109 protein-coding genes and 5 pseudogenes (2 of these 114 only partly in view) are annotated in these 112313 nt (G+C 65.2%); 57 read left to right on the plus strand and 57 right to left on the minus strand.

Translation table 11 applies throughout. The annotated features are described in order from the left end of the window. Together EUV02_RS13300 and EUV02_RS13305 are read right to left on the minus strand one after the other, a co-directional pair. Positions 1-331 carry the 5' portion of an FKBP-type peptidyl-prolyl cis-trans isomerase gene (locus EUV02_RS13300; RefSeq protein ID WP_243445910.1) on the minus strand. Its footprint begins 107 nt before the window's first position, so only the first 331 of its 438 coding nucleotides appear in the window; its start codon is at positions 329-331; its stop codon lies off the left edge, out of view. After that, the gene (locus EUV02_RS13305; protein ID WP_135246775.1) at positions 328-1431 is read right to left on the minus strand and encodes an NADH:flavin oxidoreductase; all 1104 of its coding nucleotides are present in this window, start codon (positions 1429-1431) and stop codon (positions 328-330) included. The genes EUV02_RS13300 and EUV02_RS13305 overlap by 4 nt, the downstream gene beginning before the upstream one ends. Positions 1432-1600: 169 nt before the next feature. Here EUV02_RS13305 and EUV02_RS13310 point away from each other — a divergent pair, with 169 nt between their 5' ends. Further along, on the plus strand, positions 1601-2959 hold the full coding sequence (locus EUV02_RS13310; RefSeq protein ID WP_135246776.1) for an MATE family efflux transporter: 1359 nt from the start codon (positions 1601-1603) through the stop codon (positions 2957-2959). An 84-nt stretch (positions 2960-3043) separates the two neighbouring features. Here EUV02_RS13310 and EUV02_RS13315 read toward each other — a convergent pair whose 3' ends face one another. The 3 genes from EUV02_RS13315 to EUV02_RS13325 form a co-directional block, all read right to left on the minus strand. Continuing rightward, a complete protein-coding gene (locus EUV02_RS13315; protein ID WP_135246777.1) occupies positions 3044-3346 on the minus strand; it encodes an antibiotic biosynthesis monooxygenase family protein in 303 nt (100 codons plus the stop codon). Between the two features lie 40 nt (positions 3347-3386). Beyond that, a complete protein-coding gene (locus tag EUV02_RS13320; RefSeq protein ID WP_135246778.1) occupies positions 3387-4529 on the minus strand; it encodes an acyl-CoA dehydrogenase family protein in 1143 nt (380 codons plus the stop codon). A 110-nt stretch (positions 4530-4639) separates the two neighbouring features. Next, positions 4640-5848 (minus strand): acyl-CoA dehydrogenase family protein, encoded by a 1209-nt coding sequence (locus EUV02_RS13325; RefSeq protein WP_135246779.1) that lies wholly within the window; start codon positions 5846-5848, stop codon positions 4640-4642. 174 nt (positions 5849-6022) lie between these two features. Here EUV02_RS13325 and EUV02_RS13330 point away from each other — a divergent pair, with 174 nt between their 5' ends. Next, positions 6023-6244 carry a hypothetical protein gene (locus EUV02_RS13330; RefSeq protein WP_135246780.1) on the plus strand — a complete coding sequence of 74 codons (222 nt, stop codon included), beginning with the start codon at positions 6023-6025 and terminating at the stop codon, positions 6242-6244. Here EUV02_RS13330 and EUV02_RS15810 read toward each other — a convergent pair. Further along, positions 6241-6729, minus strand: coding sequence for a hypothetical protein (locus EUV02_RS15810; RefSeq protein ID WP_207790190.1), 489 nt, complete (start codon positions 6727-6729; stop codon positions 6241-6243). The genes EUV02_RS13330 and EUV02_RS15810 overlap by 4 nt on opposite strands. A 70-nt stretch (positions 6730-6799) precedes the next feature. Here EUV02_RS15810 and EUV02_RS13340 point away from each other — a divergent pair, with 70 nt between their 5' ends. After that, a complete protein-coding gene (locus EUV02_RS13340) occupies positions 6800-7792 on the plus strand; it encodes an adenosine kinase (RefSeq protein ID WP_135246781.1) in 993 nt (330 codons plus the stop codon). A gap of 75 nt (positions 7793-7867) precedes the next feature. Here the strand turns inward: EUV02_RS13340 and EUV02_RS13345 are convergent, their stop codons facing one another. From EUV02_RS13345 to EUV02_RS13355, 3 genes are all read right to left on the minus strand, one after another. Next, entirely contained in the window at positions 7868-8323 is a 456-nt protein-coding gene (locus tag EUV02_RS13345) for a GNAT family N-acetyltransferase (RefSeq protein WP_135246782.1), read from the minus strand. Positions 8324-8346: 23 nt separating this feature from the next. Then, positions 8347-9867 carry an amino acid permease gene (locus EUV02_RS13350; RefSeq protein WP_135246783.1) on the minus strand — a complete coding sequence of 507 codons (1521 nt, stop codon included), beginning with the start codon at positions 9865-9867 and terminating at the stop codon, positions 8347-8349. Between the two features lie 112 nt (positions 9868-9979). Next, positions 9980-10369 carry a histidine triad nucleotide-binding protein gene (locus tag EUV02_RS13355; protein ID WP_135246784.1) on the minus strand — a complete coding sequence of 130 codons (390 nt, stop codon included), beginning with the start codon at positions 10367-10369 and terminating at the stop codon, positions 9980-9982. Between the two features lie 126 nt (positions 10370-10495). Between EUV02_RS13355 and EUV02_RS13360 the strand changes: the two genes are divergently transcribed. Then, positions 10496-11278, plus strand: a complete 783-nt coding sequence (locus EUV02_RS13360; protein WP_135246785.1) for an SDR family NAD(P)-dependent oxidoreductase — start codon at positions 10496-10498, stop codon at positions 11276-11278. 271 nt (positions 11279-11549) lie between these two features. On the opposite strand, the gene EUV02_RS13365 is transcribed toward EUV02_RS13360, so the two are convergent. The 6 genes from EUV02_RS13365 to EUV02_RS13390 form a co-directional block, all read right to left on the minus strand. After that, on the minus strand, positions 11550-11858 hold the full coding sequence (locus EUV02_RS13365) for a phosphoribosyl-ATP diphosphatase (protein WP_424022197.1): 309 nt from the start codon (positions 11856-11858) through the stop codon (positions 11550-11552). Positions 11859-11878: 20 nt separating this feature from the next. Then, entirely contained in the window at positions 11879-12640 is a 762-nt protein-coding gene (gene hisF / locus EUV02_RS13370) for an imidazole glycerol phosphate synthase subunit HisF (protein WP_135246786.1), read from the minus strand. Further along, positions 12637-13374, minus strand: coding sequence for a 1-(5-phosphoribosyl)-5-[(5-phosphoribosylamino)methylideneamino]imidazole-4-carboxamide isomerase (gene hisA / locus EUV02_RS13375; RefSeq protein WP_243445911.1), 738 nt, complete (start codon positions 13372-13374; stop codon positions 12637-12639). Before hisA ends, hisF begins: the two co-directional genes overlap by 4 nt. Continuing rightward, the gene (hisH, locus tag EUV02_RS13380; protein WP_135246787.1) at positions 13371-13982 is read right to left on the minus strand and encodes an imidazole glycerol phosphate synthase subunit HisH; all 612 of its coding nucleotides are present in this window, start codon (positions 13980-13982) and stop codon (positions 13371-13373) included. Before hisH ends, hisA begins: the two co-directional genes overlap by 4 nt. Before the next feature lie 135 nt (positions 13983-14117). Further along, positions 14118-14714, minus strand: coding sequence for an imidazoleglycerol-phosphate dehydratase HisB (gene hisB, locus EUV02_RS13385; protein WP_135246788.1), 597 nt, complete (start codon positions 14712-14714; stop codon positions 14118-14120). A gap of 64 nt (positions 14715-14778) precedes the next feature. Further along, positions 14779-15501, minus strand: coding sequence for a hypothetical protein (locus EUV02_RS13390; RefSeq protein ID WP_135246789.1), 723 nt, complete (start codon positions 15499-15501; stop codon positions 14779-14781). 286 nt (positions 15502-15787) lie between these two features. Between EUV02_RS13390 and EUV02_RS15965 the strand changes: the two genes are divergently transcribed. The 10 genes from EUV02_RS15965 (at position 15788) to EUV02_RS13440 (ending at position 25639) form a co-directional block, all read left to right on the plus strand. Continuing rightward, positions 15788-16399, plus strand: a complete 612-nt coding sequence (locus EUV02_RS15965) for a PEPxxWA-CTERM sorting domain-containing protein (protein ID WP_243445912.1) — start codon at positions 15788-15790, stop codon at positions 16397-16399. Between the two features lie 609 nt (positions 16400-17008). After that, positions 17009-17596, plus strand: a complete 588-nt coding sequence (locus EUV02_RS13400) for a PEPxxWA-CTERM sorting domain-containing protein (RefSeq protein WP_135246790.1) — start codon at positions 17009-17011, stop codon at positions 17594-17596. A 115-nt stretch (positions 17597-17711) separates the two neighbouring features. Continuing rightward, complete coding sequence (locus tag EUV02_RS13405; RefSeq protein ID WP_135246791.1) at positions 17712-18245, plus strand: hypothetical protein; 534 nt, start codon at positions 17712-17714, stop codon at positions 18243-18245. 478 nt (positions 18246-18723) lie between these two features. Further along, entirely contained in the window at positions 18724-19170 is a 447-nt protein-coding gene (locus EUV02_RS13410; RefSeq protein WP_135246792.1) for a DVUA0089 family protein, read from the plus strand. A gap of 201 nt (positions 19171-19371) precedes the next feature. Continuing rightward, positions 19372-19911, plus strand: a complete 540-nt coding sequence (gene hslV / locus EUV02_RS13415; protein WP_135246793.1) for an ATP-dependent protease subunit HslV — start codon at positions 19372-19374, stop codon at positions 19909-19911. A 31-nt stretch (positions 19912-19942) separates the two neighbouring features. Continuing rightward, a complete protein-coding gene (hslU, locus tag EUV02_RS13420) occupies positions 19943-21262 on the plus strand; it encodes an ATP-dependent protease ATPase subunit HslU (RefSeq protein WP_135246794.1) in 1320 nt (439 codons plus the stop codon). Between the two features lie 95 nt (positions 21263-21357). Then, positions 21358-22779, plus strand: a complete 1422-nt coding sequence (locus EUV02_RS13425; protein ID WP_135246795.1) for a DUF1254 domain-containing protein — start codon at positions 21358-21360, stop codon at positions 22777-22779. Between the two features lie 112 nt (positions 22780-22891). After that, positions 22892-24007: a DUF47 family protein gene (locus EUV02_RS13430; RefSeq protein ID WP_135246796.1), complete on the plus strand. Its 1116-nt coding sequence runs from the start codon at positions 22892-22894 to the stop codon at positions 24005-24007. A 16-nt stretch (positions 24008-24023) separates the two neighbouring features. After that, entirely contained in the window at positions 24024-25025 is a 1002-nt protein-coding gene (locus EUV02_RS13435) for an inorganic phosphate transporter (RefSeq protein WP_135246797.1), read from the plus strand. Continuing rightward, the gene (locus EUV02_RS13440; RefSeq protein WP_135246798.1) at positions 25022-25639 is read left to right on the plus strand and encodes a class I SAM-dependent methyltransferase; all 618 of its coding nucleotides are present in this window, start codon (positions 25022-25024) and stop codon (positions 25637-25639) included. Before EUV02_RS13435 ends, EUV02_RS13440 begins: the two co-directional genes overlap by 4 nt. 70 nt (positions 25640-25709) lie before the next feature. Here EUV02_RS13440 and EUV02_RS13445 read toward each other — a convergent pair whose 3' ends face one another. Genes EUV02_RS13445 through cobA form a run of 5 tightly spaced genes read right to left on the minus strand, consistent with a single transcriptional unit; the run spans position 25710 to position 29621 of the window. Continuing rightward, the gene (locus EUV02_RS13445) at positions 25710-26447 is read right to left on the minus strand and encodes a phosphoadenylyl-sulfate reductase (RefSeq protein WP_135246799.1); all 738 of its coding nucleotides are present in this window, start codon (positions 26445-26447) and stop codon (positions 25710-25712) included. After that, the gene (locus tag EUV02_RS13450) at positions 26440-26928 is read right to left on the minus strand and encodes a DUF934 domain-containing protein (RefSeq protein WP_135246800.1); all 489 of its coding nucleotides are present in this window, start codon (positions 26926-26928) and stop codon (positions 26440-26442) included. Before EUV02_RS13450 ends, EUV02_RS13445 begins: the two co-directional genes overlap by 8 nt. Further along, positions 26921-28558: a nitrite/sulfite reductase gene (locus EUV02_RS13455; RefSeq protein WP_135246801.1), complete on the minus strand. Its 1638-nt coding sequence runs from the start codon at positions 28556-28558 to the stop codon at positions 26921-26923. The genes EUV02_RS13450 and EUV02_RS13455 overlap by 8 nt, the downstream gene beginning before the upstream one ends. After that, entirely contained in the window at positions 28558-28854 is a 297-nt protein-coding gene (locus EUV02_RS13460) for a DUF2849 domain-containing protein (protein ID WP_341533711.1), read from the minus strand. The genes EUV02_RS13455 and EUV02_RS13460 overlap by 1 nt, the downstream gene beginning before the upstream one ends. Further along, positions 28851-29621 (minus strand): uroporphyrinogen-III C-methyltransferase, encoded by a 771-nt coding sequence (gene cobA / locus EUV02_RS13465; RefSeq protein ID WP_135246802.1) that lies wholly within the window; start codon positions 29619-29621, stop codon positions 28851-28853. The genes EUV02_RS13460 and cobA overlap by 4 nt, the downstream gene beginning before the upstream one ends. A 219-nt stretch (positions 29622-29840) precedes the next feature. On the opposite strand from cobA, the gene EUV02_RS13470 reads away from it, so the two are divergent. After that, positions 29841-30872, plus strand: a complete 1032-nt coding sequence (locus EUV02_RS13470; RefSeq protein ID WP_135246803.1) for an MBL fold metallo-hydrolase — start codon at positions 29841-29843, stop codon at positions 30870-30872. A gap of 55 nt (positions 30873-30927) precedes the next feature. After that, positions 30928-32748, plus strand: a complete 1821-nt coding sequence (locus tag EUV02_RS13475) for an ABCB family ABC transporter ATP-binding protein/permease (RefSeq protein WP_135246804.1) — start codon at positions 30928-30930, stop codon at positions 32746-32748. 135 nt (positions 32749-32883) lie between these two features. Here the strand turns inward: EUV02_RS13475 and EUV02_RS13480 are convergent, their stop codons facing one another. The 5 genes from EUV02_RS13480 to alr are packed head-to-tail and all read right to left on the minus strand — an operon-like array spanning position 32884 to position 37463. Continuing rightward, positions 32884-33948, minus strand: a complete 1065-nt coding sequence (locus EUV02_RS13480) for an AI-2E family transporter (RefSeq protein ID WP_135246805.1) — start codon at positions 33946-33948, stop codon at positions 32884-32886. A gap of 2 nt (positions 33949-33950) precedes the next feature. After that, entirely contained in the window at positions 33951-34874 is a 924-nt protein-coding gene (locus EUV02_RS13485; protein ID WP_135246806.1) for a cation diffusion facilitator family transporter, read from the minus strand. Beyond that, positions 34871-35641, minus strand: a complete 771-nt coding sequence (locus EUV02_RS13490) for an ABC transporter ATP-binding protein (protein ID WP_135246807.1) — start codon at positions 35639-35641, stop codon at positions 34871-34873. Before EUV02_RS13490 ends, EUV02_RS13485 begins: the two co-directional genes overlap by 4 nt. Continuing rightward, positions 35638-36423, minus strand: coding sequence for an MlaE family ABC transporter permease (locus tag EUV02_RS13495; RefSeq protein ID WP_135246808.1), 786 nt, complete (start codon positions 36421-36423; stop codon positions 35638-35640). Before EUV02_RS13495 ends, EUV02_RS13490 begins: the two co-directional genes overlap by 4 nt. Beyond that, positions 36420-37463 carry an alanine racemase gene (gene alr, locus EUV02_RS13500; RefSeq protein WP_135246809.1) on the minus strand — a complete coding sequence of 348 codons (1044 nt, stop codon included), beginning with the start codon at positions 37461-37463 and terminating at the stop codon, positions 36420-36422. The genes EUV02_RS13495 and alr overlap by 4 nt, the downstream gene beginning before the upstream one ends. 130 nt (positions 37464-37593) lie before the next feature. On the opposite strand from alr, the gene EUV02_RS13505 reads away from it, so the two are divergent. Next, positions 37594-37941, plus strand: coding sequence for a hypothetical protein (locus EUV02_RS13505; protein ID WP_135246810.1), 348 nt, complete (start codon positions 37594-37596; stop codon positions 37939-37941). Between the two features lie 57 nt (positions 37942-37998). Here EUV02_RS13505 and EUV02_RS13510 read toward each other — a convergent pair whose 3' ends face one another. Continuing rightward, positions 37999-38337, minus strand: coding sequence for a DUF1801 domain-containing protein (locus EUV02_RS13510; protein ID WP_135246811.1), 339 nt, complete (start codon positions 38335-38337; stop codon positions 37999-38001). 47 nt (positions 38338-38384) lie between these two features. Between EUV02_RS13510 and greA the strand changes: the two genes are divergently transcribed. The 7 genes from greA (at position 38385) to EUV02_RS13545 (ending at position 43499) form a co-directional block, all read left to right on the plus strand. Further along, on the plus strand, positions 38385-38861 hold the full coding sequence (gene greA / locus EUV02_RS13515; protein ID WP_135246812.1) for a transcription elongation factor GreA: 477 nt from the start codon (positions 38385-38387) through the stop codon (positions 38859-38861). Beyond that, entirely contained in the window at positions 38861-39040 is a 180-nt protein-coding gene (locus EUV02_RS13520; protein WP_135246813.1) for a hypothetical protein, read from the plus strand. Before greA ends, EUV02_RS13520 begins: the two co-directional genes overlap by 1 nt. Before the next feature lie 36 nt (positions 39041-39076). After that, positions 39077-40261 carry a BaiN/RdsA family NAD(P)/FAD-dependent oxidoreductase gene (locus EUV02_RS13525; RefSeq protein WP_135246814.1) on the plus strand — a complete coding sequence of 395 codons (1185 nt, stop codon included), beginning with the start codon at positions 39077-39079 and terminating at the stop codon, positions 40259-40261. A gap of 74 nt (positions 40262-40335) precedes the next feature. Next, positions 40336-41187, plus strand: coding sequence for a TauD/TfdA dioxygenase family protein (locus EUV02_RS13530; protein ID WP_135246815.1), 852 nt, complete (start codon positions 40336-40338; stop codon positions 41185-41187). Positions 41188-41216: 29 nt separating this feature from the next. Then, a complete protein-coding gene (locus EUV02_RS13535; protein ID WP_207790191.1) occupies positions 41217-42416 on the plus strand; it encodes an acyl-CoA dehydrogenase family protein in 1200 nt (399 codons plus the stop codon). A 4-nt stretch (positions 42417-42420) separates the two neighbouring features. Then, positions 42421-42897, plus strand: a complete 477-nt coding sequence (locus tag EUV02_RS13540) for a DUF2721 domain-containing protein (RefSeq protein ID WP_135246816.1) — start codon at positions 42421-42423, stop codon at positions 42895-42897. A 194-nt stretch (positions 42898-43091) separates the two neighbouring features. Beyond that, complete coding sequence (locus tag EUV02_RS13545) at positions 43092-43499, plus strand: hypothetical protein (RefSeq protein ID WP_135246817.1); 408 nt, start codon at positions 43092-43094, stop codon at positions 43497-43499. Positions 43500-43665: 166 nt separating this feature from the next. On the opposite strand, the gene EUV02_RS13550 is transcribed toward EUV02_RS13545, so the two are convergent. Together EUV02_RS13550 and EUV02_RS13555 are read right to left on the minus strand one after the other, a co-directional pair. Then, on the minus strand, positions 43666-44649 hold the full coding sequence (locus EUV02_RS13550; RefSeq protein ID WP_135246818.1) for a hypothetical protein: 984 nt from the start codon (positions 44647-44649) through the stop codon (positions 43666-43668). A gap of 263 nt (positions 44650-44912) precedes the next feature. Beyond that, positions 44913-46400, minus strand: a complete 1488-nt coding sequence (locus EUV02_RS13555; protein WP_135246819.1) for a replicative DNA helicase — start codon at positions 46398-46400, stop codon at positions 44913-44915. A 212-nt stretch (positions 46401-46612) separates the two neighbouring features. On the opposite strand from EUV02_RS13555, the gene EUV02_RS13560 reads away from it, so the two are divergent. Continuing rightward, positions 46613-47290 carry a pyrimidine 5'-nucleotidase gene (locus EUV02_RS13560; RefSeq protein WP_135246820.1) on the plus strand — a complete coding sequence of 226 codons (678 nt, stop codon included), beginning with the start codon at positions 46613-46615 and terminating at the stop codon, positions 47288-47290. After that, positions 47287-48123, plus strand: coding sequence for a 2,3,4,5-tetrahydropyridine-2,6-dicarboxylate N-succinyltransferase (gene dapD, locus EUV02_RS13565; RefSeq protein ID WP_135246821.1), 837 nt, complete (start codon positions 47287-47289; stop codon positions 48121-48123). Before EUV02_RS13560 ends, dapD begins: the two co-directional genes overlap by 4 nt. A gap of 143 nt (positions 48124-48266) precedes the next feature. Here dapD and EUV02_RS13570 read toward each other — a convergent pair whose 3' ends face one another. From EUV02_RS13570 to EUV02_RS13595, 6 genes are read right to left on the minus strand one after another with little or no spacing between them, the layout of a single operon-like run. After that, positions 48267-49304 (minus strand): alcohol dehydrogenase family protein, encoded by a 1038-nt coding sequence (locus EUV02_RS13570; protein ID WP_135246822.1) that lies wholly within the window; start codon positions 49302-49304, stop codon positions 48267-48269. Positions 49305-49307: 3 nt separating this feature from the next. After that, on the minus strand, positions 49308-50342 hold the full coding sequence (locus tag EUV02_RS13575) for an amidohydrolase family protein (protein ID WP_135246823.1): 1035 nt from the start codon (positions 50340-50342) through the stop codon (positions 49308-49310). After that, entirely contained in the window at positions 50339-51883 is a 1545-nt protein-coding gene (locus EUV02_RS13580; RefSeq protein WP_135246824.1) for an acyl-CoA synthetase, read from the minus strand. The genes EUV02_RS13575 and EUV02_RS13580 overlap by 4 nt, the downstream gene beginning before the upstream one ends. A gap of 25 nt (positions 51884-51908) precedes the next feature. Then, complete coding sequence (locus EUV02_RS13585) at positions 51909-53135, minus strand: acyl-CoA dehydrogenase family protein (RefSeq protein ID WP_135246825.1); 1227 nt, start codon at positions 53133-53135, stop codon at positions 51909-51911. Positions 53136-53150: 15 nt separating this feature from the next. Next, positions 53151-53888, minus strand: coding sequence for an SDR family NAD(P)-dependent oxidoreductase (locus tag EUV02_RS13590; protein ID WP_135246826.1), 738 nt, complete (start codon positions 53886-53888; stop codon positions 53151-53153). An 18-nt stretch (positions 53889-53906) separates the two neighbouring features. Further along, on the minus strand, positions 53907-54944 hold the full coding sequence (locus EUV02_RS13595) for a phosphotransferase family protein (protein ID WP_243445914.1): 1038 nt from the start codon (positions 54942-54944) through the stop codon (positions 53907-53909). Positions 54945-55015: 71 nt separating this feature from the next. On the opposite strand from EUV02_RS13595, the gene EUV02_RS13600 reads away from it, so the two are divergent. The 8 genes from EUV02_RS13600 (at position 55016) to EUV02_RS13635 (ending at position 64381) form a co-directional block, all read left to right on the plus strand. Continuing rightward, positions 55016-55684, plus strand: coding sequence for a TetR/AcrR family transcriptional regulator (locus tag EUV02_RS13600; RefSeq protein ID WP_135246827.1), 669 nt, complete (start codon positions 55016-55018; stop codon positions 55682-55684). Between the two features lie 182 nt (positions 55685-55866). Next, positions 55867-57570 (plus strand): hypothetical protein, encoded by a 1704-nt coding sequence (locus EUV02_RS13605; protein WP_135246828.1) that lies wholly within the window; start codon positions 55867-55869, stop codon positions 57568-57570. Between the two features lie 9 nt (positions 57571-57579). After that, positions 57580-58296 carry a glycosyltransferase family 2 protein gene (locus tag EUV02_RS13610; RefSeq protein WP_135246829.1) on the plus strand — a complete coding sequence of 239 codons (717 nt, stop codon included), beginning with the start codon at positions 57580-57582 and terminating at the stop codon, positions 58294-58296. Continuing rightward, positions 58296-58892, plus strand: coding sequence for a phosphatidylinositol-specific phospholipase C/glycerophosphodiester phosphodiesterase family protein (locus EUV02_RS13615; RefSeq protein WP_207790192.1), 597 nt, complete (start codon positions 58296-58298; stop codon positions 58890-58892). Before EUV02_RS13610 ends, EUV02_RS13615 begins: the two co-directional genes overlap by 1 nt. Continuing rightward, positions 58883-60934: a phosphoribulokinase/uridine kinase gene (locus EUV02_RS13620; RefSeq protein ID WP_135246830.1), complete on the plus strand. Its 2052-nt coding sequence runs from the start codon at positions 58883-58885 to the stop codon at positions 60932-60934. The genes EUV02_RS13615 and EUV02_RS13620 overlap by 10 nt, the downstream gene beginning before the upstream one ends. Continuing rightward, entirely contained in the window at positions 60931-61665 is a 735-nt protein-coding gene (locus EUV02_RS13625) for an HAD family hydrolase (protein WP_135246831.1), read from the plus strand. Before EUV02_RS13620 ends, EUV02_RS13625 begins: the two co-directional genes overlap by 4 nt. Then, entirely contained in the window at positions 61662-62672 is a 1011-nt protein-coding gene (locus EUV02_RS13630) for a class II aldolase/adducin family protein (RefSeq protein WP_135246832.1), read from the plus strand. Before EUV02_RS13625 ends, EUV02_RS13630 begins: the two co-directional genes overlap by 4 nt. Further along, positions 62642-64381, plus strand: coding sequence for an NTP transferase domain-containing protein (locus EUV02_RS13635; protein ID WP_207790193.1), 1740 nt, complete (start codon positions 62642-62644; stop codon positions 64379-64381). Before EUV02_RS13630 ends, EUV02_RS13635 begins: the two co-directional genes overlap by 31 nt. A 91-nt stretch (positions 64382-64472) precedes the next feature. Here the strand turns inward: EUV02_RS13635 and EUV02_RS13640 are convergent, their stop codons facing one another. Further along, a complete protein-coding gene (locus EUV02_RS13640) occupies positions 64473-65297 on the minus strand; it encodes a class I SAM-dependent methyltransferase (protein ID WP_135246833.1) in 825 nt (274 codons plus the stop codon). An 84-nt stretch (positions 65298-65381) separates the two neighbouring features. Here EUV02_RS13640 and EUV02_RS13645 point away from each other — a divergent pair, with 84 nt between their 5' ends. Next, positions 65382-65786 carry a GtrA family protein gene (locus EUV02_RS13645; RefSeq protein ID WP_135246834.1) on the plus strand — a complete coding sequence of 135 codons (405 nt, stop codon included), beginning with the start codon at positions 65382-65384 and terminating at the stop codon, positions 65784-65786. Positions 65787-65848: 62 nt separating this feature from the next. Here the strand turns inward: EUV02_RS13645 and EUV02_RS13650 are convergent, their stop codons facing one another. After that, on the minus strand, positions 65849-67444 hold the full coding sequence (locus tag EUV02_RS13650) for an amidohydrolase family protein (RefSeq protein WP_135246835.1): 1596 nt from the start codon (positions 67442-67444) through the stop codon (positions 65849-65851). Between the two features lie 140 nt (positions 67445-67584). On the opposite strand from EUV02_RS13650, the gene EUV02_RS13655 reads away from it, so the two are divergent. Further along, complete coding sequence (locus tag EUV02_RS13655; protein WP_135246836.1) at positions 67585-68196, plus strand: glutathione S-transferase N-terminal domain-containing protein; 612 nt, start codon at positions 67585-67587, stop codon at positions 68194-68196. On the opposite strand, the gene EUV02_RS13660 is transcribed toward EUV02_RS13655, so the two are convergent. Continuing rightward, positions 68180-70159, minus strand: a complete 1980-nt coding sequence (locus tag EUV02_RS13660) for an acyltransferase family protein (RefSeq protein WP_135246837.1) — start codon at positions 70157-70159, stop codon at positions 68180-68182. The two genes, EUV02_RS13655 and EUV02_RS13660, sit on opposite strands and share 17 nt — an antisense overlap. Before the next feature lie 116 nt (positions 70160-70275). Here EUV02_RS13660 and EUV02_RS13665 point away from each other — a divergent pair, with 116 nt between their 5' ends. Beyond that, positions 70276-71157: an alpha/beta hydrolase gene (locus tag EUV02_RS13665; protein ID WP_135246838.1), complete on the plus strand. Its 882-nt coding sequence runs from the start codon at positions 70276-70278 to the stop codon at positions 71155-71157. A gap of 94 nt (positions 71158-71251) precedes the next feature. After that, positions 71252-72505 carry an HD-GYP domain-containing protein gene (locus EUV02_RS13670; protein ID WP_166430631.1) on the plus strand — a complete coding sequence of 418 codons (1254 nt, stop codon included), beginning with the start codon at positions 71252-71254 and terminating at the stop codon, positions 72503-72505. A 14-nt stretch (positions 72506-72519) separates the two neighbouring features. Here the strand turns inward: EUV02_RS13670 and EUV02_RS13675 are convergent, their stop codons facing one another. Genes EUV02_RS13675 through EUV02_RS13690 form a run of 4 tightly spaced genes read right to left on the minus strand, consistent with a single transcriptional unit; the run spans position 72520 to position 76007 of the window. Beyond that, entirely contained in the window at positions 72520-73137 is a 618-nt protein-coding gene (locus EUV02_RS13675; RefSeq protein ID WP_135246840.1) for an ABC-type transport auxiliary lipoprotein family protein, read from the minus strand. A 1-nt stretch (position 73138) separates the two neighbouring features. After that, a complete protein-coding gene (locus EUV02_RS13680) occupies positions 73139-74092 on the minus strand; it encodes an MlaD family protein (protein WP_135246841.1) in 954 nt (317 codons plus the stop codon). Beyond that, complete coding sequence (locus EUV02_RS13685) at positions 74092-74880, minus strand: ABC transporter ATP-binding protein (RefSeq protein WP_135246842.1); 789 nt, start codon at positions 74878-74880, stop codon at positions 74092-74094. Before EUV02_RS13685 ends, EUV02_RS13680 begins: the two co-directional genes overlap by 1 nt. Next, entirely contained in the window at positions 74877-76007 is a 1131-nt protein-coding gene (locus EUV02_RS13690) for an ABC transporter permease (RefSeq protein ID WP_135246843.1), read from the minus strand. The genes EUV02_RS13685 and EUV02_RS13690 overlap by 4 nt, the downstream gene beginning before the upstream one ends. A 79-nt stretch (positions 76008-76086) precedes the next feature. Between EUV02_RS13690 and EUV02_RS13695 the strand changes: the two genes are divergently transcribed. Continuing rightward, complete coding sequence (locus tag EUV02_RS13695) at positions 76087-76746, plus strand: HAD family hydrolase (protein ID WP_135246844.1); 660 nt, start codon at positions 76087-76089, stop codon at positions 76744-76746. Positions 76747-76802: 56 nt separating this feature from the next. Here EUV02_RS13695 and EUV02_RS16125 read toward each other — a convergent pair. The 8 genes and pseudogenes from EUV02_RS16125 to EUV02_RS13725 all read right to left on the minus strand — a co-directional run. Next, a pseudogene (locus tag EUV02_RS16125) lies at positions 76803-76898 on the minus strand (PEPxxWA-CTERM sorting domain-containing protein); the annotation flags it as partial. Positions 76899-76985: 87 nt separating this feature from the next. Beyond that, positions 76986-78005 (minus strand): annotated as a pseudogene (locus EUV02_RS13700) (NF038122 family metalloprotease); the annotation flags it as partial. A gap of 65 nt (positions 78006-78070) precedes the next feature. Continuing rightward, positions 78071-78490, minus strand: a complete 420-nt coding sequence (locus EUV02_RS13705) for a hypothetical protein (RefSeq protein ID WP_135246846.1) — start codon at positions 78488-78490, stop codon at positions 78071-78073. 110 nt (positions 78491-78600) lie between these two features. Continuing rightward, positions 78601-78705, minus strand: a pseudogene (locus EUV02_RS16130) (PEPxxWA-CTERM sorting domain-containing protein); the annotation flags it as partial. A 2013-nt stretch (positions 78706-80718) separates the two neighbouring features. After that, positions 80719-80814: pseudogene (locus EUV02_RS16135) on the minus strand (PEPxxWA-CTERM sorting domain-containing protein); the annotation flags it as partial. An 84-nt stretch (positions 80815-80898) separates the two neighbouring features. After that, positions 80899-81864, minus strand: a pseudogene (locus EUV02_RS13715) (NF038122 family metalloprotease); the annotation flags it as partial. 141 nt (positions 81865-82005) lie between these two features. Then, positions 82006-84690 carry an aconitate hydratase AcnA gene (gene acnA / locus EUV02_RS13720; protein WP_135246848.1) on the minus strand — a complete coding sequence of 895 codons (2685 nt, stop codon included), beginning with the start codon at positions 84688-84690 and terminating at the stop codon, positions 82006-82008. A gap of 340 nt (positions 84691-85030) precedes the next feature. Beyond that, positions 85031-86857 carry a DUF885 domain-containing protein gene (locus EUV02_RS13725; protein WP_135246849.1) on the minus strand — a complete coding sequence of 609 codons (1827 nt, stop codon included), beginning with the start codon at positions 86855-86857 and terminating at the stop codon, positions 85031-85033. A 164-nt stretch (positions 86858-87021) separates the two neighbouring features. Between EUV02_RS13725 and dapF the strand changes: the two genes are divergently transcribed. The 4 genes from dapF (at position 87022) to EUV02_RS13745 (ending at position 90457) form a co-directional block, all read left to right on the plus strand. Next, positions 87022-87828: a diaminopimelate epimerase gene (gene dapF / locus EUV02_RS13730; RefSeq protein ID WP_135246850.1), complete on the plus strand. Its 807-nt coding sequence runs from the start codon at positions 87022-87024 to the stop codon at positions 87826-87828. Beyond that, entirely contained in the window at positions 87825-89054 is a 1230-nt protein-coding gene (mtaB, locus tag EUV02_RS13735) for a tRNA (N(6)-L-threonylcarbamoyladenosine(37)-C(2))-methylthiotransferase MtaB (RefSeq protein ID WP_135246851.1), read from the plus strand. The genes dapF and mtaB overlap by 4 nt, the downstream gene beginning before the upstream one ends. Then, entirely contained in the window at positions 89051-89971 is a 921-nt protein-coding gene (ftsY, locus tag EUV02_RS13740) for a signal recognition particle-docking protein FtsY (protein ID WP_135246852.1), read from the plus strand. Before mtaB ends, ftsY begins: the two co-directional genes overlap by 4 nt. 117 nt (positions 89972-90088) lie before the next feature. Next, positions 90089-90457 (plus strand): SHOCT domain-containing protein, encoded by a 369-nt coding sequence (locus tag EUV02_RS13745; protein WP_135246853.1) that lies wholly within the window; start codon positions 90089-90091, stop codon positions 90455-90457. 15 nt (positions 90458-90472) lie between these two features. On the opposite strand, the gene EUV02_RS13750 is transcribed toward EUV02_RS13745, so the two are convergent. Both EUV02_RS13750 and EUV02_RS13755 read right to left on the minus strand, forming a co-directional pair. Next, entirely contained in the window at positions 90473-91402 is a 930-nt protein-coding gene (locus EUV02_RS13750) for a hypothetical protein (protein ID WP_135246854.1), read from the minus strand. Then, a complete protein-coding gene (locus tag EUV02_RS13755) occupies positions 91399-92313 on the minus strand; it encodes a tetratricopeptide repeat protein (protein WP_166430632.1) in 915 nt (304 codons plus the stop codon). The genes EUV02_RS13750 and EUV02_RS13755 overlap by 4 nt, the downstream gene beginning before the upstream one ends. Positions 92314-92541: 228 nt before the next feature. On the opposite strand from EUV02_RS13755, the gene ffh reads away from it, so the two are divergent. From ffh to EUV02_RS13800, 9 genes are all read left to right on the plus strand, one after another. Then, entirely contained in the window at positions 92542-93978 is a 1437-nt protein-coding gene (ffh, locus tag EUV02_RS13760; RefSeq protein WP_135246856.1) for a signal recognition particle protein, read from the plus strand. A gap of 199 nt (positions 93979-94177) precedes the next feature. Then, on the plus strand, positions 94178-94741 hold the full coding sequence (rpsP, locus tag EUV02_RS13765) for a 30S ribosomal protein S16 (protein ID WP_135246857.1): 564 nt from the start codon (positions 94178-94180) through the stop codon (positions 94739-94741). Positions 94742-94788: 47 nt separating this feature from the next. Then, on the plus strand, positions 94789-95298 hold the full coding sequence (gene rimM, locus EUV02_RS13770) for a ribosome maturation factor RimM (RefSeq protein WP_135246858.1): 510 nt from the start codon (positions 94789-94791) through the stop codon (positions 95296-95298). Positions 95299-95300: 2 nt separating this feature from the next. Further along, positions 95301-96056 (plus strand): tRNA (guanosine(37)-N1)-methyltransferase TrmD, encoded by a 756-nt coding sequence (gene trmD / locus EUV02_RS13775; RefSeq protein ID WP_279379523.1) that lies wholly within the window; start codon positions 95301-95303, stop codon positions 96054-96056. A gap of 1 nt (position 96057) precedes the next feature. Beyond that, positions 96058-96432, plus strand: a complete 375-nt coding sequence (gene rplS, locus EUV02_RS13780) for a 50S ribosomal protein L19 (protein WP_135246859.1) — start codon at positions 96058-96060, stop codon at positions 96430-96432. A gap of 317 nt (positions 96433-96749) precedes the next feature. Continuing rightward, the gene (locus EUV02_RS13785) at positions 96750-97205 is read left to right on the plus strand and encodes a YbgC/FadM family acyl-CoA thioesterase (protein WP_135246860.1); all 456 of its coding nucleotides are present in this window, start codon (positions 96750-96752) and stop codon (positions 97203-97205) included. Positions 97206-97214: 9 nt separating this feature from the next. Next, on the plus strand, positions 97215-97922 hold the full coding sequence (tolQ, locus tag EUV02_RS13790; protein ID WP_135246861.1) for a protein TolQ: 708 nt from the start codon (positions 97215-97217) through the stop codon (positions 97920-97922). Then, positions 97922-98407: an ExbD/TolR family protein gene (locus EUV02_RS13795; RefSeq protein WP_166430633.1), complete on the plus strand. Its 486-nt coding sequence runs from the start codon at positions 97922-97924 to the stop codon at positions 98405-98407. Before tolQ ends, EUV02_RS13795 begins: the two co-directional genes overlap by 1 nt. A gap of 7 nt (positions 98408-98414) precedes the next feature. Continuing rightward, positions 98415-99188, plus strand: coding sequence for a hypothetical protein (locus tag EUV02_RS13800; RefSeq protein WP_135246862.1), 774 nt, complete (start codon positions 98415-98417; stop codon positions 99186-99188). A 91-nt stretch (positions 99189-99279) separates the two neighbouring features. Here EUV02_RS13800 and EUV02_RS13805 read toward each other — a convergent pair whose 3' ends face one another. After that, the gene (locus tag EUV02_RS13805) at positions 99280-100179 is read right to left on the minus strand and encodes a glutathione S-transferase family protein (protein WP_135246863.1); all 900 of its coding nucleotides are present in this window, start codon (positions 100177-100179) and stop codon (positions 99280-99282) included. Between the two features lie 108 nt (positions 100180-100287). Next, the gene (locus EUV02_RS13810) at positions 100288-101745 is read right to left on the minus strand and encodes a coniferyl aldehyde dehydrogenase (protein WP_135246864.1); all 1458 of its coding nucleotides are present in this window, start codon (positions 101743-101745) and stop codon (positions 100288-100290) included. A 231-nt stretch (positions 101746-101976) separates the two neighbouring features. Here EUV02_RS13810 and EUV02_RS13815 point away from each other — a divergent pair, with 231 nt between their 5' ends. Then, positions 101977-103533, plus strand: a complete 1557-nt coding sequence (locus tag EUV02_RS13815) for a capsule assembly Wzi family protein (RefSeq protein ID WP_135246865.1) — start codon at positions 101977-101979, stop codon at positions 103531-103533. Between the two features lie 130 nt (positions 103534-103663). On the opposite strand, the gene ftsH is transcribed toward EUV02_RS13815, so the two are convergent. The 4 genes from ftsH to EUV02_RS13835 all read right to left on the minus strand — a co-directional run bounded on the left by ftsH (position 103664) and on the right by EUV02_RS13835 (position 108513). Continuing rightward, positions 103664-105604 (minus strand): ATP-dependent zinc metalloprotease FtsH, encoded by a 1941-nt coding sequence (ftsH, locus tag EUV02_RS13820; RefSeq protein WP_135246866.1) that lies wholly within the window; start codon positions 105602-105604, stop codon positions 103664-103666. Between the two features lie 154 nt (positions 105605-105758). Beyond that, entirely contained in the window at positions 105759-106721 is a 963-nt protein-coding gene (gene tilS / locus EUV02_RS13825) for a tRNA lysidine(34) synthetase TilS (RefSeq protein WP_135246867.1), read from the minus strand. Next, complete coding sequence (locus EUV02_RS13830) at positions 106709-107647, minus strand: tetratricopeptide repeat protein (RefSeq protein WP_166430634.1); 939 nt, start codon at positions 107645-107647, stop codon at positions 106709-106711. The genes tilS and EUV02_RS13830 overlap by 13 nt, the downstream gene beginning before the upstream one ends. Further along, a complete protein-coding gene (locus EUV02_RS13835; protein WP_166430635.1) occupies positions 107647-108513 on the minus strand; it encodes a helix-turn-helix domain-containing protein in 867 nt (288 codons plus the stop codon). The genes EUV02_RS13830 and EUV02_RS13835 overlap by 1 nt, the downstream gene beginning before the upstream one ends. Before the next feature lie 284 nt (positions 108514-108797). On the opposite strand from EUV02_RS13835, the gene typA reads away from it, so the two are divergent. The 4 genes from typA to EUV02_RS13855 all read left to right on the plus strand — a co-directional run. After that, positions 108798-110636, plus strand: coding sequence for a translational GTPase TypA (typA, locus tag EUV02_RS13840; protein ID WP_135246870.1), 1839 nt, complete (start codon positions 108798-108800; stop codon positions 110634-110636). A gap of 259 nt (positions 110637-110895) precedes the next feature. Next, positions 110896-111492 carry a PEPxxWA-CTERM sorting domain-containing protein gene (locus EUV02_RS13845; RefSeq protein WP_135246871.1) on the plus strand — a complete coding sequence of 199 codons (597 nt, stop codon included), beginning with the start codon at positions 110896-110898 and terminating at the stop codon, positions 111490-111492. Between the two features lie 112 nt (positions 111493-111604). Continuing rightward, a complete protein-coding gene (locus EUV02_RS13850) occupies positions 111605-111967 on the plus strand; it encodes a hypothetical protein (protein WP_243445916.1) in 363 nt (120 codons plus the stop codon). A 44-nt stretch (positions 111968-112011) separates the two neighbouring features. Continuing rightward, a protein-coding gene (locus tag EUV02_RS13855; protein WP_424022198.1) for a nucleoside deaminase crosses the window boundary here: on the plus strand, positions 112012-112313 show its 5' portion. It continues 178 nt past the right edge of the window; the window shows 302 of its 480 coding nt (coding positions 1-302); its start codon is at positions 112012-112014; the stop codon falls past the right edge of the window.

Below are 112313 nucleotides of genomic sequence, written 5' to 3' on the forward strand. Positions count from 1 at the left end.
TCCGCGTGCCGCCAACCTTCATGCCGACCAGCCCGGTATCCCAGCCTTCGATGACTTCGCTGCCACCCACCGTGAACACGAACGGGTTGCCGCGGGTGCGCGACGTGTCGAACTGCTTGCCCTTGCCGCCGTCTTGATAGATCCAGCCGGTGTAGTGGACGACGACCAGCGAACCGGGCTTGGCCTCGGCACCGGTGCCGAGCTTGGTGTCGATGACGCGCACGCCGTTCGATTGCACCACCACGGCGGCCTGCGGCGGTGCCGCTGCCATGACCGCGGGTGCCGCCAGCGCCAGTACGGCGGCCGCCATCAGCTTCATCGCGCCGCTCATGCCAGCGTCGCCAGCGCCTGGCGGTCAAACGCGCGCAGATCGCCGAAGCGGCCTTCGCGGACCTTCGCCACCCAGTCGGGGTCAACAATCAGCGCGCGGCCGACAGCGATCAGGTCGAATTCGTCGCGGTCCATGCGTTCGAGCAGGTTCTCGATGCTGGCGGGTTGTGACGCTTCGCCGGCGAATGCCGCGATGAACTCGCCGCTCAGCCCGACGCTGCCGACGCTGATCGTCGGCTTGCCCGACAGCTTCTTCGCCCAGCCGGCGAAGTTGAGGCCATCGGCGCCGTCGATATCGGGGAACTCGGGCTCCCAGAAGCGGCGCTGCGAGCAATGGAAGACATCGGCACCGGCGTCCGACATCGGCGCCAGCCAGGCCTCGAGATCTGCCGGCGTCGTCGCGACCTTGTGGTCGAACGCCTGCTGCTTCCACTGCGAAATTCGGATGATGACCGGATAATCGGGGCCGACTTCGGCACGCACGGCCTTGAGGATTTCGGCCGCGAACTTGCCGCGCTGCGCGATCGTGTCGCCGTTCCAGCTGTCGCTGCGTTCATTGGTGCCGGTCCAGAAGAACTGGTCGATCAGATAGCCGTGCGCGCCGTGCAACTCGATGGTGTCGAAGCCGAGCTTTTTGGCCGCACCGGCAGCCTTGGCGAACGCCGCGACGGTGTCGGCGATGTCGCTCTCGCTCATTTTTTCGCCCCAGGCCTTGCCGGGCTTGAACAGCCCCGACGGGCTTTCCTGGGGCGGCGGCGACGGGTTGGCGTGGTTGATCGCCGCGCCGACGTGCCAGAGCTGTGGCGCAATCAGGCCACCGACGCCATGGACTTCCTTGACGACATTGCCCCAGCCGGCCAGCGCCGCATCGCCGTGGAAACGCGGGATGTTGGGGTCATTGACCGACCCGACACGGTCGATGCCGGTGCCTTCGGTGACAATCAGCCCGACTTCGCCCAAGGCGCGTGCACGGTAATAGGCCGCGACATCGGCGCCCGGCACGCCGCCCGGCGAAAAGCTGCGCGTCATCGGCGCCATGACGACGCGGTTGGGCAATTGCAGCCCGGCCATGTTGAACGGGCGGAAAAGCGGGTTGGACATGCAGCACTCCGGCAAAGTTTGATCCTGGCCGATGTAAAGGCCGTGCAGCGCGGCGGCAAGCGCCCGACCGCGTAGCAATTCTTCGCGCTGCCCCAGTGGCAGTCGCGCATGCGTGACTTGCCGGCGCGATTCGGCTATTGCGGCCGGCTGTTTTGAACCTGGACTAGCAATGACCTCCGCGCCTGCCACCACCGAAGACATCCCCGTTGCCATCGGGCCGCTGCTGCGGCTGGCGGCGCCGGTCGTCGTGTCGCGGCTCGGCATCATGGCTATGGGGCTGACCGACACACTGGTCGTCGGCCGCCATTCGGCGACCGAGCTCGGCTATCAGGCGCTCGGCTGGGCACCCACCGCCATCGTGCTGACCACATCGATCGGGCTGCTCAGCGGCGTCCAGGTGATGACCAGCCAGGCCATCGGCGAAGGTCGTGCCGCCGACACCGGCGCGATCCTGCGGCGCGGGCTGGTCTACTCACTGTGGGTCGGCATCCTCGCCGCGCTCGTGCTCGGCGGCCTCGGCGGCCCGCTGATGCACCATATCGGTCTGGCAACCGACCTTGCTGACGGCTCGACACCGGTGCTGCAGCTGTTTGCGCTGTCGCTGATCCCGATCCTCATAGCCGACACTGGGGTGTTCTGGCTTGAAGCGCACGGCCATCCGGTGCGCGGCATGGTGGCGATGTGGGGCGCCAACGCCGTTAATCTGGTGCTCAACCTGTGGCTGGTCCCCGGCACATCGCCGTTTCCCGTCGCGGGCGCCACTGCCAGCGCCTGGGCGACGCTCGGCGCGCGCGTCGCGCTGCTGGCGTTCGTCGCGGCGCTGATCTTCGGCTGGTCGAAATCGCGCGGGCTCGGCGTGTTCGACAAGGCACCGCGTGACCCGGCCGCCGCCGCCGAAATGCGCCGCGTCGGCTACGGCGCGTCGGTGTCGCACTTCGTCGAAACCAGCGCGTTCGCCGGCATGAGCATCTACGCCGGCTGGCTCGGCGTCACCGCGGTCGCCACTTGGGCGATCGTGCTCAATGTCGCGGCTCTGATCTTCATGGTGCCGCTTGGGCTGGCAGTCGCGACCTCGGTGCTCGTCGGCCGGTCATGGGGCGCCGACGACCTGCCCGCGGTGCGCCGCGCCGGCACTCTGGGCTTCAGCGCGACGCTGGCGGTCACGCTGTTCATCTGCGGCGTCGTCGGCTTTGGCGCCGACCGCATCGCGGCCGCCTATACACTCGATCCGGCGGTGCGTGCCGCCACCACCGCCGCGCTGCTGCTGTCGTGCCTGTTCTTCGTCGCCGACGGGCTGCAGGTCGTCGCGGCGCAATCCTTGCGCGCCCGCGGCGACGTGTGGGTACCGTCACTGACGCACGCCATCAGCTATTCGATGGTCATGCTGCCGCTCGGCTACTACCTCGCGCTGCCCGCCGGCCTCGGCGTGCCGGGCATCGTCTGGGCAGTGATCGCCGCGTCGCTGTGCGCGGCGGGGCTGCTGCTGACGCGGTTCTATTGGACCGCGCGCGGGCTGCATCACGGGTAGGGGTTAAGGGCCTCCGGCGGGCAGGGCCTCAGGCCCTGCACCCATTATTTGGCGCTCTTCAATCGGGTGCAGGGCCGGAGGCTCTTAATACTTCAACTCCAGCGGTGCCGCATAATGTTCAACATGCGGAAACGGCTCGTAAAAGCCGTGCAGCAGTTCGCGCCATTGTTCGTAGCGCGTCGATTGGCGGAAGCCGATGGTATGGTCTTCGAGTGCGCGCCAGTTGACGGTCAGCAGGTAGCGCCCCGGGGTTTCGATGCAGCGCCGCAGCGCCAGATCGATAAACCCCGGTGTTGCGGCGATCAGCGGTCGTGCCTGTGCGAACGCCGCTTCGAACGCGGCCTCGCTGCCTTCACGCACGTCGAGCACGGCGACTTCGAGTATCATGGCACCGCCACGGTCATGCGAAGTCGCCGCATCTCGGATATCAGTCGGTCAGCGCTTCGAAGCGGGCCAGATGGTGATCCATCGAGCCGAACTGGCCTTCGATCATCGTTGCGCGCTTGAAGAAGTGGCCGGTGGCGAGCTCGGTGGTGATGCCCATGCCGCCGTGGATCTGTACGGCGCCCTGGCCGACGGCCTTGCACGCCTTGGCGATCTTGATCTTCGCGGCCGACACCGCCTTGGCGCGGTCGAGCGGCTTTTCGTCGAGCTTGAGCGTCGCCATCAAGGTCATCGAAACCGCCTGTTCGACTTCGAGGAACATGTCGACCATGCGGTGCTGGAGCACCTGGAACTCGGCGATCGCCTTGCCGAACTGCTTGCGCTGCTTGGCATAGTCGAGCGTCAGCGCGTGCAGTGTGCGTGTCACGCCGCAGGCTTCGGCGCACAGCGCGGCGGTGGCTTCGTCGACAACCTGTTCGACCAGCGGCAGGCCCTTGCCTTCCTCTCCAAGCAAGGCGTCTGCGCCGACCTGGACGTTTTCGAAATAGACTTCGCTCGCCTGCGAACCGTCAACCGTCGGATAGTCGCGGCGCGTGATGCCCTTGGCATCGGCGGGAACGAGGAACACCGACACGCCTTCCTTGTCGCGCTGGCCGCCGCCCGAACGCGTTGTGACGATCAGGTGCGTCGCCCAAGGGGCGCCATAAACGACGGCCTTATGGCCGTTGAGCACGTAACCGGCGCCTTCCTTCTTCGCGGTGGTGCGCAGGTCGGACAGGTTGTAGCGGCCCTGCGGCTCGGCATAGGCGAACGCGATGACAACCTTGCCTTCGATGATCTGCGGGATGACAGTGTCGGCAATCGCGCCGCCGACGGCCTTCAGGAAGCCGCCGCCGATCACCACGGTCGACAGATACGGCTCGATGACCAAGGCCCGGCCGAATTCTTCCATGACGATCATGTTCTCAAGCGCGCCGCCGCCAAGGCCGCCATGCGCTTCGCTGAACGGGGCGCCGAGGATGCCGAGCTCCTGCGCGAACGCCTGCCACGTGGCGGGGTTCCAGCCGGCTTTGCCCGCTGTGCCGTTGACCACCGCCATGCGCGCGTCGAACGTGTAGGTGTCGGCGAGGTAGCGCGCGACGGTGTCGCGCAGCATCGTCTGTTCGTCGGTGTAGTTGAAATCCATGTTCGATCCCCAAGAATATCAGGAAGAGCCTCCGGCGGGCAGGGACTAGTCCCTGCACCCAGTTAATGGGTGCAGGGCTCAGCCCTGCCCGCCGGAGGCTCTGTTATAGTTTAAAGGCCCAGCACCGCCTTGGCGATGATGTTGCGCTGGATCTCGTTCGAGCCGCCGTAGATCGAGGTCTTGCGACCGTTGAAATAGGTCGGCGCGGCGCGGTGTGCGTAATCCGGCCCGATCGGGTGCTCGTTGTCGCCTTCGCCGAAGCCGCGGAAGTAGGGCGCGCCATAGTGGCCGACCGCTTCCAACGCCAGTTCGGTGATGCGCTGTTGGATTTCGGTGCCCTTGATCTTGAGCAGGCTCGATTCCGGCCCCGGGCCCTTGCCCGAAGCTTCGCCGGCCAGCGTACGCAGTTCGGTGAATTCCAAAGCGATCAGATCGACTTCGAGTTCGGCAATCTTGCGCTTGAAGAACGGGTTCTTGATCAGCGGCGCGCCGTCTTCCATTTCGCTGCGGGCGATCGTCTTGACGCGCTCGACACCGCGCTTCGAGCGGGCGACGCCGGCAATGCCGGTGCGTTCGTGGGCGAGCAGATACTTGGCGCAGGTCCAGCCCTTATTCTCTTCGAACACGCGGTTTTCGACGGGCACGATGACGTCTTCGAGCCAGACTTCGTTGACTTCGTGCTCGCCGCCCAGCGTGATGATCGGGCGCACGGTGATGCCCGGCGACTTCATGTCGATGAGCAGGAACGAAATGCCTTCCTGCGCCTTGGCAGTCGGGTTGGTGCGGACGAGGAAGAAGCCCCAGTCGGCGTGCTGCGCCATCGTCGTCCAGGTCTTCTGGCCGTTGACGCGGTAGTATTCCTTGCCGTCATCGCCGGTGAAGCGCTCGGCCTTGGTGCGCAAATTGGCGAGGTCCGAACCGGCGCCGGGTTCCGAATAGCCCTGGCACCACCACAGGTCACCCTTCAGGATGGCGGGCAGGTGCTTGGCCTTCTGCTCTTCGGTGCCGAATGCCATGATGACCGGGGCGACCATCGTGACGCCGAACGGCAGCACGGCGATGGTGTCGGCGCGGGCGCATTCTTCCGACCAGATGTAGCGCTGGATCGAATTCCAGCCCGGGCCGCCATACTGAGTCGGCCAGGCCGGCGCGCTCCAGCCACGCTTGCCGAGAATCCTGTGCCACTTGAGCAGGTCTTCCTTGCTCAGTTCCTCGCCCTCGTCGGCCTTGGCGCGGAGGTCGTCGGGATAATTCTCGGCGATAAAGCTACGCACCTCGTCGCGGAACGCGATATCTTCGGCGCTGAAATTCAGGTCCATGCGTCTCTCCCAAGCTTGGTTGACGCACGCGTTAACAACATTGTTCTGGCATGAAAAGTGCCAATTTGTCGCGCTGCGCTGCCGGGGGCACTATGTCGCGGGGCGTCTACGCCGCGCCGGCCATTTTAAACGGCCCCTCTTGAAAACCTTGCGTATTAGTCCGATATGACAGTCATGCTAAACCTGATCTCGCTCCTCATCGGCATCCCCGCGCTCATTGCCGGCATTGTCGCGTTCACGCCGCTGCTTGGCTGGGCCAACTGGCTGGTGATTCCGTTCGCCATTGTCGGCGCCGCCATCGGTGCGATGTCCGACAGCAACGCCGGGCGCAACCTCAACATCCTCGTCATCGCCTTCGGCGTGGCGCGGCTCATGCTCGGCGGCGGTATCCTCTAACTGCGCGGTTTGGCCTTCGGGGTGACCGCCGGGGCAGGAGCGACAGGTGCCGGTGGTGCGACAACCGCAATCGCCTGCGCGCAGGCGCCGGCATCCGTGGGCTTGCCGTCGGGCTTGCGCGCTTCGGCGTAGCGCGCCACCGGTACGGCGCCCGGGGTCGGTGGATAGTAATAGACATCGAGCACGCACTGCGTTCGCGCAAACTGCAGCATCCGCCCCGGCGGCTCGCTGCGGTCTAGCGTCGGTGCGCCGAGCATCGTAGTCGCGGCGGCGGCCGGCTGGCCGGTTATGCGCTCGAGCCCCGGGCTGGGCGGCGGCAGCGGCGCCGGCGGCGGTGTTGTCGGCGCGCATGCCGCGACGAATGCCAGCGCTGCCAGCGCTGCCCCGCGCCGCGATGTCAGAAACATGTCCATGCCATCGACCCTAGCGGCGCGCGCCGCCGGCGTCACCCGCGAACCGCGCAATCTGCCGCGCTGCGCACTCATGTCGGCGGGCGGTGACAAAACCCGTGCCAGCCGCTAACACCGGCACGCACCTCCCTGAAGCAGGAATCACATGACCGCTCCCCGCTACGACGTCCTCGCCATCGGCAACGCGCTTGTCGATGTCATCACCACCGCCGAACCCGAATTCCTCGCCGAACAGGGCATCGAAAAAGGCGGCATGCGGCTGATCGATGCGCACGAGGCCGAGCGGCTGTACCGCGATATGGGTGCCGGGCGCGAAATCTCGGGCGGCTCGGCCGCCAACACCTGCGCGGGCCTCGCCGCGATGGGCGTGCGTAGCGCCTTCGTCGGCCGCGTCGCCGATGACCAGCTCGGCGCCGTCTTCGCGCACGATATCCGTGCCACCGGCGTCGATTATGTCACTGCCGCCAACATCGGCGGTCCGCCGACCGGACGCTGCCTGATCGTCGTCACCCCCGACGGCGACCGCACGATGAACACCTACCTCGGCGCCTGCCAGGAACTCGCCGCCTCCGACCTCGATCACGACATGGTGCGCGATTCGGCGTGGCTCTACCTCGAAGGTTACCTTTGGGATCCGATCGTTCCGCGCACCGCAATGCGTGAAGCCATCGCCGTCGCCCGCGCCGCCGGCCGCAAGGTCGCGTTCACGCTATCGGACACCTTCTGCGTCCTCGGCCACCGTGCCGACTTCCTCGAACTGCTCGAAGGCCATGTCGACTTGATGTTCGGCAATGAAAACGAGGTCAAGGCGCTCTACGAAACCGACAACATCGAATATGCGCTCGATGAGCTGGCCAAGTCGGCGACTATCGCCGTCGTCACTCGCTCCGAAAAGGGCGCTGTAGTGCTCGCCGGCGGCGACCGCCACCTCGTCCCCGCACATCCGGTCGCGCAAGTCGTCGACACCACCGGCGCCGGCGACCTCTACGCCGCCGGCTTCCTTGCCGGCCTGGTTGCGGGCCGCTCGCTCCCCGATTGCGCGGCGCAGGGGGCACTCGCAGCTGCCGAAATCATCAGCCACTATGGCGCGCGGCCTGAGGCTGATTTGCTCGAACTGGTGCGCGAGCGGTTCGAATAGAGCCTCCGGCGGGCAGGGGCTTGCCCCTGCACCCAACAATCGGGTGCAGGCCTCAGGCCTGCCCGCCGGAGGCTCTTAAAGCCTCCGCGTCATGAACACGCTGTTCCGGTCGGGTACATGATCCCCGAACGGCGCGCAGCCGTTGAAGCCATGCCGCCGGTACAGCGCCCGCGCCGGTTCGAAATAGTCGGTCGCGCCGGTTTCCAGGCTCAGCCGCGACATGCCGCGGTCGCGGGCGGTGGCGATGATGTGCGCCAAGATGGCCGACCCGGCACCCTTGCCGCGTTGTGCCTGCGCGGTGTGCATCGATTTCACTTCGCCGTGGTGCGCATCGAGCGTCCGCAGCGCGCCGAGCGCCAGCAGCGTATCGTCGTCCCATGCTGCCCAGATGCTGATGCCGGGGGCGCGCAGGCCGCTGACATCGAGCGCATGCGCGCTGCAGATCGGCACCGAGGCACGCGCGGTTTCGTGGTGGATTTCGAGCAACGCGACGACGCGGGCGTCGTCAAGGTCGGCGGGGATGATCTTCACGGACTATCCCCGCCGCTTGGCCGTTACGGCTTGAGCACGCGCTCGATCGGCGACACCGGCGCATCGATTTCGGCGACTTCCATGATGCCGCGTGCAACGTTCGAACGCGAGCGACCGTAGAAGAAGTAGAAAACCAGACCGATGGCGCCCCAGCCGAAGAACACCAGCTGTGCGGTCAGTGTGAGGAACGCGAACAGCATCAGGCAGCCGGCAGCAGCGAGCGGCCCGACGATCCAAACGGCGGGCGTGGAGAACACGCGTTTGCGGTTGGGGTCGGTGCGGCGCAGCGTCATCACTGCCAATGCGACGAAGAAGAACGCGCACAGTGTGCCGCCGTTCGACACGCTGGCGAGTTGGCCGACCGGGAAGAACGCAGCGGCGATCATCACGGCGACGCCGGTCATGATCGTCACGACGTGCGGCGTGCCGTACTTCGGGTGGACGGTCGACAGCTTGGTCGGCAACAACCCGTCGCGCGACATGACGAAGAACACGCGGGTTTGCGCGAACAGCATCATCAGCACCACCGACGGCAGCGCGAAGCCGGCCGCGAGGCCGAGCATGTTGCCGACGGCCGGGTGACCAATCGAGCGCAACACGTGCGCTAGCGCCTCGTTCGAGCAGACCAGCGGCGAGTCCGTCGCGGCCGAGCAGGCGTCGGCCATTTCCTTCGAACCCGGGATGTATCCCACGCCTGCGGCATCGAGCAGCGGCTGTGCGCCGTAGCTGCCGATCGCGCCGGCGCCGACGAGAAGGTAGAAGATGGTGCAGATCACCAGACTGCCGATCAGACCGATCGGCACGTTGCGCTGCGGGTTGATGGTTTCTTCGGCCGCGGTCGACACCGCGTCAAAGCCGACGAACGCGAAGAAGATGATTGCGGCGGCACCGATCATGCCGTTGACGCCGAGCGGCGCGAACGGGATGAACTTTTCCGACTGGATGGCGGGTACGCTGAGCGCGATGAACGCCACCAGCGCCGAGACCTTAACGACCACCAGCACTGCGTTGACCGTGGCGCTTTCCTTGGTGCCGACGACCAGCAGCCACGTCACCAGACCGACAATAATGACCGCCGGCAGGTTGATGATGCCACCGGCATACGGCCCATTGGCGAATTCGGGCGGAATATGAATGCCGACCAGATGTTCGAGTACGCCCACGGCATAGCCCGACCAGCCGACCGCGACCGCAGCGCCCGCCACCGCATACTCCAGCACCAGCGCCCAGCCGACGACCCAGGCGAGCACTTCGCCGAACGTGGCATAGCTGTAGGTGTAGGCCGAGCCGGCCACCGGCACCATCGCCGCGAGCTCGGCGTAGCACAGTGCCGCCAGCCCGCAGACCACGGCGGCGATGACGAACGACACCAGCATGCCGGGGCCCGCGACTTGCGCGGCTTCGGCGGTGAGCACGAAAATACCGGTGCCGATGATGCCACCGATGCCGAGCATCGTCAGCTGGAAGGCGCCGAGGCTTCGCTTCAACGACTTCTTTTCCGCCGTTGCCAGAATGGCATCGAGCGACTTGATACGCAGATTCATTCAGAATTCCCCTTCAGCGGGGCACGCGCGATATTTCGCGGTTCATGCCCCTGTAACCCATTGCCGCCACACTCGCGCGCCAAGGGGGGCGCGGTCAAGGGGCTTGGGGCTCTCAACCCTCGGTTCGCCGCACCAGCATCGGCCCGAGCTTTCGCCCGCCGAAGATATGGACGTGCAAATGCGGCACCTCCTGATGCGCGTCGAGCCCAGCATTGGCGAGCAGCCTGTAGCCCGGCGCTTCGAGCCCGAGCATTTCACCGACTGTGCCGACCGCGCGCACGAACCCGGCAACCTCTTCGGTGCTCGCCTGCTTTGAAAAGTCCGCCCATGACACATAGCGTCCCTTGGGGATGACCAGCACATGCACAGGCGCCTGCGGGTTGATGTCATGGAACGCCAGCGCCCACTGGTCTTCGTAAACCGTCTTGTTGGGGATCTCGCCCCGCAGGATGCGCGCGAAGATGTTGTTGTCGTCATAGTCGGCAATTGCAGCAACGGGCACAGTAAACCTCCCTCGTTCAATCGTCGCCACTCAAGCAGAATTCAACACGCCAGACCAGCACCACGGGGCTTTACGCCGCGGGCAAACTCCGCAACATGCAAGAAAACCACTTGGGGAGATTTGGTCATGCAGCTTGATTCATCGATTGCCGCGGTCATCACCGGCGGTGCCTCCGGGCTTGGCGCGGCAACCGCGCGGGCACTGGCGGCGCAGGGCGTTCGCGTCGCGCTGTTCGACCTCAACGCCGACCTCGGCGAGGCATTGGCCAAGGAAATCGGCGGCACCTATTGCCCAGTCAACGTCACCTCGTCGGCCGAAGTCGATGCCGGTTTCGCCAAGGCACGCGCCGCGCACGGCCAGGAACGCATCCTGGTCAACTGCGCCGGCGTCGGGGGCTCGTTCAAGACAGTGTCGCGCGACAAGACTAACGGCGAGATCAAGGAATACCCACTCGACAATTTCGAACGCATCATCCAGGTCAACCTCATCGGCACCTTCCGCTGTATCACCAAATCTGCCGCCGGCATGCTGACGCTGCCGCCGCTGCCGGGCGGTGACCGCGGGGCCATCGTCAACACCGCGAGCGTCGCCGCCGAAGACGGGCAGATCGGCCAGGCCGCCTACACTGCGTCAAAGGCCGGCATCGTCGGCATGACGCTGACCGTGGCGCGCGACCTCGCCAGCGAGGCGATCCGCGTCAACACCATCCTGCCCGGCATTTTCGACACGCCGCTGCTGGCGCGCGCCCGCGAGGAGGTCAAGGCCGCACTCGCCGCGCAAGTGCCGTTCCCCAAGCGCCTCGGCCAGCCAGAGGAATATGCGCAATTGGCGCTGACGATGATTACCAACAGCTATTTCAACGGCGAAGATGTCCGCCTCGATGGTGCCATCCGCATGGCGCCGCGCTGAGGCGAGGCGGAAGGGCCTCCGGCGGGCAGGGCCTGGGGCCCTGCACCCATTTATAGTGCGCCAAACAATCGGGTGCAGGCCTCAGGCCCTGCCCGCCGGAGGCCCTTTGCTTCCCATTGGCAATTGGTGCTGTCCTACACGGAACAAATAGGGAACAATCGTGACTCGAAAGGAGGAGGTTCATGATTGTTCTCGACACGGCAGCGCTGGTCGGGCTTGCCGCCGTCATCACCAGCGTCTCGGCGCTGGTCTGGTCGCTGCGCCGCCGGCGCTAGCGCTTGCGCGACGCTTTTTCCGCCAACCCCGACACGCCTTCGCGGCGCACCAGTTCGGCAGCGATGTCGGCAGGCGTGATACCCGCGTCGGCGAGCAGCACGCTCAGGTGGAACAGCAGGTCGGCGGTTTCGCCGACCAGCGCCAGCTTGTCCTGCGCGACGGCAGCAATGACGGTTTCGACGGCTTCCTCGCCGAGCTTTTGCGCGATCTTGACGCGGCCTTTCGCCGTCAGCCGCGCGACGTAGGAGGTTTCGGGGTCGGCGCTGCGGCGTTCGACCACGGTCGCGTAAAGGCGTTCGAACATCTCGCTCAGGCTGGCATCGGTCATTGGCGCACCTCGATACCGGCAGCGTGCATCACCGCCTTCGCCTGTGCAATGCTTGCTTCGCCGAAGTGGAAGATCGACGCCGCCAGCACCGCACTCGCACCGCCCTGCAGCACGCCCGCGACGAGGTCATTCAGGCTGCCGACGCCGCCCGATGCCACCACCGGCACTGGCACCGCGTCTGCCACCGCGCGCGTCAGCGCCAGGTCATAGCCGCCGCGCGTGCCGTCGCGGTCCATGCTGGTCAGCAGGATTTCGCCGGCACCCAGTTGCGCCGCTTCGATGGCGAAGCCCACCGCATCGATGCCGGTGGCGTGGCGGCCACCGTGGGTGAAAATCTCCCAGCGTCCCGGCGACACTGATTTGGCATCGATGGCGACCGTCACGCATTGTTCGCCAAAATGCCGTGACAGCTCTGCGATAAGCTGCGGTCGTGCCACCGCCGCCGAATTGACCGCGACCTTGTCGGCGCCCGACAGCAGCAGCGCGCGGGCGTTTTCAATCGAGCGCACGCCGCCGCCAACCGTCAGCGGCATGAAGCATTGGTCGGCGGTGCGCCGCACGATGTCGAGCAAAGTGTCGCGGCCTTCATGGCTGGCGCCGATATCGAGGAACGCCAGTTCATCGGCACCCGCAGCGTCATAAGCGCGCGCCGCTTCGACCGGGTCGCCGGCGTCGCGCAGGTCGACGAAGTTGACGCCCTTGACCACGCGCCCGTCCTTGACGTCGAGGCAGGGGATGATGCGGACCGCCAAACTCATGCGGCGAGACCAATAGCCTCGGCCACGCCCAGCCGCCCGTCATAGATCGCGCGGCCGCAGATGACGCCTTCGATGCCGTCGGCAACGTGGCCGCGCAGCTGGATGATATCGTCCGGCCCCGCCACACCGCCGCTGGCGATGACCGGCAGCGCACACGCGCGCGCCAGTGCCACCGTCGCCTCGACATTGACGCCCTTGAGCATCCCGTCGCGCCCGACATCGGTGAAAAGCAGCGCTGCGACGCCGGCATCCTCGAAACGCAACGCCAGTTGATGGACACTGACGGTCGACACATCAGCCCAGCCGCGCGTCGCCACCATGCCGTCCCAGGCATCGACCGCGACGATGATCTGGCCCGGCGCCGCCTTGGCGGCCGCGCGCACCAACTCTGGGTCCTCAAGCGCCGCAGTCCCCATCACCACGCGCGCCACGCCAAGCTTCAGCCAGCCGTCGATGGCGGCACGCGTCCGCACCCCGCCGCCAACCTGCACGCGGCCGGGGAATGCCTTCAAAATCCGCTCGACCGCCGCGCCGTTGACGCTGGTGCCGGCAAATGCGCCGTCGAGATCGACGACATGCAGCGCGCGCGCACCCGCCGCCGCAAACGCCGCCGCCTGTGCTGCCGGGTCATCGGCATAAACTGTGGCGCGCGCCATATCGCCCTCGGCGAGCCGCACGACCTGACCGCCCTTGAGGTCGATCGCCGGATAAATCGTCAAACGCGTGCTGCTCAAGGCGCCCACTCCAAAAACCGCGCCAGAAAGCCCAGCCCGACCGTCTGGCTCTTTTCCGGGTGAAATTGCACGCCGAGCAGATTGTCGCGGCCGGTCACCGCCGCAACCTCGCCGCCATAGTCGCTGACCGCCAGCACATTGGCGCTGTTGTCCGCCTTAAACCGGTAGCTGTGGACGTAATACGCCCGCACCCCGTCCATGCCCGCCAGCACCGGATGCTGCCCGCGCACCGCCAGCGTGTTCCACCCCATGTGCGGCACTTTCAGCGCCGCCGGATGCATGCGCTCGACAATCCCGTCGATCCAGCCGAGCCCGGCATGCACGCCATGCTCATGCCCCTCGGTGGCCAACAACTGCATCCCGACGCAAATCCCCAGGAACGGTACGCCGCGCGCCTTGACCGCGTGGGTCAACGCATCCTCTAGCCCGCCAATCCCGCGCAGCGCACCGATGCACTGCCCGAACGCCCCGACACCCGGCAGCACGATGCGGTCCGCCGCCGCGACCACCGCCGGGTCACCGGTGACGGTGACATCCGCGCCGACGGCTTCGAGGGCTTTGGCGACCGAGCGCAAATTGCCGGCGCCGTAGTCGATGACGACAGTCATCAAGAGCCTCCGGCGGGCAGGGCCTCAGGCCCTGCACCCACAAACTCGCGGCGCGTATTCACAGCAGTGTCCGACAGTCTGATAGCGCGCCCCAACATATGGGTGCAGGGCCTGCGGCCCTGCCCGCCGGAGGCTCTAAACACCACCCAGCGTACCCTTTGTCGACGGCACCGCATCCAGCTTGCGCGGATCCAGCGTCACCGCCGCACGCAGCGCCCGCGCCAGCCCCTTGAAGCAGCTTTCGACGATATGGTGGTTGTTGACGCCGTACAGCGTCTCGATGTGCAGCGTCACACCGGCGGTCTGCGCGAACGCGGCGAACCATTCCTTGAACAGCTCGGTATCCATGTCGCCGAGCCGCGGTTGGCTGAAGCTGGTGCGCCACACCAGGTACGGCCGCCCCGAAATGTCGAGCGCGACGCGGGTCAGCGTTTCGTCCATCGGGATCAGCGCGTCGCCGTAACGGGTGATGCCCTTGCGGTCGCCGAGCGCCTGCGCGAACGCCGTGCCAATGGCGAGTGCCGAATCCTCGGTGGTGTGGTGCGCATCGATGTGCAGATCGCCGAGGCCACGGACATGCAGGTCGATAAGCGAATGCCGCGACAGCTGTTCGAGCATATGGTCGAGAAACCCGATACCGGTGGCCACGTCATAGACGCCGCTACCGTCAAGGTTGAGCGTGACGGCAATCTGTGTCTCGCCCGTCACCCGTTCGATGGTCGCTGTGCGCATGACATCCTCCTGCGCGCGCTGCCTAGTGCAAGCGTGCGCGCGGGGCAAGCTTGGGCGCGCCGCATTACCCCGTCCAGATGCGCGGCGTTGGTGGTTCGGGGCGCTCCCACCGGTCTGGTGCATCGCGTTGCGCAAACGGCGGGATATCCGGTGGGTCGATCGGTGGCTCGGCCCTTTCGAGCCGAGCGCGCCTGTGCAAATTCGGCCTGGGCGCAGACCCCGGTTGACCCGGCACCCCATAGAGTCTGTCCATGGCGTCTGCCTCGCTGATCCCTGTCACGGCTTCGGTTTCCTCGACCGGTTCGGCCGCAAGCTTGCGTGCCAATTTCCTGAATTTGTCGACCGCCATCTGGCGGTCGAACTTCGGTTCGCGCGCGGCCCGGCGCGCGGCGGCGCGTTCGGGCGTGTCATAGATGGCGAGCAGCCGCATCAGCATGGCGTTGTCGTAGTGGTGCATCGTCCGCACCGGCTTGCCTTCGACCAGCACGGTCGATTGAACGCCGTCGACTGCGCGTTCGTACGCCACCGACTTCAGCACCGCGACACCGTCTTCGATGGCGGCGTCCCAGGCGCGGCGGAAGTCACGCCCGCCCTTGGCGTTGCGCAGCAGATAGGCACCGGTCTTCGACATGCCGACGGCGGCGGCCGCCTGCGCGACGCTGCCGGTGGCGGCAAGCACGCTGATGAACTCGCGCTGGCGCTGCGGGCTCCAGCCGCCAACACTGGCGCGGCGCGGCACCGGCAGGAAGGTCAGGTTGGGCGGAATGTCGATTCGGGTTCTTTTCATGCATCTTGTTTAACCAAAAAGGTTGTTAAAGTCAAGCCCAAACCTGCAGCAGTGGTTAAACAGGTTCGGTATTGGCGCCGCAGCATGTCGGGAAATATTACACTTTTGAAATGAACTCCGCATAAGTTTCAAATAATTAACCATGAAACCAGCGCGTTATCCGTGCCAATGAAACTGGCACGCTTGTTGCGCCGTGAACGATATCGGATCCCAGCGCCCCAAACCCGGGTCGCAACATCCGATGCCGGGCCGCCACGTGCCGCCCGCACCACAGGACCAAACCCGCATGAAACACCTAATTCTTGCTACCGCGCTCGCCGCGGCGACGCTTGCTGCGCCGGTCGCGGCACTGACCACACTCGGGTTCGATGATCTCGACGGCACACTCTATCCGGACGTCGGCAACTATGCCGGGCTGCGTTTCGATGTTTTCCTCGTGCACGACTATTCGACGGCCGCACCGTCAGGCTATCGCAATGGCATCGTCAGCCCCGGCAACACCATTTTCAACGGCGGCGGGGTGCCCGCCAGCATCAGCCGCAAGCAGGGCTTCCGCCTGTCGAGCGCCTGGCTGACATCCGCATGGAACGATGGCCAGACGCTCGACGTCACTGGCTCGCTCAAAGGCATGCAACTGTTCACGCAGAGCTTCGCGCTCAGCCCGGTGACGCCGCTGTTCGCGTTGTTCGACACATCGACGATCGACAAGGTGGTGTTCAGCGCCCACGGCGGCACCCGCCACGGCTTCGGCGGCGGCCCGAGCGACCATTTCGTCATTGACGATCTCAGCCTGAACTTCGCCGCGGTGCCTGAACCCGCGAGCTGGACGTTGATGATTGCCGGTTTCGGCATGGTCGGCGCCAGCGTGCGTCGCCGCAAGGCGGCTCTCGCTGCCTGAAGGCGGAAGGCGTTGTGCTGCCCGTGGCCGGTGCATATTTGCACCGGCCACACCGCGCCCGGCCGGCGTTCCGCGACGGTGTTGATATGTCAGAAAATATTACACATTCATGGCAGTCGCGGGCTCAAGTCGATAAAAATATATAATATTATCAGCATGATATGGAATATCCGCGCTTGCGGCACGGTATTTGCATAGTGATTGCCAGAACGGCGTACGCTCGATGCGCCGACATTTGAGAGGTTGTCATCCTGGCTTGCGCGCGCACTACGGTTGCTGCCGACGCGGTCGTCTGATCGACAGTTTCGTCACGCCATAATTCTGGCGACAAGGGCCGGTGCGCTGGGGGGCGCACCGGCCCTTTTTTTCGGTTTTGCGCCGGACCGGCGGCAGTCATTTCGCAATTGGCGCCGCATTCGCAAACCGCGGCTTGCCGTCGCATTCCGCCACGACAGCGCTTTGCAAAATGCAATTCGCAACGTGCTTTCAACCGCAAAATGGCCGCGCCCAAGCGGGAAATACCCCAATGCTCAAATTGGCACGCTCTATGCAGTGCATCGGCCAGACGGCAGCCAGCCTGCCAAACCGATACCCGAGGGAGCCTATCCGATGTTCAAGTTTCGCCCCGCCGCAACTCCGCTGATGATCGCGCTGGCGCTGGCTGCAAGCACCGGCCTGTCCGCGTCCGCCGCGCAGGCGCTGGAGGCCGTGCCGACCGCGCCCGCCAACCAAAGCCCGGTCAACTATGCGGCGCTCGGCGTCGGCGGTGCCAATGCCACGCCGATCCCCGATGAAAGCCCGGCACTTGCCAACCTGCCGGCGCGCCTCGGCGGCACCTGCAGCCGCCCCGGCCTGTACAATGATGAATTCGCACCCGCGCACATCAATGTGAACAACAGCGCCGCCTATTCAAACCAGCTCGCCCATGCCCGGCAGGTCAACTACAAGCGCAGCAGCCTGAACACCGCGATGGTCACCAAGCTGACCGCGAAGGATCCCTATCCGCCCAAGGTTACCTATGCCACGCTGACCAAGCTCTGGGGTGCGCAGGACATCAACGCCGCCGATGCCGAACTAATGTCGGCCGGCTTCATGCCCAGCGCCGTCCCCGAACCCGCCAGCTGGGCGTTGCTCGTCACTGGCTTTGCCATCGTCGGCATCGCCCGCCGCCGTCGCCGAATTGCAGTCGCGGCCTGATCCGTCACTGTTGACAACTGGGGCCGGCGCCTCCCCCCTGCGCCGGCCCCGACTTTTCTAGTTTTTCCGCGGCAAGGCGGCCCAAACCGCAAAGACGCGCCGTCAGGGACCTCCCATGTACCTCAAACTGATTGCTTCGTCCCCGAAGCTTGCCCTCCGCTTCGCCGCCACAGTGAGCTTGGCAGTTGTGGCCACCAATGCGGCGGCGGCCAGCGTCCCGAGCTACCCGATGCCGTTTAACCCCAATACCGTGCGATATGGTTTCCACGCGGCAAGGCATGGTGAAATCACATCCAATTTCGCTGGCGTGACTGCGTCAAACTTTGAAAACCTTGGCCTGATAGTCACCGGCTTCGCCACTTGTATTACCGGGCTGATCAACCAGAAGTCTTCCTACGGCGACGCGCTCATCCTCGGTAAGGCCGTAGCAAGCGACACGCTGGGGAAGGTCTTCGCCAACGGCAATGCCTATCACGCGCAAGACGATCTCGACCCCGACAGCGTCAACCATGCCTGGTCGACCAGCCTCGCGGGCTTCGATATCGGAATTCGCCTTGCGCTGGCTATTGCAATTCTTGTGGCCAAATATTTGCCTTCGACAATATCGCGGCGACCCTTTCTGCGGTCCCCGAGCCGGCGAACCGGCTGATGATGGGTACCGGTTTTGGAATTGTTGGCGACGCGATGCGCCGCCGCAATAAAGTGGCGGCCTGATAGCCCGTCACCTCTGATGAATGGGGCCGGCCATTTCCCTCTCGGCCGGCTCCATTTTTTCTGCCCGGTTCAACGCGCGCCACAGATAGCTGCCACGGAGTGAACGCCCCTGCGCAACCCCGCCCGATCGTCGAGTTGCCCGACGATCACGGCGCGTTGTATCCGCGGGGTTGTGCATTTTGCCTGAACCGCAGCGCGTTCGGCGCGCACCGCCGCCAGCGGCAACGCCCTGACTTGTCACCGCCGAAAGCCGCAGCACCAAGGGTTTTGAATCCTTATGTCTGTCGGCTTTTTTACACTCGACCGACCGTTTAGTTTCGCAACCAGTCATTTTAACATGCCTAATAAATTGGCATATCTCTTGCCTAAACTCATTTGCCGATATTTTTTGGCACAACAAACAGGGGTACAAGATGGGCAGATTGATGGCTTGTTTTGTGGCTGCCGCTGTCGCTGCGGGCAGCATGGGACTTTCCACCGCGGCAAGTGCTGTTACCGTTTTTGGGACACTGACGTCGCCAGATGACATTGCATCGTTCAGCTTTGTTGTGACCACGCCGGGCACCGTAACGTCCACGGCGTTTGCATCGCCGAATTTCGACGCGATCTTTTCGCTCTACAGCATGCCGTCGGGCACGTTGATTGACCTCAATGACGATGGCTATGTTCCCGGCCACAGCCTACTTGACTCGTATATCGGCACCTATCTCGGGGCCGGCGAGTACCAGCTCGATGTCACCTCATATCCAAACTTGCCGAAAGGTGACCTTGGTACCGGCTACAACGGCGGTACTTCTTATGCCGGTGGTGACTTCTCGGTTGAAGTGACCGGCGCCGCCGTCCCAGAACCCGCCAGCTGAGCGCTGATGATCGCCGGTTTCGGCTTGGTCGGCACGGTACTACGCCGCCGCAAGGTTGTCGCAACCGCCTGAGCCATTTAATGCGGTCACACGGCAAGCGCCGGAGCAGCAATGTCCCGGCGCTTTTTTGTCAAGGACTGGAACTGCGTTCGCGTCTTCCTACATCTGGTTGCGAACCACTCTTTCAGGACCCTTTTCCCTATGTCCGATTTCCCCGACTGGCACGGGACGACAATCGTCTCGGTCCGCAAGTCCGGCCATGTCACCATTGCCGGCGACGGCCAGGTGACGATGGGCCAGACCGTGATGAAGGCCAACGCCAAAAAGGTCCGTCGCCTCGGCGACGGCAGCGTCATCGCCGGTTTTGCCGGCGCAACCGCCGACGCTTTTACCCTGTTCGAGCGGCTTGAAGCCAAGCTCGAACGCTTCCCCGGTCAATTGACCCGAGCCGCCGTCGAACTCGCCAAGGACTGGCGCACCGACCGCTATCTGCGCCGCCTTGAAGCAATGATGATCGTTGCCGACAAGGATGTGACATTGATCCTGACCGGTACCGGCGACGTTCTGGAACCCACCGACGGCATCGCCGCAATCGGTTCGGGCGGCAATTACGCACTCGCCGCCGCGCGCGCACTCGCCGACAGCGACCATGATGCAGAAGCGATTTCGCGCCGCGCCATGGCGATTGCCGCCGACATTTGCGTCTACACCAACGGCAACCTCACCGTTGAGTCCATCTGAGTTTAAAAGGTCTTAGTGTATGAATGTGACCATGAAGATTGATACGCCCGATACCGACGCTGCCGACGCGCTGACCCCGACCGCGGTGGTTGCGGCGCTCGACCGCCACATCATCGGCCAGCGCGACGCCAAGCGCGCCGTCGCCGTTGCGCTGCGTAACCGCTGGCGCCGCCAACGCCTCGGCGATGATCTGCGCGACGAGGTGACGCCGAAGAACATCCTCATGATCGGACCGACGGGCTGCGGCAAGACCGAGATCAGCCGCCGCCTGGCGAAGCTGGCGCAGGCGCCCTTCCTCAAGATCGAGGCCACCAAGTTCACCGAAGTCGGCTATGTCGGCCGCGACGTCGATTCGATCATCCGCGACCTCGTCGAGGAATCGATCCGCCTCGTCCGCGAAACCCGCCGCGCCGGGGTCAAGGACGCCGCAGAAGCTGCTGCCGAAGACCGGCTGCTCGACGTGCTCGTCGGCAAGGACGCGTCGGAGGCCACCCGCGCCGCATTCCGCCAGCGCTTCCGCGAAGGCCATCTGGCCACCAAGGAAATCGAGATCGACGTCGCCGACACGCCGCAGATGCCGTTCGAAATCCCCGGTGCACCGCAGATGATCAACATCGGCGAAATGCTCGGCAAGGCGATGGGCAACGGCCGCACCAAGCGCCGCAAGATGGGCGTGCCCGCCGCGTTCGACGTGCTGCTGGCCGAAGAAAGCGACAAGCGCCTCGACAACGAGGAAATCACCCGCGAAGCGCTGCGCTCGGCGGAAGCCAACGGTATTGTTTTCATTGATGAAATTGACAAGATCGCGGTGTCCGACGTGCGCGGCGGCTCGGTGTCGCGCGAAGGCGTCCAGCGCGACCTGCTGCCGCTGATCGAAGGCACCACCGTTGCCACCAAGCACGGACCCGTAAAGACTGACCACATTCTGTTCATCGCCAGCGGTGCGTTCCACGTCGCCAAGCCGTCCGACCTGCTCCCCGAGCTGCAGGGCCGCTTGCCGATCCGCGTCGAACTCAAGGGCCTCACCGAAGCCGATTTCGTCGCCATCCTGTCGGACACCGAAGCCTCGCTGATCCGCCAGTATACCGCGTTGCTCGGCACCGAAGGCGTGACGCTCGACGTCGCCGCCGACGGCATCACCGCGATCGCCCGCACCGCGTTCGAAGTCAACGAACGCGACGAAAACATCGGTGCGCGGCGCCTGCAGACGGTGATGGAGAAACTACTCGAAACTGTCAGCTTCGATGCCAGCGAACGGCGTGGCGAGACGGTCACCATCGACGCGGCTTATGTCGAGGCGCAGCTGGGCGGCATCGCGCGCAACGCCGACCTGTCGAAGTTCATTTTGTAAGAGCCTCCGGCGGGCAGGGGTGACCCCTGCACCCGATTGATTGGGGTGCGGGGGCACGCTATCCTTGCGCCATCAAATGCGCCGGGGAGGTTGGCATGTCGGGTTCGGTTCTGTCGCGTCGCAGCATCACACTGGCGCTGGTTATTGGGCTTGGCGCGGGCATTGTCGCCTGCAAGAAGTCGGGCGATGCCGATACCGCAGGCGCCGTCGATACCGGCAAGATCGCCGAAGCCGGGCTGGTCTACGGCTTCCCGCTGGTGATGAATTACGGCGTGCTCTACGAATCGTTCATCAATACCGCATCGCCACAGTATCGCGGCCCGATCAACACCATCATTAACACCGCGCGCGTCTTCACGCCGAAAGACACCGCGGTCGTCACCCCCAACAGCGATACGCCCTACTCGTTCGCGCAGCTCGACCTACGCGCCGAGCCGATGGTCATCTGCGTACCGGCCATCCCCAAGGAACGCTACTACAGCGTCCAGCTCATCGACATGAATACGATGAACTATGGCTATATCGGCAGCCGCACCACCGGCAACGACGCCGGCTGCTTCATGGTCGCCGGTCCCGATTGGAAGGGCGAAACCCCCAAGGGCATCAAGGCGGTCTACAACAGCAACACCCAGTTCAGTATGGCGCTGTTCCGCACCCAGCTGTTCAATCCCGCCGACATCGATAACGTCAAGGCGATCCAGGCCGGCTACAAGCTGCAGTCGCTGTCGGGCTTCGCCGGCACGCCCGCGCCCGCCGCCGCCCCCGCGATCAACTGGCCCGCCATCGACAAGGACAAGGCCAAGACCGGCTTCTTCGACTATCTGGCGTTCCTGCTGCAGTTCATTCCGGCGCAGGCAAACGAGGCCGGCATCCGCGCCGACCTCGCCAAAATCGGCGTCGAAGCCGGCAAGCCGTTCGACATGTCGAAGCTGTCGATGGCGCAAAAGGCCGGGATGCTGGCGGGCATGAAGGCCGGCAACGACAAGGTCGCCAAGGCCGCCACTTCGATGGGCAAGACCCAGAACGGCTGGAACGTCGCAAAGATCGAAAACACCACAGCCGCCACCGGCGACGACTGGCTGCGCCGCGCTGCGGTCGCGCAGGCCGGCATCTACGCCAACGACTATCAGGAAGCGCTCTACCCGATGGCGCGCACCGATGGCGCCGGCGTCAAGCTCGACGGGTCGACGTCGAGCTACACGATCACCTTCCCTGGCAACGCCCTCCCACCGGTCAACGCCTTCTGGTCGGTGACGATGTACGACGGCAAGACGCAGCTGCTTATAGACAACCCGATCAACCGCTACCTGATCAACTCGCCGATGCTGCCCGACCTCAAGAAAAACCCCGACGGCGGCTTCACCATCTATGTGTCGAACAAGTCGCCTGGCGCCGACAAGGAAAGCAATTGGCTACCGGCGCCCAACGGCGAAATCTACATGGTCATGCGGCTGTACTGGCCCAAGCTCGACCAGCTCGAAGGCTGGCAGCCGCCTGCCGTGGTCAAGGCAAACTAGGGGTTCGGAGGTCGGCGTCGGTACTGACCGGCGCCGTCATCAAACTGTCATAAACGGGCTTTCATCCGGCGGGCGCGCGGTCTAGAATCGCGTCCAACCAAGGGGCCTTGTCATCAACCAGATTGCCGCACTGCCGTATCGTCGCGACCCTGACGGCGACATGCGCCTGCTGCTCATCACCTCGCGCGAAACCAAACGCTGGGTGCTGCCCAAGGGCAACCCCATCGACGGCCTCGACCCGCATCTCGCGGCAGCCGCCGAAGCCTATGAAGAAGCCGGGATTTCGGGTTTTGTCTGCCCCACGCCCGTCGGCAACTATGCCTATGACAAGCGCCGCCGCAACGGCAGCGTCATCCGTGCCACAGTCGATGTCTATCCGATGGCATTCATCACCCAGCTCGAAACCTGGCCAGAAGCCCACCAGCGCACGACGCAATGGTTCACGCTGGCCGACGCCGCCGCCGCGGTCGAGGAAGCGGAACTTAAGTCAATAATTGCCGGCTTTCGCCAGCCCGAACCCCAGCCCAGCCGTCCGGCACGCGCTGTCGAAACCGTCCGCCGGCATCTGCATGAAAGGATTCCGCCCTTGCAATGGTTCCAGGCGCTGATGCCCAAGTCGGGGCACTTCTTCGAACACTTCGAAAGCCATGCGCGGACGCTGGTCGCCGGCGCCGATGCGCTGGCCAAGCTGCTACAGGGTGGTGACAACATCGCTGCCAATGCGCAGATGATCTACGACCTTGAACAACAGGCCGACGACATCGCGCGCGCCGTGCTGCAGGACGTGCGCCGCACCTTTGTGACGCCGTTCGACCGCTCGGCGATCACCAGCCTGATCGGCTCGATGGACGATGCCATCGACCAGATGAACGCCACCGCCAAGTCGATCACGCTGTTCGAAGTCAAGAAGTTCGACCCGGCGATGGTCGATATGGCGGCGCTGATTGTCGAAGCAGCGCGGGTCACAGCCGAAGCCATTCCGCTGCTGCGCTCACTCGGCCCCAATAGCGCGCGATTGCACGACCTGACCGCGCGCCTCATCAAGATCGAAGGTGATGCCGACGATATCCATGATGCCGGCGTCAAGGCGCTATTCAAGGCGCACCGCAAGGCCGATGCGATGGACTTCGTCGTCGGTCGCGAAATCTACAGCCACCTCGAAAAGGTCGTCGACCGCTTCGAAGATGTCGCCAACGAGATTCAGGGTCTCGTGATCGACCACGCGTGAAGCCGCCGGGGACACCATGGGCAATCTGACCTTCCCGCTGCTCGTCACGCTGATTGCGGTGGCGCTGGCGTTCGACTTTTTGAACGGCCTCCACGACGCCGCCAACTCGATCGCCACCGTCGTCTCGACGCGCGTGCTGCGGCCGCATCACGCCGTCGCCTGGGCGGCGTTCTTCAACTTCATCGCCTTCCTGTTCTTCGGGCTGCACGTCGCTGAAACGGTGGGCAAGGGCATCGTCAACCCCGACATCGTCGATGCCGCCGTCATCTTCGGTGCACTGATGGGGGCGATCGCCTGGAACGTCATCACCTGGATCGCCGGCATCCCGTCATCGAGCAGCCATGCGCTGATCGGCGGGCTGGTCGGTGCGGGACTGGCGAAGGCCGGCAGTCCGGCGATCGTCTGGGCCGGCGTTACCAAGACCGCCAGCGCCATCGTGCTGTCGCCCGCGACCGGCTTCGTGCTAGCGCTGCTGCTGACGCTCATTGTCGCCTGGGCCTGCGTGCGGATGACGCCACTCGCCGCCGACCGGCGCTTCCGCAAGTTGCAGCTGTTGTCGGCCGCCGCCTACTCGCTGGGCCACGGCGGCAATGACGCGCAGAAGACCATGGGGATCATCGCGGTGCTGCTCTATTCGCAGGGCATGCTCGGCGGCGAGTTCCACGTGCCGTTCTGGGTGGTCATCAGCTGCCAGCTGGCGATGGCGCTCGGCACGCTGTTCGGCGGCTGGCGCATCGTCCACACCATGGGCTCCAAAATCACCCGGCTGACGCCGCCGCAGGGCTTTGCCGCCGAAACCGGCGGCGCCATCACGCTGTTCGCTGCAACCGCGCTTGGCGTGCCGGTGTCCACCACGCACACCATCACCGGCGCCATCATCGGCGTCGGCGCATCGCGGCGCACCTCTGCGGTGCGCTGGAATGTCGCGAGCAGCATCGTGGTCGCGTGGATCGTCACGCTGCCCGCCGCCGGGTTGATTGCCGCAGGCTTCTACAAGCTGGCGATGCTGTTCGCGTGACCGCCAGCGCCGACGACGCGACGCTGGCCTTTTATGCCCGCGAGGCGCCCGACTATGTGGCGAGCGGCTTCGATGGTGCCTCGCGTCATCTCCCGGGCTTCCTGCAACGCCTCAAACCCGGCGCGCGCCTCCTCGAACTCGGATGCGGTGGCGGACGCGATGCCGAGGCCATGCTGCAACAGGGCTTCGATGTCGTCCCCACCGACGGTGTCCCCGAAATGGCACAGAAAGCTGCCGAACGACTGGGCATCCCCGTCGCGGTCATGCGCTTCGACGAGTTGGTGGCCGACACCGAATATGATGCCGTCTGGGCGCATGCCAGCTTGCTGCATGTGCCGCGCGCCGGACTGGTGCCGGTGCTGGCGTCGATCCACCGCGCGCTGCGGCCCGGCGGGCTGCACTTTGCCTGCTACAAGGCGGGCGGCACCGAGGCGCGCGACCGCTTTGACCGTCTGAACAATCATCTTTCGCTTGAACAGGCGCGCGCCGCCTATCGCGCCGCCGCACCGTGGCGCATCATCGAAACCCAAAGCTATATGGGCGGCGGCTACGACGGCGTACAGGGCCCATGGATTTCGATCATAGTCGAAAGGGCCTCCGGCGGGCAGGCCTAAGGCCTGCACCCATTTGAAGAGCGCCAAATAACCGGGTCCAGGGGCACGCCCCCTGCCCGCCGGAGGCGCTTTAAAATACCGGATCTTCAGCCGGGACGTGGATGCCGCACTCGTTCTTGTCCCAGCCGCGCCAGCGGCCGGCGCGCGGGTCTTCGCCGGGCAACACTTTCGACGTGCACGGCACGCAGCCGATCGACGGATAGCCTTGCGCTTCAAGCGGGTGCGGCGGCAGCTCGGCGGCCACGAAATGCGCGCTGATGCGGTCCTTGTCCCAGTCGGCGAGCGGGTTGATCTTCAACCGACCCTCATCGAGTTCGAACTTGGGCAGGCCGCCGCGGCCGGTCTGGAAACCCTTGCGGCCCGAAATCCACGCATCGAAACCGGCAAGCGCGCGGCGCAGCGGTTCGACCTTGCGGATGTCGCAGCAGCCGTCGGGATCATAGCTCCAGCGCAGGCTGGTCGCGTCCTTTTCAGCCAGAATGCGCGGGTTGGGGCGGTATTCGCGCAGGTCGAGCAGCCCGAGCTTTTCGGCGAGTTCGTCGCGGTAGGCGAGCGTTTCGCCGAAGATCTTCTGGGTGTTGACGAAGATCACCGGCACCGCCTTGTCGATGCCCGCGACCAGATGCAGCAGCACCGCCGATTCAGTCCCGAACGACGACACCGCCGCGACGCGGCCGTGCAGTTCGCCCAGCAGCTCGGGCAACCAGACGTCGGTCGCCACGCCGTCAAAGCGCGCGTTGAGCGCGTCGACGTCGGCCTGCGTAAACGCCGGTGCGGTATCGATAATGTCGACCGCGCGGCTAGCCATGACGCAGCGCCCAGACCGGCGCTGCGGCATCGGCGGCCTTTTGGTAGACATGGGGGAAGCGGGCCAGTGCGGCGGCGACATCGTCGGGATTGAGCGGCTTGGCCGGGGCGAAGCTGTCGAAGCCGACGCGGCGCATGAAATTGATCTGGTCGACCAGCACATCGCCCGCGGCGCGCAGTTCACCGGTGTAGCCGGCTTCGCGCAGGATGCGCGCCGCCGAATAACCGCGACCGTCGCGGTATTTGGGGAAGCTGACCTCGATCAGCCGCAGCCGCGCCAGATGCGGCACCAGTGCACGCGCATCGTCGGCGGGGTCGACGCGCACTGCGGCCGCATTGCTGTCGCCGCCAAAGTCGGCAAATGCCACGACCGGGCCGTCGAACGCCACGTCATCGCGCCAGCGCAGCACGGCGGCAGTCGCCGGCGTCGCGCGCGGATGCGGGTTCTGCGCCAGCTTCACGCTATCCTGGACGTCAACCATATACGGCCTCCTTGAACGGCTCGGCACCGACGCGGCGATACGCGTCGAGAAACCGCTCTTGCGGGTTGAGCCTCAGGGCCCGGTAAGCTTCGATGACCTTTTCGACGGCATCGACGACACCCTCTTCGGAAAAACCCGGGCCGAGAATCTTGGCGAGGCTGGTATCTTCGGCACCCGAGCCGCCCAATGACAGCTGGTACGATTCTTCGCCCTTGCGGTCGACGCCCAGGATGCCGATGTGGCCAGCGTGATGGTGGCCGCAGGCGTTGATGCAGCCCGAAATCTTGATCTTGAGCTCGCCGATGTCGTGCTGGCGGTCGAGGTTGGCGAAGCGCACCGCAATCGACTGCGCCACCGGAATCGAGCGGGCATTGGCGAGCGCGCAATAGTCGAGGCCAGGGCACGCGATGATGTCGGTAACCAGATCGAGGTTCGGCGTCGCCAGATCAGCGGCGGCGAGCGCACTCCATAGTGCGTGCAACTGGTCCTTGCGGACGTCGGCCAGCACGAGGTTTTGGCTGTGCGTGACGCGGATTTCGTCGAAGCTGTATTTGGCAGCCAAGTCGGCAATCAATTCCATCTGCTCGGCCGAGGCATCGCCGGGGATGCCGCCAACAGGCTTCAGGCTGATCGTCGCGATCGCATAGCCCGGCACCTTGTGCGCGGCGACATTGTGATCGACCCAGACAGCGAAATCGGGGTCCGACCGGTCGATGCTGTCGGGGGCGGCCGCATCATATGCCGGCGGTGCGAACTGCGCCTTGATACGCTCGTATTCGGCCGTCGGTGCATCGAGCGCCAGCGGTTCGAGCAGCGCCCATTCGGCCTCGACCTGTCGGGTGAATTCCTCGGCGCCGATTTCGTGGACGAGGATCTTGATGCGCGCCTTGTAGATATTGTCGCGGCGGCCGTAGCGGTTGTAGACGCGCAGGATCGCCTCGCAGTAGCTCAGATACTGGCTGACGGGGATGAATTCGCGGATCACCGGTGCGATGAACGGCGTGCGGCCCATGCCGCCACCGACGAAGACGCGGAAGCCCAATTCACCTGCCGCATTGCGGTGCAGCTGCAGGCCAATGTCGTGCAGCTTGACGGCGGCGCGGTCATGGTCGCTCGCGGTGACGGCGATCTTGAACTTACGCGGCAGGAAGCTGAATTCGGGGTGGAAGCTCGACCACTGCCGCAGCAGTTCGGCATAGGGGCGCGGATCGGCAACTTCGTCAGCGGCGCTGCCGGCGAACTGGTCGGAGCTGATGTTGCGGATGCAGTTGCCGCTGGTCTGGATGGCGTGCATTTCGACTGCCGCCAACTCGGCGAGCAGGTCGGGCGCCTGTTCGAGCTTGATCCAGTTGTATTGGATATTCTGGCGCGTGGTGAAGTGGCCGTAACCACGGTCATACTTTCGCGCGATGCCGCCGAGGATGCGCATCTGCGTCCCCGACAGCGTACCATAGGGAATCGCAACACGCAGCATATAGGCGTGCAGCTGCAGATACAGCCCGTTCATCAACCGCAGCGGCTTGAACTGGTCCTCGGTGATTTCGTGCGCCAACCGGCGCTTCACCTGGTCGCGGAACTCGTCGACGCGGGCGTCGACCAGCGCCTGGTCATATTGATCGTAGCGATACATCAGGCAGCCTTTGTCTGATCGGGATGTGGTGCAGCAGCACGCGCGAGGTCAGCGCGCACCGTCGGGCCGAAGCCGCGAATGCGCTCGCGCATCGTGCGCGGACGCGGCGGACTGCCGGCCTCGGCTTCAATAATATTGGGGTCGTTGACGTTTTCCGCCGCGACCACTTCCGCCAGCAGCGCATCGCCCTCGGCGCCCAGCGCCACGGCATCGGCGAGGTTCAGGCTCCAGCCCTTGCCGCTCCACCAGATGACATCGCCGGTCAGCGTGTCATTGGCCGTCAACAATCGAATCACGCGTTCACTCCTTCAGAAACCTGGCGCAGCACGCTGTCGGCAATGCCGAGCCGTGCCACTGCACCCACCACCAGCAATGCCGGTGAAATCACCTTCTCGCGCGCCACCGTGCCGCCGAGGTCGGCGAGCAACGTCCGCAGAACGCGGCTGCCCGGCAAGGTGCCACGTTCGAGCACGGCGCACGGTGTATCGGGTGCCAGCCCGTCAGCCATCAACTTGTCTGAAATCGCCTCGGCGGCAGTGACGCCCATGTAGATGACGAGCGTGCGGCCAACACCCGCGAGGCCCGCCCAATTCTGTTCGGTCAGGCCCTTGCACTGGCCCGCGACGAAGGTGACGGATGAGGCATGGTCGCGGTGCGTCAGCGGCATCAGTGCCGCAGCCGCCGCACCCAATGCCGACGACACGCCGGGAATGACCTCGACCGCCACACCGGCAGCGTCACAGGCTTCGACTTCCTCGCCGCCCCGCCCGAAAATGAATGGGTCGCCGCCTTTCAGGCGCACCACGACATTGCCGGCCTGCGCCTCGGCCACCAGCAGCGTGCCGATGGCATCTTGCGGCAAGGTATGGCGCGCGCGCTTCTTCGACACATCGATGCGCCGCGCGCCGGGCGCAAGATCGAGCACAGCGGGATCGATCAGCCCGTCATGCACCACCACATCCGCCGCCGCCAACGCGCGCGCCGCGCGCAGCGTCAGCAGATCAGGCGCACCGGGGCCGGCACCGACAAGGATGACGCGACCATATGAGGACGAAGTTTCCATGCCGCCGAAATGGGCGCTTGGGCGGCGAAATCAAAGCAAGCGATTCTTGGGGCGGCACAAGCCTGGCGATTGTATAAGGGCGCGCCTCGCGGGCAGACCTGAGGCCTGCACGCAATTGAAAAGTGTTTGAAAAATGGGTGCAGGCCTCAGGACCGCCCGCCGGAGGCTCTTCTCTGGCCTTTTGCTTCACGCTATCCTGTCAAAAATGGGGAGGCGGCGATGATCTTCGAGCAAATCGTTACCGGCGGGTGCCAGTCGTATCTGATGGGCTGTCCCGAACGTTGCGCCGCCGTCGTTATCGATCCCGAGGCGAGCCAGATCGACCGTTATCTTGGGCTGGCGGCGAAGGACGGCCTGCGCATCCATTATGTCATCGACACGCACACGCATGCCGACCATTTCAGCGGCGCGCGGGCGCTGAAGGCCGAAACCGGCGCGCTAATCGTCATGAACAAGCTCAGTCCGTTTCCATTTGCCGACCTGCGGCTTGATGACGGCGAGATTTTGAAAGTCGGCGAGCTCAAGTTGCAGGCGCTGTTGACGCCGGGGCATACGCGCGATTCGATGTGCATCCTGGCGGGCGACCGGGTGTTTACCGGCGATACCTTGCTGATCGGTGGCACCGGCCGCAGCGACCTGCCGACCGGCAACCCCGACCAGCTCTACGACAGTCTGTTCAACCGCCTGCTCAAGCTGCCGCCCGAAACTTTGGTCTACCCGGCGCACGATTATAAGGGCCGCAGCCACAGCGACATCGGCACCGAAATCGCCGGCAACCCGCGCCTGCAAAAGACCGACCGCGCCGAATTCATTGCGATGATGGAGCATCTCGACCTTGCCGCGCCGACGCATCTGACCGAGGCGCTGCGCACCAATTTGTCGGGCGCCAAGACCGTCGCCGGGCTGCTCGCCGAGGCAGCGGCGCGCGTGCCGTTCGTGGCGATGGACGATCTGGCGGCGGCGATCGACGCGGGGAATACCGGCTACACGCTGCTCGATGTGCGTGAGAAGGATGCCTTCGACGCCGGCCACATCACCGGGGCGTTGCACCTGCCGCGCGGCCAACTCGAACTGCGCGTCAACGACATGCTGCCCGACCCGACGGCGCGCATCCTGACGATCTGCGAATTCGGCCGCATCTCGACACTGGCCGCCGCCACGCTGCGCGACCTCGGCTTCACCCGCGCCGCCGCGCTCGACGGCGGCGTCAAGGCGTGGCGCGAAGCCGGACTGCCGCTGGTCGGCGGGTAGTGCCGCCCGGCGAAGCCGGTTGTCATCGCCGCGCAAAACGCCCATTTGAACACCAATGCGCGACATCAACACTCCTGCCACTGCGGTGCCGACGCCGGCGTTCGGCGTCATCCGGCGTTTCCTGCCGTATCTGTGGCCGGCAAATGACCTGAGCCTGCGACTGCGCGTCGTCGCGGCGCTGCTGCTGGTGATTGCGGCAAAGTCGATCGTGCTGATCATGCCATTCGCCTACAAGGGCGCGATCGACAAGATGTCGACGGGTGACAAGAGCCTCGCGCTGCTCGCCGTCGGGTTGGTCGTTGCGTACGCAGGCGCGCGCTTTGCCGGGGTGCTGTTCGACAATCTGCGTAATGCGATATTCGAGCGCGTCGGCCAGACCGCGGCGCGCCAGCTCGGCCAGGACGTGTTCGCGCACATCCACCGGCTCAGCTTGCGCTTCCACCTCGAACGCCGCACCGGCGCGCTGACGCGGATTGTCGAACGCGGCACCAAGAGCATCGACGTGATGCTCTATTTCATCCTGTTCAACATCTTCCCGACGATCTTCGAACTGACCGCAGTCTGCGTGATCTTCTGGATCAAGCTGGGGCCGACGATGGTCGCGGCAACGCTGGTCATGGTCGTCGCCTATATCGTCTTCACGCGGCAGGTCACCGAATGGCGCACCAAGCTGCGGCGCGAGATGGTCGATACCGACAACAACGCCGTGGCGCGCGCCGTCGATTCGTTGCTCAACTACGAAACCGTCAAATATTTCAACGCCGAAGCGCATGAAAACCGCAGCTACGAACGCGCCATGACCAAATGGGCGAACGCAGCGATCCGCAACGAGGTGTCGCTGTCGTGGCTCAACATCGGCCAGTCGCTGATTACCAACCTGATGATGGCCGGCGCGATGGGCTATACCGTCTGGGGCTGGGGCCAGGGCAAGTTTTCGGTCGGCGATGTCGTACTGGTCAACACGCTGCTGGCACAGCTGTTCCGGCCGCTCGACATGCTCGGCATGGTGTTCCGCGAGATCAAGCAGGGCCTCATCGACATGGAGGCGATGTTCGGGCTGATCGACACCAACGCCGAAATCAGCGACGCGCCGGGCGCCCCCGACCTCATCGTCAGCGGCGCGCATGTGCGGTTTTCGCATGTCGATTTCAGCTACGAGCCGCGCCGCCAGATCCTCCACGACGTGTCGTTCGACGTGGCGCCGGGCAAGAAGCTCGCCATCGTCGGCCATTCGGGCGCCGGCAAATCGACGATCAGCCGCATCCTGTACCGCTTCTACGACATTTCCGGCGGCGCGGTGACCATTGACGGGCAGGACATCCGCGCCGTGACGCAGGACTCCTTGCGCCGTGCCATCGGCATCGTCCCGCAGGACACCGTGCTGTTCAACGACACCATCGGCTACAACATTGCCTATGGCCGCCCCGATGCGAGCCAGGCCGAAATCGAGGCTGCAGCCCAGGGCGCGCAGATCGACAGCTTCATCAAGGCGATGCCCGACGGCTACAACACGATGGTCGGCGAACGCGGGCTCAAGCTGTCGGGCGGCGAGAAGCAGCGCGTCGCCATCGCGCGCACCATCCTCAAGGACCCGCCGATCCTGATCCTCGACGAAGCGACCAGCGCGCTCGATTCGGCGACCGAGGCGGAAATCCAGACCGCGCTTGCCGGCGTCGCGCAGAGCCGCACGACGCTGGTGATCGCGCACCGGCTGTCGACCATCACCGATGCCGACGAGATCATCGTCATGGGCGCCGGCCGCATCCTCGAACGTGGCACGCACGCCGATTTGCTGGCGCAGGACGGCGTTTATGCCGAAATGTGGGCGCTGCAGCAGGCCGAGGCCGAGGCCGAAACGCGGGCTGCGGCGGAGTAGAAAAGAGCCTCCGGCGGGCAGTGCCTTGGCCCTGCACCCGACTTTCAAGCCAGCGCTACAATCGCGATGCCCGGCACCTTTGATGCACCATCGCAATTTATGGGTGCAGGGCCAAGGCCCTGCCCGCCGGAGGCTCTAAACCTTTCCGCTGCGCTCGCGCGCGAAAATTTCCCACACCGTCAGGAACAGCGCGGCAATGACCGGTCCGACGACGACGCCGTTGGCGCCGAACACCGCCAAGCCACCGAGCGTCGAAATCAGCACCAGATAGTCGGGCAGCCGCGTGTCGCGGCCGACGAGCACAGGGCGCACGACATTGTCGACTAGCCCGATGATGAAGATGCCGGACAACATCAGCACGACGCCCTGCCAGATCAGCCCGGTGGCAAGCAGGTATATCGCGACGGGCAGCCAGACGAGTCCGGTGCCGACGACCGGCAGGAATGCCAGGATCGCCATGACGACGCCCCACAGCAGCGGCGCGCGGATGTCGAGTGCCCAGAAGATAAGCCCGCCGATTAGGCCCTGCAGCACGGCGACGACAAGACTGCCCTTGATCGTCGCGCGGATGACCAGCGCGAAAGTGTTGATGACCGCGTCGCGCTGTTCGACGCGCAGCGGTACCGCGTTGCCGACGCGCTTGATCAGCTCGGGGCCGTCGCGCAGCAGGAAAAACGTCAGATAGAGCATGACGCCGAGCGCCAGCAGGAAGCTGAAAGCGCTCTGGCCGATATTGAGCGCCTGTGCGGCGATGACCTCGACGCTGTTGGCGAGCGCGGCGCCGGCCTTGGCGAGCGCGGCATCGAGGTTGGTCAGCCCGACGGGTTCGAGATAATGGCTGGCCCACGGCGGCACCTGCGCGACGGCCTGCGCGAAATAGGCGTCGAAGTCGACCTGGCCGGCCTGGACGCTCATGTAGAAGTCCGACGCTTCGTTGACCAGAAATACACCGAGCAACAGCATCGGCAGGATCACCGCGAGGATGATGATGAGCAGCGTCAGCAGCGCGTTGCGGTTGCGGTGGCCGGGCATTGCGCGCATCAGCCGGTTGCGCATCGGGAAGAACACGATCGTCGCGATGATCGCCCACAGAATGGCCCCGAAGAATGGCGCACTGACCACGGCGAGGCCAACAGTCACCACGGCCACAAGCGCCAGAAACACCCGGTCTTCGAACTTGTTATAGACCGGCGGCTCCATCGCTACACCGCGTCCGCCGGCGCCTGCGCGCAGTCGCTGCCATCGGTTTCGATCTGCAGCGTCATATGGCCGATACCGAATTGATGTTCGAGCGCCTCGGCGGTGTCGCACAGGAAGGCATCGCCGGGGTGGCCGGCGGGAATCTGCAAATGTGCGGTCAGCGCGGTTTCGGTGGTGCTCATCGACCAGACGTGCAGGTCGTGGACGCGCACGACACCGGGGCGCGCCAGCAGCTGCGCCTCGACGGCGCGCAGGTCGAGCCCCGGCGGGACGGCGTGCAGCGCCATTGACGTCGAATCGCGCAGAAGGCCCCAGGTGCCGGCGACGATGACGGCCGAGATGACCAGGCTGACGACCGGGTCTAGCCATGCCCAGCCGGTGAACATCATCACCACCGCCGCGACGACGACTCCGAGCGACACCGCGGCATCGGCGGCCATGTGCAGATAGGCGCCACGGATATTGAGGTCGCCCTTGCTGCCCGAGGCGAACATCCACGCGGTCAGCGCGTTGACGAGAATACCGGCGGCGGCGACGGCAATGACCACGTCGGCGGCGACCGGCGACGGGTCCATCAGCCGGCGCACCGACTCGACGATGATGGCGCCAACCGCGACGAGCAGCAGCACCGCGTTGAATAGCGCCGCCAGAATCGAGCTGCTGCGCAGGCCATAGGTAAAGCGCGGCGACGGGCGGCGGCGCGCCAGTGCGGTGGCACCCCAGGCCATGACCAGCCCGAGCACGTCGGACAGGTTGTGGCCGGCGTCGGCGACAAGCGCCAGCGAGCCGATTTTGAGGCCGTAGCCCGCCTCGACCGCGACATAGCCGAGGTTGAGCGCGATGCCGACGGCGAAAGCGCGGTCGAAGCGTGCCGGCGCGTGGCTGTGGCCATGACTATGGCCGTGGTCGTGGTGATGGCCGTTCACGGCCGACGCATCGCCATCTTGATCGGGCCGTCGGCGCGGCCGTGGACGAACTGGTCGACGTAAGCGTTGCCGCTGTTGTCGATGTCGGCGACCGGGCCCGACCAGACGATCTTGCCGGCATAGAGCATGGCGACGCGGTGCGCGACCTTGCGGACGCTGCCCATGTCATGGGTTATGGTCAGCGCGGTGATTTTGAGGTCGCGCACCAGTTCGACGATGAGGTTGTTGATGACATCGGCCATGATCGGGTCGAGGCCGGTCGTCGGTTCGTCGAAGAAGATGATTTCGGGGCGTGCGGCAATCGCGCGGGCCAGCGCGACGCGCTTCTGCATGCCACCCGACAGCTCGCTGGGGCGCAGGTCGGCGACGCCGGCGTCGAGCCCGACGCGCGCCAGATTATCGATGGCGGCGGCGCGCATTTCGGCGGCATGGCCGCCGCCGCCCTGGCTGAGGGCGAAGCTGACGTTACGCCACACTGGCAGCGAGTCGAACAACGCGCCGCCCTGGAACAGCATGCCGAAGCGCGCGCGGCTGGTGGCGAGCGCACTGCCGTGCAGGCCGACGACATCCTGCCCGTCGATGCGGATGCTGCCGGCGTCGGGGGCGATCAGCCCGAGAATGCATTTGATCAGCACCGACTTGCCGGTGCCCGAGCCACCGATGATGACCATCGATTCACCGGGTGCGACATCGAGATCGACGCCGTCGAGCACGACCTTGCTGCCGAAGCGCTTGGCGACACCCGCAAGGCTGATTTTCGCGGTCATGACCCGAACACGATGACGGTGATGATCAGGTTCGACAACAGGATCAGGATGAATGCCGACACCACCGCGTTGGTGGTGGCGCGCCCGACACCCGCCGCACCGCCGCTCGAATGGAAGCCATGGTAGCAGCCCATCAGCGCGATGATGAAGCCGAACACCGCCGCCTTGACCATCGACGAGACGACATCGTCGGCTTCGAGGTATTTCGCCGTGGTGGTCAGGTAATTGGCGCTGTTGAAGCCGAGCCGCTGCGTCGCGATCAGCCAGCCGCCCATGACGCCGAGCGCGTTCGAGACCAGCACGAGGAACGGAAGGACGATCACCGCCGCGAGCACGCGCGGCACGATCAGATAGCGGAACGGGTCGGTGCGCAGCGTCGCGAGTGCGTCGATCTGTTCGGTGACGCGCATCGTGCCGAGCTCCGCCGCCATCGCCGACGATACGCGGCCGGCAACCATCAGGCCGCCGAGCACTGGCCCGAGCTCGCGGACGATGCCGATGACGGTGACGGCGGGGACGGTCGACGCGGCGTTGAAGCGGCTGCCGCCGATGTAGATCTGCTGTGCCAGCGCCGAGCCGGTGAACAGCGCCGTCAACCCGACAACCGGCAGCGAGAACCAGCCGATCAGCAGCATCTGTTCGAGCAGCCGCGCCGGATAATAGGGCGGCAGCAGCGCCCGCCACAGCGCCTGGCCGGCAAACAGCGTCAGCCGGCCGGTGGCACGCAGCCCGGCAATGACAAACGCGCCGACGGCGATGGGGAAGGCGAGGAGGGCGTTCATGTCCAGCACCGGCTGTAGCGCTGCCCCAACCCTGTCAGCAACTCATATTGCGCGATGTCGCTGGCGGCAGCAGCGGCAGCCAGATCGAAGTCGACGTCGACGCGGTCGCCCTCGGCGACACTTGTGCCGGTCGCATCGACCATCAGCAGGTCCATCGAAATACGGCCGACCACCGGGCAGGGCCTGCCGCCAATGCGCGCCACGCCGCTGGCACCGAGCGCGCGGCGGTAGCCATCGGCATAGCCAAGGCCCAGTACAGCAATGCGCATCGCGCGCGGTGCGACAAACGTCGCGCCGTAGCCGATGCTGGCACCGGCTTCGACGTCGCGCACTTGCACGACGCCGGCCTCGATCCGCACGACCTGTTGCAGCGCGAGGGTGCTGCCCGTCACCGGCTGGCCGCCGTAGAGGCCGAGACCCGGGCGCGTCAGCCCGAAATGATAGTCGGCACCAAGCGCGATCCCCGCCGAATTGGCGAGTGCGGCACGGCATGGGCGCAACTGGGTGACCAGCGCGGTGAAATCGGCGCACTGGCGGGCGTTGAGCGGGTGCGCGGGTTCGTCGGCGCAGGCCAGATGGCTGTGCAGCGTATCGACCGCGATACCGTCGAGCAGCCCCGATGCGGCCTGCGCCGGCGTCAGCCCGAGCCGGTTCATGCCGGTATCGACCATGATATCGCATGTGCCGCCGCCAGCGGCAGCCCAAGCGGCCACTTGCGCCGGCGTGCACAGCACCGGTCGCGCAGCCGATGCGCGTGCGGTGGCCATCTCGCCATGCTGGATGCCGTGCAGTACGGCGACCGACACCCCGGCGGGCAGCGGGCCGAGCGCCGCCACTTCCGACCACTGCGCGACGAAGAAGTCGCGACACCCGGCGGCGGCAAGTGTTGCCAGCGTTTCCGCCGCGCCAATGCCGTAGCCATCGGCCTTGATCGCCGCGCCGCACGCCGCGGCTCCGCTCATCGCCGCGAGCAGCCGCCAGTTCGCCACGAGCGCGTCGCGGTCGATCAGCAGGCGGGGGCTGGCAGGTGATGGCAACATCGCCAATGGCTTACCGGCGCGGCCGAGGCTTGGCAAATGCACGGACAAGCGCGCCGTGGATTGTCATTGCGCCCAGCGCCACTATATTCCCTACGCGTCCGCAACGGACGGCTCAATGGGAGAGGGTTCCATGACCAAGATTACTGTAACGCTCGGCGCACTGATTTTCGCGGCATCGCTCGGGATGTCGTCGGCGGCCATCGCGGTGACGCCGACCGCGATCGAAAAGGCCGAGCTTTCGATGCTCACCCCGGCCAAGCAGAAGGAAGTGCTGGCGCGCGCGGTCAATGGCAACACCATCAGCGGTGTCATCGAAACGATGCTCCTCAACCAGATTTCGGATGACTTCGCCAACGGCGACGCCATCAGCATCGACTTCACGCAGCAGCTGTTCGTCGTGCGCAACAAGAAGGGCCAGTTGCACGAATATGTGTTCGATACGGCCACGCTGACCGTAACGCCGCCCAAGAAGAAGTAAGCTTCGCGACCGGTTCAATCGCGGGGCGGCGGCATTGTGCCGCTGCCCCGTTTTGTTTCACGACCCGCGCAGCGCCTCGGCGATGGCGTCCTGCAGCGCCGCTTCGGGCCAGGGTGTGCTGTCGGGGATGTTGACGCAGGCCTTGCCACCCTTGAGCCGCGGGTCGCTGGACATCAGCCGGCGCGCCGTTTCGCTGCAGCCGAGATAGACCGAGACATAGGATTTCTGCGACGCGACGCCGACATAGGCACCGCTGCGTCGGAACACCGGCATCTTCCATTCGATTGATTCGGCGATGTCGTCGAACGCGGTGTGGATGGTGCGTCGCGCGGCCTCCAGCCGTTCGCGCCGCAATGGTGGCAATGCCGCGATATAGGCGTCAACCTCGGGGTTCATGCTGCCCGCCGTTTGCACAGTTTCGGTCCGGCGCGCATGATAGCAGCATGAGTGTTGCGTTCACCAAGGAATCGGACAGCGAGTCGGTCGCCGCCGACCTGCCCGACCGGCCGGTTTCGGCGCATCCCAATTATGTCACGGCGGCAGGGCTGGCGGCGATCGACGCGGCGCTGGCGACAGCACGCGCCGCGACCACGGCGGCCCGCGCGCAGGGCGACATCACCAGCGACCGCACCGCCATGGCGCGCGCGACGCGCGAATTGCGCTACTGGTCGGCGCGCCGCGCCAGCGCGCAGCTGGTCGAACCCGCCGGCGGCGATACGGTGACGTTTGGGTGCACAGTGACACTCGAAGGCGGCGACGGCGGCCGCGAAGTCTGGCGCATCACCGGCGAGGACGAGGCCGATCCGGCGCGCGGCACCGTGTCCTATGTCGCACCGCTGGCCCGCGCCTTGATGGGCAAAAGCGTCGGCGACGCCGCCAAGTTTGGCGGCCGCGAAGTTGAAATAGTGGAGATTGGCTGATGGGCGAGCGTTTTGAACGTCACAAGCAGCCGTGGACGTCGGACGAGCTGCAGAAGCTCCACATATTGGCGGGCAAGGGCCAGTCGCTACGCGCCATCGCCAAGGCGCTCGGCCGCAGCGAGGAATCGACCAAGGACCGCGCCAAGGCCGACGGGCTGAAACTGACCAAGCTGCATTAGTCTTCCCGCAGCGCCGCGAATGTGGGACAGCGCGGCATGAGCGCGAAACCCGAACCCTTTGATGCGATCATCCTCGGCGCCGGTGGTGCCGGACTGATGTGCGCCGCCATCGCCGGGCAGCGCGGCAAGCGCGTGCTGGTCATCGACCACGCTGACGAACCCGGCAAGAAGATCCTGATTTCGGGCGGCGGACGCTGCAACTTCACCAATGTCCACACTGCCGCCGACCGCTATCTGTCGGCCAACCCGCACTTCGCCAAGTCGGCGCTGGCGCGCTACACGCCCGCCGATTTCTTGGCGCTGGTCGAAACCTATGGCATCGCCTGGCACGAAAAGACGCTGGGGCAATTGTTCTGCGACGGCTCGGCGCGGCAGATTGTGGCGATGCTGCTCGATGAGTGCGCGCGCGGCGATGTCGAGGTCGCACTCGGCGCACCCGCCAGCGATATCGACCATGGCGACGGCCAGTACCGTGTCTGCTTCGGCGGCCGGCAGGCGGTTGCACCGGCGCTGGTCATCGCCACCGGCGGACCGTCGATCCCGAAGATGGGCGCGACCGACTTTGCCTATGGGCTGGCGCGGCGCTTCGGGCTGAGCATCGTCGAACCACGCCCGGCACTGGTGCCGCTGACGCTGGGGCCCGACGAACAATTGTTCCGCGACCTGTCGGGGGTTGCCGCGCCGGTGGTGGCACGCTGCGGCAAGACACGCTTTGCCGAAGCTGCGTTATTCACCCACCGCGGGCTGTCGGGGCCGGCTATCTTGCAGATCAGCTCATACTGGCGCCACGGCGAGCCCATCGGCATCAACTTCCTGCCCGACCAGCAACGCGGCTGGCTCGTCGCCGCCAAGCGCCAGCGGCCGCGCGTCAGCCTGCGCGGTGCGCTGTCGGGGCTGCTCCCCGACCGGCTGGTGCAGGCGCTGGCACAGCGGCTGCCGCCGGTTGCCGAACTCGGCGGGCTGACCGATGCGCTGCTGAATGAAGTCGAAGCGCAGTTTGCCGACTGGCAGTTCGCGCCGACCGGCACCGAAGGCTTTGCCAAAGCCGAAGTGACGATCGGCGGCATCGCCACCGCCGGGTTGTCGTCACAGACGATGATGGCGAACAAGCTGCTTGGCCTCTACGCCATAGGCGAGGCGGTCGATGTCACCGGCTGGCTCGGCGGCTATAATTTCCAATGGGCCTGGGCCAGCGGTGCGGCAGCCGGGCGGGCGCTCTAGCGCGAATCCCCCTTTCCAAACCGGCGGCATCAGTGCCACGATGGCGGCGGACTTGCGACCAGCAGGAATGCATCATGACTCTCGAAATTCAACCGCTCGCCGGCGTCGGCGCCGAAATCCGCGGTATCGATATCGCAACGTTGTCGGACAGTGATTTCGCCGCGATCCGCGCGGCCTTTGCCGATCACGGTGTCATCTTCTTCCGCGACCAGTCGATCGACGAGACACAGCACATCGACTTTGCGCGGCGCTGGGCGCCGATCAACATCAACCGCTTTTTTGGCGCGCACCCCACCTTTCCCGAAATCGCCATGGTCACCAAGGAGCCCGAGCAGCGCAACAACATCGGCGGCGGTTGGCACACCGACCACAGCTATGACCAGATTCCCGCGATGGGGTCGATCCTGGTGGCGCGCGAGCTGCCCGCCAGCGGCGGCAACACGCTGTTTTCGTCGATGTATGCGGCCTATGACGCGCTGTCGCCGGGGTTTGCCAAGATGCTCGAAGGGCTGCGCGCGGTGCATTCGGCGCGCCACATCTTCGGCGAAGGGCCCGATACCTACTACAACAAGGGCGATGCCGGTGGCACGCGCATCGGCAATGCCAAGGCGGCCGACGCCTTGCAGGATGTCACCCACCCGGTGGTCATCACCCACCCGCTCAGCGGCAAGAAGGCGCTTTACGTCAACCCGTCGTTCACCACGCGCTTCGATGGCTGGACGGCCGAGGAATCAAAGCCGCTGCTCCAGCAGATTTACGGCCATTGCATGAACAAGGCGTTCGTCCACGAATTCGTCTGGCGCCCCGGCTCGATCGCGTTCTGGGACAACCGCGCCACCTGGCATTTCGCCAAGAACGACTATCACGGCCAGCGTCGCGAGATGCACCGCATCACCGTCGAAGGCGCGCCGCTGCACGGCGCCTGACGCAGCCGCATTTACCAAAAGGACTTTTGATGGACACCGCCGAAATGGATAGCCCCGCCGCGCTCGCGGCCTTCGCCAACGAGGTGCGCGACTGGTTTGCGCGCGACTATCCGCAGGACATCCTTGAAAAGACGCGCACCGGCCAGACGCTCGAACGCGACGATTTCATCCGGTCGCAGGCCGCGCTCGGCGCGCGGGGCTGGGCGGCGCCGCACTGGCCGGTCGAACACGGCGGGCCGGGCTGGAGCGCATTGCAGCGGCAGGTGTTCGAGAATGAATTCTCGCGCGCCGGTGCGCCGACGGTCGTGCCGATGGGGCTGATCTATGTCGCGCCGGTGATCTACACCTTCGGCACGCCCGAACAGCAGGCGCGCTGGTTGCCCGACATCCTGCACTCGCGGGTGTTCTGGGCGCAGGGCTATTCGGAGCCACAGGCCGGGTCGGACCTCGCCGCGCTCAAGACGCGCGCGGTGCGCGACGGCAACGACTATATCGTCAACGGTCACAAGACCTGGACGAGCCTGGGCCATTATGCCGACTGGATATTCTGCCTCGTGCGCACCTCGGATGCCCCCAAGGCTACGGCCGGCATCTCGTTCCTGTGCATCGATCTGAAGTCGCCCGGCGTCACTGTGCGGCCGATCCGCGGTCTTGATGGGCGCCACTATCTGGCGGAGGTGTTCTTCGACAACGTTCGCGTGCCCGTCGAAAACCGCATCGGCGAGGAGGGCAGCGGCTGGTCGACGTCGAAGTACCTGCTCGCCAACGAACGCACCTGGTATGCCCGCGTCGAGGAAAAGCGCATCGCGATGCGACGCGTGCGCGCGCTTGCCGCGGTGCATCCGTCGCCCGATGCGGCGCTGGGGGCACAGCCGGCATTCCGGGCCAAGATGGCGCACACCGACATGGCGATCGACGCGCTTGAGGCGCTGGTGGCGCGCGCCCGCGCTGGCGGCCCCAACGGCGCCGGCGACCTGGCCTCGCTGATCAAGATCATGGCGACCGAAACCGCGCAGGCGATCACCGAACTGCTGCTCGAACTTGCCGGGGAACTTGGCGCGCCGCATCTGCCGGTGCGCACTGCGGGCTGGGCCGAGACGCTGCCCGGCCGCGACCCGTTCGCGGTACCCGCGGTAGCCGATTATTTCATGACGCGCGCGCAGACCATCTACGGCGGTTCGACCGAGGTGCAGAAGAACATTATCGCACGCGCCGTGCTGGGGCTGTAGCGGCATGATCGTCGAACCCGTCGCCGTCGATAACATCGCGCACAATATCCAGCTGGCCGTGGCGCCGGTGTTCCTGCTCACCGGCATCGGCTCGGTGCTCAATGTGCTGACGACGCGACTGGGGCGCGTCATCGACCGGGCGCGCGGTATCGAAGCGCATTTCCCCGAATTCGGCGCCGAAGACCGCGCCATCGCCATCCGCGAGCTGCGCGTGCTCGACCGCCGCATGGCGACGGTGCACATCGCCATCGCGCTGTGCACGATGTCGGCGCTGCTGGTCTGCGTGCTGGTCTCGATCCTCTTCATCGGCGACTTTGTGCCGGTGCCGCCCTCGACGACAATCGCCGCGCTGTTCGTCGTGGCGATGACCCTGCTGATCGGCGGGCTGGTGATGTTCCTGCGCGAAATCCGGCTGGCGACGCGCTCGGTACGCGTCAACCAGGCACTGATCGGCGCCGATCCTTCGCAGCCCGGGGGCTGATTCCCCGGCCGCAGGCATCAGACGCGGAATCCCGATTCCAAATGATGGCTTGTTAAGCTTCAGCGCCTCACCCAGTATGCAGATGAAAATCTGCGGGGGCGTGAAATTTGTTCATAAAACTGGGGCGCAAGTCTGAAATATTCATTTCAGCAATATTTATTGCATTCACCGCGGACTCGACGTGTGCAGCCGCGATGATTGCACAAGGCGTGCTCGTGCGAGTCAATGTTGCCGAGACTGATCAGATATCCAAGGGCCAGGTTGTCAAGCTTACCACAGCCGCCGTCACCGCGCCGATCGTCGAGCACCTCAGCGAAGCCGGTTACCTGACGCACGGCGCCGCCGAAGGCTTCACGCTCGACGTGACCGTGGCCTTCTACGATTCGGGCAACTACATCGGCATGGCCAAGACTGCCCGCATAGGCATGGACTTCGTGCTGGCGGATGCCGCCGGCGACACGGTGCGCAACTGGCACGCCGACTGCACCCACCGCACCGCCTTCAACATGGAATCGACCGCCAAACGCAACGCCACGGCCGTCGCCGCCTGCCTCGACGAATTAGCGCAAGGGGCAGTGAAGGTTATTCACGGCGCGCCATGATTGCTGGTTACGGATGCTGGAGCGCTTTCCAGCCCAGACGGGACGACGATAATGCAAATTGCTAGGCTGACGCTTTGGTGAAAACGATTACCTATGGCTTGCTGCCGTTACAATTTGCGAGGCCAGCCGGCGCCGCAGACTCACCGATTTTCCCGTTGGATACGACCTAATAGGTCGGAATGCTGAAATCAAAAACGCGTGCTGATCCCGCGCCGTTCCCGGCCATGCTGCCAGCACCCGTTGCTTGAATAAATCCAAACTCACCCGGTGTGAGATCTGCATTGACTGTGACCTTAAAAATTCCGGGCGCAATCATCTCCGCGTCGAATGGAATGCGATCCTTGTCCATAACGCCTGTCTTGGCACCACCGATATTGACGCTACCGATCTTGGCTTCGCGCCGATCCTTTTCTTGGTCGAACCGGACGAGGCTAAGTTCGGATGGCGAGGTTACCAAATTGCCGTTGCCGCTTGACCACACCGTCGATTGCCCGCTTTGGAGTGCCAGCGGCATTGATTCGTCGAAATAGAAATAAAAGACTGGCTTGCCAGCCCCGGCCTGAACTCGGGCATGGGCGCCTGGAATGGTAACCTTCACGGTCATCGAGGCGATGCCCATCGTCAGCGCGTAGCCCCAAATATTTCCGACTTTGGCCTGATTCGATGCGGTAGCAACAATGCGCTTCATCTTCTGATCCGGGCCGGGAGGCCCCATGAGATACACTCCAGGAAAGTGGGCAACATTTGGCATCGGGGAATCTGTAGAAAACTGCGGTGCCGCACTGGCAGCACCAGCCTGAGGTTCGATCATCGCAGCGATAACAGGAGAAGGCACTCCAGCCTTCTTCAACTCAATCAGCTGGTCGGTGCCCAGATTGAACGCGGTTTTCGAGCTATGAATTTTTGCGATGATGGCTTCATTGCTTAGCCCTACCCCGAGCAACTTTAATATTGTTTCGTTGGTGAGGACTTCGGAAGCACTTGTTGGCACTGTGACGACGGGCGCCGCGGCGACCGCTGTGCTTGCAGGAGCCCCAGAAGCAAGCGCTGGCACGGTAGCATTTGAAGTGGCTAGGCTCGAAGCTAACACCGATTGATGCCCCGCCGAAAAAAGCAAAACTACAGAAGCAACGCGCATACAAAAATTCATAAATACCCCCGAAAATTGCAAAGTAACAACCTTTCATTGGTCATGCAATTTTCTAATTTCGGGAAATGTGACCTAAACCGGCCGCGATCCAATACGATGAAAACATGCAGATTGGAAGCCGCTCGTGATATGAGATATCAGTATTGATGATATTCGGTGAAACAAAGGAGAATAAAGCAGATTTTGAACTGAATAATAAATCAATATTTAGACTACATCAGCGTAGAGAATTTGATTGAACTGCATTGGTGCGTTCTCTCTTTTCAATACGGGTCGGGCATGTAGGCGTCGTCGGCGCGGTCGCTGAACTTTGTCGTGCTTTTGTGGAAGGTCAGCGGGACGGCGCCGGTGGAACCGTGGCGCTGTTTGGCGACGATGACTTCGGCGAGGCCGAACAGCTTTTCGGCGCGCTCGAGCCATTTGGCGTGCTTTTCGACATCCTCGACATCGGGCTGCTTGAGCGAGTGGTAATATTCCTCGCGGTAGACGAACAGCACGATGTCGGCGTCCTGCTCGATAGTACCCGATTCGCGCAAATCGGCGAGCTGCGGGCGCTTGTCCTCGCGGTTTTCAACCGCACGGCTGAGCTGCGACAGCGCCAGCACCGGAATCTGCAGTTCCTTCGCCAGTGTCTTGAGACCGCGGGTGATTTCCGAGATTTCCTGTACGCGGTTCTCGTTCGAGGCGCGCGCCGACCCTTGCAGCAGCTGCAAATAGTCGACGACGATCAGCCCGATGCCCTTTTGGCGCTTCATCCGTCGCGCCCGCGTCCGCAGTGCTGCGATGGTCAATGCCGGCGTGTCGTCGATGTAGAACGGCAGCTCGCTGAGCGCGCCGGCGGCCCGCGCCAGGCTGTTGAATTCGGACTGGCTGATCTTGCCCATCCGCAGGCTTTCCGAATTCACTCCCGATTGTTCGGCGAGCACGCGCGTTGCCAGCTGGTCGGCCGACATTTCGAGGCTGAAGAACGCCACGCCGGTGCCGCTCGAATCGGCCTCGGCAATGCCGTCGGCCTTGTCGCGCATGAAGCGTTGCGCAGCGGCGAACGCGATGTTGGTGGCGAGCGCGGTCTTGCCCATCGCCGGGCGGCCGGCGAGAATCACCAGATCGGATTTGTGCAACCCGCCGATCTTGGCGTTGAGCCCGTCGAGGCCGGTGGTGTAGCCCGACAGATGCCCGCCCGACTTCATCGCGCGCTCGGCCATGCCGATGGCTTCGGTCGTCGCCTGGCGGAAGGTCTTGACCGAGCCCGCGACTTCGCCCTGCTCGGCGACGTTGTAGAGCGCCAGTTCGGCGTTTTCGATCTGCGTCAGCGGCGGGATGTCCGAGCCGGTGTCGAACGCCGACGTTGCCATGTTGCGGCCGACCGAAATCAGCTCGCGCAGCAGCGCCAGGTCATAGATCTGCGACGCAAAGTCCTTCGCCGCAATCAACGCCGCCGACTGGCTGGTCAGTTCGGCCAGATAGCCGGTGCCGCCGATTTCGAGCATCGCCGGGTCAGCATCGAACAGCGGCTTCAGCGTCACCGGGTTGGCAACCATGTTGCGCACCACCAGCCGCACGATGGCGTCATAGATGCGGCCGTGCAGCGGCTCGTGGAAATGTTCGGGACGCAGCTTGAGCTGGACATCCTCGACCAGCCGGTTGTCGATCATCATCGCGCCGAGCAACGCTGCTTCGGCTTCGATGTTGTGCGGCAGCACGGTCGGATCAGGGGCGGTCACGGCACGTAAAGGGATGGGCGGATTCATATGTACAGTGTCGCCGATTTCGCTGCCGGCGACAATGTGCGCGGTGGATTAGGTCGGGATGGATCGGTGGATAAGTGCGGGACGGGATGGGGATGGAAGGGCGTCCGGCGGGCAGGCCTAAGGCCTGCACCCAATTATTGGATTGGTGCCATTTGAAACTAGGGGTTTTCACGCGGTGACAGCGCCGGTGCGCGCGGCTAAGACCGCAGACCATGCACCGGCTCGGCCATATCGATACGTGGATCTTCGATCTCGACAACACGCTGTACCCGGCGCGGAGCAATTTGTTCGCGCAGATCGATGTCAAAATGGGGCGCTATATCAGCGACTTGCTCGGCGTTGACGCCGAAGCGGCGCGGGTGGTGCAGAAGAATTACTTCCACAGCCACGGCATGACTTTACGCGGGCTGATGGACGAACACGCCGTCGACCCGCACCACTTCCTCGATTTCGTCCACAATATCGACGTGTCGCTGATCGAACATGACGCGCGGCTGGTCGAATCGATTGCCGCACTGCCGGGCCGCAAGCTGGTGTTCACCAACGCCGACATTCCCTATGCGGCGCGCGTGCTCGACCGGCTCGGCCTCGCGCACGCCTTCGAAGTCATCCACGACATCCACGCCACCGGCTACCTGCCCAAGCCCGACCCGCGCGCCTATGCCGGGCTGTGCGACGCCTATGCCATAGACCCGAAGCGCGCGCTGTTTGCCGAAGACATGGCGCGCAACTTGCCACCGGCGCACGCAATCGGCATGACAACCGTGTGGATCAACAACGGCTCCGAACAGGGCCCGGGCACCGACCTTGCGCAGTTCATAGATTTCGAAATATCTGACCTGAGCGACTGGCTGCACGCCGTTGTCGCGACACTGGAGACCAACGCATGACCGCAATGCAGCCGATCATCGAAGCCGCCTGGGAAGAGCGCGAAACGCTTTCCGCAACCACCGGCGGCAGGGTGCGCGGGGCCGTCGAGGCCATCATCGAACGCCTCGACGAAGGCACGCTGAGCGTCGCCACCGGCCACGACCATGGCTGGGTGGTGCACGAATGGATCAAGAAAGCCGTGCTGCTGTCGTTCCGCCTCAACGACATGGAAATGATCGCCGGCGGTCCCGGTGGCGCGCACTGGTGGGACAAGGTGCCGTCGAAGTTCCTGAACTGGAACGCCAAGGACTTCCGCAAAGCCGGCTTCCGCGCCGTGCCGGGCAGCATCGTCCGCCGCGGCGCTTTTGTCGCGCCCGGCGCCGTGCTGATGCCGTGCTTCGTCAACATCGGTGCCAACATCGGTGAAAACACCATGATCGACACCTGGGCGACCGTCGGCAGCTGCGCGCAGATCGGCGCTAACGTCCATTTATCGGGCGGCGTCGGCATCGGCGGCGTGCTCGAACCGCTGCAGGCCGCCCCGGTCATCATCGAGGACGATTGCTTCATCGGCGCGCGCTCCGAAGTCGTCGAAGGCGTCCATGTCGAACGCGGCGCGGTGCTATCGATGGGCGTCTTCCTGTCATCAACCACCAAGATCATCGACCGCAACACTGGCGAAATCTTCGTTGGCCGCGTCCCGGCCTATTCGGTCGTCGTCCCCGGCTCGATGCCAGGCAAGCCGCTGCCCGACGGCACGCTCGGTCCGCACCTGTCATGCGCGGTCATCGTCAAGCGCGTCGATGCACAGACGCGCGCGAAGACGGCGATTAACGAGCTGTTGCGCGATTAGGGGTTAAGGGCCTCCGGCGGGCAGGCCTCAGGCCTGCACCAATAGTTTGGGGGCGGTGCCCCCACAGCTGTTGCCGCTCTATGTTGCGCCCACGCGATCCTATGGTGCAGGCCTGAGGCCTGCCCGCCGGAGGCCCTCAACCTCTAGGGTGTCAGCACCATCTTCAGCGCCCCCGCCGCCCTGCTATCGAACGCCGCATAGGCGTCGCTACCGGCGCTCAGCGGCAGCGTATGGCTTATATAGCGTTCGGGTCTGAGGCGGCCCGATTGCACCAGCGGGATCATCGCCGGCCATTCTTCGGGGACCGAGCAGGTGCCGATGCGGAACGTGAGCCCGGCGGCAAAGGCGCGTTCGAGCGGGAAGGCAAAGCGCCGCGACTGCTGGACGCCGATGACCGACACGGTGCCGCGCCGCGTCACCAGCCGCAGCGCCAGATCGACGGTGGCGTCATGGCCGACGGCTTCGATGACGCAATCGACCTTGCGGCCGTGGGTGACTTCGCGGATGTGTTCGAGCGCTTCGTCGGGTGACAGCGCGATGGCGCCTGACTCTGCCGCCAATGCGCGGCGTTCGGCGATCGGATCGATGGCGAAGACGACGCCGGCGCCCATGACGAAGGCGCTGTCGACTGCCATGAGGCCAATCGGGCCGAGCCCGATGACCGCGACGCTGCTACCAGGGCGGATATCGGCATTGCGCGCGCCGAACCAGGCGGTGGCGAGCGCGTCGGTCATCATCAGTGCCTGGTCGCGGCTGATGCCTTCGGGAATCTTGACGGCATTGGCATCGGCGGCGGGGACGCGGAAGGCTTCGGCCTGCACGCCCTGCAGCTTCGCCGACAGCCCGTAGCAGCCGCCGCCGTTGGTTTCGCAGCCGATGACATTGCCCGACAGGCACGACCGGCAGGCGCCGCAGCCGACGGCGGCGGGCATCATCACCTTGTCGCCGACCTTGAGGCGGTTGACGCCGCGGCCGATCTCGACGACTTCGCCGACGGCTTCATGGCCGACGCAGAAGCCGACATCTTCGGAAAAACCGTGGCCGTGATAGATGTGCAGGTCGCTGCCGCAGATCGAGCAGGCATCCATCTGGATAATCGCGTCGCGGTCGGATTCGAGGCGCGGGTCGTCCATGCTGTCGAAACGGATATCGCGTTCGCCGAAGTAGCGCAGCGCCTTCATGGGTCAGATCTCCAGCCGGTAGAATTTGGACGCGCTGCCGGCGTAGAGCGCGGCCTTTTCGGATGCCGATGCGCCGGCGGTGATGCGCTTGAAGGCGTTCCACAGCGTCGGGTAATCGGCGCCCCAGCGATCGACGGGGAAGTTGCTTTCGAACATGCAGCGGTCGGCGCCGAAGGCCTCGATGCAGGTTTCAATGTAGGGGCGCCACAGTTCGGCGAGTGTGCTTGACGACGGGCGCACATCGGGGCCCATGCCTTCAAAGCCGACGAACGGCATTGCCAACCCGCCGAGCTTCATCATGACGTTCGGGCAGGCGGCGAGTGCGCGGATGCTCGCAGTCCAAGTGGCGAAGCGTTCGTCGCGGCGGCCGGCGTATTTGCCCAAGCCCAGCGGCGTGCCGACATGATCGACGACCATCGCGACATCGGGGAAGGCGCGCGCCAGATCGGCAGCGCCGGGCAATTGCGGTTCGACGACCCAAAGGTCGAGCGACAGCTTGCGCGCCGCGAAATGGCCGACGGCCTTGCGGACATTGGGGTCGGTGGTGAGGTCAGGAGCGGCATGTGCCAGCGGCCCAAGCACAACCGGGTCGGGGTCATGTGCCATCATGTGGCGGATGCCGCGGAAGCGCCCGTTGCCCGCCGCGATGTGCGCGTCGAGCACCGCCGCAACGCCGTCGCCGAGCCCGAGATCGGCATGGCCGACGATGCCGGCGCACGCGCGCGTCGCGCCATAGACGCCGCTCGCCGACATGGCAGCGACGCCGTTGACGAATTCGGTTTCACCGACGGGTTTCAGCGCGTCGGGCCCGCTGGCACGGTAGAAGGCGCCGCACTGGACGAACACCGTGGCGATGACGTTATGCCCCGACCCGGTGTCGGCGAGCAGCTCGTCGAGCAGGTAGCGCGGACTCTGGCGCAAGATCGCGTCGAACGGGTGCGTCTGCGGCGGCAGGTGCGCCAGCCGCATGCGCCAGTCCCACAGATGGTGGTGCGGATCGACGATCGGCAATGCGGGTTCGAGGATGGTTTCGCTCATATCTTGCTCTCCCGGCCTTCCCAGAATGGCGCGCGCAGCTTGCGCTTGAAAATCTTGCCCGAATCCTCGCGCGGCAGCTCGCCGGCGAAATCGATGCGGCGCGGCACCTTGAAGCCTGCGAGCCCGCGGCGCAGCTCGGCGCGCAGCGCCTCCGCATCGAGCGTTACGCCGGGCATCGGCTGCACCACCGCCATGACGCTTTCGCCGAATTCCTCGTCGGGGATGCCGAACACCGCGCAGTCGGCGACGCCGGGCATCTTGTGCAGCTCGGCCTCGATTTCGGCGGGGTAGATGTTGGCGCCGCCCGAGATGATCATGTCGTTCTTGCGGTCGCATAGATACAGAAAGCCGTCAGCGTCGAAATAGCCGACATCGCCCGGCGTGATCAGCCCGGCCTTTTCCATCGCGGCGCGCTTTTCGGAGGCATTGCGATAGGTGAAATCGGCGGCATTGCGGCCGCGGCCGATGACTTCGCCGATGGTGCCGGCGGGCACGTCGTTGCCGGCTTCATCGACGACGCGGACATCTATGCCGGGCATGACGCGGCCGACCGAGCCGGGGTGCGCGAGCCATTCTTCCGACGTCAGGTTGGTGACATTGCCCATTTCGGTCGAGCCGTAATATTCGTTGATCACCGGTCCCCACCATTCGATCATTGCGCGCTTTACCGGCGGCGGGCAGGGCGCGGCGGCGTGGGTGACATAACGCAGCGAGCTCAGGTCGTATTTGTTGCGCACCTCGGCGGGCAGCCGCAGCAGCCGGTTGAACATGATCGGCACCATGTTGAGGTGGGTGATGCGCTTTTCCTCGATCAGCTTGAGCAGACCCTCGGCATCAAAGCGCGGCACGATGATGACATTGGCGCCGGCGCGGATCGAAAACCCCGAATGCGCGTTCGGCGCGGCATGATAGACCGGCCCGATGACCGCGGTGACGATTTCGGCGGGGTCGCGCCGGCCTTCGAGATAGTCGGTATAGCCGTAAGACCAGCCGAGCATCCGCGTCGTGGCTGCCGCCTGTTCGGGCGTGAAGGTGTCGCGCCAGACGCCCTTGGGGCGGCCGGTGGTGCCCGATGTGTAGATGATCGTGCTCGGTGCGACTTCGGGCTCGTGCGCCCAGGGCGCGGCCTTGTCGAGCAGCTCGTGCCACACCGGCAGCCCCGGCGGCAGATCGCCCGATACCCCGTACGCCGACTGGATTTCGGGCGGCGTCGCCACCACCACGACCTTGAGACCTGCGGGGATGGCGGCGGCAATCGGCGGCAGCAGGTCGGCGTGGATGAGCAGCAGCTTGACGCCGCTGTCGCGCAGCAGATAGCCCGCCTCGTCTGGCGTGTAGTGCCAGTTGACCGGCACGGGGTAGACGCCGAGCAGCCCGGCGCCGAAGCTCGCCTCGAAGAAGGCGAGGTCGTTGCGCAGATACAGCGCAACGCCGTCGCCCTTCTGGGCACCGAGTTCGGCAAGCACGGTGGCCGCACGTGCGACACGGTCATTGAATTCCGCCGCGCTTAACGTGCGGTCACCGCTGCTCACCCAACCCATGACGCCCTCCCCAAGGATGACGCGTCTAGCGCGCGTTCATCGCATTATATTCGCGGATCTTCTGCTTGCCGAGTTGCGACATGTGCACCTCGTCGGGACCATCGGCGAGCCGCAGGAAGCGGTTCAGCGTGAAGAAGCCCGCGACGACGGTGTCATCGCTGACGCCCATGCCGCCGTGCGCCTGGATGGCGCGGTCGGTGACAGTCTGCGCCATTTGCGGTGCCACCACCTTGATCGCGGCAATCAGGTCCTTGGCGACGACATTGCCGAAGTGGTCCATCTGGTCGGCGGCCTTGAAGGTCAGCAGCCGCGCCATTTCGATCTCGCAGAACGACTTGGCGACATCCTGGCGGATGCTACCCTGGTCTGACAGCTTCTTGCCGAAGGCGACACGGTTTTCGACGCGGCGCGCCATGATCTCGAGCGCGCGCTGCGCTTGGCCGATCGAGCGCATGCAGTGGTGGATGCGGCCCGGCCCGAGACGGCCCTGCGCGATTTCAAAGCCGCGACCTTCGCCGAGGATGAGATTGCCGGCCGGCACGCGGACGTTTTCGAAGCGCATTTCGGCTTCGCCGCCCGGCGAGTTCTTCGACCCGAACACCGTGAGGTTGCGGACGATGGTCACGCCGGGCGTGTTCGCCGGCACGATGATCGTCGAATGCTGACGGTGGCGCGGGTTGTCGAGCAAGGTCTTGCCCATGACCAGCAACAGGCTGCAACGCGGGTCCATGACCCCCGAAATCCACCATTTGCGGCCGTTGAGGACATAATCGTCGCCGTCGCGCAGGATGGTCAATTCGATGTTGGTGGCATCGGACGAGGCAACCTGCGGCTCGGTCATCACATAGGCCGAGCGGATTTCGCCGGCGAGCAGCGGCTTAAGCCACTGCTGCTGCTGTTCGGGCGAGCCGTACTTTGCCAGCACTTCCATGTTGCCGGTGTCGGGCGCGGCGCAGTTGAAGACTTCCGACGACCACGGCGCACGGCCCATGATTTCGGCTAGCGGGGCGTATTCTAGATTGGTGAGCCCGGGGCTCCACGCGCCATATTCGTGCGGCAGGAACAGGTTCCACAGGTCCTCCTTGCGCGCCAGCGCCTTGAGTTCCTCGATCTTCGGCCACGGCTTCCACAGATTGGCGGGATCGACGACCCAGTCGTGATGCGCTTCCTCGTTCGGATAGATGTGCTCGTCCATGAAGGTCTCGAGCTTGGCGATCAGCGCCTTGACCTTCTCTGAGTGTTCAAAATTCATCGGGTGTCCTTGAGTTTAGAGCGACAGCCCGCCGTCGACGATCAGCGTGTGACCGGTGACGTACGACGCGAGCGGTGAAGCGAGGAAAATCGCAGCACCGGCCATGTCGGCGGGCGTGCCCATGCGGGCCTGCGGGATGGCGCGCAGCGCGCCTTCGCGGCGTTGCGGGTGCTCGGTTGTGACCTTGGTTAGCTTGGTATCGACCAGCCCCGGCGCGAGGCCGTTGACGCGGATGCCGTCCTTCGCCCAGGCTTGGCCAAGCGTTTTGGTCAGGCTGATCGCGCCGGACTTCGATGCGGCATAGGCCGGGTTGCCGACATTGGCCTTGAGCCCTGAAATCGAGCTGACGATGATGATCGAGCCCTGCGTGGCCGCCAACTGCGCGTGGAACTTGCGGCCGCAGTGCATCAGGCTGTCGAGGTTGACCGCCATGACGCGGTCCCAGCCGGGCCGCTCGAACTCGCCGCGGCGGTAGACGACGGTGCCCTGGCACAACACCAGTACGTCGAGCGTCTTGAAGGGAAGTGCGGCGGCTTCGATGGCGTCAGGGTCGCCGACATCGACGCAGGTGTAGCCCAGCCCCGCCAGGTCCGAGCCATCGGCGGGGTCATAATCGGCGGCCGTCGGCTTGGTGCCCCAGACATGGACCTTGGCGCCGCGCTGGGCAAAGCCATGCGCGATGCCGTTGCCGATGCCGCTCGAGCCGCCGACGACGAGCACGGTCTTGCCGGTGAAATCTGTATCGCTGGTCATGATGGTCCTTTCTTCAAATCAGCCGATTCGGCGTAGCGCGCGCTCGAACAGCGCGACGGTGTGGGCGTGAAGCTTGTCGCCGGTGGCGCGCGGCGCCTTGCCGGCGCAGGCGCGGGCGTGCGTGCCCTCCAGGATGATGCCGAGCTTGTAGCAGGCGAGCACGACGAACCAGCCGATCGAGGAGAGGTCGCGGTCGGTCCGCGCGGCGTAATGCGCGACGAGTTCGCTCGCGGTCGGGAAGCCGACCCACGGCGTGACGGCGACATCGGTAGGGTGCGGCGTGTCGCCTTCGGGCCAGGTGGCGAGCATCCAGCCGAGGTCGAGCCGCGGATCGCCGATCGTGCAGAGTTCCCAATCGACCACCGCGGCAAGGTCGCCGCTGTCGTGGCGGAACATGACGTTGCCAAGGTGGAAGTCGCCGTGGATGATGCCGGGGCGGAAATCGGACGGCACGTTGGCGCTCAGCCAGTCGGCAACGCGCGCGACGCCGGGGATTTCGTCCGGGCCGGTCCAGCCCGGCATTTCGGCATAGCTGGCTAGCTGTGCCTGCCAGCGCGCCACCTGCCGGCCGAGATAGTTTTCGGTCTTGCCGAAGCCGTCGAGCCCGACTGCAAGGTAATCGACCGCGCCGAGTGCCGCGATCGCCTCGACCATCGACAACCCCATGCGGTGCTGGACCGATGCGGTCAGGTGCAACGGTGGTAGGCCGTTCGGCGCGGCAAATCCGTCGACCGGTTCCATCAGGTAGAAGGATGCGCCGATGACGTCCTCTTCGGGGCAGGCGGCGATCAGGCCGGGGTGCGGCACATCGCTGCCTGCCAGTGCGGCCAGAACGCGGGCTTCACGCCGCATCGTCTCGTTCGAATTGGCGCGCAGGTGCGGCGGCGGGCGGCGCAGCACATAGCTGCGGCCCGAACGGATGAAGCGCAGCAGGATGTTCTGCGTGCCACCGGCGAGCGGCGTTGCGTCCTCGATAGCGCCGCTGCCCAGCCCCTGCCGGTCCATCCACGCGGTCAGTGCTGCCTGGTCGACACCTTCGATCATGGCGCGCGTCATCCTCCCCGATATTTTTATCCAGATGGATAATGCGTTTGACGTAAGGTGGAGTCAAGGCTATTTGCAAGACAATGTCGCGACCTGCCGCAAAACCCCGCAGCGATGCCGCCGAACACCTCAAGGCGGTGGCGCTGCGACTGTTCGCCGAGCGCGGCCCCGATGGCGTCACCGTGCGCCAGATTGCCGAACATGCCGGGCAGAAGAACCATGCCGCGGTCGGTTATCATTTCGGATCGAAGGAAGCGCTGATCCGCGAGCTGATCATCGACGGGGCGCGTGCGATCGACGAACGGCGCTGCGCCTGGCTCGACGCCTGCGAAGCCGCCGGCGGCCCGCACAGTGTCCACGAAATCGTCGATGGCATGATCCGCACCTCGATCGATCCCGACCTCGCACCGGGCGACGAGAGCTTCAACCGCTTCGTCCTGCTGCTCAGCCTGTCGCAGCGGGCGTTCTTCATGGACGCGCTCGAAGGCCGGTGGAACGTCGGTTACCAGCGCTGTCTCGACCATCTGCGCCGGCTGATGCCCGACATGCCCGCCAAGCTGAAAAACCAGCGCTTCGTCTTCCTCGGCGCCACACTCGGCGCGCTGCTGTCGGCACGCGAAGCCGAACTCGCCGACCGCTCGCGCCCGCACCCGATGTGGCAGGCCGATGCGACGCTCGCACACGCGGCGCGGGCGGTGGCGGCGATGCTTGAAGCGCCAGTGATGGGAAGAGCCTCCGGCGGGCAGGCCTGAGGCCTGCACCCATGTGTTTGGGCCGCGCTGTCATGCGCAACGCTGGTCCTGGTGCGCCGTCATAATTTGCTGGGTGCAGGGGCAAGCCCCTGCCCGCCGGAGGCTCTTAATCGTGCCTACGCTTGACAGTTCGTGGCGGGCAAGCTTCAACGCCAACGGGCGCAGACAGGAGGGCCGGAGCGTTGCGCGAACCCGCGTCATCCTATCCAAACCAGTGGCAGGTGCTGCTGCTGCTGTTCGCCTGTGCGCTGCTTTTCATGGCGCAGAGCTTGCAGGTTTGGGCGTGGCCGGCGCTTGACGGCTATCCGGCGTTCGAGCGCTGGCTCGACCCGGGCTTTTTGCCTAATGATTTCTACACGAACACCACCGTCAAATTCGGCGTCGATACGCCGCAAGCGGTCGTCATCGGCACGTTGTCGCGCTGGACGGGGGTGCATTACACGGTGCTGCTTGCCGGGCTGACGGTGCTGCGGCACCTGCTGTGGCCGTTCGTCTTGTTCGGCTTCTTCCGCGCCTGGAGCGGTGACCGGCTGGTGGCGCTGCTCGGTGTCGCGCTCGGCACGCTGGGCGCGTTCGCGCTGCCCAAGATGCTCGGCTGGTCGTGGCTGTGGGGCGATGCCTCGACGGCGATGTTCGCGGTGCTGGCAGCGACCTATGCGTGGACGTGTTTCCTTGAACGTCGGGCAGCGGCGACACTGTGGCTGATGACGCTGGCGTGCCTGCTGCAGCCGCTGGTGTCGGTGCATGCCGGGCTGATGATCGCGGCGATATTCTTCTTTGATTACACCGCCGCCGAGCGTCGCGCGGTGTTCCGCCAGCCCGCGACGCTGCTCGCCGGGCTGGTTTTCGCGGTGGCGTTCGGTGCGCAGTATTTGTTGCTGACGCCGCACGGGCTGCGGCTGCCGACGGCCGAATATGTCCACATCCTCGTCCAGGAGCGCCACCCCGGCGACTTTCTGGTCGGCCGCTTCGGGCGCTCGGGGGTGCTCGGCGTCGGTGTCGGGACGCTGGCCGTGCTGGTGATGGCAGCGCGCATCCGCAGCCAGTTACCGCGGCCGGCGCTGCTGCTCGCGGTACTGGCGCTTTATGCCGCCATTTGCATCGCTGGTTTCGTGTTTGTCGAGCTGTGGCCGGTGCGGCTGGTGGTCGATTTGATCCCGTTCCGCACCGTCATCATCGCCGCGCCGCTGCTGCTGCTGGTCATTGCCGTCAGTGCCGCCGACCACTGGCGCCACGGCCACTGGCTGGCGCTAGTGCTGCTGGCGCTTGCGTTTGTCGCGGCGGGGCCGCTGGCGGCACATGCGGGGGCAGGGGCGATAAAGCCGGCGCTGCTGTTGCTGCTCGCGGCCGTCGCCGGCTGGCTGCCATGGCACGGCCGGCCGTTGCCTAGCTGGCTGTGGCCGGCGCTGGCGCTCGTTATGGTGGCGCTGGCGCTGCCCAACGCGCGCGCGCGCCGCGACGAATTGGTGATGCCGACCGCAGCGAACAGTCACCAAGTCTATCAATGGGCGCGCGATAATACCGCGCCCGATGCGCGTTTTTTGGTCGAACAGTTCCCCACCGGGCTCGCCTATGGCCGCGTGCTGACGCCGCAGCGCATGCGGCTGATCGGGCGCCGGTCGGTAGTGGCGTCGCTCGACTATCCGTTCGCCGAAACCGATATCCGGCCATGGTACCGGACCTGGGTCATCGGGCTGAACCATGGCCAGCACGGCTTTGTCGAAAACGCCGATCTGGCGACGTTGCGCAGCATCTGCGCGCAGCTGCCGTTTGACTATGTCGTGCGCGCCAAGCCGCTGGCGGGGGCGACGCCGGTCGCGCAATTTGCGCCGCAGCAAGGGGTGGGCAGCATTTTTGTTTATCGCCCGTGCGCCGCGCCGCGCTAGAACCACGCCATGCGGCTCACTCTGGTCATTCCCTGCTACAATGAAGCGGCGTCGCTACCGGCGCTGGTGGCGCGCTGCGCCGAACTCACCGCTGCCGAGCCGGCAATCGACGTCATCCTCGTCGACAACGGCTCGACCGACGACAGTCCCGCCGTGCTGGCGCGCGCGCTCGCCGGCCGCGACCGCGTGTCGAGCGTGCGGGTGCCGGTCAACCAGGGCTATGGCTTCGGCATATTGTCGGGGCTGCGTGCGGCGACCGGCGACGTCATCGGCTGGACGCATGCTGACTTGCAGACCGACGTCATGGATGTGCTGACCGGGCTGGCGCTGTTCTGCGACGATGCCGCACCGGCGAAACTGTTCGTCAAGGGCGCGCGCCATGGCCGGCCGCTGGGCGATACGGTATTCACCTTCGGGATGAGCGTGTTCGAAACCGTCCTGTTCGGGCGCCGGCTGACCGATGTCAACGCGCAGCCGACGCTGTTCCACCGCGACTTTTTTGCGGGCTGGAAGAACCCGCCGCACGACTTCGCGCTCGATACCTACGCCTTTGCACTGGCGCGTTATGACGGGCTGAAAGTGGCACGTTTTTCGGTGCTGTTCAGCGCCCGCCTGCACGGCCAGTCGCACTGGAACATCAACTGGCGCGCGAAGCTGAAGTTCATCAAGCGCACGCTCGATTTCAGCTTCCGGCTGCGGCGCGACCTGGCAAGCGGGGCGCATTGATGACAAGCCCGGGGATGGAGCTCATCGCGCACCGCCGCAACACCGTCGCCGAGCTGCTGGCGACGCCGCGCCACTACGGCATCGAAATGGACGTGCGCAGCTGGGGCGAGCGGCTAGTCATCCACCATGATGCGTTCGTCGAGGGTGAAGATTTCGAGGCGTGGCTGGGGCATTACGCGCACGGCACGCTGATCCTCAACGTCAAGGAAGAGGGGCTGGAAACGCGGCTGCTGGCGCTGATGGCGGCACATGGCATCACCCGCTTCTTCTTCCTCGACCAGTCGTTCCCGTTCCTCATCCGCACCGCGCGCAGCGGCGAACGGCGCTGCGCGGTACGCGTTTCCGAATTTGAAAGCATCGATACCGCGCTGACCTTGGCGGGGCAGATCGACTGGGTCTGGGTCGATTGCTTCACGCGCTTCCCGTTGACCGCCGCGGACGCCGCGCGGCTAACCGGTGCCGGCTTCAAGCTGTGCCTCGTCTCGCCCGAACTGCAGGGCCGCGACGCGGAAACCGGCATCGCCGCGATGAAAGCGCAAGTCGCCGGGTTCGACATCGCCGCCGTGTGCACCAAAAGGCCCGACCTATGGGCCTGACCCGTCACCACCGCGTGCTGTTCGGCCTCGGGGTGGTGCTGCGGCTGGCGCTGATTGCGCTGGCGCTGCCATGGACACATGCGCGCTGGTTCGTGCCGTTTCTGGCTAATGTGCCGGGGCATTTCGCCGACCCCTGGGGCGGGTTTATGGCGGTTGGCGGCGACAGGGTCGCGTTCCCCTATGGCCTGCCTTACCTCATCGCCTATGCACCGTTGACCGATCTCGGCGGCGCGGTAGCTGGGTTGGCGGGCGCGCATCTCGGGCTCGGGCTGACGGTGCTGTTGCTCGAGGTTGCGCTGCTGGGGCAGCTGGGGCGGATCGCGGGCAAGGACGCCACGCGCGCGCAATTGCTGTTCTGGCTGTCGCCGGTGGCGCTCTACGTCGGCTATTGGCACGGCCAGCTTGATATATTGCCGGTGCTGCTGCTCGTCGCAGCGCTCGCGGCGCTGGTGCAGCACCGTCACAGCGCCAGCGGCGCGTGGCTCGGCAGCGCGGTCGCGGCGAAGTTCAGCATGGGGCTGGCGGCACCGTTCATTGCATTGTTCTATCTTGGCCGCGCGCGCCAGCGGCGCTTTGCGCTGGCGGCAATCGGCGGTGCGGCACTGGCGTTCGCGCTGCTGTGGCTGCCGGTGCTGGTGCTGCCGGGGTTCCGCGCCATGGTGTTGCTGACCCCCGAAACCGCCAAAACGTTCAGCCTCGCGGTGCCGATCGGGCCGTGGCTCTACGTCTATGTGCTGCCGCTCGCCTATCTGGGGTTGCTGTATTGGGCGTGGCGCGTGCGCCGGCTCGATTTCGACTTGCTGTGGAGCTTCATCGGCATCGCCTTCATGGCGGTGGTGCTGCTGACCCCCGCCTCGCCGGGCTGGGCGCTGTGGGCGCTGCCATTCATCGCGCTGCACACGGCACGCTCGGGGACAACAGGGCAACTGCTGTTCTGGGCGTTCACGCTGGCGTTCGTCGCGTTGCATTTGACGGTGTCGACAGGTGCAGCATTCGCCGGCATCGATCTGTCGTCGCCGCTGGTCGCGCAGGACGCCGAACGGCTGCCCTCGGCATTGATGACGCTGATGCTCGCAGCGGGCGCGGCGCTGGCGGTGCAGATGGCGCGGCGCGGCATCCTCGGCTCGCCGTTCTACCGGGCAACGCGCACGCCGCTCGCCATCGCGGTGGCGGGTGACAGCGGCACCGGCAAGGACACGCTGGTAGATGCGCTCGCGGCGATGTTCGGCGAAACCTCGGTGACGCGGCTGTCGGGGGACGACTATCACAGCTGGGACCGCCACAAGCCGATGTGGCGGGCGATGACGCACCTCAATCCGATGGCGAACGACCTCGAGGGCTTTGCCGCGCACGCTGCCGACCTCGCGGATGCCAAGCCGGTGCGCGCGCGCCACTACGACCATGGCTCGGGTCGCACCGGCGAGCTGGCGACCTTGCACCCCCGCGAATTGCTCGCGGTGTCGGGGCTGCACGCCTTGTGGTCGCCGTCGCTCAACACCCGCTTCGACGTGCGCGTCTATATGGACATGGACGAAGGGCTGCGGCGTTTCCTCAAACTGCGCCGCGATGTCAACCAACGCGGCCACGCCCCCGAACGCGTGCTTGAATCGATCGAGCGGCGTGCGGCAGATGGCGCGCGTTTCATCGCGCCACAGGCCGCCGCCGCCGATGTCATTTTCCGGCTCGAACCGCGCCACCCGTCGGCGGTCGCCGATCCGGCGGTCGCTATCGATGCATCGATGCTGCGGCTGGTGGTGACGCTGGCGCCAGGGCGCAATTTCGACCGCGCAGCACGCCTGCTGGCATCGCTGTCGGGCATCCGCGTCATCGAAAGCGCCGATGACGACGGTCGGCTGCGGCTGCTGGTGGAGGGTGAACCGACCGCCGCGGATATCGCCGCCGCCGCACGCCGCATCGCGCCCGACATGGACTGGTTGCTTTCTGCCGAACCGCGTTGGCAACCGGGGCTGTCGGGCGTGATGCAACTGATATTGCTCACTGAATTCGACCGCGCGCGCCGCCGCCGGGGAGGCATGGCATGAAACTCCATAACGCTGATTTGTTCGCGCAGCGGCCGGCTGCAGTGCTGCTCGACCTCGACAATACGCTCTACGCCTACGCGCCCTGCAACGCCGCCGGCATGGCCGCCGCCGCCGAACTGGCGTACAGCCTGCACGGTATTTCGGCCGCCGATTTCATGCAGTGTTTCAACGATGCACGTGCCGAGTTGAAGGCGCGGCTGGGGCCGGTCGCGGCGTCGCATAGCCGGCTGCTGTATTTCCAGCGCACCATCGAACGCGCCGGTTTTGCCAGCCAGCCGTTCGCGGTACTGCAGCTTGAGCAAGCATTCTGGCGTGCCTATCTCGACGCCGCCGTGCTGTTTCCGCACGCGCTCGATTTCCTCGATGACTTGCGCATTGCCGGCGTGCCGGCGGTCATTGTCACCGACCTGACCGCGCAGATCCAGCTACGCAAGATGATCCTGCTCGGCATCGATAAGATGGTTGATTGGCTGGTGACCTCCGAAGAAAGCGGTGCCGACAAGCCGGCGGCATTGGGTTTCGAACTGGCGCTGGCGAAACTCGGCGGCGTCGAAGGCCCGGTGTGGTTCATCGGCGATTCGATCGACGGCGACATGGTTGGCGCAAAGGCGGCGATCGACGCGGTGACCTTGCTCAAGGTCGATCGCGGCGCGGTCAGCCACCCGGCGGTTGATGCCAGCTTCAGCGATTTCGCGGCGCTGCGCCGCCTGTTTGCCCGCACGTCGCTATGACGGCGCTCGACGAACTGGCGGCGGTGTCGGCGCGCATCGGCGCCGATCCGTTGCTGGTGCAGGGGCCGGGCGGCAACAGCTCGGTCAAGTTTGGCGACGAGCTGTGGGTCAAGGCGTCGGGCGTCTGGCTGGCGCAGGCGCTTGAACGGCCGATCTTCACCGGGCTGTCGCTGGCGGCGGTGCATGCGGCGGTAGCACGCGGCGAAGTCGAGGATTTCACCGCCGCACGACTGCCCGGCAGCGATGCAGCGTTGCGCCCGTCAATCGAAACCGCGCTGCACGCGCTGCTGCCGCACGCCGCAGTTCTGCACGCGCACGCGGTCAATGCGATGGCGGTCAGCGTGCTCGCCGATGGTGCGGCGCGTGCGGCGAAAGCGCTCGACGGGCATCTGCGCTGGGCGTGGGTGCCCTACCACCGCCCTGGTGCGCCACTTGCCGCCGCGATTGCTCAGGTGCTCGCCGACACGCTCGCCGATGTGCTGCTGCTCGCCAACCACGGTATCGTCGTCGGCGCTGACACACCGCAAGCCGCCGAAGCGCTGCTGCGCGATGTCGAGGCGCGACTGGCGCTGCCGGTGGCAACACTGCCCGAAGCCCCGGCAGGCGCCGGCGACGCCGACCATGAACGCCACGTTGCCGCCGACGGGCTGGCGCTCGACGCACGGCTGACGGCCATATTTGCCGCCGCGCCGCTATTCCCCGACCAGGTCGTGTTCGTCGGCGGCGCGGTGCCGGTGCTCCAGCCCGGCGAAGCGCTGGTCACCTGCGCGGCGCGTGTCCATGCCGCGACCGGCGTACTGCCCGCGCTGATCCTCGCCCCCGGTGTCGGCGCCTTCGCGCGCCGAAACCGTACACCGAGCGCCGATGCCGTGATCGCCGGGCTTGTCGAAGTCGCACGCCGCCTGCCGCTCGATGCCACCGTCACCGGGCTGCCCGACGGCGCTGTCGACGCGCTGCTCAACTGGGATGCCGAGGCGTGGCGGCTGCAACAGGCGCAGGCCCGCTGATGCAGATCATCATCCCCATGTCGGGCTTTGGCGAGCGATTCCGCCGCGCCGGCTATGACGTGCCCAAGCCGCTGATCCCCGTCGATGGCAAGCCGATCATCGGCCATGTCATCGATCTGTTCCCGGGCGAAACCGACTTCATTTTTATCTGCAACCGCTACCATCTCGAAGAGCCCGCCTATGCGATGGCCGAAACCTTGCGCCGGCTGTGCCCGAAAGGCCGCATCGTCGCCATCGAGCCGCACCGCCACGGCCCGGTCTGGGCGGTGCTGCAGGCGCGCCAATACATCGACCCCGCCAAGCCGGTGTTCATCAACTATTGCGACTTCAGTTGCGTCTGGGACTGGGCCGATTTCAAGGCGTTCGTGCGCGAAACCGCCTGCGCCGGCGCGGTGCCGGCCTACCGCGGCTTCCACCCGCACAGCCTGCACGGCAACAGCTACGCCTTCATCAAGGAAACCGGCGGCTGGCTCACCGACATTCAGGAAAAGCAGGCCTGGACCGACGACCCCATGTCCGAATACGCGTCGAGCGGCGGCTACTATTTCGACAGCGGCGCGCGTGCGCTCGAGATGCTCGACGCGCAGGTTGCCGAAGAACTGCGCGTCAACAACGAATTCTACGTCAGCCTCGCCTACAAGGTCATGGCGGCGCGCGGCCTCAAGGTCGCGGTGTATGAGTTGCAGCACTTCATGCAATGGGGCACCCCCGATGACCTCGCAGAATATCTCGGCTGGTCGCGCGCCTTCCGCCGGCTGGCGTTCGATGAAGCCCGCCGCGCGCGCCAGTCGGGTGCGGTGCTGGTGCCGATGGCGGGCTATGGCAAGCGCTTTGCCGACGCAGGCTACACGCTGACCAAGCCGTTGATTCCGGTGTCGGGCCGCCCGATGGTCATCCAGGCGACGCGCGACCTGCCCGACGCGCCGGTGACGCGCTTTGTCGTGCGCCGCGACCTGCCGATGCTCGACGCGCTGCTCCGCAAACTCCGCACCTCGTTCATCGGCACCTCGACGCTGGTGCTTGATGAAGGCACCGAGGGCCAGGCGGTGACCTGCCAGCTCGGCGTCGAAGCGCTCGACCCCAACGCACCGCTGACCATCGGCGCCTGCGACAACGCCATGCTCTACGACCCGGCGAAGTTCGAAGCTGCGATGCAGACCGGTGGCGCCGACATGCTCGTCTGGGTGGTACGCGGCCATGCCGATGGCAAGCTGCGGCCGACCAATTTCGGCTGGGTCGATACCGATGACGCCGGCAACGTCACCGGCGTCCGCGTCAAGCAGGCCCCCGAAGACCCCGCCACCGCGCCGATGATCGTCGGCGCCTTCAGCTTCCGCCGCGCCGCCGATTTCAGCACCGCCGCCGCCGCGCTGGTGGCGCGGGGCGGCCGTGTCAACGGCGAGTTTTACGTCGACAGCCTGGTCACCGACGCCCTCGCCGCCGGGCTCGACGTGCGGCTGTTCGAAATCGACCACTACCTCGGCTGGGGCACCCCCAACGACCTCAAGACCTTCGAATATTGGCAGTCCGCCTTTTCGAAATGGCCAAGCCACCCGTACCGCCTCGACCGCGACCGCCGGATTCCGCCAAGCCAGGTTGCCGCGCTCAGCGCCCGCTACGCCGCGCATCCGGCGCCAAGGCCGCACGGCCTCGCGCCGGTGGTGGCGCGGGTGTCGTGGGGTGAACGGTTGAAGTGGCTTTTCAAGTAGAAGAGCCTCCGGCGGGCAGGCCTGAGGCCTGCACCCATTTGAAGAACGCTAAACAATCGGGTGCAGGCCTCAAGCCTGCCCGCCGGAGGCTCTATTGGCCTTCCACCCGCCGCAACACCAACCGGCTCGCCATCGCGAAGGTCTCGGGCGCCAGCTTGATCAGCACGCTGTCCACCCAGTCGACGGCCTTCAGCAGCGGATCGGGCAGGTTGATGGTCTTGGTCTTGGCGATCACCCCGCCCGACAGCGGGAACACCAGGCATTCGTTGAGCTCATAGCGTTCGATGACGAACTGCGGCACCGCGGCCGCAAACGCCTTGCGGTCGTGCCACAGCAGCTGCGGGATGGCGCAATTGGCGCTCCACGGATCGCGCGGGTCATTGGCGACGGCGCTGGGGTCGAACACGTCAACATCATACGACCAGCCCTCGTGCTTCATCAGCCACAGCAGAAAGCGCATGCTGAGCGAGGTATGAATTTCGTTGATCAGCACGCGGCCGCCGGGCTTCACCGCCTTCGCCAGCTGGTCGAAAAACGCCATCGGGCTGGCGAGGTGGTGGATCATGTGGCTGCACACCACTACGTCGAACTGCTCGCCCAGCTCGCCAATCGCCATCGCATCGACAATTCGGCTCGTCCACGGCCGCGGCTCGACATCGGACAGCGCCACCGGCGCCTCGACAAACAGCCCAAGGAACCCGGCGCCCGACCCGAGCTCGATCGCGTTCATGCCGGGCTTGATATAGTCGTTCATCCAGCCGAAGCGCTTTTCGAGCAGATAGCGCAGATTGTTCGGCCGCTTCGCCAGAAACCGCTGCCGCGCCCCGACGACATCGCCCTCATTCGCCATCTTGTTGGCGTCATGGTCGGGGAAGAACTCGCCCCCCAGCAACATCGGTCGTGCAAAATTGCTCATGGCGCAACACTATGGAGCCGGCGACGCATTATCAAGCCGTGCCGCCCGCTGGCAATTGTCGCACGCAACCCATAAACATGCGCCATGCCGCAAAACCCCGCCCGCGCCCGTGCCATCCAATGGTTCACCCAGGCCAGCCGCTTCGGTGTCGTCGGTGTTGTCGGCGCCGGGCTCGACTATCTCGCACTCACCCAGGCCGTCGCGCACGGCGCCTCGCCCTACGCCGCGCGGCCGTTCACGCTGGTCATCGCCGTCGTCGTCACCTGGTGGCTCAACCGCTCGCTCACCTTCGCCGCCAAGGCCCCGCCGAGCTGGCGCGAGTTCGGCCACTACGCGGCCATCACCACCACCGGCCTCGCGATCCAGCTCGCCGTCTATTGGGGCGGCCTCGCGCTCGGCGCCCCGATCTGGCTGGCCTTCCTCACCGGCATCGCCTCCTCGGTGGTATTCAGCTTCCTGCGCGTGCGCCGGATGTTCTCGAAGCGCTGAGGGGAGGGCAATCAATCGGGTGCAGGCCTCAGGCCTGCCCGCCGGAGGCCCTTCACTTCCCCCTACTTCGCCGCCCCGCCCCGTGCCGCCTTCTCCGCCGACACCTGTGCGCGGATTTCGGCGAGGAGCGCGGGGGCGTCGTAGACGATGCCGTCCTTGACCGTGTAGCGGATGCCGCCGACGGTCTCCAACCGGTTGGTTTGCGGGTTGAGGCGTTGGAAGCCGGTGCCGTAGAGCGTTTTGAAGTTCTGCAGCGGGTTTTCGGGGGCGATGACGATGTCGGCGCGTTGGCCGACGCGGACAGTGCCGAAGTCGGGGGCGCCGCCCTTGGGGTCGGTGAGCGTGCGGGCGCCTTCGATGGTGGCGGAGCGGATGACTTCGAGCGGCGAGAAGCCGGCTTCCTGCAGCAGCTCGAATTCCTGGATATAGCCGAAGCCCCAGATCTGGAAGATGAAGCCTGAGTCCGAGCCGGTGGTGACGCGGCCGCCCATGTTCTTGTAATCGTTCACCAGCGCCATGTAGCGTTTATAGAAATTGCGCCAGGCGACTTCGTTGGCGGTGGTCCAGTCGAAGAAGTAGGAGCCGTGGTTGTCGCGGTTCGACTGGAAATAGTCCCACAGGCTGGGCAGCGTGTATTCGGCCTGCCAGTCGGCGTTGCGGGCGCGCATCAGGTCGCGTGATGCCGAGTAGATCGTCATCGTCGGGTCGAAGGTGACGCCGGTGGCTTTTTGCGCCTCCAGATACGCCTTCCATTCGGGCGAGCCGGGCTCAACGATCTGGTCCCAGATTTCGGCGATGCCGCCGAAGCGCGCCTGTTCATCGTTGAAGTTGTAGGTGGCGGGGCTGTCCTGCAGCGTCCGGCCGTTCAGCAGGCTTTCGAAATGGCCATAGAAATGCGTGACGGTGCCAAGCCCGGCCGCGGCGGCGTCGCGGGCGTTGAACTGCCCGACATAGGGCTGGCTGAGGTGCGCGACGGTGCCGAGGCCGAGTTTCTTCGCCTCGGCAATCGCGGCCTTTTCGACGTCGGGGCTGTCATCGCCGCGGTTGAAGAACTTGACGCCGTCGACGCCTTGTTTCGCCGCCCATTGCACCCAGGCGCGGGCCTGCGCGGGGGTGGTGACGTCGCCCTTGTCCCAGCCGCTGCCCAGCGTCTGATAGGCGTAGATGTGCGGTGCGGCGATCTGGTTGGCGGCGCTACGGCGCTTGTCCGACAGCGCGTGCGCGACATCATCGCCGAACATTGGCACGCTGCGCACCGTGGTGACGCCGTGCGCCAGCCACAGCTTGTAGGCATACGACGGGTCGGGGGATTTCTGCGGGTCACCGTTGTGGCCGTGCATGTCGACAAAGCCGGGGAGCACGAACATGCCGGTGGCGTCGATCTCGCGCGTTGCCCCCTGCGGCTTGCGGTCGGGGCGCATCGGCAGGCCGGGTGTGCCGGCGGGGTTGATCGCGGTGATGCGGTCGCCCTGAATGACGATGTCGGCGGGGCCATACGGCGGCGCGCCGTCGCCCTGGATGATGGTGACGCCGCGGACGACGAGCGTCGGGTAGGGGCCGGCGCCCTCCGCCGCGGTGCGCGCCGGCGTCGGCTGCATGTCGGCGGCAAGCACGGGCGCGGCGAAGGCGAGCAGCAGCGCGGCGAGGCGAAGTTTCATATGTGGGTCCCCTTTGGTGATAGCGTAGCGGGGGATTGGGGAAGGTTAAAGAGCCTCCGGCGGGCAGGCGTGACGCCTGCACCCACTTGCTTGCGCGCGTACTTCCCGAAATAGTCGGCGCTTCAACTTCGGAGACCGTGATGCAGCTGCTTTATTCGACGACCTCGCCTTATGCGCGCAAGTTGCGCGTCATCATTGCCGAACTGGGGCTGGAGGTCGCGTTCGTCGAAACCGCAGCGATGGAAAATCCGCCGGCGCTGCGCGCGGCGAACCCGTTGACCAAGGTGCCTGCGCTGATCACCGGGCCGGAAGCGCATCAGGCGATTTTCGATTCGCCGGTGATTGCGGCGTATCTGCTGTCGCTCGACCCGAAGCAGACGTTGCTTCCCGCCACCGGCGACGCGCATTGGCAGGCCCTGACCATCGAAGCGCTATGCGACGGTATATTGGACGCCGCCATCGGCCTGCGGTTCGAAGCCGCGGCCGGCGGCACCGACCGGTCGCCAATGTGGGCGAACCGCATGCGTGCGGCGATCGACAATGCCATACTGGCGCTACCGGCGCGGCTGGCGGCCTATGAGAAGGTGGCGGGCGACGGCTTCGGCTATGCGCAAGCTTGCGCGGTTGTGGCGCTCGAATACCTCGATTTCCGCTTTCCCGATACCGACTGGCGCACCGCCGCCCCGGCATTGGCGCCATTCCACAAGCATTGGACCGACCGCGCCTCGCTGGCGACTACGCGCCCGGCCTAGGCGCCGCGAGCAACGGGTCGATCACGGTGAACAAGCCGGTGGCGACACGCTGCGAACCGGCCGCGGAAAGATGGTCATTGTCGCGGAAATCGATGCTGTCGACGCTGCCGGCGCGACAGTTGGCGCCGTCACAGAAAAGCGGACGTGGCAGATAGATGGCGCTGCCGGTGGCCGCGGCGACATCGGCCAGCGTTGCATCGCCCAGGCTGGCCCAGGGCTGGTCCTTGATCGGCTTGTCCAGGCAGTCCGCATCGGCACGGCCGGCAAAACGTGCACGTTCAATGCATCGGCCGATACGCACGCTGAATTCTGGCGTAGTGCCGACCAGCACAACGCGGGCGTTCGGCGCGGCGCGGCGGAGGTCGGCGATAAGCGCAACAACCGCGGCGTTCAGGCCATCGCGCGCCATGGCAATCTGCGCCGCATCGGGCGTGCCGCCGCGAGCCAACAACGCGGCCCGTCGTTCAAGATTGTCCGCCCAGTGACCGCTGACGATGATGACGCGCAGTTCGGGATGGCGCGCGACCTCGACGAGGGCGGCACGGTTGAAACGCGCGCACAGGTCAGCCGAACCGGGGGCGCCGCGATAGACCGGGCTGCACCCATGTTTGGTGACTTGTCGGACGTTGAGTCCGCGCCCGGCCGCCGCCGCCATGATGCCGGGCGCGAGGTGATAGGCGTGCGAGTCGCCGAGCAACAGCACGTCGGCGGTCGCCCTTGCCGGGTCGGTGGTGCAATCGCGCCAGGCGCCGGGTTGCGCGGTGGCTTCACCCGCCGCGCAACGCGCCGCACTCGAGGTGTCGTCATGGACAAGTGGCTGAATGCGCGCCACGCCCGGCGCCGCGTGCCCGACAAGCCCGCCGCTGAACTGTAGCGCAGTGCCAATCAAAGCGACCAGCAGCAGGGCCGCGGCGGCAAGCGTCAGCAGTCTGGCACGCGTCATCGGCGTGCGGCAACGGTCACGCCAGGGCGCCTCGACAAAGCGTAGCGAAACATAGGTCAGTGCCCCGGCAATCACGACTGCGGCAGCCGATTCCAGCGGCGTCAGCCCGCGGTCGAGCGCGATGCGCGGCAAAACCAGCGCAGGCCAGTGCCAAAGATACAGCGAGTAAGAGCCTCGCCCGATTGCCCGCATTGGCGCATTGGCCAGCAACGTCACAGCGCGTGGCTTGGCATGCGTGGTGGCATAAAGCACCAACGCCGCACCGAGACAGGCGGGCAGCGGTGTCGGCATGTACAACGCCAGCCTCTCATCGAGCCACAACATCGAGCCGAGGATCAGTGCCAGCCCTATGATCAGCAACGGTGCCGCCGACCGCTGCGCCGCCGGCAGTGGCGTCACCGCCAGTAGTGCACCCAAGCCGAGCTCCCACATCCGGAACGGCGTCAGATAGAACCCCACTGCGGGTGAGCGCTTCTGCATCCAGACAGCGGCGGCGAGCGAGGCGAGCACGATGAGTGCGACCACCAGCGGCAACAGCCGCGTGCGCTTCATTGCCACCAGCAGCAGCACCAGCAACGGCCAGACGATGTAGAATTGCTCTTCGACCGCAAGCGACCAGATGTGCAGCAGCGGCATGTATTTTGTCGCCGCGGCGAAATAGCCGATGTCGCCATAGAAAAACACGTTGGAATAGAACAGCGCCGCGGCGCGTAGGCTGGCGCCATAAGCTTCGAGTTCGCTTGGCGGCATCACCGCCACCGCCCCCAGCGTCGTCAGCAGCAGGACGAACGCCAGCGCCGGGACGATGCGGCGGGCGCGGCGTTCGTAGAAGTCGGTGATCGATATGCGCTTCGTCGTCGCCTCGGCGGCCAGCAGCGAGGTGATCAGAAATCCCGAAATGACAAAGAACACGTCGACGCCAAGGAAGCCGCCAGGCAGAAGTCCGGGCCAGGCATGAAACAGCACGACACCGCCGACCGAGATAGCGCGCAATCCGTCAATCTCGCCGCGATGCTGCACTGGGGCCCCGTTTCAAATCCGCTTGTATCGCGGTAACAAGCGGCTCAATTACGTTGAACGCATTTGCCCCGCAATGGTCGGGTGTATCTGAAGTCTGAAGCCCTGGGGAGCGCCGAATGTCCGAAATCGAAGCCGTCCGCGAAATGCTGCGGGCCATGACTGGCGGGCCGGCGCTGCCCGATGACCAGATGCGGGTGATGTACGAGCAATGGGGGCTGTCGCATCCGTTGCCGGCGGGGGCCGAGGTGACCAACATTACGCTGGGCGGCGTGCCGGCGGAGAAAATCGTCACGCCAGGCGCGGCAGCGGATACCGCGCTGCTTTATGTGCACGGCGGCGGCTATGTCATCGGCTCGGCGGCCAGCCACCGCCATCTGGTCGCGGCGCTGGCGCAGGCCGGCTGGATGGTCGGCTATAACCTCGATTACCGGCGCGCCCCCGAAGCACGCTTTCCGGCGGCGGTCGATGACGCGCTGGCGGCGTATCGCGCGTTGCTCGACAGCGGCATCGCGGCCGGACGCATCATCATTGCCGGTGACTCGGCCGGCGGCGGGCTGACAGTGGCGACGGCGCTGGCGATCAAGGCCGCGGGGCTGCCGCAGCCGGCGGGGCTGTTCGCGATCAGCCCCTGGGTCGACCTGACGCAGAGCGGCGACAGCTACACCGAGATGGCCGATGTCGACCTCATCTGCTCGAAGCCGGAACTCGACCGGCTGGCGGGGCTATATTGCGGCGATGACCGCGCCAACCCGCTGGCATCACCGCTCAAGGGCGACCTGTCGGGTCTGGCGCCGCTGCTCATCCATGTCGGGTCGGACGAAATCCTGCTTTCGGATGCGCTGCGGCTGTCCGAACGCGCCGGGCTGGCGCGCGTGCCGGTGCGGCTGATGATTGCGCCACAGATGCCGCATGTCTGGCATTTCTTTACCACCGAATTGACCGCGGCGCAGACGGCAATTTCCCACGCCGGGGCCTGGATGCGCGAGCATCTGGGCTGACGCTCAAACAGCGCGCTGACCGGCGCGCATGGCGTTCCGGGGAGGACGTGCTATGGCGGAAGGCGCCAGTCTGAAGCAACGGATTGCCCGGCGAATGACGGTCATCAGCCTGTTGTTCGCGCTGATTGCCGGCCTCGGTGTCTATACGGGGGTGCAGTCGCTGCTGCTGTACACGATGGGGCACGTGTCGTTCGAATATCTCGACGGTTTGGTCGGCCATCATCAAGCGTCGGGTGGTGCGACATTGGTCGATTTGACCGGACCGCTATCCGATGCGACGCAGTACCACCCGTTCGACATGGTGCGCATTTATGACGGCAGCGGGCATATCGTGTTCGAACGCCGCTACCGTCATGAAGAACAGCTCGCGCTCGTTGCCCCGCTCGGTGCCGGCACGTCCAAGCCGTCTTTGCCGACGCACCAGGCCATGCGACTGGCCAACCACGGTATCGCGATCCAGAGTTTCCACGTAGTGCCTTTCGCCAGGACCGCTGCCGCAGGCAGCAGCAATCTGATCGAGTTCACCGAAGTCATCGAACACGCGCAGCAGGTTCGCCTCGACCAGATTTCGGTCTTCGCCGCACTGGCGGCGATGGGCCTTGCCGGGCTGATGGGGCTGGTGGCCTATCCCGCCGTCGCCGCGCTGGTCGACCGCAACAGCAATCTCGTCCGGCAGGTTGAATTTGCCTATATCAACCTGCTCAAGTCGCTGGGTATCGCCATTTCGCGGCGTGATTCCGAAACCGGTGAGCATTGCTACCGCACGACTTTAGTGGCGATTGCGATCGGCGAGGCGATGCAGCTCGAACTGGCGCCGATGCGGTCGCTGATCGCCGGCAGCCTGCTCCATGACATGGGCAAGATCGCTATCGACGATGCCATCCTGCGCAAGCCCGGCAAATTCACGCCCGAGGAAATGGACATCATGCGCGGCCACGTCAACGAAGGCGTGCGCATCGTCGGTGACTTGCATACGATCCCCGGCGCGACCGATATCGTGGCGTTCCATCACGAACGCTGGGACGGCAAGGGTTATCCCAACGGGCTGGCGGGCCTCGACATTCCGCTGCTGGCGCGCATTTTTGCGGTGGCCGACGTCTTCGATGCGCTAAGTGCGCGGCGCAAGTACAAGGAGCCGTTTTCGTTCGACCGCGCAATGGGACTGATCCGCGAAGGCGCGGGAACGCATTTCGACGCCGATATCGTCGTGCATTTCGAAACCATCGCCGCAGGACTTTATGACCGCATCGAAAACCACGAAGCCGCCGAAACCATCGCGATGCTCGATGCCAAGCTGGCGCAATATTTCAGCGAAGCGGCCGGGTTCGAAATCGGCAGCGTGAGCTGAGCGCGCCGGCGTCGTCACTTCTTCGCCGTCGCCACCCAGTCGGCAACCTCGCCGGCGACGCGGTTGGCGGCATCGTTGAGCGCGGCGCCGACCACCGCCGGTGATTTGCCGGCAACCGGTGCGCTGGCGTCGAAGCGACGCGCGGCGATCAGCGTGCCGTTGGTGCTGTTGAGCACCGCGTCGTAGCGCACATTGACGTGCGGGTTGTCCGGTGTGCGGACATCAAGTCCGAATTCGGTGAGCGTGCCTGACAGCGTCATGTCGGCACGCGGTGACGGTCCACGCGGATCGATGACAATAAGCCCACGCGCGACGATGGTGTCGGCGAGCACGCGGCGGAACAGCCGGTTGGGCTGTTCGGACCATGTCGCACCGACCAGATATTGCAGTTCGACATCGCCGACCGCGACGGGCACCCGCAACGTCTGCAACGCGCCGGCCGCTGCCGGCACCACCACCATCACCGTCGCAGGCTTGGCAGCCGGTGCGGCGATGACGGGTGTCGCGGTAGCGCGCAGCGTCAGCAAACTTGCCGGCGGTGTATCGTTGCCGCCGATCTGCACCAACGGGCCGCACGACGCGAGCAGCACCAGTGCCGCGAGCAGGAACGGAGCGGTCGGGCGTGTGCGCATGTTACTTGGCCTTTGCCGGGTCATAGTCGGGGAGGCGGCGGCCACCGATCAGCGCGCCGGCGGGATCTTCGTCGAGCTTGGCGGCCACCGCACCGAGCTGCGACGTCACCTCGCGCATTTCGCGCAGCAGCGCATTGGCATCGGGGGCGATCTGGTTCGACAGCTGGTCGACACCGGGTTGCGCTGCATCGAGCACGGCATCGAGCTTGCTGAGCGTGACGTTGGCGCTGACCACGGTCTTGCGCAGGTCGGTGATTAGTGGCCGCGCGTCCTCACTCATCACCACATTGGCGCTGTTCGACAGCTTTTCTACGGCCGCTGCAGCCTGTGTCGCTGCCGCCAGCGTCTTGCGCAGTTCGGCGATCGACGCCGCGATCTCGGGGCCGCGATCGGCGAGGGAGCCGCTTAGCCGGTCGGTGTTACGCAGGATGCCCTGCAGCGACTTCTGGTTTTCGGGACTGAGCACTTCGTTGAGGTGCTGGGTCAGTTCGGAAACCCGGTTGAGCAGCTGCGGCGCATTGGCGAGCAACTGGCCAAGCGCGCCGGGGCGGGTCGGGATGAGAGGCGCGCCGAACGGACCAATTTCAGCAATCGGCTTTTCGCCGCGCATCGCGCCGGTCAACTGAATCTGGCTAACGCCGGTGAAGCCGATCGCTTCAATGCCGGCTGTCACGCCCTCCAGGATCGGTACATCGGCACCTAGTTCGACGCGGACGCGCACGACTTCGGGTTGGTTGGGGACGAGCGCAATGGTCTTGATCTGCCCGACCGGCACCCCGTTAAACGCCACTGCGCTGCCAACCGCAAGTCCACTCACCGACTGTCGGAACAGGATGTCATAGACCTTCTTGTCGTCACCCGAATAGCGCGCGATCCACAGCACGAACGCGAACAGCGCGACGGTCAGCGCCAAAGCGACGGCCCCGACCAGAACATAGCTGCTGCGCGTTTCCACTAATCTTGCCCCTTATGCGCCGCGCGCCCACGCGGCCCTTTGAAATAAGCCTGAACCCAAGGATGATCAAATTCGAGCAGTTCGTCGATGGTACCGACCTTGAGCACCTTCTGGTCACCGAGCACCGCCACCCTGTCGCAGATGGCATAGAGTGTATCGAGGTCATGTGTAATCAGAAAGACCGTCAGCCCGAGCGTGTCGCGCAACGTCTTGATGAGCGTGTCGAAATTCGCCGCCGAAATCGGGTCTAGCCCGGCGGTAGGTTCATCAAGGAACAGCAGCTCTGGGTCGAGCGACAGCGCCCGCGCGAGGCCGGCGCGCTTGCGCATGCCGCCCGACAGTTGCGACGGGTACTTCGGTGCAGCGTCGATCGGCAGACCGACCATCGCGACTTTATAGCCCGAAATCTCGTTCATCAGCGCCGGTGGCAGGTTGAAGAACTCGCGCATCGGCACCTGAATGTTCTCCGCGACGGTCAGCGTCGAAAATAACGCCCCGTCCTGGAACAGAACGCCCCACTTGCGCCGAAGGTCCTTTGCGGCAGCTTCGTCGAGACCGGCGGTGTTGTGACCGAGCACTTCAATGTGCCCGGCGCTGAACGGCTGTAACCCGATGATCGAGCGCATCAACACCGACTTGCCGGTGCCCGAGCCGCCGACAACACCGAGGATTTCGCCGCGCTTGACCTCGAGGTCGAGGTTTTCGTGGACGTGCTGTTCGCCGAATGTGTTGGTCAGCCCGGTGACGCTGATCACCGTGTCGCCGGCGGGTTTGCGCTGGCTACTCATCCGAAATCAATCGCGGTGAAGAACACGGCAAAGAAGGCGTCGAGCACAATGACGAGGAAAATCGATTCCACGACTGCCTGCGTCGTGCGGTTGCCGACCGATTCGGCATTGTCGCTGACCTGCATGCCCTGGAAGCAGCCGGTGATGGCGATGGCGATGCCGAACACCGGCGCCTTGATCAGCCCGATATAGACGTCATGGATCGGCACGACTTCCTGCAAACGCGTTGCGAACGACGCCGGCGGGATGCCCATGGCGACCCAGACATACAGCCCGCCGCCGATGATGGCCATGATCGAGCCGTAGAACGACAGCAGCACCATCATCAGCGACATCGCGATGACGCGCGGCAGCACCAGCACTTCGGTCGGTGACATGCCGATCGAGCGCATGGCATCGATCTCCTGCCCCAGCTTCATCGAGCCGATCTGCGCGGCAAAGGCGCTGCCTGATCGTCCGGCGACCATGATTGCCGTCAGCAGCACGCCCATTTCGCGCATCGTCGACCGGCCGATCAAGTTGACGACGAAGATGTCGGCACCGAACTGGCGTAGCTGCACTGCCCCCTGCTGTGCGACGACGATGCCGACAAGAAACAGCAGCAGCCCGATGATGCCGAGCGCGTTGAGCCCGACGACTTCCATCTGGTGGACGACGGCGTTCCAGCGCAACGGCCGGCGCTCGAACACCGTCTGCGCTGCCACCGTCAACGTCATCCCGACGAAGGCCATAAAGTTGCCGAGCGTGTGCACGGCATTGATGAGCGAACCCCCGATCAGGTCTAGGCGGTGCAGCAGCCGGTTGGGCATCGCCGGGCGGATTTCGCAACTGGTGTCGTTTTCGGCGACCTCGTTAATCAGCAGCGTCGCCGCCGGCGAGGCATTTTCAAGCGTCGCCGCCACCCCCGACGCCTGCCAGTCGCGCAACAGCCGGTGCACCAGCCAGGCGCCCGCAGTGTCGATGCGCACAATGCCGCCAAGATCGATGGTCAACGGCCGCTGGTCGGGCTGCAGCGCCTGGAATGCCGGCACGACGCCGCTGATATGCTTGATCGTCAGCCGGCCCGAAATCGCCAGTCGACGGTCGTGGTCGGTGCTGGTTTCGTCGAGTTGAGCGGCTTGCGACATGAGTCTCCCGTGGCCTACATCCTGCACGGCGTAAAGCCTCAACTTGCGTTAACCGCCCACCATCATCAAGGTTGCACGCATGCAGCACCTCGCCGTCTATGACCTCGACAAGACCATCACCCACCGCGCCACCTACGCCGCGTGGCTGCTGTTCTGGGCGCGGCAACAGGCGCCGTGGCGGTTGCTGCTGGTGCCGATGAGCGCAGTGGCAGGGCTGCTCTACGTGCTTAAGCTGATTAACCGCGCGCGGCTAAAGACGATCAACCATGCACTGTTGATGGGGCGCGCCGATGTGGCGACAGTGGCGGCCGAAGCGGCAGCGTTTGCCACGCATCAGGTCGCGACCAACGTCCGCGCCGGCGCGCTGGCGCAAATCGCCGCAGACCGCGCCGAAGGCCGGCGCATCGTCATCGCGACGGCATCCTACCGCTTCTACGCCGGCGCCATCGGCGCGGCGCTCGGCATTGACGATGTCATCGGCACGCGCGCGGTTATCGCCGGCGGTGCGCTGCTACCGCAAATCGACGGCGAAAACTGCTACGCCGCCGCCAAGCGCGCGATGGTCGAGGACTGGCTGGCTGCGCATGCGCTCACCGGTGCGCCGATGCGCTTCTATTCGGACCACCCGTCGGACGCGCCGATGTTCGAATTGGCTGACGAGCCGGTCGCGGCGAACCCGAACCGCGCGCTGCGGGCGCTGGCGCAGGCGCGCGACTGGGCGGTTGTCGACTGGGAATGAGTGAAGGGCCTCCGGCGGGCAGGGACGCTTCCCTGCCCGCCGGAGGCGCTTTCGTCTTAGGCGACCGCCACCCGGCGGCGACGCAGTGCGCCGCCCACCATGCCGAAGCCGGTGATCATCATCGCCCAGCTTGCCGGTTCGGGAACGTTGGCGATTGCCGCGCGGTACACCGCGTTCGTGGTGCTGAGATAGGTGTAGCTGGCGTTGTTGACGACGTTGACCGAGGTGTTCCAGCCAATGGCATCGAACGCTGCGAGGTCGAGCGCGGTGACGATGCCGCGCTGCCCATAGGCCGCCGTCGGGTCCATGATGCCGAGCTGCGTCGCGCCGGATGCCGCATCCTTCCAATGCGACGCCTGGCGGCCGTCGCCGTTATAGGCGCCGGTCGAGAACAGGCCGCTACCATATGCGGTGACGCCGCCATCGACCGAGAAGTAGCTGGCGGTCTTGACCGACCAGTCGAGCACCGGCGCGGTGCCGACGACGAGGTTCGTCGGGTCGGTGCTGTAGCGGAACATGTCGAGCACCGTGCCCACGGCATAGTTGTTGAGGTTGGTGTTGCTCGACCGGCTCGGGCCGCTGGGGCCGCCATAATAGTCGTAGGTGTCGACGCCGCTGATAAAGCCGAGCGCATGGCCGATTTCGTGGATAGCGACGCCGATGAAGTCCATCTGGCCGGCTGTGATGCCGTCATCGGGGTTGAAATCGAACGCGAATGCCGAGCTGAAGGTGATCGACGCATCGGCACCGGCCGCGACTGCGTAGCCGAGCGCCTTCAGATTGGCGCTGGTGGCGACGATGTTCTTGTTGTTGGCGCTGGTATCGGTGTCATAGACCTTCGACGCGGTGTTGACGCCGGACTTGGTCGCGGGTGTCTTGTAGCCCGATGTGATGACCTTGAGCGCGCCATTGGTCAGCGTCGGCATGTGCGACGTCGCCAGCGTATCGAGCGCCGAGGTCTTGTTGGCGAGCAGCTGCGTCTGGATCGAGGTTGCGGTGGTCGAAAGCTGGCGGCTGCCGGTCGAACCGATGATGCCGGCGCCGAGTGCGCTGTAACCAACATTGAGCTCCACAGTGACGTTGTTGGTCAGGGCTTGTTCCCAGAACGCCGCGGCGGCTTTGAACCCGGTTTCAGCCTGGCTGCCGGCGGTGACGCCGCCGGTGTTGGTGAGCTTGATGATCACGGCCTGCGCGGGCTGTGCAACAACCGCGCCGACGAGCAATGCGGCGATGGGGAATCCAGCTTTCATTTCGTTCATCCTGCAAAATCGACCCCGCCGATAGTCGACTACATTTACAACTTCAATGCAAGACCGTGAACTTACTACATGCAGCGGATTAACTTGGCCCGGCGGCCCTGGGTCAGCGTGTAGCTGGTCATGCGGTCAGCGCCGGCGGGCTGGACCTGCAGGATCATCGTGCTGCCGCTGACGCTGCCGACATATTGCGCGCCGACCTTGGCGGGCTTGGCGTCGGCATTTTGCGGGCCCGGCGTAAAGGCCTCGTGCGTGCCTGTGGCGGTGAATTCACCATTGTCGTTCGGATGGACCGCGCCCGAAAGCGTGCCCTGCGCGCAGTCATAGTCGATGGTGCCGCCGTCGGCGGTGAGCGTCAGATTGATGCCGCGGCCGCCCCATTCGCCGGTCAAGGCCGGGCCGTACGGGTGTGCTGCGGCGCAGGCCATGACGGTCAATCCTCCCAGCACCACCAACATCGAAGTTCGTGCGACGTTGAACCTTGCCATATCTATGTCCCTTCGGCGCGTGTGCGACGCAGACTAACACAAAAGGGGCGGCGCACGCGAATGCACCGCCCCCCTGTGTCAGACCAGCCGGAACTGGCTGGCGCTTTGGCTTACGCCGTGGCGACCGACTTGCGCTGGCGGCGCATCGCGCCACCGATGAAGCCGAAGCCGGTGATCATCATCGCCCAGCTCGCCGGTTCGGGGACCGAACCAACGTTCAGGCCGGCGATCCACGTGCCCCAGCGCGTACCGCCGGTGCCGCCGGGGTGGCCGTTGGCGGCGTTGTTGGGTTCACGGGCAAATTCGCCGATCAGGTAGAAGCCGTGGTTGGTACCCGGATCGACGCTGACCTGCGCATAGTCACCCCAGCGCTGGCGACCGGCCGGCGGTGCGCCGTCGACGCTGCCGTTGTGGTAGGTGCTGGTCGGGCTGACCTTGAGCAGCATTTCCGAACCAACCTTGACCAGCTTGCCGGCAGCGCTGGTCTTGAAGACCTGTGCCATCACGCTGATGTTGCCGTCGGCCAGACCGTCGCCGTTGGCGTCGGTGGTTTCCGAACCCGAACGGTTGTAGGTGATGACCACCTGGCCGAGCGCGTTGACGGCGATGGCGCCTTCCCAATAATCATGGGTGGCATCACCGATGTTGCCCTGATCAATGATTGCCTTGGTGTTGGCATCGATGATCGTGTAGCGGACCTGCGCATAATCAAGGCCGTCGCCGTCCGAGTTGACGGTGTTGACCATGTAGATGCGACCGCCGACTTCATAGGCGCTGCTGCTGATGCGCTCGTCACCGGTGGTGACGGTGCGGGCATAGATCGAACCGATCGGTGCCGGCAGCGGGTTGGGCTGACGCGCATTACCGGCGAACACGAACGGATCCATGTTGAGGTAGGTCGCATCACCAGCCGGCACGGTTGCGCCGGTGGCATCGCTCGAGGTCAGGCCATTGACGTCGAAGGCGACATTGTCTTCCCAGAACAGCGACGCGGCAACAACGTGACCGGTCGAACCGGCGCTGCTGCTGTTGACGCCCTGCTGTGCAAAGCCCTTGTCGATCGTCGTCGCCGGATAGGCCGTGGTGAACTGCTTCATGTTCGTCACGGTCGGCGTGCTGTTATTGAACAGGCTGTCGATCGGGATGACATTGAGCGTCGTGCCGCGGAAGTTACCGCTTGCGTTGAAGTTGTTGGTGCCGATGTAGACCGCGTTCTTGTCGAGCGCGAGCGTCGGATAGTCGGCGGTGCCGCCGGCGAAGCCGGTGAACTGCGTCGTCTTCCAGCCGCCCATCGCGTCATCGGTATCCGAAATCGCGATTTGCAGGTTGGCGACGCTGGCCGCAAACGACATGACAATCCAGCGCTTGGCGTCGGCGTTGTACATCACGCGCGTGTCACCGTTGGCACCGGTCTTGCCGACCGAAGCCCACCAGGCAACGTCGCTGACCATCGACTGCAGAGCGCCGGTCGACTTGTTGTAAATGGCGTACGCACCGTTGGTAGCTTCGAAATACTGCGTCATGCCGACCGCACCGATGGTGTCCGGCGGGATGAAGTTGCGCGCGAAGCGGGCGCCATCATACTGGCTGATGCCTTCCCACTGGATGAAGACCGGGCTGGCGCTGTTGATGATCGGCGCAGTCAGGCCGTTCATGTCGAGCGACACGTCGGTCGCCGGACGAATGGTCGGACCCCAATAGCTCTTGTCGATGAAGTACGGCTTGGCATCCAGCGCATGCGCGGCGGACGAGGCCAACAGGGCGCCCAATGCGCCTGCAAGCAGATATTTGGTTTTCACGTTTGTTCCCCTTGTTTGATAGCCCGCACGAATGCGGCCTGGGGGGAAGAAATGCTCTTTCGGAGCACTTGGCAACAGAAATGTTCATGCTGCGGCAAGCTTTGGTCATTTTGTCGCATTTTGCGTGACGCGCCTGTTGCGTTTGTCAAAAAATATTACACTTTTGAGCTGTGCTCGGAATTAAGATATTGAAATTGATAGACAAAAAATGCAGCGCAAAATGCGATTTTTTCGCGGATTATCGATGGCAAAATGGCAAACAAGCCCATTTGCGGTCCCGCGAATCACGTCGAAAGCAGGAGATTCGTCTGATTCGTTGCAGCGGCAATGCCAATATTCCGACCGTCGCAAAATCAGCGATTCAAATGCAAGGCGGGCCGGAATCCGCCTGGATTCCGGCCCGCCCGAATGTGGCAAATGCCTTGGCGCTTAAGCCGTGGCGAAGCCGGTGCGGCGGCGACGGAGCGCGCCACCAATCATGCCGAAGCCGGTGATCATCATCGCCCAGGCCGCCGGTTCGGGCACATGCGTCGAGGCGAATGCCATGTCGGCGGTCGAGAACGAATAGTCCGGGTCGCTGAGGACATCGACATTGGTGTTCCAGCCGATGGCATCGAGCGCGGCGAGATCGAGCCCCGAGACGGAGTCGGTCAGCCCGTTGCAGATATAGGGGTTCATGATGCCGAGGAAGTTCGAGCAGGTGCCCGGGGCCTTCCAGTGCGACGCCTGCCAGCCATCGCCGTTGATGGCGCCCGTCGACCAATAGCCGCCGTTGAAGACCGTCTGGCCACCGTCGAGCGAGAAATAGCTATCGGTGCCGAACGTCCAGTCGAGCACGCCGGGCGCGCTGTAGCGGAACATGTCGAGGCCGTAGCCCCACCAGAAGTCATCGACCGGATAGCCGCCGCCGACGCTGTAGTCGAAGTCCTGCGCACCGCTCAGGAAGCCGAGCGCATGGCCCATTTCGTGCACCGCGACGCCGACAAAGTCATATTTGCCGGCGGTGATGCCGTTGCGCGGATTGAAGTCGAACGCGAAGGTGCTCGAAAAGGTGATGTCGGCGTCGATGACGGTGTCGAAGCCGCCGACCAGCGCCTTTACGTTGGCCGTCGACAACGCCAGCGTCGCGCTGATCGCGGTGTTATCGGGCGCGATGCGCGACCCCGACGCGGCCACGCCTTCGAGCGTCGAGACGTTGAAGTATTCGGGCACAGTCACCGTCAGGCTGCCAGTGCTGCTGGTCGGTGCCAGGCCAGCGACTGCCTGCGCATCAAGCGCGCTGTTGCCAGTGACGGCGAGCAGGAACTTATAATCATCGACGGGGACATAGGTGAACAGGCTGCTGCTGGTACCTCCAAGGATGCCCGGCCCGAGCGGTGCGAAGCCGACGTTGAAATTGACGATGGCGTCGTTGGTCAGCACGCTTTCCCAATACTGCGCCGCGAGCTTGAAACCGGCTTCGGCGGGCGATCCGGTGACGCCGCCGGTATCGATGAGATTGATCTTGAGCGCCGATGCAGGCGATGCGGCAAGCACTGCGCCAACGGCAGCAGCGACGAGAAGCTTGGACTTCATGCTAATTCCCCTGAATTGAGCCACCGCCGAGGCGCGGTTAACAGGGAATTTGCCACAATTTCTTGCGTTTGCAAGCACTGCTTTGCCGCAATGCAGCGCCACAGGGGCGGGCGCCGCCGTTGCCGGCGACGCCCTGACCGGTCAGGCTGCGAGTTTGCGCAGCACGTAGGGCAAAATACCGCCCGCGTAGAAGTAATCGAGCTCGGTTTCGGTATCGATGCGGCAGCGCGTTTCGAAACTGCCGGTCGTGCCGTCGGCGCGGGTGAAGTTGACTGTGACAGTTTGACGCGGCTTCAGATCCGCCATGCCGGTGATGTCAAACGTCTCGGTGCCGTCGAGACCGATGGTCTTGCGGTCGGTGCCTTCAGCGAACTGCAGCGGCAGCACGCCCATGCCGACGAGGTTCGAACGGTGGATGCGCTCGAAGCTTTCGGCGATGACGGCCTTGACGCCGAGCAAGGTCGTGCCCTTCGCCGCCCAGTCGCGCGAACTGCCGGTGCCATATTCCTTGCCAGCGATGACCACCAGCGCGGTGCCGTCTTCGCGGTACTTTTCGGCCGCATCGAAGATCGCCAGCTGTTCGCCGGTCGGGATGTACTTGGTCACGCCGCCTTCGACGCCGGGGACCATTTCGTTCTTGATGCGGATGTTGGCGAAGGTGCCGCGCATCATCACTTCATGGTTGCCGCGGCGGGCGCCGTAGCTGTTGAACTCGGCGGTCGCGACCTGGCGCTCGGCGAGGTAAGTGCCGGCGGGCGAGGCGACCTTGATGTTGCCGGCGGGTGAGATGTGGTCGGTCGTGATCGAGTCGCCGAAGATGGCAAGCGGCCGGGCGCCGCGAATGTCGTTCACGCCCGACGCGGTCATCGTCATGCCTTCGAAGTACGGCGGGTTCTGAACATAGGTCGACACCGGGTTCCACTTGTAGGTGGCGCCGCCCGAAACGCGGATCGCCTGCCAGTGCGCATCGCCTTCGAAGACGTTGGCGTAGCGGCCGCGGAACATGCCGGCGGTGACGCTCGACAGCATCAGGTCGGCGACTTCCTTGTTCGTCGGCCAGATGTCCTTGAGGTAGACGTCGCGGCCGTCGGGCGTCTGCGCCAGCGGTGCGGTGGCGATGTTGGTGCGCATCGTGCCGGCGATGGCGTACGCCACGACCAGCGGCGGCGAGGCGAGATAGTTGGCGCGCACGTCGGGCGACACGCGGCCTTCGAAGTTGCGGTTGCCCGACAGCACCGACACCGCGACGAGGTCGTTGGTGTTGATGGTTTCCGAAATCGGCCCGGGCAGCGGGCCCGAGTTGCCGATGCAGGTCGTGCAGCCATAGCCGACGAGGTTGAAGCCGACGGCATCGAGGTCGGCCTGCAGGCCCGACTTTTCGAAATAGTCGGTGACGACCTTCGAGCCCGGTGCCAGGCTGGTCTTGACCCAGGGCTTGCGCGTCAGCCCGAGCGCGTGCGCCTTGCGCGCCACCAGGCCGGCGGCGATCAGCACGGCGGGGTTCGAGGTGTTGGTGCAGCTGGTGATCGCGGCAATGACGACATCGCCGTTGCCGAGGTTGTAGTCGGCACCCGCGACCGGCGCGCGCAGGTCGGTCGCCGCGGTCTGCTTGTAGCCGCCGGTGAGCTCGGCTTCGAACGCCGCAGCGGCGTCGGCGAGCAGCACCTTGTCCTGCGGGCGGCGCGGGCCGGCGAGCGACGGCAGCACCGAGCCGAGGTCGAGGTCGAGCGTGTCGGTGAACACCGGATCGGGGGTGCTGGCATCGCGCCACATGCCCTGCGCCTTGCAATAGGCTTCGACCAGCGCGACGCGGTCGTCATCGCGGCCGGTGAGCTTGAGATATTCGATGGTGGCGGCATCGACGGGGAAGAAGCCGCAGGTCGCGCCATACTCAGGCGCCATGTTGGCGATGGTGGCGCGGTCGGCGAGGCTGAGCGCATCGAGGCCGGGGCCGTAAAATTCGACGAAGCGCCCGACGACGCCCTTCTTGCGCAGCATCTGGGTGACGGTGAGCACGAGGTCGGTGGCGGTGATGCCTTCGGCCATCGCGCCCGACAGCTTGAAGCCGACGACTTCGGGGATGATCATCGTCGCGGGCTGGCCGAGCATCGCGGCTTCGGCCTCGATACCGCCCACGCCCCAGCCGAGCACGCCCATGCCGTTGACCATCGTCGTGTGGCTGTCGGTGCCGACGAGCGTGTCAGGATAAGCAACGATGGCGCCGCTGGCGTCTTCGCTGGTCCAGATCGTCTGCGCCAGATACTCGAGGTTGACCTGGTGGCAGATGCCGGTGCCCGGCGGCACGACGCGGAAGCCCTTCAACGCGGTGGTGCCCCAGCGCAGGAATTCATAGCGTTCGATGTTTCGCGCGTACTCCAGATCCATGTTGTCGGTGAACGCCTGCGGCGTGCCGAACTCGTCGACCATGACGCTGTGGTCGATGACCAGATCGACGGGGATCTGCGGGTTGATCTTCGCCGGGTCGCCGCCCAGCTTCGTCATCGCATCGCGCATCGCCGCCAGATCGACAACACACGGCACGCCGGTGAAATCCTGCATCAGCACGCGGGCCGGACGATAGTTGATCTCGTGCTCGGACTTCTTGTCCTTCGCCCATTGCACAAGCGCCTTGAGGTCGTCGGTCTTGACCGTCGTGCCGTCTTCGAAACGCAGCAGGTTCTCGAACAGCACCTTCATTGAAAACGGCAGCCGGCTGATTTCGCCCAGCTTCTCCGCCGCAGCCGCCAGACTGTAATAGCTGTAATTCTTGCCGGCGACCGTCAACTGGCGGCGGGTTTTCAGGCTGTCCTGTCCTATGGCGGTCACGGGCGTCTCCTCGCATGAATCGAATTTGCGATGGCCTTAACGCAACTGCAGCATGGGGGAAACAGCCTTGGCAAAAAAGGCTGCGAATTTGCTGGCGAGACGGGTGCGCTGGCGAGGGGAATGTGGTCAGTCTTTACGGGTGTAAGGGCTGTTAAGTTGAAGAGCCTCCGGCGGGCAGGCCTCAGGCCTGCACCAATAATTTGCCGCGGTTCCACAGAACGCGATGTCGCGTCAGACAGCACCCACCCAAACCTATGGTGCAGGCCTGAGGCCTGCCCGCCGGAGGCTCTTTCGTCAGGGCTTATCATTGCGATATCGCAACGATAAGCCCTTCATGACGTCACGCGCCGGCGATGTAGCGGTCGATGACCTTGGCCAGCACTTCGAGCGGCACGCCGCCGGTCGATACCACGGCGTCGTTGAAGCTTTGCAGCGTGAACTTCGGGCCCATCGCGGCTTGTGCCTTGGCGCGCAGCCGGACGATTTCGTTATGGCCGATCTTGTAGCCGCAAGCCTGGCCGGGCGAGGCGCAATAGCGATCGATTTCGCTGGTGACGGCGCCGCGGGCGCGACCGGTGTTGGCGACCATGTAATCGATGGCTTGCTGGCGCGTCCATTTTTTGGCGTGCATGCCGGTATCGACGACGAGGCGCACGGCGCGGAAGTTGAGCGCCTGCAGGAAGCCGACCTGCCAGAACGGCTGGTCCTTATACATGCCGATTTCGCTGACGAGCTGCTCGGCGTAGAGCGCCCAGCCTTCGACAAAGGCGTTAAAGCCGAGCAGCGAGCTGATCAGCGGCAGCTTGTCCTGGTTTTCGGCGATGAACGCGCCCTGCCAGGCGTGGCCGGGGATCGCTTCGTGAGCGGTCAGCGACGCCAGCGTGTAGCTCGGCCAATAGCCGGTGTCCTTGAGGTTCACGTAGTAGATTGCCGGGCGCTTACCGTCGAGCGAGGCGAAATTCATGTAGCCGAGGCCGGCGCCGTCCTGAATATCTTCGGGCACGCGCTTGACGGTGACATTGGCGTTGAGCTTGAGGTTCGACAGCATCGGCATTTTCGGGCGCACGTCATCGATGCGCGCCTGGATGAACTTGATGATTTCGGCGCGGCCCTTGTCGTCGTTCGAAAACAGGAACTTGGGGTCGGCGGTCATTGCCGACAGCCGGTCACCGACGCTGCCCTGCGTCAGGCCCTGCGCGCGCAGCACCTTGTCCATGCCGGCCTGCAATTCGGCGGTCTGGCGTAGGCCGGTCTTGTGGATTTCGTCGGCCGACAGCGTCGTCGTCGTGCTGCCCTTGAGCAGCCATTCGTAATAGGCCTCGCCGTCGGGCAGCTTCCACATGCCGGCATCGCTGTTGGCCTTGGGCTGGATTGCCTTAAGTGCGGCAATCTGCCGATCGAGCGCCGGATAGATCTTGCCGGTGGTGATGCTGGCGGCCTGCGCGCTCGGGTCGGCGGCACCGCTGATTTTCGCGGCGTGCGCGGCGAGGGCGGTGACCATGCGCTGGCTGGCGGCCGGCGTGGCGCGGAAGCCCGCCATCTGGCCGAGCGCGTTCGACATCAGGAAGTCGGGCAGGATGACGCCCTTGCCGGCATCGGCTTGGATGCGCGCGGTTTCCTGATCGAGCTGGGTGGCGAAGCCTTCCATGCGCGACAGGTAGCTGTCGATGTCGCCCTTGGTTTCGACGCGCTGATACGTCGACAGGAACTCGGGCATGTTCTGATAGGCGCCGTTCTGCTGGCTGACGACATAGGGGATGCCGCCGCTGGTGCCGGTGTAGCCATAATGGAAGCGGTCGCCGCCTTCGATGCCGAGGTCGAGCGCGAACATCGTCATTTCATATTGCGCGGTGTCGGCGCCGCTGAAGCCCTTGGTATCGAGCGCCTTCATTTGCGCCTTGAACGCCTTGAGGTCAGCGAGATTCTTGGCGGCGGCCGCCGGCGACAGGTCGCTGACCTTGCCGGCGAGTGCGGCGAGCTTGCCGGTGTCGAGGCCGATCGTCGTCGCGGTTTCGGGCGAGGCGACCAGCATCTGTTCGGCAATCGACTGCAACACGGCGGCAAGCTGGGCATTGCCGGTGGCGGCTGCCTTGGCGGCCCAGGCGGGCAGCATCGCGGCAAAGCCGGCAATGGCTGCAGTGTTCAGAACGTCGCGACGGTTGAGCATAAAAGAACTCCCTGAATTCTGGTTGGCGCGACGGTAGGCAGGCGCTGGCGTGCACGCAAGCGCGTCAATGGCGGTTTCGACGAACGACGTGCGGGTGCCGACGAACGTCGCGCGGCAAACGCGACGGTTGGACAATTGCCGCGCTCGCTCCTAGATGCGCAGCCATGATGCGGCACTTTCTCAAGATGCACGGACTGGGCAACGACTTTGTCGTGTTCGATGCGCGCGAAACCCCGCTGGCGCTGACCAGCGCGCAAGTGCGCGGGCTGGCCGACCGGCATACCGGCATCGGCTGCGACCAGTTGATCGTCATCGAGGCGTCCGACAAGGCGGACGCGTTCATGCGCATCTATAATGCCGATGGCGGCGAGGTTGAAGCTTGCGGCAATGCATCACGCTGCGTGGCGACGCTCCTCGGCGCGACGGCAACGATCGACAGCGCCGCGGGCATTCTCGATGCGGCTGCGAGTGATGCCGCCGCGACCATCCTTTATCCGCCGCCGCGCTTAGGCTGGGACGAAATCCCGCTCGCCTATGCGATGGACACGCACGATATGCCGGTCGGCTGGGACGAACTCGAACGGCCGATTGCGGTCAATGTTGGCAACCCACACGTCATCTTCTTCGTGCCCGATGTCGATGCGGTGCCGTTGGATACGCTCGGGCCGGTGATCGAACATGACGCGCTGTTTCCCGTGCGCATCAACGTCAATGTCGCGCAGGTCGTGGCGCGCGACCACATCCGGCTGCGCGTCTGGGAGCGCGGTGTCGGGTTGACGCGCGCTTGCGGCACCGGTGCGTGCGCGACTGCAGTTGCGGCGATGCGGCGCGGGCTCACCGAGCGCAAGGTCAATGTCGATCTGCCCGGCGGCCGGCTGGTCATCGAATGGCGCGCCGACGGCCAGATCGCCATGACCGGCCCGGCGGCGACGTCATTCAGCGGCGAAGTCGACCTCGACGCCTTTGCATGAAGCCGGCTGAAATCATCAATTTCGGCTGCCGCCTCAATATCGCCGAGGCCGCGACCGCACACGCTGCTGCACCGGCCGGCAGCATCGTCGTCAACAGCTGCGCAGTGACCGCCGAAGCGGTGCGCCAGGCGCGCCAGGCGGTGCGGCGCGCACACCGCGAACGGCCCGATGCCAACATCATCGTCACCGGCTGCGCGGCGCAGCTCGACCCGGCGGGGTTCGCGGCGCTGCCCGGCGTGGCGATGGTGCTCGGCAACCGCGAGAAGCTCGACGCGGCGCGCTACGATCTGGCGGGCGCCAATGACCGCGCCCGCGTCGGCGACATTTTCGCCGTGCGCGACGCGCCGCTAGCGGTATCCGACAGCGTCAGCCATACGCGCGGCTTCGTCGCGGTGCAGAACGGTTGCGACCATCGCTGCACCTTCTGCGTGATACCGTTGGCTCGCGGGGTGTCGCGGTCAGTGCCCGCCGGTGCGGTAATCGAGCGCATCAAGGTGCTGGTCGGGCAGGGCGTCAACGAAATCGTCCTTACCGGCGTTGACCTGACCTCCTACGGTCCCGACCTGCCCGGCGCGCCGACACTCGGCCTGCTGGTGCAGCGCATCTTGCAGCATGTCCCCGACCTGCCGCGTCTGCGGCTTTCGTCGATCGACAGCATCGAAGTCGATGCTGCGCTGTTCGATGTGCTGGCGACCGACGCGCGGGTCATGCCGCAGCTGCACCTGTCGCTGCAATCGGGCGACGACCTGATTTTGAAGCGCATGAAGCGCCGCCATGCCCGCGCGCAGGCGGTCGAGTTCTGCCAGTCACTCCGCGCCCGCCGCCCCGAAATGGTGTTCGGCGCCGACCTGATCGCCGGCTTCCCGACCGAAACCGACGCGGCGTTTGAAAACACTCTGGCGCTGGTCGATGATTGTGGGCTGACGCGGCTGCACGTCTTTGCCTATTCCGAACGCGACGGCACACCCGCCGCGCGCATGCCGCAACTGCCGGTAAGCGTCCGCCGCGACCGCACCGCACGATTGCGCGCGCTTGGCGCGGAACGCCAACGCGACTGGCTGGGCGAACAAGTCGGCAAGCCACAGCGCGTGCTGGTCGAAGCCGGCGGGCTGACTGGCCATGCCGAAAGCTTCGCGCGCGTCCGACTTGACCGTTCGCACCCGCGTGGCGCAATCGTCGATGTAACCGCGCGCCACGTCGCCGGTGACCTGTTGGAGTGCGCATGACCGAAAAGACCGGCTGGCTGGCGAAACTCAAGGCGGGGCTGTCGCGCTCGACCGACAAGCTCGGCGACAATCTCGCCGGGCTGTTCGTGCGCGCCAAGCTCGACGACGCGATGCTCGACGATATCGAGGAAGCGCTGATCGCCTCCGACCTCGGCCCGGCGATGGCGGCGCGCGTCACGGCCCGCCTGCGCGACGAGAAGTTCGACCGCGACATCGACCTCGCCGGCGTGCGCGACACTGTCGCCGCAGAAATCGGCAGCGTGCTCGGCCAGGTCGCCAAGCCGCTTGAAGTCATCGCCTTTCCGCGGCCGCAGGTCATCCTCGTCGTCGGCGTCAACGGCTCGGGCAAGACCACCACCATCGCCAAGCTCGCGCACCTGTTTATCGAACAGGACTACCGCGTCATGCTGGCGGCGGGTGACACCTTCCGCGCTGCCGCCATCGCGCAGCTCAAAATCTGGGGCGAACGCGCCGGCGCCAAGGTCGTGTCGGGCGAACAGGGCGCCGATGCGGCGGGGCTCGCCTTCACTGCACTCGAACGCGCGCGCGCCGAAGGCGTCGATGTGCTGATCATCGACACCGCCGGCCGGCTGCAGAACAAGTCGGGACTGATGGACGAGCTCGCGAAGATCAAGCGCGTGCTCAAAAAGGCCATGCCCGCCGCGCCGCACGACGTCGTGCTGGTGCTCGACGCCACCACCGGCCAGAACGCGCTCAACCAGATCGAAGTCTTCCAGGAAGTCGCCGGCGTCACCGGACTGGTGATGACCAAACTCGACGGCACCGCGCGCGGCGGCGTCCTCGTCGCAGCCGCCGAAAAGTTCAAGCTGCCGATCCATGCGGTGGGCGTCGGCGAAGGCATGGGCGACTTGCGACCGTTCGATGCGGGTGAGTTTGCAAGGGCTTTGGCAGGGTAAAGAGCCTCAGGCCTGCCCGCCGGAGGCCCTTCAATCTTCCCCGTTGTTGACCTTGGCAAGGCACCGGTGCATCGTGGCCAAGTTCGGCGCGGGGCGCCATATTGAGGGGTAACTACCATGAGTCTCAGCGAATTCCTGCGCGACGCGTTCATCATCTTCATGCTGGTGACATGGTTCTGGCTGATGATCACCGTCATTGCCGACCTGTTCCGCCATGACGACATTTCGGGCTTCAAGAAGGTGCTGTGGATCATCTTCTTCGGCGTTGCACCCTATATCGGCGTGTTCGCGTACCTGATTTTCCACGGCCACGGCATGGGTGCACGCAACGTCGAACGCGCCAACAAGGCCCGGGAGGAACTGCGCCAGGTTGTCGGCTACAGCGTCGCCGATGAACTGACCAAGCTCGACGCGTTGAAGAAGGCCGGTTCGATAAGCGACGCGGAATACAAGACGCTCCGCGACCGCGCTCTAGCGAACGGCTAAGGCTGGGGCGAACGTCTAAGCCGGACCCAGCGTCCGCGCCATTTGCGCAGGGTTGTACAGCGACTGGTTTTCGTGCGCGGCGAGCGTGGCGCGCCAGCCCGGCAGGGCGGCACGCCAGCTGTCTAGTTGGGCGGTGTCGCCGCGCCGCACTGCGCTCAGCGCCGTCGCGAGGTCGGCATCGGCGCGCCTTAACAGCGCGCGGTCGTTCGCCAATGCGGCACCGGCATAACGTTCATTGACCAGCCCAAGCTGTGACCGCGCGGCGAGCAGCAACACGGCGGCAGTGTCGCGGTCGTTGCTGGTTAGCGCGGCCTGCGCGGCGACGACCGCGCGGTCGGCATCGGCGAGCGTGGTGGCGAGCGTCAACGGTTCCACTGCACGCGTCGGGCAGGCGGATGGCGACAGTGCGCGGACATAGGCGGCCAGTCCGGCGCGCACCACTGGCGGGGGCGGCGCGCCATCGAATTCATCTACCACCAGCCCGTTGATGAAGTCGGCGAGTGCCGGCGATGCGGGGTCGCGGCTGATTTTGTGCGTCGCGGCGCTGAGGTCGGGGATCGGCACCGGATTGGCGATGCCATCGCCGCGGTGCGAACTGAACAGCGACGAGGTGACGTCGGCGGTGCCCGGCGCGCCCGACAGGCCTGGGAAGGCGAAATCGGGATTGCCGCGGCCCTGGCGGTGGCAGGCGTTGCAGCTCAAGCCGGCGCGTGACGCCTGCCCGCCGAGCAGCAGCGGCGAGCGGAATGCGGCGCGCCCGATTTCGACTGAAGCGTCACCGATGGCAGCGGGTGACAGACATTCGGTCGGTTGCGTGGTCAGCGCGGCGATGCGGTCGGTGCCCGGCGCTAGCCAGCGCAGCGCGCGCAACGGCACATCGGCGGGGGCGGCGGCGACCGCAAGCAGCAGCGCCAGCGCGGCGATCGACCTGCGCGCGATGCTCACACGCCCTTGGCGTCGATCCAGCGGCGCAAATCTTCGGCCTCGATGCAGCCGAAGCTGCATTGCGCCTCAAGTGCGGCGAGCATGGCACGCGCACCGGCGATGTCGCCGCGTTCAGCCTTGAGCTCGCCGTAATACTCCGTGGCGCCGCGGTGCGTCGGGGCAATCGCCAGCGCCTGGCGGTAATAGCTTTCGGCGCGGTCATACTGGCCGAGCTTGCGGTAGGTGAAGCCGATATAGGTCAGCACATCGGGGTGCGGGCCGAACGCCGCCTTGGCGGCATCGAGCGCGACCAGTGCCTCACCGTAGCGGTGTTCGTTGATCAGGCTGACGGCGTGGAGATAGGCGCCATCACCGGCCGCCGCATCGGCAAACAACAGACTCGGCGGCGGCGCCAGTGCCGCGGTCTTGCCGGCGGTTTGCGCGGCTTCGACCGCTGCGACAGCGGATTTGAGGTCGGCAGCCTGCGGGCAGGCATCGCCGCAGGTCGCGGCCTGGCTCTTGAGTGTCGCGAGTTCGGCGGCGCCCTTGTCGGCGTCACCAATCTTGAACAGCGTCACCGCATAGTCGCGCCGCGTCGCCAGCATCGCCGGATTGATCTTGAGCGCCTTTTCATACGCCTTGGCGGCGCCCTTCAGGTCGCCGTCGCCGGCCTTGGCGAGCCCCGACATATAAAGTGCGTTGGCGTCCTTGGGGGTGACGGCGAGTACCTTCTTGAACGCCTTGTCGGCGGCCTTGTAGTCGCCGGCCTTGAGCGCCTCGCTGCCCTTGGCATATTCGACTGCGGGGTCATATTGCGGCGTGGAGTCGCTCGGCATGCTGCTGAAGCCGCCACCACCGCCGCCGCCCGAGGCGTAGGCAGGAACCGCGGCAATGGCCGCGATCAGGGCGATTCGGGCGAAGCGGTGCAACATGGCATCAAACTCCATCAGGGCCGTGTGGCGCGAAGCTAGCATAGTGGATGCGCCAAGTCAGCCATGCCGAGCGCAGGAAAAAGCGCACTTTGCTTGACCGCAAACCGGCTTTGCCGTAACAGCCGCGCATCCCGCCGCAAGGTGTGACCGATATTCAACGTCCACGGACGTACGCCGGCCTGCGAAGACTCGCACGCCGGCGCAAGTTCGTTTGGAGCAATGTAGACGATGTTTGAAAGCCTTTCCGACCGCCTTGGCGGCGTGTTCGACAAGCTTCGGGGGCGCGGTGCGCTGACCGAGCTCGACGTGCGCGCGGCGATGCGCGAGGTGCGGATTGCGCTGCTCGAAGCCGATGTGGCGCTGCCCGTCGTCAAGACCTTCATCGACCAGGTCACCGCCGATGCGATCGGCGCCGATGTCATCCGCTCCATCACGCCGGGGCAGATGGTCGTCAAGATCGTCAACGATGCGCTGGTCGATATGCTCGGCGGCGATAGCGCGCCGCTCAATGTTGATGTCACGCCGCCCGCCGTCATCATGATGGTCGGTCTGCAGGGATCGGGTAAAACCACCACCACCGCGAAGATCGCCAAGCGCCTCAACGAGAAATTCGGCAAGAAGGTGCTGATGGCGTCGCTCGACGTCGCGCGTCCGGCCGCCCAGGAACAGCTACGTGTGCTCGGTGAGCAGATTTCGGTGGCGACGCTGCCGATTATCGCCGGCCAGGGCCCGGTTGAAATCGCCCAGCGCGCCAAGTCGGCGGCGAAGCTGCAGGGCTTCGACGTGCTGCTGCTCGACACCGCCGGTCGCCTGCATGTCGATACCGCGCTGATGGACGAAATGCGCGCTGTCGCCGGTGTCGGTGCGCCGGATGAAATCCTGCTGGTCGTCGACAGCCTGACCGGCCAGGACGCGGTCAATGTCGCGTCGTCGTTCTCGGGCCAGGTTGAACTGACCGGCGTCGTGCTGACCCGCATGGACGGCGATGCCCGCGGTGGTGCCGCACTCAGCATGCGCTCGGTGACCGGCAAGCCGATCAAGTTCGCCGGCACCGGTGAAAAGCTCGACGCGCTCGAGGAATTCTCGCCGTCGCGCGTTGCCGGTCGCATCCTCGGCATGGGCGACGTTGTCGGGCTGGTCGAACGCGCCGCCGAAACCTTCGAGGCCGAAGCTTCGGAGAAAATGGCCGCACGGCTCGCCAAGGGCCAGTTCGACATGAACGACCTGCGCTCGCAGCTCAGTCAGATGCAGAAGATGGGCGGCCTCGGCGCGCTGGCCGGCATGATCCCCGGCATGGCCAAGGCCAAGGCAGCGATGGCGAACGGCGGCCCCGACGACAAGACGCTTGGCCGCATGGAAGCCGTCATCTGCTCGATGACGCCCAAGGAACGCGCCAAGCCCGACCTGATCAACGCCAAGCGCAAGATCCGTATTGCCAAGGGCGCCGGCACCACGGTGCAGGAAGTCAACAAGCTGATGAAAATGCATCAGGAAATGGAAACTGCGATGAAGCGCCTGCGCAAGATGGGCGGCATGAAGGGCATGATGGCGATGCTCGGGAAGATGGGCGGCGGCGCTGGCGGTCCCGGTGGCGGGCTCGGCGGGCTGCTCGGTGGCGGCGGTGGCGGCCTCCCGCCGGGTTTCGACAAGCTGATGAAACGATAGGAATTACGAACGACAGAGCCTCCGGCGGGCAGGGACTTGTCCCTGCACCCGTGAATTGACGGGCATAAAAACAAGCACCGCGCTTGTGGGATGCACCGACCAAGCAATTGGGTGCAGGCCTCAGGCCTGCCCGCCGGAGGCTTTAAAAGATTACGAACCAACTGCAATTTCAACTGTTTAGAACGAAGGAAGACTGAAAATGGCCATTGCAATTCGCCTCGCCCGTGGCGGCATGAAGAAGCGTCCCTACTACCGCATCGTGGTGTCGGATTCGCGCAACGCGCGCGACGGCAAGTTCCTCGAAAAGATCGGCACGTACAACCCGCTGCTGCCGAAGGACAACGCCGAGCGCGTCAAGCTCGACGGCGAGCGTGCGGCGTACTGGCTGTCGGTCGGCGCACAGCCGTCGGACCGCGTTGCCCGTTTCCTCGATGCCGCCGGCCTGCGCACCCGCGCTGCCAAGAACAACCCCAACAAGGGTCTGCCGGGCGACAAGGCCAAGGAACGCGTCGAAGCCGCCGCGATGAAGGCTGCCGAAGCGATCGAAGCCGCTGAAGCTGCTGAAGTCGCCAAGGCGGAAGCTGCTGTCGCGGCTGCCGCTGCGGCTGCCGAAGCTGCTGCTGCACCGGCTGTCGAAGAAGTCGCTGATGTGGCCGCTGAAGAAGTTGCTGCCGAAGCGGTTGCTGAAGAAGCACCTGCCGCTGAAGCAGCTGCTGAAGAAGCGCCGGCCGAAGAAACCCCGGCCGAAGAAACCCAGGCCTGAGCTTGATTGCCGCGCTGCCCTGACCGGGGTGGCGCGGCATTCGATCTATGACCGACACCGTCATCCTCGCCGCGATTGCGGGTGCCCATGGCATCAAGGGCGAGGTGCGGTTGAAGCTGTTTGCCGAAAGTCTCGAGAGCCTGCAGCGCCACAAGGCGTTTGCGGCGACGCGTGGCAGCGAGGCGCGCACGCTGACGCTGAAATCGATGCGCCCCGACAAGGCCGGCGCCATCGCGCGCTTTGCCGAAATCGCCAACCGCACCGCTGCCGAGGGGATGCGCGGCATGACGCTTGCGGTGCCGCGCGATGCGCTGCCGCCGCTGGCCGAGGGCGAATTTTACCACACCGACCTGATCGGCCGCGCGGTGGTATCGACCGATGGCGTCGAGGTCGGCAGCGTCATCGCTGTTGAAAACTTCGGCGCCGGCGACATCCTCGAAATCCGCAAAGCTGACGGCAAGACCTTCATGGTGCCGTTCAACCCGCAGGCTGTGCCCGAAGTCGGCGCCGCGCCGGGGTCGCCGGTCACGCTCAACCCGAATTTCATCGACGTCTGACCGTGACCCGTCCGGCACCCTGGGCCGCCACCGTCCTGACGCTCTACCCCGAGATGTTCCCCGGGCCGCTTGGCGTCAGCCTTGCAGGCCGCGCGATGGAGGACGGCGTCTGGTCGCTCGCCGCGCGCAACATCCGCGACTTCGCCACTGACAAGCACCGCACCGTTGATGACACGCCGGCGGGCGGCGGGCCGGGCATGGTGCTGCGTGCCGATGTGCTGTCGGCAGCGGTTGCCGGCGCGCGCGGGCCGGGGCCGGTGCTGGCGATGAGCCCGCGCGGCAAAACGCTGACGCAGCGCCAAGTGCGCGACCTCGCGGCGGGGCCGGGGGTGACGCTCCTGTGCGGTCGCTTCGAAGGTTTCGACGAGCGGCTGTTCGACGCGCCGTTGCCCGACGGCAGCTTCATCGAACCGGTCAGCATCGGCGATTATATCCTGTCGGGCGGCGAACCGGCGGCGCTGGTTCTGCTCGATGCTTGCGTCCGGCTGCTTCCCGGTGTAATGGGCGCGGCTTCCAGCGGACATGACGAGAGCTTCGAAAGCGGCCTTCTCGAATATCCGCATTATACCCGCCCTCCCGAATGGGAAGGCTTATTGATCCCCGAAGTGTTGCGATCGGGGGATCATGCGAAAATCGCCGCCTGGCGATTGGCGCAGTCCGAAACGGACACACGGCTACGGCGGCCGGACCTGTGGGAGCGCCATCTCGGTGCTCGGGTCCAGTCGCCCTCTGGTGCGCACAAGAAGAAGGAAAAATGAGATGAATCTCATTCAACAGATCGAAGCCGAGCAGATTGCGAAGTTTCTCGAAGCCAAGAAGATCCCGACGTTCCGCGCCGGTGACACGCTGCGCGTCGGCGTGAAGGTCGTCGAAGGCGAGCGTTCGCGCGTCCAGAACTACGAAGGCGTGTGCATCGCGCGTTCGAACAAGGCGATGGGCAGCAACTTCACCGTCCGCAAGATCAGCTTCGGTGAAGGCGTCGAGCGCGTCTTCCCGCTGTATTCGCCGAACATCGAGTCGATCGAAGTCGTGCGCCGCGGTGTCGTGCGTCGTGCCAAGCTGTATTATCTGCGTGGCCGTTCGGGCAAGTCAGCGCGTATTGCCGAGCTGCGGGATCCGAAGCGGGAAGCTTAAGCCGGCAAGGCGCAAGGCGAAATTTGCGCACTTCGCGCGAATTTCGACTTGGGCCGAGACTCGGCGCAAGCCGGCCGGCGGGGCGGCGGGTAAATCCCGCCGAACCCGTCCGACGGCGTGGCTTTGCCACGACGCCCTTACTTTCTTGCTTTCTAAATACACCCCACGGCACCTCTTCCCGGGCCGCGCTGCCGCGCGTCTCTCGCCCTCTCCCCGACGGGGCGAGGGAGGCGACGCGCCCACCGGTTCCCCCCGCGCGTCCAACCGAATCCCCCGCGCCCTAGCCGCACGCCCCCGCAGCGCCTAGAATCCCGCCAATGACCGACCTCCCCTATCAGGGCCGCTTCGAAGCCGGCGTCCACCGCTTCGCCGTGCGCGTCTATTTTGAAGACACCGACCTCACCGGCATCGTCTATCACGCCAACTATCTGCGCTTCATGGAGCGCGGCCGCTCGGACATGCTGCGTTGCATCGGCATCGAGCAGCAGGCGGTGATGGCGGCGGGCGAGGGCTATTACGCCGTCCACGACATGGCGATGACCTGGCACGCCCCGGCCCGGCTCGACGATGCGCTCGTCGTCCACAGTCGCGTCGTGCAGGTGCGCGCCGCCGCAACGGTGATCGCGCAGGACATCTGGCGCGGGTCGACGAAGCTCACCAGCGGCGTGGTGACCGCGGCATGGCTCGGCGCCAATGGCCGGCCGCAACGCCAGCCCCGCGACTGGGACGCCCGCTTCAAGGCGCTACTGGCTCAAACGGCCGCGAACGGCTAGGACACCCACATGCAAGCACCGCTTTCCGTCGCCGCCAAGGCCGCCACCGATCTTTCGCCGTTCGCGCTGTTCCTGCAGTCGGACATTGTCGTCAAAGTCGTCATGCTCGGGCTGCTCGCCGCGAGCGTCTGGTCGTGGGCGATCATCATCGACCGGTCGCGCCGGCTGCGCGAAATCAACAACGAGGCCAAGCGCTTCGAAGCGATGTTCTGGAAGGCCGAATCGCTCGACGGCATGTACGAGCCGGCGGTCAAATCAACGCACCCGTCAGCCAAACTGTTCGTCGCCGGGCTCAACGAATGGCGCCGCAGCCTGGCCAAGGGCCGCATCGACCGCGAAGGCGTACGCGCCCGGCTGACCTCGATCATGGGCGTGGCGATTGCGCGCGAAATCGACGACCTCGGTGACCGCCTCAACGTGCTCGCCACCATCGGCGCCGTCGCACCGTTCGTCGGGCTTTTCGGCACTGTGTGGGGCATCATGCGCAGCTTCACTTCAATCGCCGCGTCTCAGAACACGACGCTCGCGGTAGTGGCGCCGGGCATTGCCGAGGCGCTGTTCGCCACCGCCATCGGGCTGTTTGCCGCCATCCCCGCAGTCATCGGCTACAACCGGCTGCTGCACGGGCTGGCGAAACTCGAAGCGCGGCTGTCGGCGTTTGCCGAGGAATTCCACGGCCTGCTGTCGCGCCAGCTCGACAGCATGGACGAAAAATAATGAGCATGATGGGCGGCGCAGGCGGCGGCCGCCGTGGCCGCAAGATGCCGATGGCCGAAATCAACGTGACGCCGATGGTCGATGTCATGCTGGTGCTGCTGATCATCTTCATGGTCACCGCGCCGCTGCTGGTGGCCGGCGTGCCCGTCGACCTGCCCGACAGCAAGGCCGGCGCGCTCAAGGCCGATGACACGCCGGTGCAGGTGTCGCTCGATGCCAAGGGCGGGGTGTTCATAGATGACCTCAAGCTCGCGCCGGGCGCACTGACCGCGAAACTGGCGGCGATCCGCGAGGCGCGGGGGGCGGATATGCGCGTCTATGTCCGCGCCGACCGCAAGCTCGATTACGGCAGCGTCATCGGCGTCGTCGGCGAGATTTCGGCGGCGGGGTTCAGCAAGGTCGCGCTGGTTAGCCAGCCCGACGTTACGCGCGCCAAGGTCGCGCCTGTTGCAGCACCGGCGGCGACCGACGCCGTCGCGCAGTGAGCTTTGCGTGAATAGCGAACGCATCACGCTGGTCGGTGTCGGGGTGGCGCATCTCGCGCTGCTCGGGCTGCTGTCGCTGAGCTGGCAGATGGCGTTCCGCGAACTGCCGCAGTTTGAGGAAGCCGTGCCGGTCGAGGTGGTCGCCATCGCCGAAACCACCAAGGTCACCGAACTGCCCAAGCCGTCGATGGAAGCCGCTCCGCAGGAAAACATCGCGCCGTCACCCGAACCCGCGCCCGTTCCCGATGCCGCACCCGAACCGGTCAACCCCGACACCCCGTCACCGGACCCCAAGCCGGTGACCAAGGCCGAGCCGCCCAAACAACCCGCCGCGCGGCTCGATGCGCAGGAGCTGTCGAACCTGATCGACAAGAGCCTGCCCAAGGCCAAGGTCAAACCGCGCAACACCGCCGATTTTGCCAAGTCGATCGAACTCGCCATCCCCAAGGGCGCGCGCCTAGACGCGCGCGCCACCGCCAGCCTCGAGGCCGCCATCCGGTCGCAGATCGCACCCTGCTGGAACCCGCCGATCGGCGGCGCCGACGTCAAGAAAATGACCGTCGTCCTGCACATCGACCTGCAACGCGACGGCAGCGTCATCGGCCGCCCGACCGTGGTCAGCCAGACCGGCGCGACCGCGGGCAATGCCGACTACGCCCGGGCGTTCGCCGAAACCGCCCGCCGCGCGGTGCTGCGCTGCTCGCCGCTCAAACTGCCGCCGGAAATGTTCGAGGCGTGGAAGTCGTTCGAGTTGAACTTTGATCCGAGCGAGATGACGTAAAGAGCCTCCGGCGGGCAGGCCTGAGGCCTGCACCCGATTGAAGAGCGCCAAAATAATGGGAGCAGGCCTCAGGCCTGCCCGCCGGAGGCTCTTAAGCCGGCAATACAATCTGTCCGATACGCGGGAAATGCACCGCCACTGTCCCGACTTGGGCATCGTCGCGCAGGATGGTGATGCCGGCGGCCGACAAGCGCGCCAGCCGGCCGGTGATGACATTGGCGCCGGGGTCTTCGGTGCGCACGGTGACCAACTGGCCGGCGGTGAAGCCCGATGCGGCATCGACGGCGGTTTCGACTTCGGGGATGGCGGCGGTGGCGATGGCCAGCGCGTCGGCGGCAGTAATTTCGCTGCGGTGGCCGTGGCCGATCGCGGTGACGCGGGCGGCCCAGGCGGCGAGCGCCGGCTTGCCGGCCGTGAAGGCACCGCCGCGCGTCGTCGCGACGAACCACACCAGCATGTAGAGCGCCGCATCGGCATAGCCCGGCGCCTCGCCGCCGATGTAGGTGCGGCCGTCGGACAGCGTCGTGTCGATCCACGCGAAGCCGGTTTCGACTTGCGTCGGCAGATGCCCGGCGCCGGCGAGCGCACGCTCCTTGCCAAAGCCGAACAGCGCGGCGCGGTCGTCCCAGAACGCCTGCGGAATCGTGTCGGCAACTGGCGCCAGCGCGGTCACCGCGCACGCCCCGAACATCGGCCCGCCGGCCCAGCCGGCAATGACGCGCGCCAGTGCGCCGAGCGGTGCCGGAAACAGCGTCGGTTCGGGACTGTGCGCTTCAATCGCATCAATGATGATGGCGCTGTCGCAATAGATATCGGCACCGATCTGCAGCACTGGCGTCTTGCGGTAGCCGCCGGTTAGCGGCGCCAGTTCAGGCTTGGCCCCCATGTTGGGGATCAGCACCGACTTCCACGACGCCCCCTTGATGCCGAGCGCGATGCGCACGAGCTCGCTGACCGGCGAGGATTCATAGTGGTGGAGGATGAAGTCCATGGACAGATTCCTTTAAGGGCCTCCGGTGGGCAGGGGTGACCCCTGCGCCCAGATGCTTGCGCTCTTCAATCGGGTGCAGGGCCCAAGGCCCTGCCCGCCGGAGGCTCTTTAGGCCTTCAATTCCTTCGCCAAAGCCTTCTTGGTCTTGTCGCCATACGGCGGCTTGAACCCGGCAATCGCCGCAAGGTCGAGCTTGGGCTGTTTGTAGATCGATTTGGCGTGGCTGAAGGTGCGGAAGCCCTCCAACCCGTGGTACGAGCCCATGCCCGACGGGCCGACGCCGCCAAACGGCAGGTCTTCGACGGCGATGTGGAAGATGACGTCATTGACGGTGACGCCGCCCGACACGGTGCGGTCGAGGTAGGTGCGTTCCTCAGCGGCGTCGGTGCCGAACCAGTAGAGCGCCAGCGGGCGGGCGTGCGAGTTGACGTAGTCGATCGCTTCCGACGGGCTGTCATAGGTCTTGATCGGCAGCAGCGGGCCGAAGATTTCTTCCTGCATCACCGCCATGTCGTCGGTGACGTTCTGGATGATGTGCAGCGGCATCTTGTTGGTGTTGGCGCCGCTGAAATCCTCATTGCCGGGGTTGACGACGATGACGTTGGCGCCCTTGGCGCGCGCGTCGGCGACGAGGCTTTCGAGGCGGTCGCGGTTCTTGCCGTTGATGACCGAGGTGTAGTCGGGATTGGCGAGCAGCGTCGGATACTGCTTGGCGACCGCCGCCTGCAGCCCGGCGACGACCGCGGCTTCGGATTCGGGCGGCACCATCATGTAATCAGGCGCAAGGCAGATCTGCCCGGCGTTCATCATCTTGCCGAGCGCGACGCGGTCGGTGGCGCTGGCAATGTCGGCCGATTTCGAGATGATCGTCGGCGACTTGCCGCCGAGCTCAAGCGTCAGCGGCACGAGGTTCTTGGCGGCGGCAGCCATGACATGCTTCGCCACCGCAGTACCGCCGGTGAAGATCATGTGGTCGAACGCCAGTTCCGAAAACGCCTTGCCGACCTCAGGGCCGCCGGTGATGACCGCGACTTCTTCGGGCGCGAAATATTTGGCGATGAGCGTCTTCATCAGCTCCGACGTCGCCGGGGTGAATTCGGACGGCTTGATCATCGCGCGGTTGCCGGCGCCGAGCACGTTGGCGAGCGGCGAGAAGGTCAGCACGACGGGGAAGTTCCACGGCGCAATGATGCCGACGACGCCCTTGGGTTGGTATTCGATATGCGCGCGTGCGCCGAGCAGCCACAAAGGGAAATCCATCGGCCGGGTTTCGGGGCGCATCCAGCCTTCGAAGTGCTTGAGTGTATGCTTGAAGGATTTGATCGACGACATGATGTCGGTGATTTCGGACTGTTCCTTCGACCGGTGGCCGAAATCTTCGGACATCGCGCCGACAAAGCCATCGACGTTTTCGAGCAGCAGCTTGAGCCCGCGGTTGAGCCGGTCACGACGCGATGCGACGCTGACCGGCAGCTCGGCGTGGAAGCTGTCCTGCTGGCGACGCAGGATATCCTGCATCGCAGCCGCCTCGCGTGCGTCCCAGACCTGTGTTTGCGTGGTGGCCATGATCGTTTCCCCTCGAATTGGCGTGCAGCCAGCACCTTAACGTCAACGCGGCGAATCACAAATGGCTGTCAACGAACGGCGGAGTTGGGCTAGGGACAAGGGATTGAAGAGCCTCCGGCGGGCAGGCGTGACGCCTGCACCCGATTGTTGTGCAGATGCCAATTCTGGTTGCAGGCGTGACGCCTGCCCGCCGGAGGCTCTTCAAGGCTCGTCTTCGCAAAGGTTGCGTCCATGCGTTTTGCCGTTCCGATAGCCCTTCTGTTGGCCACCGTCGCCATCCCGGCGCTTGCCGACCCGTTCGCGCAAATCACCGACCGGCGCTTCCGCCAGGATATCGTCACCATGAAGGCGGCGGGGCTCATCATCGGGCCGATCGACAGCTGGCCGATGGCGTGGGCGCAGATCGACAAGGGGCTCGACAATGCTGCCGATGGCCGCGTGCTGGCGCCCGATGTTGCGGCCGCTGTCGCGCGCGTCGGGGCGCTGAGCGACCTGGCGCACAAGAACATGGTTGTTGAGCTGCGCGCCAACGCCACCAATGGCGCGGCGCTGGCGCGCGATTTCAACGGCACGGCGCGCGAGAATTTCGACGGCTCGGCGAAAGTCGATTTAACGTCGGGCAATTTCAGCGCCAACATCGGTATTCGTTACGCGCCAAACCAGCGCGGCAACGATTATGACTTCTCGCCGTCGCAAATTGCTGCGGTGTGGGGCAACTGGGTCTGGTATGCCGGCTACACCAACATCTGGGCCGGACCCGGTGAGGACGGTGCACTGCTCTTTTCCAACAGCGCGCGGCCGATGCCGAAGATCGGCTTCAAGCGGCTGGTGCCGTACACGATGGACGTGCCGATCCTCAAATGGCTCGGGCCGACGAGCTTCGAGATGTTCCTGGCGTTCCAGAACGAGCCGCGCGACTATCCAGACGCCTGGGTCATCGGCACCCGGTTGAGCTTCGAGCCGTTCGTCGGCATGACGCTGAGCTTCAACCGCATGCAGCAATTGTGCGGGCAGGGCCGGCCATGCGGGTGGAGCCAGATCTGGGGCTCGTTCACCGGCATCAACAACGGCGACAACTCGGGAACGAGCGAACAGTCGTTCTTCGCGCAGCCCGGCAACCAGATCGCCGGTTTCGATATCAGTTATGTCCACCGCTTCGGGCAGGTAACGGCGAAAATCTATGCCGAGGCTGAAGCCGAAGACGCCGACAATATCGTCCTCGAACAATATGCCCGCATGATCGGCGCGTCGTTCAGCGGCCCGATCGGCACCAAGGGCGCAACATGGCAGGCTGGCGTCGAATATAGCGACACACTGGCATCACAGCTTTTCGAAGGCACCTTCCTGAGCGGCGCGTTGGGCAACAAGACCTGGCCGACGTCGATGTACAATAACCAGCTCTACTATTCCGGCTTCACCTATAACGTGAAACCGATCGGCTACTGGACCGATGGCGACAGCAACAATCTGGCGTTCTCGGGGTCGCTGACCGATACCTCGAACCGTCGCTGGTACGGGTCGGTGCGCTTCACCAACATCAACACCAGCAACCTGGGTGACCCCGGCCAGCCGATCATCTTTCCCGATCCGCCGAGCCGCGAAGGCTATATCGCCTATCGCATTTCGGCCAACGAGGAGAGCATCAACATCGTCACCGGCGGCGTGCTGTGGCCAACGCAGTTCGGCGATATCACGCTCGAAGCCCGCTACCAGAGCGACTCCCCCAACACGCCGGGTTATGTCGATAAACAGGCGCAGGTCGAATTCGGGTATTTGGGGCGCTTTTAAGGGCCTCCGGCGGGCAGGGCCTCAGGCCCTGCACCCATCTTGTGCACGCGCTGCATAAGCTAGCGCAGTGATTAATGCACCTGAGCAAGTATCGGGCGCAGGGCCTAAGGCCCTGCCCGCCGGAGGCCCTTTACGCCTGCGGCGCCGGATCACCCAGCCCGCTGCGGCGCCCGGTCTTCGGGATCGCCGACACGCCGCTCACCGGCGCGTGCGGCACCGGAATCCGGCCATCGCCGCGTTCGATGCGTTCACCGGCGAGCACGCGCGAGATTTCGTCACCGGTCAGCGTCTCGACTTCGAGCAGGGCTGCGGCCAGCGCGTGGAGCTGGTCGATGTTGTCGGTCAGCACCTGCTTGGCGCGGTCATAGCCGTGCGTGACGATCGCCTTGACCTCTGAATCGATCAGTCGCGCGGTTTCTTCCGACACATTCTGCGTGCGCGTGACGCTGTGGCCGAGGAAGACCTCTTCCTGGTTGTCGCCGTACTTCAGCGGTCCAAGCTTGTCGGACATGCCCCATTGCGTGACCATGCTTTTCGCGAGATCGGTGGCGTAGCTGATGTCCGACGATGCGCCCGAGCTCACCTTGTCATAGCCGAAGATCAGTTCTTCGGCGACGCGGCCGCCCATCGAGACGCTCAGGTTGGCGTACATCTTGTCGCGGTGATAGCTGTAATTGTCGCGTTCGGGCAGCCGCATGACCATGCCGAGTGCCCGGCCGCGCGGGATGATCGTCGCCTTGTGGATCGGGTCCGACGCGGCTTCGTGGCACGACACGACGGCATGGCCGGCTTCGTGATAGGCGGTCATCTTCTTTTCATCGTCGGTCATCGCCATCGAGCGGCGTTCGCTGCCCATCATGACCTTGTCCTTGGCGTCTTCGAACTCGCGCATGGCGACAAGCCGCTTGCCGCGACGGGCGGCGAGCAGCGCCGCCTCGTTGACGAGGTTGGCGAGATCGGCACCCGAAAAGCCCGGGGTGCCGCGCGCGATGGTGCGCGGATCGACGTCGGGGGCCAGCGGCACCTTGCGCATGTGGACGGCGAGGATCTTCTCGCGGCCTTCGATGTCGGGGCGGCCGACGACGACCTGGCGGTCGAACCGGCCCGGGCGCAGCAGTGCAGGGTCGAGCACGTCGGGGCGGTTGGTCGCCGCCACGATAATGATACCTTCATTGGCGTCGAAGCCGTCCATCTCGACCAGCAGCTGGTTCAACGTCTGTTCGCGCTCGTCGTTGCCGCCACCGAGGCCGGCGCCGCGCGAACGGCCGACGGCGTCGATTTCATCGATGAAGATGATGCACGGCGCGGACTTCTTCGCCTGTTCGAACATGTCGCGGACGCGGCTGGCGCCGACGCCGACGAACATTTCGACGAAATCCGAGCCCGAAATGTTGAAGAACGGCACGTTGGCTTCGCCGGCGATAGCGCGCGCCAGCAAGGTCTTGCCGGTGCCGGGAGGGCCCACAAGCAATGCGCCCTTGGGGATCTTGCCACCGAGGCGGTTGAATTTTTGCGGATCGCGCAGGAACTCGACGATTTCCTCGAGCTCTTCACGCGCTTCATCGATGCCGGCGACGTCGTCGAAGGTGACGCGGCCTTCCTTCTGCACCAGCAGCTTGGCGCGCGACTTGCCAAAGCCCATCGCACCGCGCCCGGCACCGTTCTGCATGTTGCGCATCACGAAAATCCAGATGCCGATCATCAGGATGAACGGCAGCATCGAGAAGAACAGCTGCGCGAGCAGCGAGCGGCTTTCCTCGGGCTTGGCATCGAAACGCACGTTCTTGGCGCGCAGATGCTGGATCAGCTGGTTGTCGCCGGGATTGATGGTGCGGAATTCTTCGTCATTGTCGAGCTTGCCGAGCAGTTCCTGACCGCGGATTTCGACCGATTTGACCTGGCCTTCATCGACCTTGTTCATGAAATCCGAATACGCCATCAGCTTGCCGCTGGTCGACGCCGACGGACCCTGGATGACGCTGACCACCACGACCAGCACCAGCAGGATAGCGAACCACAGGCCGAGGCTCTTGAGCCAGGGGCTGGGCGGGCGCTTGGGATTTTCGGCCATGGGTTCAGGCTTTCCGGTTCAATTCGGCTGACGATACTTCCCCAAGATAGGAAGCCGCCGCCAGCATGCAATCAGGGCGCGGCATTTCGTCCTTCCGCACCTGCGTTCACCCCTAAATACGGCGCTTTGGCGCAAAGGGGAAGTGGGGCGCCGTTCAGGCCAATCGACGCAGGCGCCAGCGCGGCCCGCCGCGCACCTGAACGCCTGCCAGCGTCGCGGCGTGGCCTGCCGCGCACGCCGCCATCAGCCGCTCGATATCGGGGCCGCGCGGCGTCGCATCGGGGCTGAGCGTCCGCAGCGCTCGCAGCAGTACGCGGCGGGTGATTTCGTCGGGCAGGCCGGCGACATCGAGCCAGAGCACGTCGCCTTCGACCTCGACGCGGCTATTCCATGCGAGGCCCGCGGCCCAGCCGAGTGCGGTTTCAGCCTGCGCCAGATGCTGCGCGCTCCTCGCCAGCCGGTCCGGGTCGAGCCACGGTGTTGCCGCCAGCAGCGCCCTTGCACCGGTGCGGTCGAAGCGCGGCGCATGGTTAGCGGGGTCGTCGACCGCCTGCAAACCCGTCGCAGCTACCAATGCCACCAGTTCGGCGTGTGTCGCGCCGAGCAATGGCCGCAGCAATGTCACACCTTGCCCCAGATCACGGTGCGGACGCGGCCCGATCAGCCCTGCCAGCCCGGCACCGCGCGCTAGTCGCATCAGCAAGGTTTCGGCGACATCGTCGCGGTGGTGCGCCGTGGCGAGCCAGTTGACGCCGTGCGCCGCACACCAGTCGCGCATCAGCGCGTAGCGCGCCTCGCGGGCAGCGGCCTGCAGGTTCGCAGCGGGCTTGGCGCCCTCCCAGCGCAGCGTGACATGGTCGATGCCGCGCGCAGCGCAGACATCGGCGACCATCGCCGCCTCCGCCGCCGCATCGGCGCGCAGGCCGTGATCGACGGTCAGCGCGACAGTGCGTGTCCCTAGCGCCGCATGCGCCAGCAGCAGCAGCCCCAGACTGTCAGGGCCACCCGAAACCGCAATCGCAATGCGCTCATCGGCCGCCCAGGGGCGACCGCGCAAACGGGTCAGTTCGGCATCAAAATGCGCGGCGTCGGTCGCAGGCGGGCTCAGCCGTCGCACTTCGCCGTGGTGCGCGCCTTGGCAACTGCATCCTTTTGGGACGCAGTCAGCTTGGCGCCATAGACCGCCTGCAGCTCGTTGTACGCCTTGCACGCCTGCTCGGGCTTCTTGAGCGCGGTCAGCGCGCCGCCCAGCCCGATCAGGCTGTCGGCGCCACGGTCGCTCTTGGGGTATTTCTGATAGCCGTCGAGGAAGGCCTTCGCCGCCTGCGCCGACTGGCCCTGTGCCATATAGCTACGCCCCAGCCAATATTGCGCGCTCGCGGCGCGCGGCGCCTTGGGATAGGTGCTCAGGAAGTCGAGCAGCGCCGGCTCGGCCTTTTCATAGTCCTTGGCTGCGACGGGGGCATAGGCTTGCCGCCACGCCGCCTCGACGGGGTCGAGCTTGGGGTCGGCCTTTGCCGCATCGGTCTTGGTGGCATCGGCCTTCACGGTGTCGGTCTTGGCGGTGTCGCCCTTCGTGGGGGCTTTCGCGCCGGGTTTGGCAGCCGCCGGTGCGGCGACAGCGGCATCGGCAGCCGGGCGTGCGCCGGTTTCAAGCGCACCAATGCGGTATTCGGCATCACCGCGGAACTTGGCGAGCGCCTCTTCAAGTTGGCGCTGCTTGAACTGCAGTGTCTCGACGGTGCCGGTGAGCGTACGGACTTCGCGTTCGAGCCCGTCGACCCGCGCCGTCAAGTCGGCAACCGGCGAGGTTGCGGGCGAGCCAACTGCTTCGGCGGGAGCTGCTGCGGGCGTGGTGATTTCGGGGACCAGCCCCTTGTCGCCGCCGGGAAATACCTTGCGCTGCACCGCGCGCATTTCGCCTTCGAGCTTCGAAACGCGCGGCGCCAGCTGTTCGGCAGTCTGAGCAACCACGGGCGCACCTGCGAGTAACGCCGCGAGGCCAGCGGTCAGCAACAACGAACGCGACAGGGGTCGGTGCATCAGCGCGACGCCGTGGCGGGGGCTGCGGCAGCGGCGGGCGCCGCAGCCGCACTGCGCGCGACGAGGTCGGCGGGCGCGAGGCTGACATCCTTGACGGTCTGCGCCGGGCCGCCGATCGGTGGCAGCGCCTTGCCGCCAACCGCAATGCCAAGCACGCCGGCCTTGCCGGTCCATAGCTTCAGGCCGGGCGGGTCAGCGGGGACGACATAGACCTCGTCGGCCTTGATGATGCCCGATTTCACGCTGACTTTCTGCGCATCATAGATTTTGACCCAGACGTCTTCGGTCGGTGTCAGCGTCACCTGGCCCCCGACAGGCGCGGCAACAGGAGCGGTGCTGGGCGCTGCGGCCACCGGCGGGGCAACGGCCGCACCCGGCGACGCGATGCTGACATCGGGTGTAACTGTCGGTGCCGGCGTTGTGGAAGGTGCCGGCGCGGCAATCACCACCGGTGGCGGTGGCGGCGCCTTGTCAAACAACCCGGCCGCATAGGCGATCAGCCCGCCGAGCAGCGCCACGACGGCGACGATGCTGAACATCACCAGCTCGCGTGGCGGCAGCCGGCGTTCGTCGAGCGGTTCGAGCGCGATGGCAGCGGGCACATGCGCAGTCTTGCTGGTTTCGGCACGGAACTGCGCGGCGGCAGCTTCGGGATCGACGCCCACGGCGCGCGCCAGCGTCTTGACGAAGCCGATGGTGTAGGGAAGCGCCGGCAGGCTTTCATGCGCATCGGCCTCGATGGCGCGTAGGTGGCGCACCGGCACGCGAGTATCACGCGCGATGTCGACGAGGTCGAGCCCGGCGGCGACGCGCGCTGCTGCAAGCTTGGCACCGATGCGTTCGCGCCCGCTTGCCGTTTCGTTCACCGCTGCCGCTTCTTTGTCCAATGTGCTGGTCCCATGCTTTACGCCACGCGCCGGCAAACCGCTGTTCGCGTGCCGTCCGTGTGCTGTCTTTAGTCGCTGTGCGTGCGGTCGGGCAAGGTTGCGCGGCTGTGTTGCCAAGTCAACTGCGTGAAGGCCGTGGCGGCTCCAAATCGCGCCAAATCGAGGCATGCCTATTTTGCAACGCAACAAAGAGGTGGCCGTTGCGCGACAAACACGCTATGGCGCGGCCTTCAATTTCCACCCCCTATATTCAGGATGCCCGCATGCGCTTGCGCAATATCGCGATTATCGCGCACGTCGACCATGGCAAGACCACGCTCGTCGACCAACTTTTCCGCCAGTCGGGAACCTTCCGTGAAAACCAGCGTGTCGCCGAACGCGCAATGGATTCGAACGACCTCGAAAAAGAACGCGGCATCACCATTCTCGCCAAGTGCACGTCGATCGAATGGACCGACAAGACCACCAACGAACTGACGCACATCAACATCGTCGACACCCCCGGCCACGCCGATTTCGGCGGCGAAGTCGAACGCATCCTGTCGATGGTCGATGGCGTCGTGCTGCTCGTGGATGCCGCCGAAGGCCCGATGCCGCAGACCAAGTTCGTCACCGGCAAAGCACTGGCACTCGGCCTGCGCCCGATCGTCGTCGTCAACAAAATCGACCGTCCCGACGCGCGCGCCCAGGAAGTCCTCGACGAGGTTTTCGACCTGTTCGTGACCTTGGAAGCCAACGACGACCAGCTCGATTTCCCGGTCATTTTTGCTTCGGGCCGCAATGGCTATGCCGGTCGAGATTCGGATGTGCGTTCGGGCGACCTGACGCCGCTGTTCGAAACCATCGTCGCGCACGTGCCGCCGCCGGCCGCCGACGTTGACGGTGAATTCAAGATGCTGGTGTCGCTGCTCGACCGCGACAACTTCGTCGGCCGCATCCTGACCGGGCGCATCCTGTCGGGCACGCTCAAGCTCAACACCCAGATCCGCGCGCTCAGCCCCGACGGCAAGGTCGTCGAAGAAGGCCGCGCCTCGAAGATCTTCGCGTTCCGCGGCCTCGAACGCGTACCGGTCGATGAAGCCCGCGCCGGCGACATCATCGCACTTGCCGGTTTCAGCAAGGCAACCGTCGCCGACACCATCGCCGACATCACCGTCACCGAGCCGCTGCACGCGCAGCCGATCGATCCGCCGACGCTGTCGATGACCTTTGCCGTCAACGATTCGCCGTACGCGGGCCGCGACGGTTCGAAGGTCACCAGCCGGATGATTTCGGATCGCCTTGTTCGCGAAGCCGAAGGCAATGTTGCGGTCAAGGTCACCGAAAGCGCGTCGAAGGATGCGTTCGAAGTCGCCGGCCGCGGCGAATTGCAGCTCGGCGTGCTCATCGAAACGATGCGCCGCGAAGGCTTCGAGCTGTCGATTTCGCGCCCGCGCGTCATCTATGGCACCGATGAAAACGGCAAGCGCACCGAGCCGTATGAAATCGTCGTCATCGACGTCGACGAGCAGTATTCGGGCACCGTCGTCGAAAAGATGGCCGGCCGCAAAGCCGAAATGACCGACATGCGCCCGTCGGGCGGCGGCAAGACCCGCCTGACCTTCTCTGCACCGGCGCGGGGCCTCATCGGCTACCACGGCGAGTTCCTGTCGGATACGCGCGGCACCGGCATCATGAACCGGCTGTTCGAAAAATACGGCCCCTACAAGGGCGCCGTCTCGGGCCGCGGCAACGGCGTGCTGATTTCGACCGAAACCGGTGAAGCTGTCGGCTATGCGCTCGGCTATCTGCAGCCGCGCGGCACGCTGATGATCGAACCCGGCGAAGCGGTCTACCAGGGCATGGTCATCGGCGAAAACGCCCGTGACGAGGACCTTGAAGTCAATCCGCTCAAGTCGAAGGCGCTGACCAACTTCCGCGCCAGCGGCAAGGACGACGCCATCCAGCTCAGCCCGCCCAAGCGCCTGACGCTCGAGCAGGCGATCGCCTACATCGAGGAAGACGAACTGGTCGAAGTGACGCCGAACTTCATCCGGCTCCGCAAGATTCACCTCGATCCCAACGAACGCAAGAAGGCCAGCCGCGCCAAGAACGCCGGCTGAACGATATATCGGGCGGCGGTGTCGCCGTCGCCCGATATGGCCCGGAATGCTGCACTGCAACCACCTCGGCAGCAGCGTCCTGGCACTGTGCGCGCCGTAACATTGGCCATAACTGTTCGAAAATATTACACTTTTCAAAAGTTAACAAATTTTAATTTAACAATTTCAAATACTTGAAATTGTTTCTCGCTTGGCACGCGAATTGCTTGGCTTAGTGCGATGGGGTTCACCCCGTGTCCAAAGTCAAAGGGTTCAAACCATGTCATTCCGCTCCGCTCTCATCGCTGCCGCGCTTGTCGCCGGCGTTGCAACGCCGGCTTCGGCAGTGACCAACCTGATCATCAACGGCGGGTTTGAGACCGGCACATTCGCGGGCTGGACCCGGACGAGCACTGCGCCCAGCGGAGCCAGCACCACGGCCATCACCACCGTGCCGGCCGAAGTGCACAGCGGTACCTATGCTGCCAAGCTGCGCACGGTTGGCGCCAATACGACGAATACGCTGTCGCAGACGATTGCGACCGTGAACGCCCGCCCTTATGTGCTGACCTATTGGCTGCGCAACAATGATAACCGCGGCCGCGTGATTGATTCGTTGACGGTGACAGCGGGTCCGTCGTCGGCATTCTATGCCAACCGCCCGAGCTTCGCCTACACGCCGTTCAACCAGTATTTTGTTGCCAACAGCACCTCGTCAATCATCAGCTTCGCGTTCAAGCATGTGTCGCCCGGCTTCTACCTCGATGACGTCTCCGTCTCGATGGTTCCCGAACCCGCAGCCTGGGGCCTGATGGTCGCCGGCTTCGGCATGGTCGGCTTCGCGATGCGCCGCCGCGTGCGCACCGTCGCTGCCTAATCTGCGAGAGTAATTCGAACGCAAGCGGGCGGGGGAAACTCCGCCCGCTTTTGTTTGTGCAACTTTTCGGAACGCCATGCGTTGAACCGGCTTAATAACCGGAGTTCACGACATGGATAAAATCGAAACCGTCACCGTCCGCGATGACATGCTTAACCGCGCGCCGGTCTATGTCGAACGCCGCAGCGTTCTGCCCTGGCTGATTGTCGTCGCGCTTGTCGCGCTCGGCATCGTTGCAGCGTTCGCATTCGGCCTGATCGACATCAACCAGACGAAAAAGGGCGCGCTGCCCGACGTCAAGGTCGAGACCAGCGGCGGCGCCTTACCCTCGTTCGATGTCGATACCGCCAAGGTCAATGTGCAGACCCGCACCGAAGCAGTTAATGTTCCGCACGTTGAGGTCGGCAGCACAACCAAGGACGTCGAAGTGCCGACGGTCAGCGTCGAACGCGCCGATACAGCGCCGAAGGACTGACGCCCATTTGGCAGGATTGCCGTCGCGCGCTATGCGTGACGGCGATGACCGCGCTGCGCCCTACGCCGTTTCCCGCTTCTGCCGCGATGTCGCGCGCGCTTGATGCCGCACGCGACGCGTCCAGCCGCGGCGAGGTCCCCGTAGGCGCCGTGGTCACTGATGCTGCCGGCACCATACTGGCCGTCGCCGGCAACCGCACGCGCGAACTCAACGACCCGACCGCGCACGCGGAAATGCTCGCCATCCGCGCCGCCTGTACGGCACTCGGCAGCGAGCGGCTGATCGGCTGCGACCTCCACGTCACGCTTGAGCCCTGCCCAATGTGCGCGGCCGCCATCGGTTTCGC

The organism is Glacieibacterium arshaanense (assembly GCF_004681125.1).
Lineage (GTDB): Bacteria > Pseudomonadota > Alphaproteobacteria > Sphingomonadales > Sphingomonadaceae > Polymorphobacter_A > Polymorphobacter_A arshaanense.

Excerpts from the sequence above, each read along its gene's own strand:
- EUV02_RS13305 (WP_135246775.1), bottom strand. The coding sequence starts at position 1,431 with ATGTCCAACCCGCTTTTCCGCCCGTTCAACATGGCCGGGCTGCAATTG.
- EUV02_RS13310 (WP_135246776.1), top strand. The coding sequence starts at position 1,601 with ATGACCTCCGCGCCTGCCACCACCGAAGACATCCCCGTTGCCATCGGG.
- EUV02_RS13315 (WP_135246777.1), bottom strand. The coding sequence starts at position 3,346 with ATGATACTCGAAGTCGCCGTGCTCGACGTGCGTGAAGGCAGCGAGGCC.
- EUV02_RS13320 (WP_135246778.1), bottom strand. The coding sequence starts at position 4,529 with ATGGATTTCAACTACACCGACGAACAGACGATGCTGCGCGACACCGTC.
- EUV02_RS13325 (WP_135246779.1), bottom strand. The coding sequence starts at position 5,848 with ATGGACCTGAATTTCAGCGCCGAAGATATCGCGTTCCGCGACGAGGTG.
- EUV02_RS13330 (WP_135246780.1), top strand. The coding sequence starts at position 6,023 with ATGCTAAACCTGATCTCGCTCCTCATCGGCATCCCCGCGCTCATTGCC.
- EUV02_RS15810 (WP_207790190.1), bottom strand. The coding sequence starts at position 6,729 with ATGAGTGCGCAGCGCGGCAGATTGCGCGGTTCGCGGGTGACGCCGGCG.
- EUV02_RS13340 (WP_135246781.1), top strand. The coding sequence starts at position 6,800 with ATGACCGCTCCCCGCTACGACGTCCTCGCCATCGGCAACGCGCTTGTC.
- EUV02_RS13350 (WP_135246783.1), bottom strand. The coding sequence starts at position 9,867 with ATGAATCTGCGTATCAAGTCGCTCGATGCCATTCTGGCAACGGCGGAA.
- EUV02_RS13360 (WP_135246785.1), top strand. The coding sequence starts at position 10,496 with ATGCAGCTTGATTCATCGATTGCCGCGGTCATCACCGGCGGTGCCTCC.
- EUV02_RS13365 (WP_424022197.1), bottom strand. The coding sequence starts at position 11,858 with ATGTTCGAACGCCTTTACGCGACCGTGGTCGAACGCCGCAGCGCCGAC.
- hisF (WP_135246786.1), bottom strand. The coding sequence starts at position 12,640 with ATGAGTTTGGCGGTCCGCATCATCCCCTGCCTCGACGTCAAGGACGGG.
- hisH (WP_135246787.1), bottom strand. The coding sequence starts at position 13,982 with ATGACTGTCGTCATCGACTACGGCGCCGGCAATTTGCGCTCGGTCGCC.
- hisB (WP_135246788.1), bottom strand. The coding sequence starts at position 14,714 with ATGCGCACAGCGACCATCGAACGGGTGACGGGCGAGACACAGATTGCC.
- EUV02_RS13390 (WP_135246789.1), bottom strand. The coding sequence starts at position 15,501 with ATGAAAAGAACCCGAATCGACATTCCGCCCAACCTGACCTTCCTGCCG.
- EUV02_RS15965 (WP_243445912.1), top strand. The coding sequence starts at position 15,788 with ATGAAACACCTAATTCTTGCTACCGCGCTCGCCGCGGCGACGCTTGCT.
- EUV02_RS13400 (WP_135246790.1), top strand. The coding sequence starts at position 17,009 with ATGTTCAAGTTTCGCCCCGCCGCAACTCCGCTGATGATCGCGCTGGCG.
- EUV02_RS13405 (WP_135246791.1), top strand. The coding sequence starts at position 17,712 with ATGTACCTCAAACTGATTGCTTCGTCCCCGAAGCTTGCCCTCCGCTTC.
- EUV02_RS13410 (WP_135246792.1), top strand. The coding sequence starts at position 18,724 with ATGGGCAGATTGATGGCTTGTTTTGTGGCTGCCGCTGTCGCTGCGGGC.
- hslV (WP_135246793.1), top strand. The coding sequence starts at position 19,372 with ATGTCCGATTTCCCCGACTGGCACGGGACGACAATCGTCTCGGTCCGC.
- hslU (WP_135246794.1), top strand. The coding sequence starts at position 19,943 with ATGAAGATTGATACGCCCGATACCGACGCTGCCGACGCGCTGACCCCG.
- EUV02_RS13425 (WP_135246795.1), top strand. The coding sequence starts at position 21,358 with ATGTCGGGTTCGGTTCTGTCGCGTCGCAGCATCACACTGGCGCTGGTT.
- EUV02_RS13435 (WP_135246797.1), top strand. The coding sequence starts at position 24,024 with ATGGGCAATCTGACCTTCCCGCTGCTCGTCACGCTGATTGCGGTGGCG.
- EUV02_RS13445 (WP_135246799.1), bottom strand. The coding sequence starts at position 26,447 with ATGGCTAGCCGCGCGGTCGACATTATCGATACCGCACCGGCGTTTACG.
- EUV02_RS13450 (WP_135246800.1), bottom strand. The coding sequence starts at position 26,928 with ATGGTTGACGTCCAGGATAGCGTGAAGCTGGCGCAGAACCCGCATCCG.
- EUV02_RS13455 (WP_135246801.1), bottom strand. The coding sequence starts at position 28,558 with ATGTATCGCTACGATCAATATGACCAGGCGCTGGTCGACGCCCGCGTC.
- cobA (WP_135246802.1), bottom strand. The coding sequence starts at position 29,621 with ATGGAAACTTCGTCCTCATATGGTCGCGTCATCCTTGTCGGTGCCGGC.
- EUV02_RS13470 (WP_135246803.1), top strand. The coding sequence starts at position 29,841 with ATGATCTTCGAGCAAATCGTTACCGGCGGGTGCCAGTCGTATCTGATG.
- EUV02_RS13475 (WP_135246804.1), top strand. The coding sequence starts at position 30,928 with ATGCGCGACATCAACACTCCTGCCACTGCGGTGCCGACGCCGGCGTTC.
- EUV02_RS13480 (WP_135246805.1), bottom strand. The coding sequence starts at position 33,948 with ATGGAGCCGCCGGTCTATAACAAGTTCGAAGACCGGGTGTTTCTGGCG.
- EUV02_RS13490 (WP_135246807.1), bottom strand. The coding sequence starts at position 35,641 with ATGACCGCGAAAATCAGCCTTGCGGGTGTCGCCAAGCGCTTCGGCAGC.
- EUV02_RS13495 (WP_135246808.1), bottom strand. The coding sequence starts at position 36,423 with ATGAACGCCCTCCTCGCCTTCCCCATCGCCGTCGGCGCGTTTGTCATT.
- alr (WP_135246809.1), bottom strand. The coding sequence starts at position 37,463 with ATGTTGCCATCACCTGCCAGCCCCCGCCTGCTGATCGACCGCGACGCG.
- EUV02_RS13505 (WP_135246810.1), top strand. The coding sequence starts at position 37,594 with ATGACCAAGATTACTGTAACGCTCGGCGCACTGATTTTCGCGGCATCG.
- EUV02_RS13510 (WP_135246811.1), bottom strand. The coding sequence starts at position 38,337 with ATGAACCCCGAGGTTGACGCCTATATCGCGGCATTGCCACCATTGCGG.
- greA (WP_135246812.1), top strand. The coding sequence starts at position 38,385 with ATGAGTGTTGCGTTCACCAAGGAATCGGACAGCGAGTCGGTCGCCGCC.
- EUV02_RS13520 (WP_135246813.1), top strand. The coding sequence starts at position 38,861 with ATGGGCGAGCGTTTTGAACGTCACAAGCAGCCGTGGACGTCGGACGAG.
- EUV02_RS13525 (WP_135246814.1), top strand. The coding sequence starts at position 39,077 with ATGAGCGCGAAACCCGAACCCTTTGATGCGATCATCCTCGGCGCCGGT.
- EUV02_RS13530 (WP_135246815.1), top strand. The coding sequence starts at position 40,336 with ATGACTCTCGAAATTCAACCGCTCGCCGGCGTCGGCGCCGAAATCCGC.
- EUV02_RS13535 (WP_207790191.1), top strand. The coding sequence starts at position 41,217 with ATGGACACCGCCGAAATGGATAGCCCCGCCGCGCTCGCGGCCTTCGCC.
- EUV02_RS13540 (WP_135246816.1), top strand. The coding sequence starts at position 42,421 with ATGATCGTCGAACCCGTCGCCGTCGATAACATCGCGCACAATATCCAG.
- EUV02_RS13545 (WP_135246817.1), top strand. The coding sequence starts at position 43,092 with ATGATTGCACAAGGCGTGCTCGTGCGAGTCAATGTTGCCGAGACTGAT.
- EUV02_RS13550 (WP_135246818.1), bottom strand. The coding sequence starts at position 44,649 with ATGAATTTTTGTATGCGCGTTGCTTCTGTAGTTTTGCTTTTTTCGGCG.
- EUV02_RS13555 (WP_135246819.1), bottom strand. The coding sequence starts at position 46,400 with ATGAATCCGCCCATCCCTTTACGTGCCGTGACCGCCCCTGATCCGACC.
- EUV02_RS13560 (WP_135246820.1), top strand. The coding sequence starts at position 46,613 with ATGCACCGGCTCGGCCATATCGATACGTGGATCTTCGATCTCGACAAC.
- dapD (WP_135246821.1), top strand. The coding sequence starts at position 47,287 with ATGACCGCAATGCAGCCGATCATCGAAGCCGCCTGGGAAGAGCGCGAA.
- EUV02_RS13570 (WP_135246822.1), bottom strand. The coding sequence starts at position 49,304 with ATGAAGGCGCTGCGCTACTTCGGCGAACGCGATATCCGTTTCGACAGC.
- EUV02_RS13575 (WP_135246823.1), bottom strand. The coding sequence starts at position 50,342 with ATGAGCGAAACCATCCTCGAACCCGCATTGCCGATCGTCGATCCGCAC.
- EUV02_RS13580 (WP_135246824.1), bottom strand. The coding sequence starts at position 51,883 with ATGGGTTGGGTGAGCAGCGGTGACCGCACGTTAAGCGCGGCGGAATTC.
- EUV02_RS13585 (WP_135246825.1), bottom strand. The coding sequence starts at position 53,135 with ATGAATTTTGAACACTCAGAGAAGGTCAAGGCGCTGATCGCCAAGCTC.
- EUV02_RS13590 (WP_135246826.1), bottom strand. The coding sequence starts at position 53,888 with ATGACCAGCGATACAGATTTCACCGGCAAGACCGTGCTCGTCGTCGGC.
- EUV02_RS13595 (WP_243445914.1), bottom strand. The coding sequence starts at position 54,944 with ATGACGCGCGCCATGATCGAAGGTGTCGACCAGGCAGCACTGACCGCG.
- EUV02_RS13600 (WP_135246827.1), top strand. The coding sequence starts at position 55,016 with ATGTCGCGACCTGCCGCAAAACCCCGCAGCGATGCCGCCGAACACCTC.
- EUV02_RS13610 (WP_135246829.1), top strand. The coding sequence starts at position 57,580 with ATGCGGCTCACTCTGGTCATTCCCTGCTACAATGAAGCGGCGTCGCTA.
- EUV02_RS13615 (WP_207790192.1), top strand. The coding sequence starts at position 58,296 with ATGACAAGCCCGGGGATGGAGCTCATCGCGCACCGCCGCAACACCGTC.
- EUV02_RS13620 (WP_135246830.1), top strand. The coding sequence starts at position 58,883 with ATGGGCCTGACCCGTCACCACCGCGTGCTGTTCGGCCTCGGGGTGGTG.
- EUV02_RS13625 (WP_135246831.1), top strand. The coding sequence starts at position 60,931 with ATGAAACTCCATAACGCTGATTTGTTCGCGCAGCGGCCGGCTGCAGTG.
- EUV02_RS13630 (WP_135246832.1), top strand. The coding sequence starts at position 61,662 with ATGACGGCGCTCGACGAACTGGCGGCGGTGTCGGCGCGCATCGGCGCC.
- EUV02_RS13640 (WP_135246833.1), bottom strand. The coding sequence starts at position 65,297 with ATGAGCAATTTTGCACGACCGATGTTGCTGGGGGGCGAGTTCTTCCCC.
- EUV02_RS13645 (WP_135246834.1), top strand. The coding sequence starts at position 65,382 with ATGCCGCAAAACCCCGCCCGCGCCCGTGCCATCCAATGGTTCACCCAG.
- EUV02_RS13650 (WP_135246835.1), bottom strand. The coding sequence starts at position 67,444 with ATGAAACTTCGCCTCGCCGCGCTGCTGCTCGCCTTCGCCGCGCCCGTG.
- EUV02_RS13655 (WP_135246836.1), top strand. The coding sequence starts at position 67,585 with ATGCAGCTGCTTTATTCGACGACCTCGCCTTATGCGCGCAAGTTGCGC.
- EUV02_RS13665 (WP_135246838.1), top strand. The coding sequence starts at position 70,276 with ATGTCCGAAATCGAAGCCGTCCGCGAAATGCTGCGGGCCATGACTGGC.
- EUV02_RS13670 (WP_166430631.1), top strand. The coding sequence starts at position 71,252 with ATGACGGTCATCAGCCTGTTGTTCGCGCTGATTGCCGGCCTCGGTGTC.
- EUV02_RS13675 (WP_135246840.1), bottom strand. The coding sequence starts at position 73,137 with ATGCGCACACGCCCGACCGCTCCGTTCCTGCTCGCGGCACTGGTGCTG.
- EUV02_RS13685 (WP_135246842.1), bottom strand. The coding sequence starts at position 74,880 with ATGAGTAGCCAGCGCAAACCCGCCGGCGACACGGTGATCAGCGTCACC.
- EUV02_RS13690 (WP_135246843.1), bottom strand. The coding sequence starts at position 76,007 with ATGTCGCAAGCCGCTCAACTCGACGAAACCAGCACCGACCACGACCGT.
- EUV02_RS13695 (WP_135246844.1), top strand. The coding sequence starts at position 76,087 with ATGCAGCACCTCGCCGTCTATGACCTCGACAAGACCATCACCCACCGC.
- EUV02_RS13705 (WP_135246846.1), bottom strand. The coding sequence starts at position 78,490 with ATGGCAAGGTTCAACGTCGCACGAACTTCGATGTTGGTGGTGCTGGGA.
- EUV02_RS13725 (WP_135246849.1), bottom strand. The coding sequence starts at position 86,857 with ATGCTCAACCGTCGCGACGTTCTGAACACTGCAGCCATTGCCGGCTTT.
- dapF (WP_135246850.1), top strand. The coding sequence starts at position 87,022 with ATGATGCGGCACTTTCTCAAGATGCACGGACTGGGCAACGACTTTGTC.
- mtaB (WP_135246851.1), top strand. The coding sequence starts at position 87,825 with ATGAAGCCGGCTGAAATCATCAATTTCGGCTGCCGCCTCAATATCGCC.
- ftsY (WP_135246852.1), top strand. The coding sequence starts at position 89,051 with ATGACCGAAAAGACCGGCTGGCTGGCGAAACTCAAGGCGGGGCTGTCG.
- EUV02_RS13745 (WP_135246853.1), top strand. The coding sequence starts at position 90,089 with ATGAGTCTCAGCGAATTCCTGCGCGACGCGTTCATCATCTTCATGCTG.
- EUV02_RS13755 (WP_166430632.1), bottom strand. The coding sequence starts at position 92,313 with ATGTTGCACCGCTTCGCCCGAATCGCCCTGATCGCGGCCATTGCCGCG.
- ffh (WP_135246856.1), top strand. The coding sequence starts at position 92,542 with ATGTTTGAAAGCCTTTCCGACCGCCTTGGCGGCGTGTTCGACAAGCTT.
- rpsP (WP_135246857.1), top strand. The coding sequence starts at position 94,178 with ATGGCCATTGCAATTCGCCTCGCCCGTGGCGGCATGAAGAAGCGTCCC.
- rimM (WP_135246858.1), top strand. The coding sequence starts at position 94,789 with ATGACCGACACCGTCATCCTCGCCGCGATTGCGGGTGCCCATGGCATC.
- rplS (WP_135246859.1), top strand. The coding sequence starts at position 96,058 with ATGAATCTCATTCAACAGATCGAAGCCGAGCAGATTGCGAAGTTTCTC.
- EUV02_RS13785 (WP_135246860.1), top strand. The coding sequence starts at position 96,750 with ATGACCGACCTCCCCTATCAGGGCCGCTTCGAAGCCGGCGTCCACCGC.
- tolQ (WP_135246861.1), top strand. The coding sequence starts at position 97,215 with ATGCAAGCACCGCTTTCCGTCGCCGCCAAGGCCGCCACCGATCTTTCG.
- EUV02_RS13795 (WP_166430633.1), top strand. The coding sequence starts at position 97,922 with ATGAGCATGATGGGCGGCGCAGGCGGCGGCCGCCGTGGCCGCAAGATG.
- EUV02_RS13805 (WP_135246863.1), bottom strand. The coding sequence starts at position 100,179 with ATGGACTTCATCCTCCACCACTATGAATCCTCGCCGGTCAGCGAGCTC.
- EUV02_RS13810 (WP_135246864.1), bottom strand. The coding sequence starts at position 101,745 with ATGGCCACCACGCAAACACAGGTCTGGGACGCACGCGAGGCGGCTGCG.
- EUV02_RS13815 (WP_135246865.1), top strand. The coding sequence starts at position 101,977 with ATGCGTTTTGCCGTTCCGATAGCCCTTCTGTTGGCCACCGTCGCCATC.
- ftsH (WP_135246866.1), bottom strand. The coding sequence starts at position 105,604 with ATGGCCGAAAATCCCAAGCGCCCGCCCAGCCCCTGGCTCAAGAGCCTC.
- EUV02_RS13830 (WP_166430634.1), bottom strand. The coding sequence starts at position 107,647 with ATGCACCGACCCCTGTCGCGTTCGTTGTTGCTGACCGCTGGCCTCGCG.
- typA (WP_135246870.1), top strand. The coding sequence starts at position 108,798 with ATGCGCTTGCGCAATATCGCGATTATCGCGCACGTCGACCATGGCAAG.
- EUV02_RS13845 (WP_135246871.1), top strand. The coding sequence starts at position 110,896 with ATGTCATTCCGCTCCGCTCTCATCGCTGCCGCGCTTGTCGCCGGCGTT.
- EUV02_RS13850 (WP_243445916.1), top strand. The coding sequence starts at position 111,605 with ATGGATAAAATCGAAACCGTCACCGTCCGCGATGACATGCTTAACCGC.